At 69.1% G+C, this 113182-nt stretch carries 111 protein-coding genes and 3 tRNA genes (2 of these 114 only partly in view); 57 read left to right on the plus strand and 57 right to left on the minus strand.

The window, feature by feature from the left end; all coding sequences use genetic code 11:
- The 5 genes in view from hpnE to hpnH are tightly spaced (at most 1 nt apart) and all read left to right on the plus strand, a layout consistent with a single transcriptional unit that may run on beyond the window.
- Positions 1-560 carry the end of a hydroxysqualene dehydroxylase HpnE gene (hpnE, locus tag OIE13_RS27425; RefSeq protein ID WP_326635201.1) on the plus strand. Its footprint begins 766 nt before the window's first position, so 560 of the gene's 1326 nt are visible here — the last part of the coding sequence; its start codon lies off the left edge, out of view; it ends in the stop codon at positions 558-560.
- Positions 557-1570: a polyprenyl synthetase family protein gene (locus OIE13_RS27430; protein ID WP_326635199.1), complete on the plus strand. Its 1014-nt coding sequence runs from the start codon at positions 557-559 to the stop codon at positions 1568-1570. Before hpnE ends, OIE13_RS27430 begins: the two co-directional genes overlap by 4 nt.
- A 1-nt stretch (position 1571) precedes the next feature.
- Positions 1572-3470, plus strand: a complete 1899-nt coding sequence (gene shc, locus OIE13_RS27435) for a squalene--hopene cyclase (protein WP_326635196.1) — start codon at positions 1572-1574, stop codon at positions 3468-3470.
- Entirely contained in the window at positions 3467-4189 is a 723-nt protein-coding gene (locus OIE13_RS27440) for a phosphorylase family protein (RefSeq protein ID WP_326635194.1), read from the plus strand. The genes shc and OIE13_RS27440 overlap by 4 nt, the downstream gene beginning before the upstream one ends.
- Positions 4092-5096, plus strand: coding sequence for an adenosyl-hopene transferase HpnH (hpnH, locus tag OIE13_RS27445; RefSeq protein WP_326635192.1), 1005 nt, complete (start codon positions 4092-4094; stop codon positions 5094-5096). Before OIE13_RS27440 ends, hpnH begins: the two co-directional genes overlap by 98 nt.
- Here hpnH and OIE13_RS27450 read toward each other — a convergent pair.
- From OIE13_RS27450 to OIE13_RS27460, 3 genes are all read right to left on the minus strand, one after another.
- Entirely contained in the window at positions 5062-5835 is a 774-nt protein-coding gene (locus tag OIE13_RS27450) for an SDR family NAD(P)-dependent oxidoreductase (protein WP_326635190.1), read from the minus strand. The two genes, hpnH and OIE13_RS27450, sit on opposite strands and share 35 nt — an antisense overlap.
- A gap of 136 nt (positions 5836-5971) precedes the next feature.
- A complete protein-coding gene (locus tag OIE13_RS27455) occupies positions 5972-7186 on the minus strand; it encodes a Dyp-type peroxidase (protein WP_326635188.1) in 1215 nt (404 codons plus the stop codon).
- Between the two features lie 22 nt (positions 7187-7208).
- Positions 7209-7808, minus strand: a complete 600-nt coding sequence (locus OIE13_RS27460; RefSeq protein WP_326828899.1) for a copper chaperone PCu(A)C — start codon at positions 7806-7808, stop codon at positions 7209-7211.
- Between OIE13_RS27460 and OIE13_RS27465 the strand changes: the two genes are divergently transcribed.
- Positions 7807-7971 (plus strand): hypothetical protein, encoded by a 165-nt coding sequence (locus tag OIE13_RS27465; protein ID WP_326635185.1) that lies wholly within the window; start codon positions 7807-7809, stop codon positions 7969-7971. The genes OIE13_RS27460 and OIE13_RS27465 overlap by 2 nt on opposite strands.
- 21 nt (positions 7972-7992) lie before the next feature.
- On the opposite strand, the gene OIE13_RS27470 is transcribed toward OIE13_RS27465, so the two are convergent.
- Complete coding sequence (locus tag OIE13_RS27470) at positions 7993-8550, minus strand: MFS transporter (protein WP_326828900.1); 558 nt, start codon at positions 8548-8550, stop codon at positions 7993-7995.
- A 286-nt stretch (positions 8551-8836) separates the two neighbouring features.
- On the opposite strand from OIE13_RS27470, the gene OIE13_RS27475 reads away from it, so the two are divergent.
- The gene (locus OIE13_RS27475; RefSeq protein WP_326635182.1) at positions 8837-9121 is read left to right on the plus strand and encodes a YiaA/YiaB family inner membrane protein; all 285 of its coding nucleotides are present in this window, start codon (positions 8837-8839) and stop codon (positions 9119-9121) included.
- Between the two features lie 37 nt (positions 9122-9158).
- Here OIE13_RS27475 and OIE13_RS27480 read toward each other — a convergent pair whose 3' ends face one another.
- Positions 9159-9641, minus strand: a complete 483-nt coding sequence (locus OIE13_RS27480; protein ID WP_326828901.1) for a MarR family winged helix-turn-helix transcriptional regulator — start codon at positions 9639-9641, stop codon at positions 9159-9161.
- 315 nt (positions 9642-9956) lie between these two features.
- On the opposite strand from OIE13_RS27480, the gene OIE13_RS27485 reads away from it, so the two are divergent.
- Positions 9957-10145 carry a hypothetical protein gene (locus OIE13_RS27485; protein ID WP_326828902.1) on the plus strand — a complete coding sequence of 63 codons (189 nt, stop codon included), beginning with the start codon at positions 9957-9959 and terminating at the stop codon, positions 10143-10145.
- A 245-nt stretch (positions 10146-10390) separates the two neighbouring features.
- On the opposite strand, the gene OIE13_RS27490 is transcribed toward OIE13_RS27485, so the two are convergent.
- Entirely contained in the window at positions 10391-13222 is a 2832-nt protein-coding gene (locus tag OIE13_RS27490; protein ID WP_326635176.1) for a GcvT family protein, read from the minus strand.
- Between OIE13_RS27490 and OIE13_RS27495 the strand changes: the two genes are divergently transcribed.
- From OIE13_RS27495 to OIE13_RS27510, 4 genes are read left to right on the plus strand one after another with little or no spacing between them, the layout of a single operon-like run.
- Positions 13142-14080, plus strand: a complete 939-nt coding sequence (locus OIE13_RS27495; protein WP_326635174.1) for a phosphotransferase — start codon at positions 13142-13144, stop codon at positions 14078-14080. The two genes, OIE13_RS27490 and OIE13_RS27495, sit on opposite strands and share 81 nt — an antisense overlap.
- Positions 14081-14090: 10 nt before the next feature.
- The gene (locus OIE13_RS27500) at positions 14091-14546 is read left to right on the plus strand and encodes an amino acid permease (RefSeq protein WP_326635172.1); all 456 of its coding nucleotides are present in this window, start codon (positions 14091-14093) and stop codon (positions 14544-14546) included.
- Positions 14543-14914 carry an amino acid permease gene (locus OIE13_RS27505; protein ID WP_326828903.1) on the plus strand — a complete coding sequence of 124 codons (372 nt, stop codon included), beginning with the start codon at positions 14543-14545 and terminating at the stop codon, positions 14912-14914. Before OIE13_RS27500 ends, OIE13_RS27505 begins: the two co-directional genes overlap by 4 nt.
- Before the next feature lie 12 nt (positions 14915-14926).
- A complete protein-coding gene (locus OIE13_RS27510; RefSeq protein WP_326635167.1) occupies positions 14927-15244 on the plus strand; it encodes a hypothetical protein in 318 nt (105 codons plus the stop codon).
- A 47-nt stretch (positions 15245-15291) separates the two neighbouring features.
- Here the strand turns inward: OIE13_RS27510 and lipB are convergent, their stop codons facing one another.
- Together lipB and OIE13_RS27520 are read right to left on the minus strand one after the other, a co-directional pair.
- A complete protein-coding gene (gene lipB / locus OIE13_RS27515; RefSeq protein ID WP_326635166.1) occupies positions 15292-15930 on the minus strand; it encodes a lipoyl(octanoyl) transferase LipB in 639 nt (212 codons plus the stop codon).
- Between the two features lie 15 nt (positions 15931-15945).
- Positions 15946-16131: a PspC domain-containing protein gene (locus OIE13_RS27520; RefSeq protein WP_326635164.1), complete on the minus strand. Its 186-nt coding sequence runs from the start codon at positions 16129-16131 to the stop codon at positions 15946-15948.
- A gap of 240 nt (positions 16132-16371) precedes the next feature.
- Here OIE13_RS27520 and OIE13_RS27525 point away from each other — a divergent pair, with 240 nt between their 5' ends.
- From OIE13_RS27525 to OIE13_RS27535, 3 genes are all read left to right on the plus strand, one after another.
- On the plus strand, positions 16372-17904 hold the full coding sequence (locus OIE13_RS27525; protein ID WP_326828904.1) for a M28 family metallopeptidase: 1533 nt from the start codon (positions 16372-16374) through the stop codon (positions 17902-17904).
- Positions 17905-18196: 292 nt separating this feature from the next.
- The gene (locus OIE13_RS27530) at positions 18197-18370 is read left to right on the plus strand and encodes a hypothetical protein (RefSeq protein WP_326635161.1); all 174 of its coding nucleotides are present in this window, start codon (positions 18197-18199) and stop codon (positions 18368-18370) included.
- 329 nt (positions 18371-18699) lie between these two features.
- Positions 18700-19530, plus strand: coding sequence for an undecaprenyl-diphosphate phosphatase (locus OIE13_RS27535; protein WP_326635159.1), 831 nt, complete (start codon positions 18700-18702; stop codon positions 19528-19530).
- 47 nt (positions 19531-19577) lie between these two features.
- Here OIE13_RS27535 and OIE13_RS27540 read toward each other — a convergent pair whose 3' ends face one another.
- Positions 19578-19706, minus strand: coding sequence for a hypothetical protein (locus tag OIE13_RS27540; RefSeq protein ID WP_326635157.1), 129 nt, complete (start codon positions 19704-19706; stop codon positions 19578-19580).
- Between the two features lie 306 nt (positions 19707-20012).
- Between OIE13_RS27540 and OIE13_RS27545 the strand changes: the two genes are divergently transcribed.
- From OIE13_RS27545 to OIE13_RS27560, 4 genes are all read left to right on the plus strand, one after another.
- Positions 20013-22649, plus strand: coding sequence for an ATP-dependent RNA helicase (locus OIE13_RS27545; protein ID WP_326828905.1), 2637 nt, complete (start codon positions 20013-20015; stop codon positions 22647-22649).
- A gap of 223 nt (positions 22650-22872) precedes the next feature.
- A complete protein-coding gene (locus OIE13_RS27550) occupies positions 22873-23724 on the plus strand; it encodes an SPFH domain-containing protein (RefSeq protein ID WP_326635153.1) in 852 nt (283 codons plus the stop codon).
- A complete protein-coding gene (locus OIE13_RS27555) occupies positions 23717-23914 on the plus strand; it encodes a hypothetical protein (protein ID WP_326635151.1) in 198 nt (65 codons plus the stop codon). Before OIE13_RS27550 ends, OIE13_RS27555 begins: the two co-directional genes overlap by 8 nt.
- Positions 23915-23961: 47 nt before the next feature.
- Complete coding sequence (locus OIE13_RS27560; RefSeq protein WP_326635149.1) at positions 23962-25368, plus strand: amidase; 1407 nt, start codon at positions 23962-23964, stop codon at positions 25366-25368.
- 170 nt (positions 25369-25538) lie between these two features.
- Here OIE13_RS27560 and OIE13_RS27565 read toward each other — a convergent pair whose 3' ends face one another.
- The 9 genes from OIE13_RS27565 to OIE13_RS27605 all read right to left on the minus strand — a co-directional run bounded on the left by OIE13_RS27565 (position 25539) and on the right by OIE13_RS27605 (position 33230).
- Positions 25539-26411: an aldehyde dehydrogenase family protein gene (locus OIE13_RS27565; protein ID WP_326646960.1), complete on the minus strand. Its 873-nt coding sequence runs from the start codon at positions 26409-26411 to the stop codon at positions 25539-25541.
- 160 nt (positions 26412-26571) lie between these two features.
- Positions 26572-26769 carry a hypothetical protein gene (locus tag OIE13_RS27570; protein WP_326635147.1) on the minus strand — a complete coding sequence of 66 codons (198 nt, stop codon included), beginning with the start codon at positions 26767-26769 and terminating at the stop codon, positions 26572-26574.
- Positions 26762-28189: an aldehyde dehydrogenase family protein gene (locus OIE13_RS27575; RefSeq protein ID WP_326828906.1), complete on the minus strand. Its 1428-nt coding sequence runs from the start codon at positions 28187-28189 to the stop codon at positions 26762-26764. Before OIE13_RS27575 ends, OIE13_RS27570 begins: the two co-directional genes overlap by 8 nt.
- 9 nt (positions 28190-28198) lie before the next feature.
- On the minus strand, positions 28199-29137 hold the full coding sequence (gene deoC / locus OIE13_RS27580; RefSeq protein WP_326635144.1) for a deoxyribose-phosphate aldolase: 939 nt from the start codon (positions 29135-29137) through the stop codon (positions 28199-28201).
- A gap of 34 nt (positions 29138-29171) precedes the next feature.
- Positions 29172-30122 (minus strand): polyphosphate polymerase domain-containing protein, encoded by a 951-nt coding sequence (locus tag OIE13_RS27585; protein WP_326635142.1) that lies wholly within the window; start codon positions 30120-30122, stop codon positions 29172-29174.
- On the minus strand, positions 30122-30685 hold the full coding sequence (locus OIE13_RS27590) for a DUF4956 domain-containing protein (protein WP_442811730.1): 564 nt from the start codon (positions 30683-30685) through the stop codon (positions 30122-30124). The genes OIE13_RS27585 and OIE13_RS27590 overlap by 1 nt, the downstream gene beginning before the upstream one ends.
- 68 nt (positions 30686-30753) lie before the next feature.
- Complete coding sequence (locus OIE13_RS27595) at positions 30754-31416, minus strand: response regulator transcription factor (protein WP_326635140.1); 663 nt, start codon at positions 31414-31416, stop codon at positions 30754-30756.
- Positions 31413-32822, minus strand: coding sequence for a sensor histidine kinase (locus OIE13_RS27600; protein ID WP_326635138.1), 1410 nt, complete (start codon positions 32820-32822; stop codon positions 31413-31415). Before OIE13_RS27600 ends, OIE13_RS27595 begins: the two co-directional genes overlap by 4 nt.
- Before the next feature lie 12 nt (positions 32823-32834).
- Entirely contained in the window at positions 32835-33230 is a 396-nt protein-coding gene (locus tag OIE13_RS27605) for a hypothetical protein (RefSeq protein WP_326828907.1), read from the minus strand.
- A 404-nt stretch (positions 33231-33634) separates the two neighbouring features.
- On the opposite strand from OIE13_RS27605, the gene OIE13_RS27610 reads away from it, so the two are divergent.
- Both OIE13_RS27610 and OIE13_RS27615 read left to right on the plus strand, forming a co-directional pair.
- Positions 33635-33796 (plus strand): hypothetical protein, encoded by a 162-nt coding sequence (locus tag OIE13_RS27610; protein WP_326828908.1) that lies wholly within the window; start codon positions 33635-33637, stop codon positions 33794-33796.
- Between the two features lie 246 nt (positions 33797-34042).
- On the plus strand, positions 34043-34642 hold the full coding sequence (locus tag OIE13_RS27615; protein ID WP_326828909.1) for a helix-turn-helix domain-containing protein: 600 nt from the start codon (positions 34043-34045) through the stop codon (positions 34640-34642).
- A gap of 41 nt (positions 34643-34683) precedes the next feature.
- On the opposite strand, the gene OIE13_RS27620 is transcribed toward OIE13_RS27615, so the two are convergent.
- The 5 genes from OIE13_RS27620 to OIE13_RS27640 form a co-directional block, all read right to left on the minus strand.
- On the minus strand, positions 34684-36492 hold the full coding sequence (locus OIE13_RS27620) for an ABC transporter ATP-binding protein (protein WP_326828910.1): 1809 nt from the start codon (positions 36490-36492) through the stop codon (positions 34684-34686).
- Between the two features lies 1 nt (position 36493).
- Positions 36494-37333 (minus strand): ABC transporter permease, encoded by an 840-nt coding sequence (locus OIE13_RS27625; protein WP_326635130.1) that lies wholly within the window; start codon positions 37331-37333, stop codon positions 36494-36496.
- A gap of 75 nt (positions 37334-37408) precedes the next feature.
- Complete coding sequence (locus tag OIE13_RS27630; RefSeq protein ID WP_326635128.1) at positions 37409-38371, minus strand: ABC transporter permease; 963 nt, start codon at positions 38369-38371, stop codon at positions 37409-37411.
- The gene (locus OIE13_RS27635) at positions 38371-40428 is read right to left on the minus strand and encodes an alpha/beta hydrolase family protein (RefSeq protein WP_326828911.1); all 2058 of its coding nucleotides are present in this window, start codon (positions 40426-40428) and stop codon (positions 38371-38373) included. Before OIE13_RS27635 ends, OIE13_RS27630 begins: the two co-directional genes overlap by 1 nt.
- Positions 40425-42065 carry an ABC transporter substrate-binding protein gene (locus tag OIE13_RS27640; protein WP_326828912.1) on the minus strand — a complete coding sequence of 547 codons (1641 nt, stop codon included), beginning with the start codon at positions 42063-42065 and terminating at the stop codon, positions 40425-40427. Before OIE13_RS27640 ends, OIE13_RS27635 begins: the two co-directional genes overlap by 4 nt.
- A gap of 127 nt (positions 42066-42192) precedes the next feature.
- Between OIE13_RS27640 and OIE13_RS27645 the strand changes: the two genes are divergently transcribed.
- Positions 42193-42429 carry a glutaredoxin family protein gene (locus tag OIE13_RS27645; RefSeq protein WP_030921755.1) on the plus strand — a complete coding sequence of 79 codons (237 nt, stop codon included), beginning with the start codon at positions 42193-42195 and terminating at the stop codon, positions 42427-42429.
- Positions 42430-42460: 31 nt separating this feature from the next.
- On the opposite strand, the gene OIE13_RS27650 is transcribed toward OIE13_RS27645, so the two are convergent.
- The 9 genes from OIE13_RS27650 to OIE13_RS27690 form a co-directional block, all read right to left on the minus strand.
- Complete coding sequence (locus tag OIE13_RS27650) at positions 42461-43030, minus strand: TMEM165/GDT1 family protein (RefSeq protein ID WP_326828913.1); 570 nt, start codon at positions 43028-43030, stop codon at positions 42461-42463.
- Between the two features lie 486 nt (positions 43031-43516).
- Positions 43517-44569, minus strand: coding sequence for a UDP-N-acetylmuramate dehydrogenase (locus tag OIE13_RS27655; protein WP_326828914.1), 1053 nt, complete (start codon positions 44567-44569; stop codon positions 43517-43519).
- Positions 44570-44605: 36 nt separating this feature from the next.
- Positions 44606-45877, minus strand: a complete 1272-nt coding sequence (locus OIE13_RS27660; RefSeq protein WP_326635120.1) for a hypothetical protein — start codon at positions 45875-45877, stop codon at positions 44606-44608.
- A 72-nt stretch (positions 45878-45949) separates the two neighbouring features.
- Positions 45950-46378 carry a MaoC family dehydratase gene (locus OIE13_RS27665; RefSeq protein ID WP_326635118.1) on the minus strand — a complete coding sequence of 143 codons (429 nt, stop codon included), beginning with the start codon at positions 46376-46378 and terminating at the stop codon, positions 45950-45952.
- Between the two features lies 1 nt (position 46379).
- Positions 46380-46826 (minus strand): MaoC family dehydratase N-terminal domain-containing protein, encoded by a 447-nt coding sequence (locus tag OIE13_RS27670; protein WP_326828915.1) that lies wholly within the window; start codon positions 46824-46826, stop codon positions 46380-46382.
- A 274-nt stretch (positions 46827-47100) separates the two neighbouring features.
- Entirely contained in the window at positions 47101-47265 is a 165-nt protein-coding gene (gene rpmG, locus OIE13_RS27675) for a 50S ribosomal protein L33 (protein WP_030921771.1), read from the minus strand.
- 80 nt (positions 47266-47345) lie between these two features.
- A tRNA-Met gene (locus OIE13_RS27680) sits at positions 47346-47419 on the minus strand.
- A gap of 386 nt (positions 47420-47805) precedes the next feature.
- Positions 47806-48027 carry a GntR family transcriptional regulator gene (locus OIE13_RS27685; RefSeq protein ID WP_326635102.1) on the minus strand — a complete coding sequence of 74 codons (222 nt, stop codon included), beginning with the start codon at positions 48025-48027 and terminating at the stop codon, positions 47806-47808.
- Between the two features lie 214 nt (positions 48028-48241).
- Positions 48242-49003: a GntR family transcriptional regulator gene (locus OIE13_RS27690; protein WP_326635100.1), complete on the minus strand. Its 762-nt coding sequence runs from the start codon at positions 49001-49003 to the stop codon at positions 48242-48244.
- A gap of 114 nt (positions 49004-49117) precedes the next feature.
- Between OIE13_RS27690 and OIE13_RS27695 the strand changes: the two genes are divergently transcribed.
- From OIE13_RS27695 to OIE13_RS27710, 4 genes are all read left to right on the plus strand, one after another.
- Positions 49118-49681 (plus strand): hypothetical protein, encoded by a 564-nt coding sequence (locus tag OIE13_RS27695; protein ID WP_326635098.1) that lies wholly within the window; start codon positions 49118-49120, stop codon positions 49679-49681.
- Positions 49682-50181: 500 nt separating this feature from the next.
- Positions 50182-50367, plus strand: a complete 186-nt coding sequence (locus OIE13_RS27700; protein ID WP_326635097.1) for a hypothetical protein — start codon at positions 50182-50184, stop codon at positions 50365-50367.
- Positions 50364-50582, plus strand: coding sequence for a hypothetical protein (locus tag OIE13_RS27705; RefSeq protein WP_326635095.1), 219 nt, complete (start codon positions 50364-50366; stop codon positions 50580-50582). The genes OIE13_RS27700 and OIE13_RS27705 overlap by 4 nt, the downstream gene beginning before the upstream one ends.
- A complete protein-coding gene (locus tag OIE13_RS27710; protein ID WP_326635094.1) occupies positions 50579-50896 on the plus strand; it encodes a hypothetical protein in 318 nt (105 codons plus the stop codon). Before OIE13_RS27705 ends, OIE13_RS27710 begins: the two co-directional genes overlap by 4 nt.
- Positions 50897-51062: 166 nt before the next feature.
- Here OIE13_RS27710 and OIE13_RS27715 read toward each other — a convergent pair.
- A tRNA-Thr gene (locus tag OIE13_RS27715) sits at positions 51063-51135 on the minus strand.
- Positions 51136-51495: 360 nt separating this feature from the next.
- Here OIE13_RS27715 and OIE13_RS27720 point away from each other — a divergent pair.
- Positions 51496-52125 carry a hemerythrin domain-containing protein gene (locus OIE13_RS27720; protein ID WP_326635092.1) on the plus strand — a complete coding sequence of 210 codons (630 nt, stop codon included), beginning with the start codon at positions 51496-51498 and terminating at the stop codon, positions 52123-52125.
- A gap of 42 nt (positions 52126-52167) precedes the next feature.
- Here the strand turns inward: OIE13_RS27720 and OIE13_RS27725 are convergent, their stop codons facing one another.
- Positions 52168-55446 carry a BTAD domain-containing putative transcriptional regulator gene (locus OIE13_RS27725; RefSeq protein ID WP_326635090.1) on the minus strand — a complete coding sequence of 1093 codons (3279 nt, stop codon included), beginning with the start codon at positions 55444-55446 and terminating at the stop codon, positions 52168-52170.
- A gap of 56 nt (positions 55447-55502) precedes the next feature.
- Here OIE13_RS27725 and OIE13_RS27730 point away from each other — a divergent pair, with 56 nt between their 5' ends.
- The 12 genes from OIE13_RS27730 to OIE13_RS27785 all read left to right on the plus strand — a co-directional run bounded on the left by OIE13_RS27730 (position 55503) and on the right by OIE13_RS27785 (position 67606).
- Positions 55503-55814, plus strand: coding sequence for a hypothetical protein (locus tag OIE13_RS27730; RefSeq protein ID WP_326635088.1), 312 nt, complete (start codon positions 55503-55505; stop codon positions 55812-55814).
- A 275-nt stretch (positions 55815-56089) separates the two neighbouring features.
- Entirely contained in the window at positions 56090-56338 is a 249-nt protein-coding gene (locus tag OIE13_RS27735; RefSeq protein ID WP_326635087.1) for a hypothetical protein, read from the plus strand.
- Positions 56339-56579: 241 nt separating this feature from the next.
- The gene (locus OIE13_RS27740; protein WP_326635085.1) at positions 56580-56987 is read left to right on the plus strand and encodes a YciI family protein; all 408 of its coding nucleotides are present in this window, start codon (positions 56580-56582) and stop codon (positions 56985-56987) included.
- Between the two features lie 42 nt (positions 56988-57029).
- Positions 57030-57398 (plus strand): sigma factor, encoded by a 369-nt coding sequence (locus tag OIE13_RS27745; RefSeq protein ID WP_326646957.1) that lies wholly within the window; start codon positions 57030-57032, stop codon positions 57396-57398.
- A complete protein-coding gene (locus OIE13_RS27750) occupies positions 57368-57997 on the plus strand; it encodes an RNA polymerase sigma factor (protein WP_326635083.1) in 630 nt (209 codons plus the stop codon). The genes OIE13_RS27745 and OIE13_RS27750 overlap by 31 nt, the downstream gene beginning before the upstream one ends.
- Positions 57998-58611: 614 nt before the next feature.
- Complete coding sequence (locus tag OIE13_RS27755) at positions 58612-59829, plus strand: glycosyltransferase family 2 protein (protein ID WP_326635082.1); 1218 nt, start codon at positions 58612-58614, stop codon at positions 59827-59829.
- Position 59830: 1 nt separating this feature from the next.
- Positions 59831-62143: a right-handed parallel beta-helix repeat-containing protein gene (locus tag OIE13_RS27760; RefSeq protein WP_326635080.1), complete on the plus strand. Its 2313-nt coding sequence runs from the start codon at positions 59831-59833 to the stop codon at positions 62141-62143.
- A complete protein-coding gene (locus OIE13_RS27765) occupies positions 62140-64062 on the plus strand; it encodes a right-handed parallel beta-helix repeat-containing protein (protein WP_326635078.1) in 1923 nt (640 codons plus the stop codon). The genes OIE13_RS27760 and OIE13_RS27765 overlap by 4 nt, the downstream gene beginning before the upstream one ends.
- Positions 64063-64065: 3 nt before the next feature.
- On the plus strand, positions 64066-65235 hold the full coding sequence (locus tag OIE13_RS27770) for a right-handed parallel beta-helix repeat-containing protein (protein ID WP_326828916.1): 1170 nt from the start codon (positions 64066-64068) through the stop codon (positions 65233-65235).
- A gap of 37 nt (positions 65236-65272) precedes the next feature.
- Positions 65273-66604 (plus strand): UDP-glucose dehydrogenase family protein, encoded by a 1332-nt coding sequence (locus OIE13_RS27775; protein ID WP_326635074.1) that lies wholly within the window; start codon positions 65273-65275, stop codon positions 66602-66604.
- A 385-nt stretch (positions 66605-66989) separates the two neighbouring features.
- On the plus strand, positions 66990-67286 hold the full coding sequence (locus OIE13_RS36845) for a hypothetical protein (RefSeq protein ID WP_442811491.1): 297 nt from the start codon (positions 66990-66992) through the stop codon (positions 67284-67286).
- 2 nt (positions 67287-67288) lie between these two features.
- On the plus strand, positions 67289-67606 hold the full coding sequence (locus OIE13_RS27785; RefSeq protein WP_326635073.1) for a hypothetical protein: 318 nt from the start codon (positions 67289-67291) through the stop codon (positions 67604-67606).
- Here the strand turns inward: OIE13_RS27785 and OIE13_RS27790 are convergent, their stop codons facing one another.
- The 3 genes from OIE13_RS27790 to OIE13_RS27800 form a co-directional block, all read right to left on the minus strand.
- Positions 67607-67837 carry a hypothetical protein gene (locus OIE13_RS27790; protein WP_326635071.1) on the minus strand — a complete coding sequence of 77 codons (231 nt, stop codon included), beginning with the start codon at positions 67835-67837 and terminating at the stop codon, positions 67607-67609.
- Between the two features lie 502 nt (positions 67838-68339).
- Positions 68340-70028, minus strand: a complete 1689-nt coding sequence (locus OIE13_RS27795) for an ABC-F family ATP-binding cassette domain-containing protein (RefSeq protein ID WP_326635069.1) — start codon at positions 70026-70028, stop codon at positions 68340-68342.
- A 1439-nt stretch (positions 70029-71467) separates the two neighbouring features.
- Positions 71468-71611, minus strand: a complete 144-nt coding sequence (locus OIE13_RS27800; RefSeq protein ID WP_326828917.1) for a hypothetical protein — start codon at positions 71609-71611, stop codon at positions 71468-71470.
- A 123-nt stretch (positions 71612-71734) separates the two neighbouring features.
- Here OIE13_RS27800 and OIE13_RS27805 point away from each other — a divergent pair, with 123 nt between their 5' ends.
- Positions 71735-72559, plus strand: a complete 825-nt coding sequence (locus tag OIE13_RS27805) for a hypothetical protein (protein WP_326828918.1) — start codon at positions 71735-71737, stop codon at positions 72557-72559.
- Between the two features lie 230 nt (positions 72560-72789).
- Positions 72790-74223, plus strand: coding sequence for an Ig-like domain-containing protein (locus OIE13_RS27810; RefSeq protein ID WP_326635066.1), 1434 nt, complete (start codon positions 72790-72792; stop codon positions 74221-74223).
- A 219-nt stretch (positions 74224-74442) separates the two neighbouring features.
- Here OIE13_RS27810 and OIE13_RS27815 read toward each other — a convergent pair whose 3' ends face one another.
- The 12 genes from OIE13_RS27815 to OIE13_RS27870 form a co-directional block, all read right to left on the minus strand.
- On the minus strand, positions 74443-75330 hold the full coding sequence (locus tag OIE13_RS27815) for a haloalkane dehalogenase (protein WP_326635064.1): 888 nt from the start codon (positions 75328-75330) through the stop codon (positions 74443-74445).
- A 92-nt stretch (positions 75331-75422) separates the two neighbouring features.
- Positions 75423-76604, minus strand: coding sequence for a lipid-transfer protein (locus tag OIE13_RS27820; RefSeq protein ID WP_326635063.1), 1182 nt, complete (start codon positions 76602-76604; stop codon positions 75423-75425).
- 2 nt (positions 76605-76606) lie between these two features.
- Positions 76607-77806: an acyl-CoA dehydrogenase family protein gene (locus OIE13_RS27825; protein ID WP_326635061.1), complete on the minus strand. Its 1200-nt coding sequence runs from the start codon at positions 77804-77806 to the stop codon at positions 76607-76609.
- A 4-nt stretch (positions 77807-77810) separates the two neighbouring features.
- A complete protein-coding gene (locus OIE13_RS27830) occupies positions 77811-78200 on the minus strand; it encodes a Zn-ribbon domain-containing OB-fold protein (protein WP_326635059.1) in 390 nt (129 codons plus the stop codon).
- 38 nt (positions 78201-78238) lie between these two features.
- The gene (locus OIE13_RS27835; RefSeq protein WP_326828919.1) at positions 78239-79420 is read right to left on the minus strand and encodes an acyl-CoA dehydrogenase family protein; all 1182 of its coding nucleotides are present in this window, start codon (positions 79418-79420) and stop codon (positions 78239-78241) included.
- 67 nt (positions 79421-79487) lie between these two features.
- Positions 79488-79928: a MaoC/PaaZ C-terminal domain-containing protein gene (locus OIE13_RS27840; protein ID WP_326635055.1), complete on the minus strand. Its 441-nt coding sequence runs from the start codon at positions 79926-79928 to the stop codon at positions 79488-79490.
- A 3-nt stretch (positions 79929-79931) separates the two neighbouring features.
- Positions 79932-80510, minus strand: a complete 579-nt coding sequence (locus tag OIE13_RS27845; protein ID WP_326635053.1) for an FAS1-like dehydratase domain-containing protein — start codon at positions 80508-80510, stop codon at positions 79932-79934.
- 82 nt (positions 80511-80592) lie between these two features.
- A complete protein-coding gene (locus OIE13_RS27850) occupies positions 80593-81891 on the minus strand; it encodes a TRAP transporter large permease (RefSeq protein ID WP_326635051.1) in 1299 nt (432 codons plus the stop codon).
- Complete coding sequence (locus OIE13_RS27855) at positions 81891-82412, minus strand: TRAP transporter small permease subunit (RefSeq protein ID WP_326828920.1); 522 nt, start codon at positions 82410-82412, stop codon at positions 81891-81893. The genes OIE13_RS27850 and OIE13_RS27855 overlap by 1 nt, the downstream gene beginning before the upstream one ends.
- Positions 82413-82556: 144 nt before the next feature.
- Entirely contained in the window at positions 82557-83588 is a 1032-nt protein-coding gene (locus OIE13_RS27860) for a TRAP transporter substrate-binding protein (RefSeq protein ID WP_326830315.1), read from the minus strand.
- Between the two features lie 647 nt (positions 83589-84235).
- Positions 84236-84976 (minus strand): IclR family transcriptional regulator, encoded by a 741-nt coding sequence (locus OIE13_RS27865; protein ID WP_326635048.1) that lies wholly within the window; start codon positions 84974-84976, stop codon positions 84236-84238.
- Positions 84977-85171: 195 nt separating this feature from the next.
- Entirely contained in the window at positions 85172-85945 is a 774-nt protein-coding gene (locus OIE13_RS27870) for an enoyl-CoA hydratase-related protein (protein WP_326828921.1), read from the minus strand.
- 347 nt (positions 85946-86292) lie between these two features.
- On the opposite strand from OIE13_RS27870, the gene OIE13_RS27875 reads away from it, so the two are divergent.
- The 3 genes from OIE13_RS27875 (at position 86293) to OIE13_RS27885 (ending at position 90046) form a co-directional block, all read left to right on the plus strand.
- Positions 86293-87942 (plus strand): AMP-binding protein, encoded by a 1650-nt coding sequence (locus tag OIE13_RS27875; protein ID WP_326828922.1) that lies wholly within the window; start codon positions 86293-86295, stop codon positions 87940-87942.
- A 75-nt stretch (positions 87943-88017) separates the two neighbouring features.
- Positions 88018-89682, plus strand: a complete 1665-nt coding sequence (locus OIE13_RS27880; RefSeq protein WP_326828923.1) for an AMP-binding protein — start codon at positions 88018-88020, stop codon at positions 89680-89682.
- Positions 89683-89746: 64 nt separating this feature from the next.
- Entirely contained in the window at positions 89747-90046 is a 300-nt protein-coding gene (locus OIE13_RS27885) for a hypothetical protein (RefSeq protein WP_326635042.1), read from the plus strand.
- Positions 90047-90294: 248 nt separating this feature from the next.
- On the opposite strand, the gene OIE13_RS27890 is transcribed toward OIE13_RS27885, so the two are convergent.
- Positions 90295-90837: a sigma-70 family RNA polymerase sigma factor gene (locus OIE13_RS27890; RefSeq protein WP_326635041.1), complete on the minus strand. Its 543-nt coding sequence runs from the start codon at positions 90835-90837 to the stop codon at positions 90295-90297.
- Positions 90838-91514: 677 nt separating this feature from the next.
- On the opposite strand from OIE13_RS27890, the gene OIE13_RS27895 reads away from it, so the two are divergent.
- Genes OIE13_RS27895 through OIE13_RS27920 form a run of 6 tightly spaced genes read left to right on the plus strand, consistent with a single transcriptional unit; the run spans position 91515 to position 98308 of the window.
- Positions 91515-92822 carry an ammonium transporter gene (locus OIE13_RS27895; protein WP_326828924.1) on the plus strand — a complete coding sequence of 436 codons (1308 nt, stop codon included), beginning with the start codon at positions 91515-91517 and terminating at the stop codon, positions 92820-92822.
- Complete coding sequence (locus OIE13_RS27900; RefSeq protein WP_326828925.1) at positions 92815-94020, plus strand: hypothetical protein; 1206 nt, start codon at positions 92815-92817, stop codon at positions 94018-94020. The genes OIE13_RS27895 and OIE13_RS27900 overlap by 8 nt, the downstream gene beginning before the upstream one ends.
- Entirely contained in the window at positions 94010-96925 is a 2916-nt protein-coding gene (locus OIE13_RS27905) for a sensor histidine kinase (RefSeq protein ID WP_326828926.1), read from the plus strand. Before OIE13_RS27900 ends, OIE13_RS27905 begins: the two co-directional genes overlap by 11 nt.
- Positions 96922-97356 (plus strand): roadblock/LC7 domain-containing protein, encoded by a 435-nt coding sequence (locus tag OIE13_RS27910; RefSeq protein ID WP_326635033.1) that lies wholly within the window; start codon positions 96922-96924, stop codon positions 97354-97356. Before OIE13_RS27905 ends, OIE13_RS27910 begins: the two co-directional genes overlap by 4 nt.
- 42 nt (positions 97357-97398) lie before the next feature.
- Positions 97399-97749, plus strand: coding sequence for a DUF742 domain-containing protein (locus tag OIE13_RS27915; RefSeq protein ID WP_326828927.1), 351 nt, complete (start codon positions 97399-97401; stop codon positions 97747-97749).
- On the plus strand, positions 97727-98308 hold the full coding sequence (locus OIE13_RS27920; RefSeq protein WP_326635029.1) for a GTP-binding protein: 582 nt from the start codon (positions 97727-97729) through the stop codon (positions 98306-98308). The genes OIE13_RS27915 and OIE13_RS27920 overlap by 23 nt, the downstream gene beginning before the upstream one ends.
- Before the next feature lie 402 nt (positions 98309-98710).
- Here OIE13_RS27920 and OIE13_RS27925 read toward each other — a convergent pair whose 3' ends face one another.
- On the minus strand, positions 98711-99937 hold the full coding sequence (locus OIE13_RS27925; protein ID WP_326828928.1) for a zinc-binding dehydrogenase: 1227 nt from the start codon (positions 99935-99937) through the stop codon (positions 98711-98713).
- 1153 nt (positions 99938-101090) lie between these two features.
- Here OIE13_RS27925 and OIE13_RS27930 point away from each other — a divergent pair.
- On the plus strand, positions 101091-101744 hold the full coding sequence (locus OIE13_RS27930) for a helix-turn-helix transcriptional regulator (RefSeq protein WP_326635023.1): 654 nt from the start codon (positions 101091-101093) through the stop codon (positions 101742-101744).
- The gene (locus tag OIE13_RS27935; protein ID WP_326635021.1) at positions 101741-102217 is read left to right on the plus strand and encodes a hypothetical protein; all 477 of its coding nucleotides are present in this window, start codon (positions 101741-101743) and stop codon (positions 102215-102217) included. The genes OIE13_RS27930 and OIE13_RS27935 overlap by 4 nt, the downstream gene beginning before the upstream one ends.
- A gap of 160 nt (positions 102218-102377) precedes the next feature.
- Here the strand turns inward: OIE13_RS27935 and OIE13_RS27940 are convergent, their stop codons facing one another.
- Positions 102378-102899, minus strand: a complete 522-nt coding sequence (locus OIE13_RS27940) for an HAD family hydrolase (protein ID WP_326635015.1) — start codon at positions 102897-102899, stop codon at positions 102378-102380.
- Positions 102900-102928: 29 nt separating this feature from the next.
- Here OIE13_RS27940 and OIE13_RS27945 point away from each other — a divergent pair, with 29 nt between their 5' ends.
- Positions 102929-103114 carry a hypothetical protein gene (locus OIE13_RS27945; RefSeq protein ID WP_326635014.1) on the plus strand — a complete coding sequence of 62 codons (186 nt, stop codon included), beginning with the start codon at positions 102929-102931 and terminating at the stop codon, positions 103112-103114.
- 123 nt (positions 103115-103237) lie between these two features.
- On the opposite strand, the gene OIE13_RS27950 is transcribed toward OIE13_RS27945, so the two are convergent.
- Positions 103238-103319, minus strand: a tRNA-Tyr gene (locus tag OIE13_RS27950).
- 471 nt (positions 103320-103790) lie between these two features.
- On the opposite strand from OIE13_RS27950, the gene OIE13_RS27955 reads away from it, so the two are divergent.
- The 4 genes from OIE13_RS27955 to OIE13_RS27970 all read left to right on the plus strand — a co-directional run bounded on the left by OIE13_RS27955 (position 103791) and on the right by OIE13_RS27970 (position 106740).
- A complete protein-coding gene (locus OIE13_RS27955; RefSeq protein WP_326635013.1) occupies positions 103791-104285 on the plus strand; it encodes a YajQ family cyclic di-GMP-binding protein in 495 nt (164 codons plus the stop codon).
- Between the two features lie 174 nt (positions 104286-104459).
- Entirely contained in the window at positions 104460-104768 is a 309-nt protein-coding gene (locus OIE13_RS27960; protein WP_326635012.1) for a TetR family transcriptional regulator C-terminal domain-containing protein, read from the plus strand.
- A 311-nt stretch (positions 104769-105079) separates the two neighbouring features.
- A complete protein-coding gene (locus tag OIE13_RS27965) occupies positions 105080-105655 on the plus strand; it encodes a pyridoxamine 5'-phosphate oxidase family protein (protein WP_326635011.1) in 576 nt (191 codons plus the stop codon).
- A 206-nt stretch (positions 105656-105861) separates the two neighbouring features.
- Positions 105862-106740: a hypothetical protein gene (locus OIE13_RS27970; protein WP_326828929.1), complete on the plus strand. Its 879-nt coding sequence runs from the start codon at positions 105862-105864 to the stop codon at positions 106738-106740.
- A 100-nt stretch (positions 106741-106840) separates the two neighbouring features.
- Here the strand turns inward: OIE13_RS27970 and htpX are convergent, their stop codons facing one another.
- From htpX to OIE13_RS27990, 4 genes are all read right to left on the minus strand, one after another.
- On the minus strand, positions 106841-107692 hold the full coding sequence (gene htpX, locus OIE13_RS27975) for a zinc metalloprotease HtpX (protein WP_326635007.1): 852 nt from the start codon (positions 107690-107692) through the stop codon (positions 106841-106843).
- A 73-nt stretch (positions 107693-107765) separates the two neighbouring features.
- On the minus strand, positions 107766-109403 hold the full coding sequence (locus OIE13_RS27980) for an NADH-quinone oxidoreductase subunit N (protein WP_326635005.1): 1638 nt from the start codon (positions 109401-109403) through the stop codon (positions 107766-107768).
- Positions 109400-111217 (minus strand): complex I subunit 4 family protein, encoded by a 1818-nt coding sequence (locus OIE13_RS27985; protein ID WP_326635004.1) that lies wholly within the window; start codon positions 111215-111217, stop codon positions 109400-109402. The genes OIE13_RS27980 and OIE13_RS27985 overlap by 4 nt, the downstream gene beginning before the upstream one ends.
- A 237-nt stretch (positions 111218-111454) precedes the next feature.
- Positions 111455-113182 carry the 3' portion of an NADH-quinone oxidoreductase subunit 5 family protein gene (locus OIE13_RS27990; RefSeq protein WP_326635002.1) on the minus strand. 225 nt of this gene lie beyond the right edge of the window, so 1728 of the gene's 1953 nt are visible here — the last part of the coding sequence; its start codon lies beyond the right edge, outside the window — the gene reads right to left on this strand; the stop codon is at positions 111455-111457.

A 113182-nucleotide genomic window follows, 5' to 3' on the forward strand; every position in this document is an offset into this window, starting at 1 on the left:
CCGTCATCGTCGCCACGGCGCACGAGCAGGCCGCGGCCCTGGTCCCCGAAGAGGCCGCCCCCGGCAGAGAGCGCTGGCGCGGCCTGAACGCGAGCCCGATCGTCAACGTGCACGTCGTCTACGACCGGAGGGTCACCCGGGTGCCGTTCGCGGCGGTCGTGGACTCGCCCGTGCAGTGGGTGTTCGACAAGACCCGGGCCGCGGGACTGTGCGAAGGCCAGTACCTCGCGGTCTCGGTCTCCGCGGCGGACCGGTGGATCGACACGTCCACCGCGCGGGTGCGAGCCACGTTCGTACCCGCGCTTGAGCAGATCTTCCCGGGAGCGCGGCAGGCGCGAATCATCGACTTCTTCGTCACGAGAGAACGTCGCGCCACCTTCCGCCAGTGCCCCGGCAGTGGCGCGCTCCGCCCCGAGGCCGCCACCCGGTGGCCCGGACTGTTTCTCGCCGGCGCGTGGACCGACACGGGCTGGCCCGACACGATGGAGGCTGCCGTGCGCAGCGGACTCAACGCGACCTGTCTGGTCAGGCGTCATCTGAAGAGGGACTTCGCCCGGTGACGGCGGTCATCCCACCCTCGGTCACGGCCGCCCGCGAACTCGTGGAGCCGGTACTCCGGGACGCGGTGGCCCGGCTCGACCCGCTGACCTCGCGCGTCGCCGCCTACCATCTCGGCTGGGCCGACCCTGCGGGCCTGCCCGTCGCCTCCGGCGGCAAGGCGCTACGCCCCGCGCTGGCCATGCTGTCGGCGAGGGCGGCGGGGGGAAACGCGGAGCAGGGCCTGCCGGTCGCCGCCGCGGTGGAACTCGTGCACGCGTTCTCGCTGCTGCACGACGACATCATGGACGGCGACCGGATGCGTCGGCACCGGCCGGCCGCGTGGACCGTCTTCGGCTGCTCCGCGGCCATCCTCGCCGGCGACGCCCTGCTCTCGCTCGCGGCGGAGCTGCTGCTTGACGGAGACGGCCTCCCCTGCCTGCGGGCCGCACGGCACCTGGCCGTCGCCACCCGGGAGCTGATCGCCGGCCAAGCGCTCGACCTGGAGTTCGAACAGCTCGCCGAGGTGAGCCTGGCGGAGTGCCGGCGGATGTCCACGCAGAAGACCGGCTCCCTGCTGGCCTGTGCCTGCTCGATCGGTGCGACGGTGATGAACGGCCCCGCTCCGCTGATCGCCGGCCTGACGGCGTTCGGAACCCAGGCCGGCCTGGCCTTCCAGCTCGTCGACGACCTGCTGGGCATCTGGGGCAGCCCCGAGACGACCGGCAAGCCGGTCCTTTCCGACCTGCGTGCCCGCAAGAAGTCGCTGCCGATCGTCGCCGCGCTCACCAGCGACACACCGGCCGGCCGGCGGCTCGCCCGCCTGCTGGCCGCTCCTGAGCCGCTCTCCGAGTCCGACCTGCACGACGCCGCCCGGCTCGTGGAGGAGGCGGGCGGGCGGTCCTGGGCCGAGACCGAGGCCAAACACCGGCTCGACGTCGCCGAACACCATCTCGCCGGCGCGGACATGCCCCCGGACGTTCGCGCCGAATTCCTGGACATCGTCCGCTTCCTCACATCCAGGGGCCACTGACATGACCACCGCCGCCTCCACTCCCGCCGAGCTCACCCTCGACGCGGCATGCGACCACCTGCTCGGCCTCCAGTCGCCCGAGGGGTGGTGGAAGGGCGAGCTGCAGACGAACGTGACCATGGACGCCGAGGACCTGCTGCTCAGGGAGTTCCTCGGCATCCGTACCGAACAGGACACCGCCGCGGCGGCCCGATGGATCCGCTCCGAGCAGCGCGACGACGGGACCTGGGCCAACTTCCACGGCGGCCCCGGCGACCTGTCCACCACGATCGAGGCGTATGCCGCGCTACGGCTCGCCGGTGACCGGACCGATGCCCCTCACCTGCGAGCCGCGGCCCGGTTCGTCCGGGAATCCGGTGGGATCGAGGCCGGCCGGGTGTTCACCCGGATCTGGCTGGCGTTGTTCGGGCAGTGGCGATGGGAGGACCTCCCGGTGCTCCCCCCCGAGATGATGTTCCTGCCGCGCTGGTTCCCGCTCAACGTCTACGACTGGGCCTGCTGGGCCAGGCAGACGATCGTCCCGCTCACCATCGTGAGCGCGCACCGCCCGGTGCGACCGCTCCCGTTCGACCTGGCCGAGCTGCGCACCGGACGCCCCGCACCGCCGCACCCCCGCGGGCCGTTCGGCATGCTCGACCGCGCCCTGCACCGCTACCGGCGACGTCCCGTCCCCGGCCTGCGGCGGATCGCGCTGAGGCGGGCCGCCGAGTGGATCGTGGCCAGGCAGGAGGCGGACGGCTCCTGGGGCGGCATCCAGCCGCCGTGGGTGTACTCGCTGATCGCGCTGAGCCTGCACGGCTACCCCCTCGACCACCCGGTGATGAGGAAGGGCATCGAGGGGTTCGACAGGTTCACCATCCGGGACGAGAAAGGCCGCAGACTGGAGGCCTGCCAGTCCCCCGTGTGGGACACGGTGCTCGCGGTCAACGCTCTTCTCGACGCCGGCCTGCCCGCCGACCATCCCGCCCTCGTCGCCTCCTCCGGCTGGGTGCTCACCGAGGAGATCCGGGGCCCCGGCGACTGGTCCGTACGGCGCCCTTCGCTGGCACCCGGCGGCTGGGCCTTCGAATTCGACAACGACGGCTACCCGGACATCGACGACACGGCGGAGGCGATCCTCGCCCTGCGCCGGGTGCGTCACCCGGACGCCAGGCCGGCCATCGACCGCGGGGTGCGCTGGATCACGGGCATGGTGTCCCGCGACGGCGGCTTCGGGGCCTTCGACGCCGACAACACCCGGGAGATGGTGAAGAAGCTGCCGTTCTGCGACTTCGGCGCGGTCATCGACCCGCCGTCCGCCGACGTCACCGCCCACGTCGTCGAGGCGCTGGCGCAGGAGCGGCCGAACTCCCCCGTCGTGCGGCGTGCCGTCGTCTGGCTGCTGAGGGCGCAGGAGGCGGACGGATCGTGGTTCGGCCGCTGGGGGGCCAACCACGTCTACGGCACCGGCGCCGTGCTCCCCGCGCTCATCGCGGCAGGCGTACGCCCCGGCAGGCCGTGCGTACGGCGTGCCGTCGCCTGGTTGGAGAGGCACCAGAACGACGACGGCGGCTGGGGGGAGGACCTGCGCTCCTACACCGATCCCCGCTGGATCGGGCGCGGCCACTCCACGCCCTCGCAGACGGCGTGGGCCCTGATGGCGCTGCTCGCCGCCGGGGAGCGGTCACCGGCGGTGGAGCGGGGCGTGGAGTGGCTGGTCGGCCATCAGCGCCCGGACGGCGGCTGGGACGAGCCGTACTTCACCGGGACCGGCTTCCCCGGCGCCTTCTACATCAACTACCACCTCTACCGGCTCGTCTTCCCGATCAGCGCGCTGGGTCGTTACGTGCGCTCACGAGGGGTGTCCTCGCACCCCCACCCCGCCCTGAGGGACGAGGCGGTCGCCGTGGAGGCCGGGTGACCGGCCTGCTGATCTGCACCGCCCTGGCCGTCGAGGCGCGGGCCGTACGGAGCGGCCTCTCGGTCGAGGACGTGAAGGTGATCCGGACCGGGATGGGCCCGCGCCGCGCCGCGGGCGCGGCGGCTCGGCTCCCGTCCGCGGGCGCGCTGGCGGTGACCGGTTTCTGCGGGGCCCTCGACGAGGGCCTGCGCCCGGGTGACGTGCTGGTGGCGAGCGAGGTCCGCTTCGGGGGCCGGACGGTGCCCTGTCCCTCGGCATGGCCGCTGGCCGAAGAGCTGGCGCGGGCCGGCCTGTCCGCGCGTACCGGACCGCTGGTCACCTCCGATCACATCGTGACGGGGGCCGAACGCCGCGGGCTCGCCGCCGAGGGGGCGTCGGCCGTCGACATGGAGACCGGGCCGCTGGCGGGTGCGGTACCCGGCCTGCCGTTCGCCGCTCTGCGCGTCGTCGCCGACGTCGCCGGTGCCGCGCTGTCGCGGCCGGCCACGATACGCGGCGGCATCGTGGCATACCGCACACTGTGCCGGCTCGGTCCGTTCCTGGCGCGCTGGGCCGCCGCGATCTCAGCCGCTCTCCCCGAGGAGTCCGTCCCGTTCCATCACCCAAGGAGATGCAACCCAGATGCCGACACCGATCCGCCAGAGTCTTCGCATCGGCGGCTACATCCTCCGCCAGAGGCTTCGCGGGCGGGTGAAGTTCCCGCTTCTGGTGGAGCTTGAGCCCCTGTTCGCCTGCAATCTGAGCTGCGCGGGCTGCGGAAAGATCCAGCACCCCGCCGACGTGCTGAAACAGCGCATGCCGGTGGAGCAGGCCCTGGCCGCCATCGAGGAGTGCGGCGCGCCCATGGTCTCGATCGCGGGCGGGGAACCGCTCATGCACCCGCAGATAGGGGAGCTGGTCAGGGAGCTGGTCGCCAGGAAGAAGTACGTGTTCCTGTGCACCAACGCGCTACTGATCCCCAGGAAGATCGACCAGTTCAAGCCCTCGCGGTACTTCGCGTGGACGATCCACCTGGACGGCATGCGCGAGCGCCACGACGAGTCGGTGTGCAAGGAGGGCGTGTTCGACGAGGCGGTCGCCGCGATCAGGGAGTGCCGGCGCCGTGGTTTCCGGGTCACCACGAACACGACGTTCTTCAACACCGACAGCCCGCAGACGGTCATCGACGTGCTCAACTATCTCAACGACGATCTCCGCGTCGACGAGATGATGATCTCTCCCGGGTACGCGTACGAGAAGGCGCCCGACCAGGAGCACTTCCTCGGCGTGCGGGAGACCCGGGAGCTGTTCCGCAAGGCGTTCTCCGACGGGAACCGGCGGAGGTGGAGGTTCAACCACACACCGCTCTTCCTCGACTTCCTCGAAGGGAAGATCGACTTCCCGTGCACGGCGTGGGCCATCCCCTCGTACTCGCTCTTCGGCTGGCAGCGCCCCTGCTACCTCATGTCCGACGGCTACGCGGCCACCTACCGGGAGCTGGTCACCGAGACCGACTGGGACGCCTACGGCCGGGGGCGCGACGACCGGTGCGCCAACTGCATGGCCCACTGCGGATACGAGCCGACCGCCGTCTTCGCCACGCTCACCTCCCTCAAGGAGTCGCTCCGGGCTCTGGGCGGCGGCTAAGCTCCGGCTGTCTTCCGAACACCCCGGCGAGGGCGCGGAAGGGGCCGGGCGCCACGCCCTTCAGCCTGGCCGGCAGCCGCAGCCAGCCCGGGACGTACGACTCGGGCCGGCCACGCTCGACGGCGGAGACGATCGCCCGGGCGACCTGTTCCGCGGGGATCGGCGCGGGCCACCGCCGTGTGTAGGGGGCGCCGCGCCGCTCGAAGAACGGGGTCTCCACCACGCCGGGCAGCACGACGGACACGCCGATCCCGCGCAGCTCGTACCGCAGGCTCTCGGCGAAGCAGAGCAGGCCCGCCTTGGTGGCGGCGTACACCGCCTCGTCCCGCACACCGATCGCTCCGGCGATCGAGGCCACGAAGACGAGGTGTCCCCGGCCGCGCTCGATCATGGCGGGCAGCAGCGCCCGGGTCAGCAGGATGGGAGCGGTCAGGTTCCCCGCGACCAGGCGCTCGACGGTCTCGTCCGGCATCGTGGTGAACGGTCCCGCCCACCCGCACCCGGCGTTGCCGACCAGCACGTCGACCGGCCCCGCGTGCCCGGCCAGGCTCGCGAGGTCCGTCGTGAGGTCGCCGGCGAGTGCCTGGCCGCCGGTCTCCGCGGCGACGGCCTCAAGCCTGTCCCGATCGCGCCCCGACAGGACGAGGCGGGCCCCCACGCCCGCCATCGCCCGCGCGGTCGCGGCCCCTATGCCGGACGACGCACCGGTGATCAGCACGCGAGCGCCCGCGAGTCTCATCTCGATCCTCCGGTGTACGGATGTCAGGGTCTCCTCGGGAGAGCACCCCCGAGGTGGTTTCCCATGGTGCTCCCGTCCGTCCCGCGTCTCGGGGAGGGGAGGGCATTCGGGGCCGTGTTTTACCGTACGGATTCGGTCAGGTGAGGAGGGTGTCTCCGATCCAGCCGCCCGGGGAGCAGCCGGGCGGGACGGCGAAGACCGCCGAGCCGATCGGGGTCGTCCACTCGTTGAGCAGATCGGCCTCGTCCAGCCTGCGCTGGATGGGGATGAACTGCCGGGCGATGTCGGCCTGGTAGGAGGCGAACAGCAGCCCGGAGTCGGCGTGCCCGTCCGGGGTGAGCCCCTCGTCGTAGTTGTAGACCCGGCGCAGGATCCGCATTCCCGGATCGGCGACGTGGGCACGGCGGATGTGCGCCTGCTCGGAGATGACCGGGAAACCGATCGCGTTGAGCTTGGTGAAGTCCGCCATGTCGTGCTCGTCGCGCCCGGTGAGCGGGGCGCCGTTGTCCAGGCGGCGGCCCACGGTGAACTCCTTGGCGACCCGGTCGACGGCATCCCAGGTCTCCATCTCCGCCCGGATGCGCCGCAGCACCAGCGTGGTGCCGCCGCGCAGCCACGACGGCCCCTCGCTCACCCACACGGCCCGGTCGAACTCAGGCGTGCCGGGCTTGAGGTTGACGGTCCCGTCGAGCTGGCCCATGACGTTGCGCTGGGTCTCCCCGGCCGCGTGGGTGCCCGCGGCACGCCGGAAGCCCCGCTGGGTCCAGCGCACCTTGGCGAAGGAGCGGGCGTCCTTGACGACCATGCGCAGGGCGTGGGCGAGGGCGAGGGCGTCGTCGGCGCAGATCTGCAGCAGCAGGTCCCCGCCGCTCCACTCCTTTTTGAGCCTGTCGACGGTGAAGGCGGGCAGCGGCTCCACGGTCTTCGGCCGGCGGTCGGCCAGCCCGGCCGCCGCGAAGAGGCCGGGGCCGAATCCGAAGGTCACGGTCAGCCTGGCGGGCAGCAGGGCCAGCTCGGGCTCGGTGTCGGCCAGGGCGGGCCTGCCCTGGGTCAGCCGCCGGGCGTCGTCGGTGAGCAGCCGCATCATCCGCACCAGCGCCTCGCGATCGGTGCCCGGCAGCAGGTCAAGGCCGACGAACACCCCGTAGGTCTGCGGCATGGTCGCGATCCCCGCCTGGTGGACCCCGTCGAAGGGTTCCGTCGCGGAACCACCGGTGACGGGGACGGCCGGAGCGGTCCGGGGAGCGGCCGGGGGAACAGCCTGGTCGGGAGCGCACGCGGCGAGGGCACCGGCCGCGGTGACGGCGCCCCCCGCGAGCAGTCCCCTACGGCTGATTCGGGGGTTCTGCATGAGTTCTACTCCATCTTCCCGATCAGCCGCGGCTCTCGCCCATGTCCATGCCCTTGTGGCCCTCCGGGTCCATGCCCTTGTGGCCCTCCGAGTCCGTGCCGGGCTGGTAGTTCTCCTGGCCTCCGGCGAAGTCCTTGCCGACCGCGGTGAACTCCAGGGTCTTGCCGTCCTTGAGACTGAGGGTGAAGGGGATCTCCGCACCGGGCTTCACCGCTTCGGTGACGCCCATCAGCATGATGTGGTCACCGCCGGGCTGGAGCCGATGGGTTCCCCCCGGCGGAATCACGATCCCACCCTCCTTGGGCCGCATGATCATCTTTCCCGCGGAGTCGACGACCTCGTGCAGCTCCACCTTCGGCGACAGCGGCGAGGCGGCGGAGACGACCGTCACCTCGGCGTCCGTGTTGTTGACCAGGGTGCCGAAGGCGGCGCTCATCCCTTTCCCGGCGGTCTTCACCCACGGGTCGGTGATCGTCAACGCGGGAGCGGCGACGGGTGCCCCGGAACCCGGGACCGCAGCCGGGACCGCCGCCGGAGCGGTGGTGTCCTGGGAGCCGCACCCGCCCAGGGCCACCACGGCCGCGATCAGGATTCCGGCAGGGGCGATACGACGAACGGACATGTTGCTGCCTTTCTTCTGGCCGGCCGACCGGCAGGCCGCGGCCGAACGCCGCTCGATGGCCATGCCGGACAGGCAGCCTGGACTGTCACACTGGTTCGGTCCGCCGAGCAGCCGGACGGCGGCATCGGCGCAGGCCCGCGCGTGCGGGCTCGGGAACGGGTGATTCCCCGGGTGACCTGGGTGGTCAGCCGGAGATGGCGGTGACGGTCCGGGGAGGGCCACGCCGGCTGAGAACGTGGCGCAGCACGGCGGAGCGGAGGGCGCCCGGCTCGACCGCGGGTGGGGTGAGGAAGGACACGTACGCCGGGGTCACGAGCACGACGAGCACGCGGCCCAGCCGTGCGCCGAGCCGTCGTAGCAGCGCCCAGAGTGCCGCCTCGCCACGCGCCAGCCAGAGCGCGGTCAGACCGGCGGCCCACCCGTGCGTCACCAGCATGCCCAGTCCCGGCAGCAGCCCCGTGTGGGCATGCCCGATCATCTCGACGGGTGATGTGGCGTGCGCGAGGGAGAACAGCACGTGCACACCGGCCTGCACGCTCGCCAGCAGCGGCAGGATCACCGCCAGCGTACGTTCGCGCCCCGAGGTGGCGAGGGCCGCGCCGAAGGCGAGGGCCAGGGCGGCGGCCGCGCTCGGCGCGGAGACCGAGCCGCCCGCGAGGACGTGTGCCATCACGCTCAGCCCCAGGCAGACCGCGGCGAAGGCGGCGGCGCGGGCGATGCGGAAGGGCCAGGTCGCGGGCATGATGTGCTAATCCTCCCACGCCACCCCGGCGGTGCGCGGTTCGGAGGCCCGCCGGAGGGCTCGCACCTCCCGTCCCGGCCCGCCTGATCCCGCCTCGAACCGCGACGCGCGCCAGGACGACAGGTGTCCGGGACCTCGGGACGTCCGGAACCACGGGACGTCCAGGACCACGGGACGTCCAGGACGTCCAGAACCTCGGGACGTCCGGAACCACAACCGTTGTACTCACGAGTAACTAAGTAGCCGCACTCAGGCCCGCGAGACGGCTTCTCTGGACGATGGACGCATGACACGACCGGTGAAGAACACCACGACCCCCGCTTTCTACCTGCAGGCCGTCATCTCGTTCGGGCTGTCGGTGACGGCCATGGTGATCGGTATCGCCTACCTGCCCGTGACCACCTGGGTCCGGTCCTTCATAGGCATCGGGCTGCTCTACGTGGTGACGTCGACGTTCACTCTCGCCAAGTGCGTCCGGGACCGCAGCGAGGAGGCCACGGTCGTCAGCCGCGTCGACCAGGCCAGGCTGGACAAGCTGCTGGCGGAGCACGACCCCTTCAGAAACGACTGACCGCCGGGCGACTTCGAGGCCCCTCGATCGCGTGGCCTCAGGGCGCCGGAGACTCGCGGATCTCGGCCAGCGAGATCCGCATGGCGTCGGCGGCGCGGGTGAGCCAGTCGGAGATGGCGGCCAGTTCGTCCGGGCGGTAGCTCTCGAAGAGCTCGACGAGCCGCCGATAGGCGGGTTCGTACGCCGCCACGATGCGGGTGGCCGGGTCCCCCTCCGGGACGATCCGGATGCGACGGCGGTCGTGGGGGTCGGGAACGCGCCGGGCGTAGCCCGCGCTCTCCAGGCGGTTGACCACCCCGGTGACGGCTCCGGTGGTGATACCGGCCAGTTCGGCGAGGCGCCCCGCGGTGAGCGCCTCCTCCTTCGCGCCGAGAATGAAGCCGAGACATGTCAGGTCCGTGACGTTGATGCCGAGGCGCTCGGCGAGCGTGTGCTGCCCGACCATGCTCAACGCGACCAGCCGATCCATCCGGGTCAGGACATCCAGCGGCGAGGCCCCGGGGTTGGACTTGCCTTCCATCGCACATTCTCCTTAGCCTGCAAGAAGTTTAGCTCGTGAGATAAATGGTACGAGCAGATCCAACCTAGCCGCCCGCCATCCGGCGCTCCACCACGGCCCATGGAAACGGCGCTCCACCACGGCCCATGGAAACGGCGCTCCAGCCGGAGGAGACAGCGTGGGGAACAGCCCGCCGCGCCTCGCGGGAGACGTACCCGCAGAAGTCCTGAGGCGCATGTCGTCCATCGCGATCGGCGTGCTCAGGATGATCGGAGCCGAGCGCCGCCGTCGAATCCGCACCGTCCGCCGACCTGGCGGTGCCGGTACGGTGAAGAGATGATCAGGCGCTGCCTGATCGGCGTGAGCCTCGTCGCGGGCCTCACCATGGGCCTCGCCATGGGCCTCGCCGCGAACCTCGTCGCGGGCCTCACCATGGGCCTCGCCATGGGCCTCGCCGCGAACCTCGTCGTGGGCCTCGCCATGGGCCTGGAGCCGGCCCGGCACGGGCGGTCGTCCCCGCCATAGGTGTGTCCAGACGCGTTCCACTCTCTCACCTTGGGAACGCATAACCCCCTTGAGGTGTTTCACGGCTGATCCCAGTGCTCGTGGGAGCCATGGTCACCCCCGCCGATCTGGACGACCACCCCATCCACCCGGCCCTGCGACACCGTATCGACGCAGGGCTCCAGAACAGGGGTCCATACCTGGAGTGACGCCCCACCCGTATCCGCCGGGAGGCGGATTTCAGCGCGGAGCGCCTCCCGGCGAGGTCAGGAGGGCAGGCGCCGGACTCGCTCCGAGGACGGGTCGTAAAGGGGCTCCGCGGTGACGACGGCGCCCACCCAGGTGCCGGTGACGCCGACCTCGACGTGGTCACCCGGGGCGGTGCCCTCGGGCAGGTAGGCGTAGGCGATCGAGCGGTCGACGCGGTGCCCGTACCCGCCGCTGGTCACCCGCGAGGCGGGCAGGCCGCCGGAGCGGACCGGCTCGCCGCCGAGGCAGACCTGACGGGGGTCGTCCAGGACCAGGCAGAACAGGCGCCGCGCGGGCGCTCCGGCACCCGTACCCTGCGTGCCCTGTACGTCCAGCGTGCTTCGTGGGTCCAGCGCGCCCTGTACGTCCAGCGCGTCCGGTGCGCTTGACACCCCCTGCCCGTCCCGCACCGGGCGCACCGGTGCGGGACGGTCGTCGGCGGGGTGGCGTGCGGCGTCGAGCGCGGCGCGGCCAAGGAAGTCCTTGTCGCGAGCGACCGCGAAGCCCAGACCGGCCTCGTACGGGGTGGTCTCCGGGGTGAGGTCCAGGCCCCAGGCGCGGTAGCCCTTCTCCAGGCGCATCGAGTCGATCGCGCGGTAGCCGGCCGGGCGCATGCCATGCGGCGTTCCCGCCTCCATCAGCGTGTCCCAGAGCGTCAGCCCGTACTCCGAAGGGCAGTACAGCTCCCAGCCGAACTCGCCCACGAACGTCACCCGCTGAGCCAGCACCGGGACGTTTCCGACGCTGATCTCCCTGGCCCCCAGGTAGCCGAAGGTCAGGTCGTCGCCGGAGACGGAGCCGAGGATGTCGAGCGCTCGTGGGCCCCACAAGCAGTAGCAGGCATGTGCCGAGGTGACGTCACGGACGTCGAGGCCCCGGCCACGGAGCCAGGCGGCGTCGTGGACGCCGAAGGCGGTGCCGGTGACCAGCCGGAAGCGGTCGTCGGCCAGGCGGGTGACGGTCAGGTCGGCCTCGACGCCGCCGCGCGCGTTGAGGAGCTGGGTGTAGACGATCGAGCCCACCGGCCTGTCGAGCTGCCCGGCGCACGCCCGCTGCAGCCCTTCCAGTGCCCCGGGTCCCGCCACCTCCAGCTTGGAGAACGAGGTCTGGTCGAACAGGCCCGCGGCGTCGCGGGTGGCCAGGCACTCCTCACGGACGGCCGGTGACCAGATCCTGCCCGCCCACCCGCCGGGGCGGAGACCCTGGCCGCTCGCACCGGAACCCCGGCCGTTCTCACCGGAACCCCGGCCGTTCGCGTCGGTACCCCGGCTGTCCAGGGGAGGATCCCGGTCGGGCTCCGCGTCCGGGCGGGCGTTGGACTCGAACCAGTTCACCCGCTCCCAGCCGGCCTTCTCACCGAACACCGCCCCGAGCTCGACGTGCCGTACCCAGGCGGGAGAGCGGCGGAGCGGTCTGGCGGCGGAGCGCTCCTCGCCCGGGTAGACGATGTCGTAGTACTTCGAATAGGAGTCCAGGGCCTTGGCACGGTTCCACGACGCGGAACGGGCGTGGGCCCCGAAGCGTCGCAGGTCCATGCCGAACACGTCGTACTCGGGCGAGCCGTCCACGATCCACTCGGCCATGACCTTGCCCACGCCGCCCGCCGCGGCCAGGCCGTGGACGCAGAACCCGGCCGCCGTCCACAGCCCGCGGACCGGGGTCTCGCCGAGAAGGAACTCGCCGTCGGGGGTGAACGCCTCGGGGCCGTGGACGACCTTCGTGATCTCAGTACGGGCCAGGGCGGGGACCCGCCGCACCGCCGACCCCCACGATTCCTGAAATTTCGGCATATCAGGGGGAAAGACGGTTCGAGGCTCCTCAAGCGGGGCAGCCGTGTCCCAGATCTCCGGGTTTCGGATATACCCGCCGACCAGAATCCCACCACTTTCTTCCCGGAAATAGACAATGTTATCCGGATCCCGCACCGTGGGCATGGAGGAAGGAACCCCGAAAGGCTCGGTGACCACATATTGGTGTTTGATCGGCACCACCGGGATGTCCACACCGGCCAGCCGCCCGACCCGCCCGCTGGCCGCACCCGCCGCGACGACCACGGTCTCCGCCAGGACCGACCACTCCTCGAAGTCCTCCGCACCCTCCGCGCCCTCCGCACCCGAAGCGAGCCGTACACCGGTGATCGCCCCGCCTGCCACGTCGAGCCCCACCACGCGGGTCCCGGTGAGAATCCGCACGCCCAGCTTCCGCGCCCCGGCCGCCAGCGCCCTGGCCAGCAGCGCCGGGTCCAGCCAGCCGTCCCCGGGCAGCCAGAGCGCGGCCCGCACGTCGTCGGCGTCGAGCAGCGGGAACATCTCCCCGGCCTCGGCACCGGAGAGCACCTCCAGACCCAGCCCGTAGGTCTCCCCGGCCCCGGCCAGGCGCAGGGACTCCTCCACCCGCTCGGGCGTGGTCGCCAGGCGGAGACCGCCGACCCCGTGCCATCCCGGGTCCAGGCCGGTGAGCTCCGCCAGTTCGGGATAGAGACCGGCCGAATACATGATCATTTTGGTCTGGGTGACGGTGGAGCGGAGCTGGCCCACGAACCCGGCCGAGTGCCAGGTGGTCCCCTCGGTGAGCTCGTGTCGTTCGACGAGTATCACCTCGGTCCAGCCAAGTCTTGCCAGATGATAGGCCACGCTGCACCCGGCCACCCCGCCACCGATCACAACGGCCCGCGCAGAGCTGGGAAGTTTCAAAGTCCGCAACCCCTCTGTAACACCTCGTCCGCAGAATCGGATCAATGGTCTGAAGGTAGGCCAAAGGAGAGCGGCATGCCAGATCCTCTGGGGGACGTCCGCAAATGGGCCGGACAACCCGTGACCGAGACACCGATCAAGGGTGGGCTCAGCCATCGGATCGCCAGGCTGGACACCGCCGACGGGCAGCGCTGGCTGCTGCGGGTGCTCGATCCCCGGGTGTCGGCCGCCGGCCTGGGCATACCGCTCGACCAGGAGATCGCCAACACCGTCCACGCGGCGGACGCGGGGGTCGGCCCCAGAGTGCTGTATCGGCTGCCCGGCGCGCTGGTGCTGGAGTATCTCGACGGCGTCACCCTGGACGCGCACACCGTACGGACGCTCCCCGGCCCCATCGCGGCGGCCTGCCGCCGGCTGCACGCCGGGCCCCGATTCGTCAACGACTTCTCCGTCTTCCGCAAGCTCGACGAGTTCCTCGCCCTCTGCCGTACCCACGAACTGAGCACACCCGACGGCTACCAGGACCGTCTTGTCACAGTGGCGGAGATCGAGCGGGCGCTGGCCGCCGATCCGCTGCCCAAGGTGCCGTGCCACAACGACCTGCTGCCGGAGAACTTCATCCGCTGCGGCACCGAGGTCAGGATCGTCGACTACCAGCTCTCCGGGAACAACGACCCGGCCTTCGAGCTGGGCGACATCGCCGCCGAGGCGGACTACGACCCGGACCTGACCACTCGGCTGGCCCGCGCCTACTTCGGCACCGACGACCGGCGGCTCGCCTCCAGGGTCCGGCTCAACCTGATCATGTCCAATCTCACCTGGACACTCTGGTTCGCCGTGCACCACGGGCTGCTGAAGGAGCGGGCCGCCGACGCCGACTTCGACTACGAGGCCGAGGCTGCCGACAAGTTCTCACAGGCCGTACGAGACCTGGACGACCCGGCGTTCGGGCGGCTCGTCGATGACGTCCGGGGCGCGAGCACCGGATTTTCACCCCCCGCACCACCACGCTAGGAGGCTTGAATTGACCAAGCCAACGTCGGTCGACGAGGACGCGAGGCGACTCGCCGAACTCGGTTACAAACAGGAGCTCTCCAGAACCTGGAGCGGCTTCTCCAACTTCGCCATCTCCTTCTCGATCATCTCCATCCTGGCCGGCTGCTTCACCACGTTCGGCCAGGCCTGGAACAACGGCGGCCCCATCGCCATCTCGTGGGGATGGCCACTGATCTCGATCTTCATCCTGATCATCGGGCTGTGCATGTCGGAGCTGGTGTCGGCCTACCCGACCGCCGGCGGCATCTACTGGTGGGCCGCGAAGATGGGCAGGCCCGTCCACGGCTGGTTCACCGGCTGGTTCAACCTCATCGGCCTGATCGCCGTGACGGCCTCGGTCGACTACGGCTGCGCGACCTTCCTGAACATCACCCTCAACCGGTTCTTCCCCGGCTGGCCTTCCTGTTCGCGGCCACCGACGTGAACGCGGTCAACGAGGCGGGTGGCTTCGTCGGCGCCATCTTCACCAGCGCGCTCCCCGGCAACCTGGCCACGGCGATCTTCGCGATCTCCACCATCGGCCAGTTCTTCTGCGGGATGAGCTGCGTGACCTCGATGTCCCGGATGACCTACGCGTTCTCCCGGGACGGCGCCGTCCCCGGCTGGCGCCTGTGGTCGAAGGTGGACCGCAACAGGACCCCGGTCAACGCGATCGTCTTCGGCTGCGCGGCCGCGCTGATCCTCACCCTGCCCGCGTTGTACGAGGCCCCCGGCGGGTTGCCGCTGGCCTTCTACGCGGTCGTCTCGGTGGCGGTCATCGGCCTCTACATCGCCTTCGCGATCCCGATCTGACTCCGGCTGCGGATGGGCGACCGGTTCGAGCCGGGGCCCTGGACGCTGGGATCGAAGTACCGGGTCATGTGCTGGATCGCCATCGTCGAGATCGTCATCGTCTCGATCTACTTCATCATGCCGCTGGTCCCGGCGGCCGTGCCGTTCAGTGACGACTTCACACCGGCCGCGGTGAACTACGCACCGATCGTGGTCGGCGTGATGGTGCTGGGCGTGGGCCTGTGGTGGATGCTGTCGGCCAGGCACTGGTTCACCGGCCCGCGCCGCACCGTCGACGAGCCCGGCCTGGAGGCTACGGTCGACCCTGCCGGCAAGGAACCGATCGGCTGACCGGCCCACTTTCCGACGCCCGGGCCACCCGGGCGTCGGAAAGGCGGTCAGCTCGCCTCGAACGCCTCCGCCACCGCGGCCCGGACCCGCTCCGTGGCCGTGGCGGCGGGGGCCTCCCGCCACATCGAGGTCATGTCGACCTCGGGCATGCCGCAGGCCACCGCCCAGCCCCACGGGGTCAGGTCGCCGTCGACGTTGAGGGAGAACCCGTGGCTGGTGACGCCACGGCTCTGCCGCATGCCGATCGAAACGATCTTGCGTCCCGTCTCGACGGTCCACACGCCGGTCAGCAGTTCCGAGCCCGGCGGGGTGTCGCGGCGCTCGGCCGCGACTCCCAGCGCGCCGAGCGCGCCGACCAGCCTCAGCTCGACCTCTCGGACGTAGTCGACGATCCCCTCGTCCTCGCCGAGCTTGACGACCAGGTATCCGACCAGCTGGCCGGGGCCGTGGTAGGTGAGCTGGCCGCCGCGACCCGTGCTCACGACCGGGATGCCGTGAGCCGGATCCGGCAGGTGCTGCTCAAGGGTTCGCCTGCCCACGGTGTACACCTGCGGGTGGCTGAGCAGCCAGAGCGTGTCGGAGCGCTCGTCGCGCTGCCGTTGACCGACCATGTCGGTCATCCGCTCCATCGCCTTCTCGTAGTCGACCAGGTCGTCCTGGATCAGTGACAGGGGGCGTTGCCTCATACCCCCAGCTTATTTTCAGTAGCGAGCTGCCGGCGCCTTGGGTACGAAGATCCACATGAGCACGTAGACGATCCAGAGCGGCCCGGGAATGAGCGAGAGCAGCAGCCACAGCACCCGGACAAGGGTGGGCGGCATGTTGAGACTCTCCGCGATCCCGCCGCAGACCCCGGCGATTATCTTGTGGTTTCTCGAACGGTACACAGTGCCTCTCCCCGAATCGGTGTTCCTCGTCCCGTCAAACGAACGACCGGAACCGCCACGTTCCCGAGGTACCCCTGAGAAAACCCTGACAGGGTCGGGCTTGATAACTTTTCTCACAACTCGGCGTCAACATATCTAGGCGAACGCGGTCGATAACGGTACGTTCCGCCATGTACCTAATAGGGAATCCCCCTCCGTTCCACCCCTAGGAGCGTTATGCGCCTGAGGTTACGACGCAGCATGGTCCAGACCGCCACCCTGGTCACGGCCATCGCCCTCCTCCTCGCCTTCACCGCACCGGCGAGCGCTACCACAACGGCCCCCAGCGTCCCAGACGTCCTCGCCAACGTGTTCGCGACGCAGATCAAGGGCGACAACGTCAAGAAGCACCTGGACAAGTTCCAGCAGATCGCGACCGCCAACGGCGGCAACCGGGCGGCCGGCACACCCGGCTACGACGCCTCTCTGGCCTACGTGCAGGACAAGCTGCACAAGGCCGGATACAAGACCTCCACGACCGACGTCGAATTCCCGATCAACTGGGAGGAGTTCAGCCCGTCGATCCTCCAGAAGACGGCCCCCGAGGCGAAGACCTACGCCAACCCGGCCGACTTCGTGACGGTGATCTCCTCCAACCCGGGCGACGTCACCGCCCAGATCCAGGTCGTCGACGCGATCATCCCGCCGCCGCCGAACGCGAACACCTCGAACGCGGGTTGCGAGGCCGCTGACTTCGCCGGGTTCGTCCCTGGCCGGATCGCTCTGATCCAGCGCGGCACCTGCCCGTTCATCGACAAGGCCACCAACGCCAAGGCGGCCGGCGCGGCCGGTGTGATCTTCTTCAACGAGGGCCAGCCCGGCCGTACCGACCCGCTCCTCTTCGACATCATCGAGTGGCGCTTCGGCTTCCCCATCGTGATGGCGAGCACGGCCGTCGGCCTGGACCTGGCCGCCGCCCCGAACACCACGGTCCGCCTGAAGGTGGACGCCAAGACCACGGTCGGCCGTACCAAGAACCTGATCGCCGACTCCCGCTGGGGCAAGTCCGGCGAGATCGTGGCGGTCGGCGCGCACCTGGACGGCGTTCCCGAGGGCCCCGGCATCAACGACAACGGCTCCGGCAGCGCCGCCGTCCTGGAGACCGCGCTGAGGCTGGCCAAGGTGCCGACCAAGTACAAGCTCCGCTTCGCCTGGTGGGGTGCCGAGGAACTGGGCCTGCTCGGCTCCGAGCAGTACGTCGCGGGCCTGTCCCAATCCGAGCGGGACAAGATCAGGCTCTACCTGAACTTCGACATGATCGGCTCGCCGAACGGCGGCACCTTCCTGTACGACGGTGACGACTCCGACGCCGAGGGCGCCCCCGCCGGTCCGACGGGATCGGCCGAGATCGAGAAGCGCCTGGAGAGGTTCTACGGCAAGCGCGGCCTGCCCTTCGAGGGCACCGACTTCACCGGCCGCTCCGACTACGGCGCTTTCATCGCCAACGACATCCCGGCCGGAGGCATCTTCAGCGGCGCCGAGGTCCTCAAGACCGCCGAGCAGGCCGCCAAGTTCGGCGGGACCGCCGGCGTCGCCTACGACCCCTGCTACCACGCCGCCTGCGACGGCATCGACAACATCGACGCCGCCGCGCTCGAACGCAACGCCAAGGCCGTCGGCTACGCCACCGCGTTCTTCGCCTACGACCTGACGGGCATCCCCGACCGCAACGCCGCGACGCTCGCCAGGACCGCGGCGCAGACCGCGACGGCTCCCGAGGGCGCGGCCCGCTAACGGCAAAGTCCAGCAAAGCGCACCACCACGCTGTACGGCGCGCACCCACCGCAGGTGCGCGCCGCTCGGGGGACCCCCACACCCTCAAACCCGAAGAGCATGATGCGCAGTCTGTGGACCATGGGCATGGCGGCGATCCTGGCCATCCCCCTGGCGTTCACCGCACCATCGGCGTCGGCCGCCGTCCCACCGGACACTGAACCTGTCGCTGTCGTGGTACCTGGCGCACGGTTCCAACTCCTCCACCGCCGACTTCCTGCGCGTCAAGGTCGTCGGCTCCACCACCACCCAGGTGTTCCAGCAACTCGGCGCGGCCTCCAACCGCAACGGGGCCTGGGCGGTCGCCACGGCCGATCTCTCCGCCTTCGCGGGCCAGACGGTCCGCATCCTGATCGAGGCCTCCGACGCCTCGACCGCCTCCCTGGTCGAGGCGGGAGTGGACGACGTAAAGATAACCCGGCAGTAAGCGAGACCGGGTGCGACCCGCGCCTTCCCCTTCCCGGGCCGTCCGGCCCCCTCCGGACGGCCCGCCACGCGGGTCGCACCGCTCCACCCACGTCGTCGCAGTCGTTGAACCTGCTCGGCAGCCCCCTCCGGACGGCCCGCCATGCGGGTCACCCCCCTCTCGGACCTCATCGCCCGCATCCTTCCCGTCGCCGGCGCGAAAAGTCGGAAACACGGATGCGTAGGTCCAGAAGAGCCGTGGTGAACATCAGCCGAACGACCACGCACGCTCACCTTGCGCTCCGCTACCCTCGCGTAGGTTACGCACGTGCTGGTACGGAAGGCGCTCAAGTGATCAGCTGGTTCGAAGCGGTGGTCCTCGGACTGATTCAGGGATTGACGGAGTTTCTGCCGATCTCCTCCAGCGCCCACATCAGGGTCGCGTCGGCGTTCTTCGGCTGGGAGGACCCCGGGGCCGCGTTCACCGCGGTCATCCAGCTCGGCACCGAGGCCGCGGTGGTGATCTACTTCCGAAAGGAGATCTGGGAGATCGTCTCCACCTGGACGCGCTCCCTGTGGACACCCGACCTGCGCAGCCACCACTCCGCCCGGATGGGCTGGTACGTCATCGCGGGAACCATCCCGATCGTGGTGCTCGGCCTGCTCTTCAAGGACTCCATCGAGAGTGTCTTCCGCGACCTGCGCCTGATCGGCACCACCCTGATCGTCTTCGGCCTGGTCCTGTGGTACGCCGACCGCACCGCTCGCAACAAGCTCACCCTGGAGCGGCACCTCAGCTTCACCCATGCCCTGATCTACGGCTTCGCCCAGTCCCTCGCGCTGATCCCCGGCGTGTCACGCTCAGGCGGCACGATCAGCGCCGGTCTGCTGCTGGACTACCGCAGGGAGGAGGCCGCGAAGTACTCCTTCCTGCTGGCCATCCCGGCCGTGCTGGGCGCGGGCTTCCTGGAGCTGTCCAAGATCGGCGAAGGCCCGGCCCCCGACTGGGGCCCCACGATCCTGGCCACCGTGATCTCCTTCATCGTGGGCTACCTGGCGGTCTCGTGGTTCCTGAAGTACATCAGCACGCACCGCTTCACCGGCTTCGTGATCTACCGGATCGCCCTCGGCGTCGTCATCATCGCCCTGGTGAGCACCGGAATCCTCGACCCGTCGGCCTAGCGACCCGTCGGCCTAGCGACCCGGCGCTCAGCAGCGATGCGCGCCCGCTAGGCGGGCTGCGAGGTGTCGCTCTCCTCCACGGTTCCGGCTGGAGGCGGCCGGTCGTCCGCCCGCAGCCGGGCGGCGTCTTGATAGGCGGTCACAACGGCGGCGAACATGGCGGTGAGCCCGATCACGGGGGAGTCATTCCCCCGCCGGGCACGCCGGACACCAACACGACCGAGAGTGCCGCGACCGACGGGCCTTTCCCCGTCCGACCGGACGCGCAAGGCTTCTCCACCGTCCGACCGGCCCCTGCCTTCTCCCGTCCGACCGGACGCGCAAGGCTTCTCCACCGTCCGACCGGCCCCTGCCTTCTCCCGTCCGACCGGACGCGCAAGGCTTCTCCACCGTCCGACCGGCCCCTGCCCTTCCCCTGCCTGGCCGGAGCCCTCCACCGGGGGCGCGTCTCGTGAAGGGGCGGACTCGGGGAGACTGGACGGGTGCGTTCCGACTGGTCCGGCCTACCCGTCCGCCATGCCCTGCCCGAATTGCTCGCGGCGCTGGGCGAGCGGGGCGTCGCCGTGCTCAGCGCGCCCCCGGGCACCGGCAAGACCACGCTCGTCCCGCTCGCGCTGGCCGGGCTCCTCGACGGCTCGGCGCCGAAGCGGGTGATCGTGGCCGAGCCGAGACGGATGGCGGTACGGGCGGCGGCCAGGCGGATGGCGTGGCTGTGTGAGTCGGAGGTGGGTGCGGAGGTCGGGTTCTCGATCCGGGGCGAGCGCAGGGTCGGTGCGAGGACGGTCGTCGAGGTCGTTACCACCGGGGTCCTTCTCCAGCGGCTCCAGCGCGACCCCGATCTCGAAGGCGTGGACACGGTCCTGCTGGACGAGTGCCACGAGCGCCATCTGGACGCCGACACCGCGCTGGCGTTCCTCCTCGACGTCCGCGCCACGCTCCGCCCGGACCTGCGGATCCTCGCCACCTCCGCCACCGCCGACGCCGCTCCCTGGGCCCGCCTCCTCGGCTCGGGCGACCCCGCGCCGATCGTGCACGCCCTGGGCACCATGCACCCGGTCTCACCCATCTGGGCCCCGCCCTCCGGAAGCGTCGCGCCGCCCCACGGCATGCGGGTGGACCCGGCGTTCCTGACCCATGTCGCGGGCGTCGTACGGCGTGCGCTGGTGGAGCACGAGGGGGACGTGCTCTGCTTCCTGCCGGGCGTCGGCGAGATCGGCCGGGTGGCCGCGATGCTTCCCGGCGTCGACGTCCTCCAGGTGCACGGCCAGGCCCCGGCCCGCGTCCAGGACGCGGTTCTCTCCCCGGGCGAGGGGCGGAGGGTGGTGCTCGCCACCTCGGTCGCCGAGTCGAGCCTGACGGTGCCGGGCGTGCGGGTCGTGGTCGACTCCGGCCTGGCCAGGGAGCCCCGTACCGACCACGCCCGCGGCCTCGGCTCGCTCACCACGGTCCGCGCGTCCCGAGCCTCGGCCGTCCAGCGTGCGGGGCGTGCGGGCCGCGAGGCGCCTGGCGTGGTCTACCGCTGCTGGTCGCACGCCGAGCACGAGCGGTTGCCCGAGCACGCGCGGCCCGAGATCGCGCTCGCCGATCTGACCGGCTTCGCCCTCCAGGCCGCCTGCTGGGGCGACCCCGCCGCCACCGGCCTGGCCCTGCTCGATGCGCCCCCGGCCGCCGCGATGGACGCCGCCCGCCGCACCCTGCACGCCCTCGGCGCCCTCGACTCCCTGAGCCGGGTGACCGACCGGGGACGGCGGATGGCCGGGGCCGGGGTCCACCCGCGCCTGGCGCGGGCACTGGTCGACACCGGGCCCCGGGCCGCCGAGGTCGTGGCGCTGCTGTCGGAACAGCTTCCCCGGGACGCCGGCGACGACCTGGTGGCGGTCTGGCGCTCCGCGCGCCAGGGCGGCGACGGCTTCTCCGCCCGGTGGCGTCAGGAGGCCAGGCGGCTGGCTCGCGCCGTCCCCGGCTCCGACCGGCGCCCGGGACGACCACTGCCCACCGATGTCACGGCCCGGCGTGACGAGACGGCCCGGGACGGCAGAACCGCCCGAGGCGACGCGGCGCACCGGGGCGACGAGACGGTCCGAGATGGCAAGACCGCCCAAGGCGGCAAGACGGCCCGAGGTGACGAGGCGTCCCGGTGGGACGAGACGGCCCGGGATGACGATGCCGTGGCCGGGATCGTCGTGGCGCTGGCCTATCCCGAACGGGTGGCGCGGCGGCGGGGCGGGTCGTACCTGATGGCCTCGGGAACGGCCGCCGAGCTGCCGCGCGGGTCCCGGCTGGGGACGGCGGAGTGGCTGGCCATCGCGGTCGCGGACCGGCCCGCCGGGGCGGTGTCCGCCAGGATCAGGCAGGCGGTGGTGATCGACGAGGAGATCGCCAGGCTCGCCGCCGCTCCCCTGTACGGCTCCGGCGAGGAGATCGTCTGGCGCGTACCGCCGGGAGAGCGGCGCGGCGACGTGTCGGCGCGCCAGGTGGAGCGGCTGGGCGCGATCGAGCTGTCCAGCGGCGTGCTCAGCGGCGCCGACGTGCGGCCCGCCGTCCTGGAGGGGCTGCGCGTCGAGGGCCTGTCGATCCTGCGCTGGACGCCCGAGGCCGTGGCCCTGCGCGAGCGCCTGGCCTTCTGCCGGCGCACTCTCGGCGACCCCTGGCCCGCGATGGACGACGACGCGCTGGTCGACGCGGCCGACCGCTGGCTGGAGCCCGAGCTGTCGCGTGCCCGCCGCCGCCCCGATCTGGAGCGCCTCGACGTGGTCTCCGCACTGCACCGCCTGGTCCCGTGGAACGTCCGGCTGGCGGAGGTGGCCCCGGAACGGGTCGAGGTGCCGAGCGGGTCGCGGATCAGGGTCGACTACTCGGGCGAGCAGCCGGTGCTGGCGGCCAAGCTGCAGGAGCTGTTCGGCTGGGCCGAGACCCCGCGCGTCGCGGGGGTGCCGCTGGTGATCCACCTGCTCTCCCCTGCGGGCCGCCCGGCCGCGGTCACCGCCGACCTGGCCTCGTTCTGGCGCGAGGGCTACCGCGCGGTCCGCGCCGAGCTCCGCGGCCGCTATCCCAGGCATCCCTGGCCGGACGACCCCATGTCGGCCACCGCCACCCGCCGCGTCAACCCTCGCCGCTGACCCCGGCTCCCGCTCACCTCCCTCACCGCTGACCCCGGCTCCCGCTCACCTCCCCTTCTGCCCGGAAGCCTTACCCGACGCTCCCGGTGACAGGACCGGGAACCCACCTCGCCCATCCCCGTCGCCGCCCCGGGAGCCGTACCCGATGTTCCCGGCGGCCGGCGCGCGGCCGGCTTTTATGAGCTATCGTAGTGATATCACTTCGATAGCAAGGGTGGAGTACATGGAACGACGTGCTTTCCGGATGAACGGATTCGGTGTCCTGATCGGGCTCCTGGCACTCGGGGCCGTCCTGGCCTGGGCCGGGTGGGCGGCGGGAGAAGCGTGGCTGATCGCCGCGGCGATCGTGTGGGGGGTCGTCGCGGCGGTCATGGCCACCGGGTTCGCGGTGATCAACCCGAACGAGGCGAAGGTCGTGCAGTTCTTCGGCCGCTACATCGGGACGGTGAACCAGGCCGGATTCCAGTGGGTGCTGCCGTTCACCAGCAAGGAGCGCGTCACCCTCCGGGTGCGCAACTTCGAGACGACCAAGCTCAAGGTGAACGACGCCGACGGCAACCCTGTGGAGATCGCCGCCGTCGTCGTCTACAAGGTCGCCGACACCGCCAAGGCGGCGTTCGCCGTGGACGACTACGAGCAGTACGTGGCGATCCAGTCCGAGGCCGCCGTCAGGCACCTGGCCACCAGCCACCCGTACGACGCCCACGAGGAGGGCCGTACCAGCCTGCGCGACGGCGCCGAGGTGGCCGCCGAGCTCACCACCGAGCTGAGCGACCGCACCCAGCTCGCCGGCGTGGAGGTGCTGGAGGCGCGGATCACCCACCTCGCCTACGCGCCGGAGATCGCCCAGGCGATGCTGGTCCGGCAGCAGGCCGCCCAGGTGGTCGCGGCACGCACCCACATCGTCGCCGGCGCGGTCGGTATGGTCCAGCTCGCGCTGACCAAACTGCGAGAGGAGAACGTGGTGGAACTCGACGAGGAGCGCAAGGCTCAGATGGTCTCCAACCTGCTGGTCGTCCTCTGCGGTGACAAGGCGACACAGCCGGTGGTCAACGCCGGCAGCCTCTATGGCTGAGCGCAAGAAGATCCTGTTGAGACTCGACCCGGCCGTCTACGAGGTGATCGCCAAATGGGCGGCCGACGACCTGAGAAGTGTCAACGCCCAACTGGAGTACGCGCTCCGTCTGGCACTCAAGGCGGCGGGGCGCGAGCCCCGGCGGGGCGAGCGGAATAACACCGATGAGCCGGACAAGTCATCTGATTGAGACGTGGGACGCTTCCCCTGGCGGACTCACCGGACCACACTCGGTTCATGTCGTGGGTGGGAAGTTCCGCAGTGGAGATCGCGGAGGCCGTGCGACGGGGGAAGGCCACCGCGCCCGTGGTCGTCGAGGAGCACCTCGACGCCATCGCCGAGCGTGACGGACACGTCGGGGCGTTCCGCGTCGTCCTCGCCGAGCGGGCGCTGGCCGAGGCGAGGGCGCTACAGGAGCGGGCGGACCTGTCCGGGCTGCCACTGGCCGGGGTGCCGATCGCGATCAAGGACAACGTCCCGATCCGGGGCGAGGCGTCCCGCAACGGTTCCGCGGCGACGCCGGACGCGCCCGCGGACGAGGATCATCCCGTGGTGGCCAGGCTCAGGGCCGCGGGCGCGGTGGTCGTCGGCATCACCAACGTGCCGGAGCTCTGCCTGGCCGGATTCTCCGACAGCGTGTACGGCGTGACGCGCAACCCGTGGGACCTCGGGCGCACCCCCGGCGGATCGTCGGGCGGGAGCGCGGCCGCCGTGGCGGCGGGCATGGTCCCGCTGGCCCACGGCAACGACGGACTGGGCTCGCTGCGCATCCCGGCCGCCTGCTGCGGCCTGGTCTCGATCAAGCCGGGCCACGGGGTGGTCCCACCGCCCGAGCACGACTGGTACGGGATGTCGGAGAACGGCCCACTGGCCACGACCGTGGCCGATCTCGCCCTGGCCCTGGCCGTCATGGCGGACGACATGTCACTGGCGACGCCCGGCGAGAGCGAGGCACTCGGCGTGGACAGCGCCATCGACGACTACCCGGGCGGGCTGACCCTGTCGGAGCCGCTGCGGCTGCGGATCGCGGTCGCGCCGATGCCGTTGCCCTCCGGGCTCTCGGTGGACGCCGAGTTCCAGCGGGCGGTGACCGGTGCGGCGGAGGTCCTGGGCGCGGCGGGGCACACCGTGGTGGAGCACCCCCGGCCGATGCCCCTCGGGGTCGGTGCCGCCGCCGTCGCCACCTGGTTCGCGTGCGCCAGGGGCGACGTGGACGGCCTCGACCCACGCGGTCTCGAACGGCGCACCAGGTCTCTGGCGAGAGCCGGACGGCTGCTCGCCAGGTTCGGGGCGGACGGCACGGCGGGACGCGACCGCTGGCGCGCGTACGGTGCCGACCAGTGGTTCGGCAATGCCGACGTGCTCGTCACGCCGACACTCGCCGACCTGCCACCGGCCGCGGCCCGCTGGGGCCGACGTGGGCTCCTGGCGAACGCCCGCGCCAACCTGACGTACGCGCCCACCACCGCGGCCTGGAACATGGCCGGCTGGCCCGCCATGACCGTCCCGTACGGCCGGCACTCCAGCGGCATGCCGATCGGCGTCCAGCTCGTCGCCGCCCCGGGGGGCGAGGCACAGCTCCTGGCCCTGGCCGGCCAGCTGGAGACCGCCCGCCCCTGGACCCGCCACGCCCCACCCACCTGATCACCCGACCGCCTGGCCGCCTGATCACCCGACCGCCTGATCGCCTGATCACCCGACCGCCTGATCACCTAATCACCTGATCACCTGATCACCTGGCCGCCGCTCAACGGCATGCCCGACAACCGGTCGGCGCGGCGCCGGAGCCGCGCCGCGCGGGTGGCCCGTACGGGTCAGACGCCGGTGGGGTGCCAGACCGTCTTGGTCTCCAGGAAGGCGGTCATACGCCCGGTGCCGGGGTCGGTGAACCAGTCGGTCTCGACGGGGCGGAGGACCCGCTTGAGGTTCTCCGCCGCCGCCTCCTCGCACGCGACCGCCAGGGCGTCGTCGGCGACCCCGGCCAGGTCGAGGGCGTTGACGTCCATGTGCGCGGCCAGATGGGGGGCGATCTCGGCGACGGAGCCGGTGAGGATGTTGACCACCCCGCCTGGCAGGTCGGAGGTGGCGAGCACCTCGGCCAGGGTGATCGCGGGCAGCGGGGCGCGCTCGCTCGCGATCACCACGCAGGTGTTGCCTGTGACGATCACCGGGGCGATCACCGAGACGAGCCCGAGCAGCGGCTTGTCGGGGGCGACCACCGCGACCACGCCGGTCGGCTCCGGCGAGGAGATGTTGAAGTAGGGGCCGGCGACGGGGTTGGCGGACCCGGCGACAGCAGCGATCTTGTCAGACCATCCGGCGTACCAGACCAGCCGGTCGACGCTCGCGTCCACGACCTCCCGCGCGTTCTTCGTCCCGGACTCCGCCAGTTCGGCGATGAACTGGTCCCGGCGACTCTCCAGCATCTCGGCGACGCGGTAGAGGATCTGTCCCCGGTTGTACGCCGTGGCACCCGACCAGCCGCCGAAGGCCTTGCGCGCGGCCGTCACCGCGTCGCGGGCGTCCTTGCGGGAGGCCTTGGAGGCGTTGGCGAGGAAGTCGCCGCTGGAGGAGGTCACGGCGTAGGACCTTCCGCTCTCGGAGCGCGGGAACGCCCCGCCGATGTACAGCTTGTACGTCTTACGCACGGCGAGCCGTGCGGGCCGACGTTCGTCCCCTGAGTCCATGGCCCGCTCCGTGGCCCGCTCCGTAACCTGCCTCGTGGCCTGCTCCGTGGCCTGCTCCGTGGCCTGCTCCGTGACCTGCTCCGTGGCTTGCTTGGCCGCCTGCTTGGTCGCCCGCTCCGTGGCCTGCTTGGTCGCCCGCGCCCGGCTCGGCTTCTCCGCCTTACTCATTTCCCAGCCCTCTCCACGAGCTCTCCTGCTGCGCCAGCCGGGCCGGCACGAAGATCTGACCGCAGCGGCTCACACCGCACCGGTGGGCGAACCAGCCCCGCAGCACCGGTCGCCCGGTGCGGGCGAAGCCGTGGCCCCGGGTGCTCTGGGCACGGCGGCGGCGGCGCCTGACGCGCTGATGCTCACACATCGAGATACGCCTCCAGCCCGTGCCGGCCGCCCTCGCGCCCGTATCCCGACTCCTTGTAGCCGCCGAACGGCGAGGTGGGGTCGAACCGGTTGAAGGTGTTGGCCCAGACGACACCGGCGCGGAGCCTGCTCGCCATCCACAGGATGCGCGAACCCTTCTCCGTCCACACGCCCGCCGAAAGGCCGAACGGGGTGTTGTTGGCCTTCTCCACCGCCTCGGCCGGGGTGCGGAAGGTCAGCACGGACAGGACGGGGCCGAAGACCTCCTCACGGGCGATCCTGTGTGACTGGGCGACACCGGTGAAGATGGTCGGCGGGAACCAGAAGCCCTTGTCGGGCAACGAGCAGGCCGGGGACCAGCGCTCGGCGCCCTCCACCTCCCCCAGGTCCGACAGCTCGCGGATCTTGGCGAGCTGGGCCGCGGAGTTGATCGCGCCGATGTCCGTGTTCTTGTCCAGCGGGTCGCCCAGCCTGAGCGTGCCGAGCCGCCGCTTCAGCGCGTCGAGCAGTTCCGTCTCGATCGACTCCTGCACCAGCAGCCGGGAGCCCGCACAGCAGACGTGGCCCTGGTTGAAGAAGATCCCGTTGACGATGCCCTCGACCGCCTGGTCAAGCGCGGCGTCCTCGAACACGATGTTCGCGGCCTTGCCGCCGAGCTCCAGGGTGACCTTCTTACCGGAGCCCGCGACCGACCTGGCGATCTGGCGGCCGACCTCGGTGGAACCGGTGAAGGCCACCTTGTCGACGTCGGGGTGGTTGACCAGGGCTGCGCCGGTCTGTCCGGCACCGGTCACGATGTTGACCACGCCGGGGGGCAGGTCGGCCTGCGCGCAGATCTCCGCGAACAGCAGCGCGGTCAGCGGGGTGGTCTCGGCGGGCTTGAGGACCACGGTGTTCCCGCAGGCCAGGGCAGGGGCGATCTTCCAGGCGAGCATGAGCAGCGGGAAGTTCCACGGGATGACCTGGCCGGCCACCCCGAGCGGGCGCGGGCCGGGGCCGTACCCGGCGTATCCGAGCTTGTCCGCCCAGCCGGCGTAGTAGAAGAAGTGGGCCGCCACCAGGGGCAGGTCCACGTCGCGGGACTCGCGGATGGGCTTGCCGTTGTCCAGGGACTCCAGCACGGCCAGTTCGCGCGAGCGTTCCTGGATGATCCGCGCGATCCGGAACAGGTACTTGGCCCGTTCCGAGCCGGGCAGCGCCGACCAGACGCCGAACGCCTTGCGTGCGGCCGAGACCGCCCGGTCGACATCGGCCTCCGTCGCCCAGGCGATCTCCGCCAGGACCTCCTCGGAGGCGGGGTTGACGGTCTTGTGAAGATGCCCGTCCTGGGAGTCGACCCACTCGCCGTCGATGAACAGGCCGTAGGACGGCCTGATGTCGACGACGTCACGCGACTCGGGCGCCGGTGCGTACTCAAACATGTGAACGCCTTAGTCGAGGGTGAAGTAGTCGGGACCCGCGTACCTGCCGGTGGCCATCTTCTGGCGCTGCATCAGCAGGTCGTTGAGGAGTGTGGAGGCGCCGAGCCTGAACCAGTCGGGGCTGAGCCAGCCCTCACCGACGGTCTCGTTGACCAGGACGAGCATCTTGACGGCGTCCTTGGTGGTCCGGATGCCGCCCGCGGGCTTCACCCCGACCTTGCGGCCGGTCGCGGCCAGGAAGTCGCGGACCGCCTCCAGCATGATCAGCGTCACCGGAAGGGTCGCGGCGGGCTGCACCTTTCCGGTGGAGGTCTTGATGAAGTCGCCCCCGGCCAGCATGGCCAGCCAGGACGCGCGGCGCACGTTGTCGTACGTGGACAGCTCGCCGGTCTCCAGGATCACCTTCAGGTGAGCGGCACCGCAGGCGGCCTTGATCGCGACGATCTCCTCGAAGACCTTGACGTAGTCACCCGCGAGGAACGCGCCCCTGTCGATGACCATGTCGATCTCATCGGCTCCGGCCGCCACCGCGAAGACGGTGTCGGCGACCTTGACATCGAGCGAGGAGCGTCCGCTGGGGAAGGCGGTCGCGACGCTGGCCACCTTGACGCCGGAGTCCTTCAGCGCAACCACGGCCTCGGCGACCAGGTCAGGGTAGACGCACACCGCCGCCACCCTGGGGACGGAGGGGTCGGCCGGGTCGGGGTGGAGGGCCTTGGCGCACATCGCGCGGACCTTACCCGGGGTGTCGGCTCCCTCCAGGGTCGTCAGGTCCACCATGCCGATGGCGAGATCGATGGCCTGGGCCTTGGCGGTCGTCTTGATGGATCGGGTGCCGAGCATCGCGGCGCGCTGGTCGGCGCCCACGCGGTCGACACCGGGCAGGCCGTGCAGGAAGGTTCGCAGCGTGGCGTTGGACGTTGCCACGTCCGCGAGCGAGGTCGTCATAGTTGACACCTCTCCAGCATGCCCACTGGTGTGATTACTTCCAAACTGGACCTTGCACAGCCCTCTCGTCGGTTTTCGTCAACATCCGCCGGGTCCGGCCTGACGCGACCGCCGCGGGCTCTCCGGGGCACGCGGGGAACCGTTGACACCACGGAGCCGATCGATCCGGAACTGCTGGAGGAGCTGGAGAAGGCGGCCGAGGAGACCCGGCCACCGGCCGGTGCACGAGGTAGCTTCGCAGCACCGGCTGCCACCTGTTGGCCCGCAGCCCCCGGAGCGCGGCGATCCCGACGCAATATTTGCTCACGGTCACCGGCCGCACCCCCATCCCCCGCAGCACCTTGTCTACCAGCGCCTTCCCGTCCACCGACTTCGATTCCAGCAGCACCAGGTCCCGGCGGGCGGGCGCATCGCGCTGCCCGTCGCGGCACAGCAGACCGGTGTCGCAGGTGAGCCGCGCCGCCCCGGCCCGGTCGATGAGCGTCACCCGTTTGTAGTCCGTGGCCAGCACCGCCTCCAGCGTCTCGGGCGCGACGAGCCGCAACCCGCCGAGGAGGGTGTCGCGCACGAAGTCCATCGCCTCCCGGGTGAGCGTCTGATCCGGCGCGTCGTCGTACGGGATGCGATGCTTGTCCGTGCTGCCCCGCGCCCCACTGAGCTTGAGCTCCAGCCAGCGGTCTCCACTGTCCAGATAGGTACGGGTACGCAGCTTGAACCTGCGCCGCCGATCCTGGCGATGCTGGCGGAAGGTCAGCAGATCCGGCGTGTCGAAGTAGGTGGAGGTATAGCGGAACTGTCGCCGCCCTGCGATCTCCAGAGCGACGAACCGGTCACTCAGCTCGGCCGCGAGCGCCGCCATGGTCGCGGCCGTCACCAGGTATTTGTTGTCCACCCGGCTCATCAGCTCCGGCACGTCCTCCAGCCCGATCGGCGGCACCTCGGCCGCGACCCCGACGAGCAGCACGTCCGCGTTCGGCTCGGCCATCACCGCACCACTCCGGCACGCGCGTTCGAACCCACGTAGCGGACATCGACCACCGTTATGTCCCGCACGTAGTCGATCTGCATGACCACGCACTGCAGCACCCGCGCCCGCAGCCTGCCCTCCAGGTCCACCCGCAGCGACTCTGGATCGGAATGCACCACGTCCAGCGTCACGACCTGGTGTCTCGTGCGCCCGAGCAACCTGGGGTGATCAGCGATGTACATGACCGCCAGCAGCACCCCGTTGAGCGCGAGCGCGGTCAGCGGCCATGCTCCGGCGATGCCGTTGACCAGCCCCAGCACGATCGCGACGAAGTAGTAGGCGATCTCCTGCTGAGTGATCTCGCTGGACCGCAACCGGATGATCGACAACACACCGAACAACCCGAATCCCACGGCGATGTCCACCCGCTGCACGAGCAGCAGCGACACCACCGCGAAGATCCCCACGTTCAGCGCGACATAGGCGAACAACAAATCACGCCGATGGTGGCGCCGATAGTAAAGACCGTAGGCCAGCACGATGATCGCCGAGAGGTCCATCACCAGTCCGATTATCACAATCGCCCCTTTTCCTGCCGCTGTTCATGAACAGCATCTCCACTCAGGATGAAGTGATCATGAGGCGATGATTAGGCGACTCTCATGCGATAGCCGGTTCCTCTTATGGTCTCGATCCGATCCACACCGATTTTGCGCCTTAGATAACGCACATACACATCCACCACGTTCGACCCGGGATCGAAATCAAACCCCCAGACGTGGCTGAGCAACTGCTCGCGCGTCAGCACCTGGTCGGGATGCCGACAGAAGATCTCCGCCAGCGCGAATTCCCTGGTGGACAAATCCACGGCCCGCTCGCCGACATAAGCCCGCCTCGTCCGCAAATCCAACGACAAATCCGACACCCGCAGCACGGTCACCTCCGGTGTGCGGTCGGCGCGCAGCCGCAGCCGTACCCGAGCCAGCAACTCCTCGAAGGCGAACGGCTTGGCGATGTAGTCGTCCGCGCCGCCCTCAAGCCCCGCCACCGTGTCGCTCACACTGTCACGAGCGGTCAAAATGATCACAGGAATGGTGACCATGGCTTCTCGCAGCCGCCGCAGCACGGTGAACCCGTCGCTCAACGGCAGCCCGATGTCCAGGATGAGCAGGTCGAACCCGCCCGTGCTCGCCAGGTCGTAGGCCGCGATACCGTCCCCGACCGCAGCCGTCACGAAGCCGTTGGCTCGCAACCCCTTCTCCACGAAGGAGACGATCCTGGCCTCGTCCTCGGCGATCAGAATGCGGTTCATGGCAGCCTCCACGTCTCCCATAGCGGGAGAGATATGACAAAACAGGCCCCGCCGCCGGGACCTTCCGTCACCTTCACGCCGCCTCCATGGGCCTCGGCGATGGATCTGACGATGGCCAGCCCCAGACCGGCCCCGTCGTAGGTGCCGGTGCGGCCCGCGCCGCGCACGAACCGCCCGAAGATCCGTTCTCGCTCGGCGGGCGCCACGCCGGGCCCGCTATCGCGTACCCACAGGTCGACGCGCCCGTCGCGGACGGCGGAGCCAACGGCGATCAGGTCGTCGTCGGCGGTGTGGCGCACGGCGTTGGCCACGAGCTGCATGAGCGCCTGCGTGAGCCGCTGGCGGTCCGCCGGCAGGCGGGCCTCGGCCACCTCGTCGACCCGCCACCGGCGCTCACCCAGCGGGCGGGCCTTGGCGACCACGCTCACCGTGAGGTCGGCCAGCTCGACGTTGTCCAGGTGCAGGAACCCCGGCTGCTCGGCCTTGGCCAGCGTGATCAGGTCGTCCACGATGCGGTTCATCCGGTCGAGCTCGTCGGTGACCAGGGCGAGGGTCGCGGCCCGGTCGGCCGGATCGTCGCTCATCAGCTCCAGGTGGCCGCGGATGACGGTGATCGGCGTACGCAGCTCGTGCCCGGCGTCGTCCATGAAGTTCCGCTGCACGACGAACGCCTTCTCCAGCCGGTCGAGCATATGGTTGAACGTCGCGGCCAGCGCCGCCACATCGTCGTCGCCCGGCACGTCGAGCCTGCGGGTCAGGTCGGTGGAGTCGCTGATCTGCTCCGCGGTCTGGCCGATCAGCCGCACCGGCGCGAGCACCCGCCCTGCCACGAACCACCCGGCCGCCCCTGCCAGCACCAGCGCGGCCAGCGCGGACAGCCCGAGAGCCCACACCGCGTCCACGATCTCGCCGCGATGCCGATCGTAGAAGATCGCCACAACGAAGTGGCCGGGGCGGGAGTCACCGGACACGGTCACCGGGATCACCGCGTACTGGACCGTTCCCGCGTCGCTCTCAACCGTGTCACGCGTGATCCTGGTGGCCTTGGCCATCCGCCCGACCAGCTCGGCATCGGTGTCGAGCCGCACGAGCGGCTCGATCGCGGTGACCCTGTCGGCGCTGCCGTCGACGATGCTGAAAAACGTCTCCCACCGATCGGGCGAGTTGAGCGCCAGGTAATCGGTGAGCAGCTTCTGGACGTCGGTGACCGTGCGGCCGGTCTGCGGATCGCGTGTCTCCTTGGCGTAGCTGCGCAGCTTGTCCACCTCATTGCGCAGCTCGGAGCCTATGCGGTCGTCGAGCCGGTTGACCAGGAAGGTCCAGGTCGTGGAGATCGAGACAGACAGGGCGAGGCCGACGACGGCGAGCATCCAGCCCACGATCCGGGCACGGGCGCTCACCCTCATGCGCTCACCTGGTCAGTCATCATCACCCTCGCCATCGTCGTCATCGTCGTCATCGCCCCCGCCCCCCAGCCGAGGCGACGGTGGCCTGACCGGCTCGGCCTTGCTCTTGCGGGGCGTGGGCTGCGCGCTGCGCGCAGGTTTCTCACTCTTGCCCGGCGAGGCCGACCCCGGATCCCCACTCTTCACGCCCGACCCCGGATCCCCGCTGTTCACGCCCGACCCCGGCTCCCCGCTCTTCCCAGGCGAGGCCGAAGGAGTGCCCTGCCCACCGCGCCCGGGCGAGGGCGACACGACGACGGGCCCGCCCAGATCGGACCCTTCGTTGGCCGCCCGCATGAACCCCATGGACATGAACCCCACCGCCACCAAACCGAGGACGAGCAGGATCACGGCTCCCCGATGTTTCATGAGATCGACCTTGACACCCTTCGAGGAGACCACGCTGAAGCCCAGATGAGAAACCTCTCATCTGACCGCACCCCCGGGCCACCCCTCCACGAGCGCGTGGAGGACTTCAGTCCCTGCCCGGCCTGCGTACGCGCCGGAGAATTCGACTTCTTCGACCAGGCCGCGTTCGGAGTTCGGATCTTCAGGTGGACCGGAGGCTTCGCATCCATGATCGGGCCTGCCTTCCTGATGCCAGGACCGAGGTGGATCCGCACTTCCGGTGAGGAACGTCGCACTAGGTGGGGCCTAGGTAGTGGCGGGGCGCGGAGCGGTCCGGAGATAGGACATCCTCCCGATGTGGGACCGGGGGCCTTAGGACGAGTCTTGAGTCTGTAAGGAAAGCGCCACACCAGGAAGGAACCCCCATGGGTCCCGAGCTTCAGCTCCAGTTGATCGCCTACCGGACCGCCGAGCTCCTTGAGGAGGCCGACAACCACCGCCTCGCCCGCGAGGCCCAGGAGAACAGGAAGGCCCGCCCGGGCGGCAAGCGCGGCAGGGGCCTCCTCGGCAAGATCATTTCGGCATGACCACGTCCCGAGAGCCCGGCCGCCTCATTCCGCCCGGCCGGGCCTCTCCGCCCCCGTAGAAGATCGACTTCACCGAGCGAAAAATGCTGTCGACCGAGGGCCTCGCCTACGCGCCGTTCACCGCGGCGATCCGCCGGCTCGTCCGCGAGTGCGGTGCCGAGGAGGTCGCGGCCGCCCACCGCCTCGCCCTGATCGGCTGACCTCCTGCATCATGGATACCGATCGGATCGGGAAGAGGAGACAGACGTGCAGCGCGAGAATGGCATCGCCGTCGGCATGGCCCCCGCTCCCCCTGAGTCTTCGGGGGTGCGCGGAGCGATCGCCGCCAACCTGCGCCGCACCCGCCTGGCCCGAGGGTTCAGCGTTCGCGAGCTGGCCGAGCTGACCGGCGTGAGCAAGGCACTCATCTCCCAGGTCGAGCGCGGCGTGGCCAACCCCACGGTCGAGGTGCTGTCGCGGCTCGCGACCTCCCTGGAACTGACCTTCGGCGAGCTGACCCGGGTCCACCTGATCGGCCCGGAGGTGATCCGCCACGACGAGGGACTCGTCCTCCCCGCCGGGGACACGACGGTCCGCGCCTTGTTCGCGGCCCCCGACCGGCGCCGCTTCGAACTGGCCGAGGGCCACATCCCGCCGGGCACCCGCAGCGCCAAGAGCTCCCACGGCCGCGGCTCGGTGGAACACGCCTACGTCGTCTCCGGCGAGGTGACCGTCGAGACCGAGGAGTGGTCGGTCACCATCGCCGCGGGCGACGCCGTGCGCTTCGCCGCCGAGTCCGACCACGTCTACGCCACCGGCTCCGCCGCCTGCCGCGTCCTGACCCTGATCTCGTTCTCCGAGGACTGACGACCGTCGCGTGCGGTTCTCCACCGGAGCGCGCGAGCCGGTCAGTCCAGCCAGTCGCCGGAGCCGTCGGGGACGCTGGCCAGCAGCGCCCGGGTGTAGGGATGCTCGGGCGCGTCGAGCACCCGGTCGGCGAGGCCGGTCTCCACGCACGTGCCCGACTCCAGCACGTAGAGCCGATCGGCGATCTGGCGGACCACGGCCAGGTCGTGGGTGATGAACAGCATCGCCATGGACAGTCGTTCCCGCAGCTCGGCGAGGAGACCCAGTACCTGGGCCTGGACCGAGACGTCGAGCGCCGACACCGGCTCGTCGCAGATCAGCAGGCGGGGCTCGCCCGCCACCGCGCGGGCGATCGCCACCCGCTGCCGCTCGCCGCCGGACAGCCCTGCCGGGCGCATCCCGGCCATGTCACGGGCCAGGCCGACCGACTCCAGGAGCCGGGCGAGGTCGTCCGGCCCGGCGGGACGGCCGTCGGCCCACAGCGCCTCCCGCAGGGTCGCCCCCACGGTCCGGGCGGGGTTGAGCGTCGAATAGGGGTCCTGGAAGATCATTTGTGAGATCCGGCGGGCCTGGCGCACGGCCGCGCGCCCCATCCGCCCGTAGTCGGAGCAGTCCGCGCCGCCGAGCAGGATCGCACCCCCGTCCGGACGCTCCAGCCCGGCGACGCATCGGGCCAGCGTGGTCTTGCCCGATCCGGACTCGCCGACCACACCGACGACCTCGCCCGGAGCGACAGTCAGGCTCACGCCCGCCAGCGCCGGGTGCGGGCTCCCGGCGAACCACCGGCGCAGGTCACGCACCTCCAGCACCGGCTCGGCCGCGACCGGCGGCCTGGAGACGACCCCCGGTTCCGGCGCGGGCGGCGCGGGCAGCTCGGCCGCCCGCAGGCACGCCGACAGCCGCCCTTCGCGGACGCGCCCCGACACGCGTACGGGACGTGGCTCCGGCACTCCCGCGCGGCACTCCGGCACGGCCAGCGAGCACCGATCGGCGAACCCGCACCGCCCTGCCGCCGCGTCGTGCGCGGGGACGGCCCCCGGCACCGAGGGAATCACCGCGAGCCGCCGGTCCGCGGGCGGCTCGGCCGCCAGCAGCGCCCGGGTGTACGGGTGGAACTGCTCATGCCGCACGGCCGCCGCACGGCCGGTCTCCATGACCCGTCCCGCGTACATCACCATGACCCGGTCACAGGTGGAGAAGGCCAGGCGCAGGTCGTGGGTGATGAGGACGAACGCCATGTCCCGTTCGCGCTGGACACGCCGGATGAGGGAGAGGACCTCGCGCTGGGTGGTGGCGTCGAGCGCGGTCGTCGGCTCGTCGGCGACCAGCACCCGCGGCCCTCCGGCCAGTGCGGCGGCCAGCCCGATCCGCTGGCGCATGCCGCCGGACAGCTGGAAGGGGTAGCGCCCCGCGACATTCGCCGGCAGACCCACCTCCGCCAGCAGCCGCGGCACCTCGACGGCCGCGTCCGCGCCCTTCGGCAACCCGTCGGCGATCTGGCGCCCGGCCCGGCGCAACGGGTTGAGCAGGGTGAACGGGTCCTGCATCAGGAGGGAGACCACGCCGCCGCGCTGCCGCCGCCGGGCACGCGGGTCGTCGTCCACCCGCTCGCCCGCGATGCGCACCTGCCCCGTGGCCTCCAATCCCTGAGGCAACAGGCCGAGCATCGCACGGACCGTGAGGGACTTGCCCGAACCCGACTCCCCCACGATGGCGACCGACTCTCCGGCCGCCACCTCGAACGACACCTCCGACAGGAGGGTCCGCCCGGTGGAGGGCTGCCGGACCTTGATTCCCTCGACCCGGATCGCGGGCTCGGCGGTCGCCCCGGTTCCGGTGGACTCCTTCATCTCAACGTGCCCTTCCCCGGCGATCGACGCGTTCGTGGAGCCAGTCACCGACGATGTTCAGCGCGGCGGCCGTGAGGATGATGGCGAGGCCGGGTGCGACCACTGCCCAGGGGTTGACGAGCAGTTGGGCCCGGTTGTCCGCCAGGGTGCGCCCCCAGTCGGGCGAGCCCGCGGGCACCCCCAGGCCGAGGAAGGACAGCGAGGCCAGGGACACCAGGGCGTAGGCGAAGTTGAGAAACCCGTTGGCCAGCGTGACCGAGGCGATGTTGGGCCAGATCTGCCTCGTCATGATCCGCCACGCGGAGAGGTTCTTGAGAAGTGCCGCCTCGACATAGGGGCGGTGCCGCTGTTCGAGCACGGCTCCGCGCACCACCCTCGTGTCGGTGGGGGCGAACAGCACGACGAGCACGGCGACCGCCAGGCCGTACCCTCCGCCCAGTACCCCGGCGACGACGATCGCCACCAGCAGGGCGGGCAGGGAGAACATCAGGTCCGCCCAGCGCATGGCCAGCGCGTCGGCCCAGCCGCCGAAGTATCCGGCGGGCAGCCCGATGAGGTTGCCGATCAGCATCGACCCGGCGGCGACGCACAGCGCGCCGGGAACGGCCGTACGGGCTCCCGCGACGAGCAGTTCCAGCACGTCGCGGCCAAGGTCGTCGGTGCCGAGCGGATGACCTGGCGCGGGGCCGGTGATGCCGAGCAGGAGGTCCTGGTCGGTCGCGCCGGGCACCAGCCAGGGCGAGAGCACCGCGGCCACGGCCACGGCGAGCAGGACGGCCAGCGCGCCGGCCACGGCCACCTGGGGACGGCGCCGCACGACCGCCGGAAAACGGCCTCTCACGATGCCCCCTCAGGCGAGATACAGCGAATCACGGCAGCCTCCCACCCGACACGACGGCGTGCCCGCCCGTGGAGCTCACGATGTCCTCCCGCCGAACCGGACCCGGGGGTCGGCCACCGAATAGCCGATGTCCACCAGCAGGTTGACTGCGACGATGAGCAGGGTGAACAGCAGCCCGAGCGCCTGGACGGCCGGGACGTCCTTGAAGGTGACCGAGTCGACGAGCAGCGAGCCGAGACCGGGAAGCGCGAACGTCACCTCGACCAGCACGGTCCCGGCCAGCATGCCGGTCACGATGAGCCCGGCCGCGGTGAGGATGGGGACCAGCGAGTTGCGCAGCGCGTATCCGAGGACGGCCGCGCCGCCCAGACCACGCGCGCGGGCGAAGACCACGTAGTCCTGGTCGAGCTCGCGGATGAGCGCCGCCCTGCTGAAGCGGACGAACATGCCCACGGCGCCGACGGCCAGCGCGACCGCGGGCAGCGTGAGGTGCCACACCTGGCCGACCAGGCCCTCGCCCGTCCCGTACACGGGAAACCAGCCGAGCCCCGCGGCGAACACCACGAGCAGCAGCAGCCCGACCGCGAAGGGCGGGGCGCTCAACCCCACCACACCGGCGGTGACGACGAGGCGATCGGCGGCCCGGCCCCGCCGCAGCGCCCCGACCACGCCCAGCGGAACCCCCACCAGCAGGGCGAGCAGCGCGCCGTACCCGACGAGCGCCAGGGTGAGCGGCAGCCGCTGACCGATCATGTCGGCGACCGGCATCCCGGTCCTGACCGAGGTCCCGAGGTCACCGTGGAGGACGCCGCCGAGCCAGCGCAGGTACTGCGCGGGCAGCGGCTCGTCGAGGTGGTAGCGGGCCTGGATCGCCGCGATGGTCTCCGGGGTGGCGGGGCGGGTGCCCAGCAGGGTCTGCTGGACCGAGCCGGGGGCGAGGTAGAGCAGGCCGAACATGCCGACCGACAGCAGCGCGACGACGACGACGGTGCCCGCGAACCTGCGCAGCAGGAAGAGACCCCGGTCACGCCCCGCCATCAGAGCACCCCGTTTCCTGTCAGCCACGCGACCACGCGCTCCGCCGCGTCCCCGCGGTGCGCTCCCTCCGTCAGCTCGTGGCCCTCCCGAGGGTAGACGACCAGCTGGGTCCGGACGCCGGCCGCCGACCAGGCACGATAGAGCTGCTCCGCCTGCCCGACGGGGGTGGTGCGGTCCTCGGCGCCGTGCAGGATCAGCGTCGGTGTGGTGACCCCGGCCGCGTGGCACACCGGCGAGCGGGCGGCGAGAAACTCCCTGCCCTGGGGTGTGGCGGGGTCGGCCCCTCGGTGATAGAGGAGGTCGAAGCCGCCGCCGAGGTTGCTCGCGGTGGCGAAGCTGAGCCAGTCGCTCACCCCGGACATCACCACGGCTGCCCGGAACCGGCCGGTTCGGGTCACCGCCCACGCGCTCAGGTAGCCGCCGTAGCTGAGCCCCATGACGGCCATCCGCTCCGGGTCCGCGACTCCGGCCGCGACGAGGTGGTCCACACCCGCGAGGACGTCGCCCAGGTCGTCCTCACCGAATCGCCCGATGACCCGGCGCGCGTACTCCTGGCCGCGCCCGCTGCTCCCGCGCGGGTTCGGCAGCAGTACGGCCGCACCCGCGTGCGCGAGCGCGGCGGCGAGCCCGCCGGACTCGGCCGGCGCGAAGGCAGTGGACCACAGCCAGGTCGGCCCTCCATGCACGATCACCACCAGCGGCGCCGGTCCCGCCCCGGTCCCGCCGGTTCCCGTGGGACCGGCGGGACCGGCGGGACCGGCGGGACCGATGGGGTTGGCGGGACCGGCGGAAGGGGAGAGGTTCGGGGAAACGGCGGGATCGACGGTGGCAACGGGTGAGATCGGCGACCTCCGCAGCAGGAGACCCTGGACGGCGAGGCCGTCCTGGCCGGTCCAGGAGACCTCCTCCTGGTGCACGGCGAGCGGCGCCAGCACGGCGTTGAGATCGGTGACCTGGCGCCAGTCGCCCTTGGCCACCTGGGCGACCGCCACCTCTGGGGGGCATTCGGCCGTCTCCCAGACGGCGACGGCGAGCGCACCGGTGCGATCCACCGAGAGTGACGGTTGCCCGTCGCGCCCGCCCAGGGTTCCCCAGGAGGTCCAGCGGGTCAGCGGGCGGCCGTCGGCGGTCAGGGTGCCGCCGTGCGTGCCGGTACCCGACCACCCGGTGAACCACAGGGTGTCCTCGTCCAGCCAGCCCAGATCGGTGACGTCGTCGACGGCGGCCAATGGCGTCGCCTCCCCGGTGACGAGGTCGACGCGGATGATCCGCCCGGAGACGATGGAGAGCCCCTCGACCACGACGGCGGTACGCCCGCCGGGCGCCAGCCGGGGACGGCTGAGCTGCCAGGAGGTGCGCAGCAGGGTCCGGAGTTCACCGCTCTCAGGATCGACCAGGTCGAGGGCGGGCCGGTAGTACCCGGCGGGCGTCTCGTCGGCCGAGGTGACGGCCAGTACGACGCCGTCCCGCCAATCGGCGTCCCACACGGTCAGGCCGCGCAGCGGCACCGTCCGCAGTTCCCCGTCGCCCACCCGTGCCCACGCGAGTCGCCTGCGCCTGTCACCCGGCGTGCGGACGAAGGGATCGGTCTCATCGCGGACCCGGAGGCCGAGGTGGCTGCCGTCGCGCTCGCTGCCCGGGTCGGCGAACCGCACGAGCACGGTACCGTCACCACCGGGGACGAGGTCCTCGATCTCCCCTCCCACGCGGACCCGCCAGGCGGGGACCGGATCGCCGGGCGAACGGACCTCGACGTGGTCGAGGTCAGGGCCGTCACCGGCGGCGAGCAGCAGCCTCCCGTCCGGCAGCCACCGCGTCAACGCGTGCCATTCCGTCCCCGTGCCCGCCACGGGAACGGGCACCGGGACCGGTCCTCGGCTTCCGCTCTCGGCTCCGGCTCCGGCTCCGGCTCCGGACAGGTCGAGCACGTGTGCGACGGGCCGGCCGTCCGGGCGCGGAAGAACACAGGCGACGCGGGCCCCCTCCGCATCCAGCACCACGGCCTCGGGCACGCGCAGACCGGCGAGTGCGGCGTACGCCTCCAGTGCCGCGGTCATGAGCGGGTGGTGATCTCGGTGGCCCAGGGACCGACGAAGAAGTAGGGTCCGAACTCGCCGGTCCCCACGCCGGGGCCGAACGCCGTCGCCGCCTCTCCCCACCAGAGCGGCTGGTACGGGACGTCACCCGCAGCCTTGACCAGTGCCTCCCCGAGAAGCCTGCCGCGTGCCGTGTCGTCCGTTCCGGTCTTCGCCTCGTCGAGCAGCCCGGTCACCTCGGCATTGGCGTACTCGGCGATGTTCGTGCCGTTCACACCGGTGGCGGCGCCGTTCAGGAGCTGCTGGATGTACTCCGCGGGGTCGCCCGTGGTGGCGAAGTACCATCCCAGGTAGATGCCGGAGGCGTGCTTGCCGAGCTCGGCGATCCACTGCTCCAGCGGGACCTCCTTGACCTCCAGGGTGATGCCGATGCCCTTGAGGTTCTCGGCGAGGGTCAGTGCGGCCCTGCCGAGTTGCGGCCCGCTGTTCGGATAGGTCAGCACGTCGGCGAAGCCGCCGGGCACCGAGGAGGCTGCCAGTTCGGCACGTGCCTTGGCCAGGTCGAACCCGTACTGCGGAATGCTCGCGTACAGGTTCTCCACCTCCGCCTCCCCGAGCACGCCGCCCCACTGGGCGGGGTCGGTGAGCGTGGTGGCCACCCTGCCGTGACCGCGCAGCACGCTGCGGAGGATTCCCTCCCTGTCGACGGCGTGGGCGACCGCCCTGCGGACATGGACGTCGTCCCACGGCTTCTTGGCGGTGTTGAAGGCGAGCGTGACGAGGGAGCGGTCGCTCGCCGCCTTCACCTCGACGCCGGGCAGCCCCTTCCACTGGTCGATCTGCTCGGCGGGCACGTTCAGCGCCACGTCGACGGACCCGCCGCGCATGGCGAGGAGCCTGGTCGACTCCTCGGGAACGAAGTCGATGTCAATCCGGCGGTACGGGGCCTTGCCTCCCCACCAGGCGTCGTTGCGCTCCAGCGTCACGTGCGAGTCGGGGGCGAACTCCGTCACCCGGTACGGGCCCGTGCCCAGGATCTTCGCGGTGGGGGTGCCGATGCCGTCGCCGGAGACCTCGATGAACTTCCTGCTCGTGACCATGAGGGTGCCTGGCGAGGGCGTCCAGGCGAACGAGGCGTCGGGCCGCTTCAGCGTGATCGTGACCTCGGCCGGCCCGCTTGCCTCGATCTTCTTCACATTGGCGTACGCGTACGCGAAGGCCGAGGTGGAGCCCTTTCGCGCGTGCAGGTCGAGGCTGGCCACGACGTCGTCCGCGGTCAGCGGCGTCCCGTCGGAGAAGGTCACGCCCTGGCGGATGGCGTAGACATAGGTCGTCGCGTCCTTCCTGGTCCAGGACTCGGCGAGCGATGGCTGGAGGCTGCCGTCGCGCCCCACCCCGACGAGCGCCTCCTGGCACAGGAGCGCGACGACGTAGTTCATGATGCCCGCCTCCTTGCTCGCGTCGAGCGAGCCGAGGGAGGAGGGCAGCGCGACCTTGAGGACGTCAAGGGACTTCGCCGCGCCGGCCGGGCCCCCGGTCGCCGGTTCGGGCGACTCACAGGCCACGGCGAGGCCGGGGACGGCGGCCAGGCCGCTCACGATGGCGATGGATCTCAGCAGGGACCGCCGGGTGAGGGCGACGTCGGGGAGCTCGGTCACGGGGACCCACTTTCGTGCGACCAGCCAGCCCGCTCAGCTGCTGTGTCTACCATTAATATCCACTTGGCGAGTGAGAATATTCACTATTCACCGTTCACGTCAAACCCACCTTTTGAATAGGGAATACATGTCCTCCCTCACCGTCTACAGCGCTCCGTGGTGCGGTCACTGCCACCGGCTGAAGGCCGCGCTCACCCGCGCGGAGATCCCCTTCGTCGAGGTGGACGTCGATCGGACGCCCGGCGCGATCGAGCTCATCACCGACCTCGGCGGCGGCTCCTGGCTGATCCCCACGGTGCTCCTCCCCGACGGATCGGCGCTGGTCAATCCCAGCGTTCGGGAGATCGAAGCCCGGCTGGCCTGACCGGTCACCGCTCCGCCGGGGAGAAGCACGGTCAGGCCAGCAGGGGTTCGACCAGTAGGATCACGCCGAAGACGGCGAACGCGGCGGCGGCGCCGTACCTGATGGTCTTCTCCGGCAGGTGCTTGCCGAGCATCCGTCCGACCAGGATGGCCAGGGCGTCGGCGGCGACCATGCCGACGGTCGAGCCGATCCAGGTGCCGAACCAGCCGTGCTGGGTGGCGAGGGTGATGGTGGCGAGCATGGTCTTGTCACCCAGCTCGGCGAGGAAGAAGGCGACGGTCACAGCGATGATCGCCGACCGGGTGGTGCGCTGCGCCTTCTGGGCCTCCTCGTCCGTCAGCTCGTCCCCGCGCAGCGTCCACAGGGCGAAGCCGAGGAAGGCGATTCCGGCGATGATCGTGATCGCCGTGGTGGGAAGAAGGTCACCGGCCAGACCGCCGAGACCGACACTGACCAGGTGGACCACCGCGGTGGCCAGGGTGATTCCGGCGAGGACCGGCCACGGCTTGAACCGGGTGGCGAAGGTCATGGCCATGAGCTGGCTCTTGTCGCCCAACTCCGCGACGAAGATCACAACAAGGCTGATCCAGAACGCTTCCAATGGAGGGTGCCCTTCCCGCGTGCGCGGCCGGGCTGAAGGGGAGAACCCGGGGAGTTTCGGGCACGTCTTCGGCCCGGCGGCATCGATGATTGCCTGCCAGGCCGAAGGTCTCGTCCGCCCCGGAGCCGTGTGAGAACGGCCGGATCCAAGGCCCGCGCGACCGGGCGCCCTGGGGCGCCAGTATGTCGATCACGCGATTGGGACTACTCCCCTTCGGGTGTTTCCATCAGACCCTAGCAGCCGAGACCTGACGCTCATTCCCTCGCCCCGGTCCTAGTCCGGAGACCGATACCTTCGCAGGTCAGGCCCCCTGGCAATCCGGCTCCCCGAAGATCCATGCCTCTTGGGTCACTCCCCCTCCAAGGATCAGGACCCTCGCGTAGGCAGGTCCCCTCGGCCCGTGAGCCCGCCTCCCGGCCCAAAGCCGGAAGCCACTCAAAGCCGGAAGCCACTCAAAGCCGGAAGCCGCTCAGAGGCGGGTGCCGCTCAGAGGCGGGTGCCGACCATCACGGGCTCGTTGACGAGGGTGACGCCGAATTTCTCCAGGACCCCGTCCCTGACCTCGCGGGCGAGGTCGAGAAGCTCCTCGGTCGATGCCGACAGTTCCGGATTTGTCATGGCAAGGGTGTGCTTGGTGGAGATGCGGGCCGGGCCACGCCGGTATCCCTTCGGGAACCCGGCGTTCTCGATCAGCCACGCCGCCGGAACCTTGACCGTCCCGTCCGGCATGTCCCAGCGGGGGAACCCCGGCGCCCGCAGCTCCAGTTCGGCGGCCTGTCCGCCGGTCAGAATCGGGTTGGTGAAGAACGACCCCGCACTGCGGGTGTCCGGGTCGGCCGCGTCCAGGACCATGCCCTTGCCCGCGCGCAACTCCAGCACCGCCGCGCGAGCCCGCGCCAGCGGCACCCGGTCACCCAGGGCGACCCCCAGCCGCAGGGCCAGCTCCCGGTAGGCGATCGGGCCGGACAGCGCGTCGCCGGCCGACGTGCCGGCGGCCAGCTCGTAGGTGACCGCGAGCACGACGTGCCGCCCAAGATCCTCCTTGAACGCGCTGTGCCGGTAGGCGAACCCGCACTCCCGCGCGGCCAGGTCCCGCACCTCGCCACTCCGGCGGTCGTAGACCCGGACAGCAATGATCGTCTGGGAGACGTCCTGCCCGTAGGCGCCGACGTTCTGGATCGGTGTGGACCCGACCAGCCCGGGAATGCCGGACAGGCACTCCACTCCCGAACGGCCCTCCGCCACCGTGCGCTCGACCAGGGAGTCCCAGTCCTCGCCCGCCTGCGCGGTGACCCGGCCCCCGTCGATCTCAACGCCCCGGGAGGCGACCCGCACGACCAGGCCGTCGAACCCCTCGTCGGAGACGACCAGGTTGCTGCCACCGCCGAGCACGAGCACCGGCTCGCCCGCCCGGTCGGCCTCGGCCACCAGCTCGACGATCTCCTCGGCCGACCCGGCCGCCACGAACGCCCTGGCCGCCCCGCCCAGCCCAAGCGTCGTGTACGGCGCCAGCCGTACCCCTGCCACCCGCTCCGTCATACGCTTCCCCACACCCGGCAGAAATCCGCGACCAGCCTACGGGGAGCGCAGCAACCTCAGCACCCGGTCGTAGGTCCGCCACGACTCGGCCTCGCGGTATTCGGGGTCGACATCGTCCTGACCGCGGTGCCGCTCCTGGTGGACCGGGAGGTCCTTGCCCAGGCCGACCAGGATGCCGGGGAGCCCGAGCGAGAACTCCAGGTCGGCGTTGCGGTAGTAGCGGGCCTCGGTGGGGAAACCGCCCGCGGCGAGCACCGCATCGCGCCGGACCGCGATCAGGTGGCCGAGCAGTGCCCGGACCTCGCCGGGCTCGGCCTCCAGCCACTCCTGACCGTCCTCGCGAGGGTTCACGCCCTTCCAGCCCGCCGCGGTGATGTCGTCGTCCAGCGCCTTGACCAGCGGGGTGATGGCGTCTCCGTCCAGGAGCATCGAGGTGTCCATGACGACGTGCACGTCAGAGGTGTCGAGGCGCAGTAGCTTGTCACGGCTCTCCCCCCACCCGGCGGAGCCGCCCCTCCAGTCCGGAAGCTCGGCCACATGCCATGCCGCCACCCGGTGGGGGAACTCCCGCACCAACTCCTGCAGGACGGCTCCGGCTCCGTCCAGGTTCCCCAGATCGAGGGCGAGGATCCTGGCCTCCGTACGGGCGACCAGGGCGCGTACGCACTCGCGCAGCTCTTCTGGCCGGCCGTCGACCAGCAGCGCGACGGTCACCGTCGAGTGCGCGGCCCTCGGCTCCTCGACCTCGGCGGGGGCGACGATGGTCTCGTCGAGCCTGGAAACCGACAGGCTGGCATCCCAGAGCAACTGGGAGGAGACCATCCACTCGGGATGGCCGTGGAGATCGTCCGACCGGCCGACCAGCTCGGAGCCCTCGGGCCTCGACTGGGGTGCCGCCTCGGTCTCGGCGACCCGCTCCGCGTCCAGGGCTCCGAGCCGCCCGGGGTGCCGTCCCGGATCCGCAGCCTCGGAGACCTGTCCGGCATCGGCAGATTCGTCCCGTCCCCGGACCGAGTCTTCGGTGCCGGCGCCCGCGGAGGTACCCGGCCGCGCACCGGAACCGTCCCGCGCCGGGGGGCCCTCGCGCCCCCCGGCAGCCGAGGCGTCCTCGGGCAGGGAACGGAGCGTGGGCCACACCTCGAAGGGCGGTACGGGGATGAGCTCGAAGCCGACCGCGGTGTCCTGGACGAGCCAGCCCTCAGCCCTGATCTCGTCACGGAGCGCGTCGGCCATGGCATGGTCGTGCTCGGCTCGCGCCCTGGCCCACCGCTCGGCCAGGTCGGTCACGTCAGGTGATACTTCGCTCATGCTGGGGACGCTACCCACGGACCGGGAGAAGATTCGGCCCCGGCCCGCGAGTATGCCGCCGCCCGACAGGGCCTAGGACAGCTGGACCACCGCGCGGGCCTTGGACAGGACCCGGGAGTCGTTGGACCTGGCGGTCAGGACGACCACCACGCGCTTGTCCTCCAGCTTCTCCTCGATGAGCCCGCTCACAGTGATCACGGCACCCTGGTCGTCGTCCGGAACGACGACCATGGAGGAGAACCGCACCCCGTAGTCGACGACCGCGCCCGGGTCGCCCGCCCAGTCGGTGACGAACCGTCCGCCCTGGGCCATGGTGAACATGCCGTGGGCGATGACGTCCGGCAGCCCGACGGTCTTGGCGAAGCGCTCGTTCCAGTGGATGGGATTGAAGTCGCCGGACGCCCCGGCGTACATCACCAGGCCGGCGCGGCGCACCGGGTATTCGGCGGGCGGGATCTCCTGACCCGTCTCGACCTCGTCGTACTTGACAGTCGCAGCCATCTCAGCCCGCCCCTCCACGCTCGACGATGGTGCTGTAGGTCGTGCACACGGACTCGCCGTCGACGGTGCTGACCTCGCTCCTGACGGTGATCAGCCCGTTGCGGCCGGCGCTGCGGATGTCGGTCACGGTGGAGACGCTGACCAGCTCGTCCCCGGCGCGGATCGGCCGCCGGTACTCGAAACGCTGCTCGCCGTGGACCACCATGGCGAAGTTCAGGCCGAGCTCGGGGTCGCTCAGGATCGACCCCCCGGCCAGGCCGAACACGATGGGGAAGGTCGGCGGGGCGATCACGTCGGGGTGCCCTGCCGCCTGGGCGGCCTCCCGGTCCCGGTAGATCGGGTTGTCGTCGCCGATCGCGGTCGCGAACTCTTTGATCTTCACGCGACTGACCTCGTACGGCGAGGAGGGCGCGGACGCCCGCCCGACGAAGTCACGGTTCAGAGCCATCGTGCTCCTTTGCGGATACCGAGCCGGCAAGGCCGGAACCGGTGGGTCAGGCCGACACAGTAACAGAACAAGATTCCAGGGTGGCCTCCGGGGCCACCAGGAAACCGTAGCTCGGGGCCGCTACAGCCCCACCTGTCCGCCACGGTCAACGCCCAAGCGGAAAAACTATGCCGATACGACAAACCGGCGCCCACCTGGGGACGCCGGTTCTCGTGGAGTATGTGCGTGCCCATCAGACACTCATCTCCCGCCGGAGCGGAAGGCTTCGCGCAGACTAGCGAGTCTCGCGGTGCGCCTGGTGCGTCTTGCAGTTCGGGCAGTACTTCTTCAGCTCAAGCCGATCCGGGTCGTTGCGCCGGTTCTTCCGCGTGATGTAGTTGCGGTGCTTGCACTCCTGGCAGGCCAGCGTGATCTTCGGCCTAACGTCGGTGGCAGCCACTTGGGAGTGCCTTTCTACCTTCGGGACAGTGGACAACCCACGACAGAGCCCCTCTTATGGGAGAGGACCCGGGTGGGTAGTAGCGGAGGCCGGACTTGAACCGGCGACACAACGATTATGAGCCGTTTGCTCTGCCTGACTGAGCTACTCCGCCTTGAGGCCGATGGAATCGACCGACCCCGCAAGGATACCCGACCCGCAGAGTGACTGCGTACTTGTGCAGGTCAGGGCGATCTCTTCTGGGTTACCCCAGTATGCCCGTTCATGCCTCGGGAACCTTGAGTGTTTTCTGGCTGCCTTTAAGGCCAACCAAGCCGAAAGCCCTAACCGGATGGCTAGGGCCTTTAGGCTGTCGAGCCCCTTTACGGAATCGAACCGTAGACCTTCTCCTTACCACGCAGAACCCGGCGTAGAGATGATCTGTGCGTCCCCGCGAACTTGCTCGTCAGCCATGGTACACGCTAGGCACCAGTGGTCGTGGTTCCCTCGGAGCGCGCGAGATCATCGCGCAAAAATCGCGCACTCCGAGCGGCACAGACGTCAGACCAGGGGCGGTTGCCTGGACTGACGGACACAGCACACCGCGCGGACCGTAATCCGGGCAAGTCCGAACTCCTGCATCAGTTCCGTTTCGGATGGCAACTTCGCCCCGGGACCAAGCTCGCCGATCCGCGCACGCAGGATGTCCGCGAGCTGTCTGAAGACCGGCGTGTAGGAGCCATGATCAATCACGATCTTGAGGGTATAGGCGCAGGTCAGCACCTATACGCGTGACTATAAGCGCTCATGCGCTTGTCAGTACAAGAGTCACGAGGAGCCGCCGACCCCAGCCGGACACGACGCAGCCTCGCACTGGGAGTGCGCGAGGCCGCCTCGTACCGTACCGACCGATCACTCCACGTCGATGCGCCAGGATTAGCCGAGCATCGACAGTTCCGTGGGGATCACAATGTCAGCCACCGCGACCGGCCGCCCCTCACAGCACGATGTGATCTACCCGTACAGCCCGATCAGCAGGAATCACGATCGGATCCGCGACCTCGACCACGCGTTCCTGGGCGTACATCAGCCGGGTGATGGAGAAGACCGGCACACCGGACGCGATCCCGAGCCGCTCGGCCTCCTCCGGCGTCGGCATCCGCGCCGCGGTTTCCTCAGCGATGCGGTCGATCTCGATACCGAGCGTCCGCAACTGGCCGATGTTGCCACCCGGCCAGGGCTCGTTGTGCGGGTCGGCAACTGGCGTGCCCTCGACATCGGCGGCCAGGAGGCAGGAGCGCGACATCTGGCTCGGCAGGCCCGCAGCGTAGAACACGAACCGCCGCTCAAGTACTCGGTCACCGGCCGCGACCCCGAAGAGGTCAGCCAGGCGCTCGTCAGCAGTAGTCCACCGATAGGCCTTGTCCAGCCGGTACTGCGACCATGTGATCCCCTGATCACGGGTGAACGAGGTCTGCGGGGAGGTCTGCGGGCCGGCGTCAGCGAGGTAGCGGTCCATGGAGATACGCCGGACAGGCGGCCGCACCCGTACGTAGGTTCCCGACCCTTGGCGGGACTCGATCAGGCCCTCGTTGCGGAGGATCTCCAGCGCCCGCCGGATGAGGATGTCGGAGACTCCGTGCTCCTCGGCCAGCACCCGCTGCGGCGGGAGCTTCACTCCTGGGGCGACTTCACCCGATGTGATCTGTTCGCGCAGGTGATCGGCGACACGGAGGTACGCGTGTGGCCTTTCGGTCACGTCTACCTCCTGAATCTCGTAAACCTCGAATTGGCTTGACAGGAGCGTACACGATCAGGCAAGTTCGTATACGAACTTACTCACTCTGTATATGGCCTCGCCTTTGGAGTGTCCATGCCCGCTGCTGCCCCTCATGATCCGGCACATCACGCTCGCCTGTCCTACATGTGGCGGGACGAGCACTGGCACCTGCTCGACACCCCGGAGCCCGCCGTTGTCTTGGTCAGCTCCACCGTGTCTCAGGGGTCGCCATACCCCGACCCCGCCCAGGCGGAGGCCGCGTTCTGGCGATCCGTCGCCAGCAGCATCCTGACCCATCACCGGCGCATCGTCTCCGCCACCTGGCCCAAGGTCAACGCCGAGGCGGCCGTGCTACTCGACCCCGCCACCAACCTGTTCCACCTCGCCTGCCGCGACGGCCAGGCGGCCGGAGCCCGCTGCTTCACCAGCCAGGCCGAGGCCCACACCGCGTGGGCCGACGCCGTACAGGCGCTCATCGCCGACCGCTTCCTCGGCTGGACTATGTGGACCAGCGACACCGGGCGTTGGTGGGCCACCCGCCGCACCGAGTTGACCCAGGACGAGGCAGACATGGGAGTAGCCCGCACCCTCAACGCCGATGACCCCGAGAGCCTCGTGGAGCTCCTGCTCAAGGAGCAGGCGGAGCGGCTGGCGTGACAGCGCCCCCTCCCGAGCCGCCCTCCCGTCCTCCCGGGTTCACCTGCCAGAAGTGCGGGCTGCCTCTGGAGCGGATGTGGTCCCTGTACGTCGGCCACTTCTGGGGCACCCGGGAAGGCGCTCTTGGCCCGGGTCAATGCCAGAAGAACGTGTTCATGGGTACTGCCTACGGCCCGCACACCCCGCCCTCATGATCTCCCGGCCGCCTCTGCCCTGAGGTGGTGGCGGCCGGCGCACAACCCCCGAAGCGGAACGGCTGGTCCGCTCTCGGGGCTGGTGGCCTCACTCCTCCGGCGGAGGGGTCGAAGAGGTGAGGCCGTCTGCACGGCCCGGCACGGTGCCGCCGGGCCAGGGGTTCCCGCCCCCGTCTTCCCCGATCAGGGGCGGGAACCCCACCGATCTCCGGCAGACCGGTTTCTGGTGACTCCGATCTGCCGGCCTGGCCCCCGACCGTCTCCCCACGCGGCGGGGGCCACCACCCGAACCCGAAGGAGAACCCGGTGAGTGAACCGCCCAAAGACGATGCTCTAGCTGACTCGCTGGCCGAGGCGCTCGCCGCTCAGCAGCAGCTCGACGCCTTCACCGCCCGCCACCGCCGCCCATCCGTGGACGAGCTGGTCGAGTGGATGTTGGAGAAACCGGCCCTGCCGCGCACCCAGTACCCGACCCCTGAGGAGAGCACGTGACCGTCTTCCTGCCTGGCGATGTCGTCGCCTCAGCGGAGATCAAGCATCTGTGGTTCGTGCACGGCCACCCCGACATCGAGCTGCTCCTCACGAACCCCGCTGGGCTGTGCGTGTCCATCCCAGACGCTGAGCAGCGCTACGGGCGCCTGTTCCTGCACTGCCGCCCCTCCGGCCACCCCCCTATGGCTCCGCTCCGGCAGGAGGCGCAGCGTTGAGCGCCCCCGACGGCCAAGCCGACGCTCACGAGCAGGCGCCCGCCGCCCCAGGAATCAAGTACGGCGTCCGCTGGACACCTGGCCCCGGCCAGCACCCGACCGTGATCCCCAGCATCAGCCCCGACGAAGCCGAAAGCCTCGCCCACCGGGTCGGCGTCCTACAGCAGGTGTCCGGCAACGTCGATGACGCCGTCGCCGTCTACCGGGTGCCTGGCGAAGAGTGGACCGTCCTGCTACCGCCGCACGCCAGCCGCCTCATCATCGGGTCAGCAGTCGGATCGCCTCGTCGCGGTCGCCGCCGGCGTCCGCGATGAGCTGTTCCGGCATCGGCCGGTCTCCCCGGTGGCGGATCGCGCAGACGTGCTGCAATTCCCCGCCGCGAGAGTGGGCTGACGGCGCTGTCGCGCAAATATCGCGCACAACGAAAAACACCCGACTCCGCGATCTCGCGGGTCGGGCGTTTCTACTGGTCAGACTGTGAGCCCCTTTACGGAATCGAACCGTAGACCTTCTCCTTACCATGGAGACGCTCTGCCGACTGAGCTAAAGGGGCCTGTCCGTGTCGCTCTCGCTTGCGGACAGGTGTAACCATACACGGCTCCGCAGCGGGATGCGAAATCAATCAAGGACCGCCCGGATCACCACAGCTCCTCCCCCGACGGCCCCCTCAAACCACCACCGACGCCCCGGATCCGGCCTCTGCCGGGGAACCTCCCGACGTCCACCACGACGGCCACCACGACGGCCGGCGGGCGGCACCTGACGGCCGGCGGGCGGCAGCGGAGGCGCGCCTCACCAAGCCCACCGCGTCGGGCTGCCGATCGCACTACCAAGTAGCCGCCAAGTAGCCCATAAGAGAGCTGCCGCACCGTAGTCGGGTAAGCCGCCCGCATCGCCCAAGGAGCCCTCCGACATGACCCCAGAGCTGTTGGGATTCCAGATCACCCACCGCGCCATGCGCGGTGACGTCCGCCGCCTGGCCGACCTCGCGACCCAGCTGACCGATGGACGGCAGGTAGCCGGCCCGGCCCGCGCCGGCGCCATCGCCGGATTCATCGCGACCCTGAACCAGGGCATCCACCACCACCACACGATGGAGGACGAGGTGCTCTGGCCCGTCATCGAACGGTCCGCCGGAGCCGAGGTCGACCTTCGCGACCTGAGTGACGACCACGCCGATCTCGACCCGCTGCTGGCCGAGATCAACGGCCAGGCCGCCGCGTTCGCCTCGACCGGCGACGCCTCCGCGCTCGCCAAGTCCCTCACCCGGCTGGCCGACATGCTCGACGAGCACATCATCGAAGAGGAGCGACTGCTCTTCCCGATCATCAAGAAGTACGTGTCCGTCGCCGACTGGGAGACGGTCGAGACGGCGGTCCGCAAGGGCGGGAACGTCAAGATCGATCTGCCGAGGATCGAGCAGTACGCCAAGCCCGACGAGCTGGCCAGGCTGCGCAGGCTCGCCGGTCCCATGCTGACGCTGATGCTCTCCCTGTTCCGGCGCGGCCACCGGCGCCGCCTGCTGCTCATCTTCGGCTCCTGACCCAGGCCGCCGGGCCTCGCGCCCGCCCCGGGCGGGCGCCGCCTACGACCGGTTCGAGCCTCCAGCTGGGGTCCGGCCACCTCGCACCGCGAGTGCCTCCGCCGCCCTGCGTGCCCAGTGCGGCGAGCCGATCCGCTCGGCGACCCGCACCGCCTGCTCGTAGTGGGCACTCGCGTCGTGGCCGAGGAAGACGGCCAGGTCGCCCAGGATCAGGGCGACCGGTCCCAGCGTGACCGATCCGGAGTGCATCCCGGCCAGCTCGCCGTCCCAGGGCAGCAGCACCCGGTAGCAGCCTTCGGCCACCGCACGGTCGCCCAGCGCGATAGCGCTCTCGCCGCGCAGCCCCTGCCAGAGGAGCCAGTAGTAGTCCAGGTGGGGCTCCTGATCAGGCTTCCAGTAGGCGCGAGCCTCGTCCAGACGGCCCTCGGCGACCAGCGCCCGGACGACGATGTCCGCCATCCCCTCGGGAGCGAAGAAGTACAGCGTCAGCAGTTCCTGTATGTCGTGCGGCACACCGGCCGCCAGCCGGGCCACGAAACGGCCCAGGGCACCGATGATGTGGGCGTTGGCCCCGCCGACGGCCACCATCCGCTCGCCGATCGCCAGGTAGGACCGTTCCGCGCCCTCGAAGTCACCCCTGACCAGCAGGACCAGCGTGTCGAGCATGGACAGCACGCCCAGCGCCAGGCCAAGCTGGCCGGTGGTGGAGTGCTCCAGGGCGCGGTCCGCGTGCCGCCTGGCCGCGGCCAGGTCGCAGCGGCCCAGGCTGACCATGAACAGGGCGTGGTGCCCCTGCATCGCGTACCCGGGCAGCCCGTCGCGGTCGCCCAGTTCGACCAGCTCCCGGCCCAGGATCTCAAGCTCGTCACGGCGGCCCGGTGTCAGCAGCACGAAGTAGCGGGCGTTGAGGGCCAGGCAGACGAGGTCGGTACGGCCCAGCCGCCGGGCGATCACGATCGCCTCCGCGCTGTAGGCACGGCAGCGCTCGTCGTCGTGCCCCTCCAACTCGAAGACGAGCGTGGCCAGCAGCCGGCAGCGGGTCTCGTCGTCGGCGCCGTCCAGCGCCTCCACCAGCGCGTCGACGAGCGGCTGGTCCACGTGCCTGTCGGGCTGGATCGACCAGGTCACCGGGGCGTCGTAGGCGGTCAGCGCCCGGTTCAGGCCGTCGCCCAGCCGCCGCGCGAGGGCGATGGCCCGCTCCCGGTTCTCCCTGGCGGCCAGCGCGTTGCCCTCGTGCGCCTGGACCTGCACCAGCGAGCAGAGCAGGTCGAGCCGGAGCGCGTCGTCGTCGCTCAGCTCCAGCGCCCCCCGGTAGAACGCCCCGGCCTCCCGGTAGGAGTGCATGCCGCGCGCCTGCTCGGCCGCCGCCCTGGCGTAGGACACCGCCCGCCCCGCCGAGGCCGGGGTGGCCGCGGCGAGCGCGTGGTGTCCCAGCGCGGTGACCTCCCCCGGCCGGACCCGCTCCAGCGCGCCGACGACCCTGCCGTGCAGGCGCATGCGGCGCAGTCCCGGCGTGTCCTCGTACAGCGTCTCCCTGACGAGCACGTGGGCGAAGCGCACCCGGCCCGGCGCGGGCTCGGTCAGCAGCCCGGTCAGCACGCCCGCCTCCAGCGCTTCGAGCACGACCTCCTCGTCGGAGCCGTCCAGGGCGAGCAGCACGTCGACGTCGATGTCCCGCCCGACGACGGCCGCGTCCCGCAGGGTTCTCTGGGTCGCCGCGGGCAGCCTGGCGATCCTGCGCCGGATCAGGTCGCGCACGCCAGGCGGCAGCGCGCGGGCGGCCGAGGTGCCGTCCGTGGTGATCAGCCGCGCGGTCTCGCAGACGAACAGCGGGTTGCCGCCGGTGCGCTCGGCCACGGTCCGCGCGGTCACCTCGTCCACCTCCCGGCCCGAGCGCTCGCGCAGCAGCAGCGCCACGTCCTCGCCGCCGAGCCCGTGCAGGTCGAGCCGGTGGGTCTCGCGCCCGGCCAGGGCTGCCCAGGTCGCCCCCAGGTGATCGACGGCCTCGGTGTGCCGGTAGGTCGCGACGATCATGATGTCGGCCTCGGCGACGCCCGTCGCGAGGTGGCGCAGGAGCTGGAGCGTCTCGCTGTCGGCCCGGTGCACGTCCTCCACGACCACCAGCAGCCGGGTGCCCTGCCCGACGATCCGCGAGAGGTAGTCGCCCACCGTCCGGGCCAGCAGGAACGGTCCCGCCGGCGGGGCGTCGTCGTCCAGCAGCGGCGCCAGCCGGGCGGCCAGGTCGTCCTGGGGCGGCCGGTCCACGGCCAGGGCGCGCAGCACCTCGCTCCACGCCCAGGCGGGCGGCGCCCCGCCGTCGGTCTCCGGGCACTGCCCGGTCGCGGTCAGCCAGCCACGTGCCGCCAGCCGCCTGGCGAACGCGGCGACCAGCGCGCTCTTGCCCGCTCCGGGATCTCCGCCCAGCCAGACCGTGCGCAGCCCGCCCCGGTCCGCGATCGCCTGCAGCGCCGCCATCTCCTCCGTACGGCCCACGAGGTCGGGTACGGGGTCGGGTACGGGGTCGGCACCGGAGATCGGTGCCTGTCCGGAGGCGGGCGCGGGCGGGCGGTTCAGGGAATCGGCATGGGCGAGGATGTCGCCCTCCAGCGCGCGCAGCGCGGGGCCCGGATCCACCCCCAGCTCGTTGACGAGGGTCTCGCGGGCCTTCCTGATCGTGGCCAGGGCGTCGGCCTGCCGCCCGGCCCGGTAGTAGGCCAGGGCGAGCAGCCGGACGGCGCTCTCCCTGAGCGGATGGGCTCGGACGTGCGGCTCAAGCTCGATCTCGGCGTTGCGTCCGAGCACCAGCAGCGCCTCCGCCCGGTGCTCCACTGCGACCAGCCGCAACTCGTCCAGCCGTACGGCCTCGGGCTCCGCCCACTCGTTGTCGGCGAACTCCGCGTAGGCCGGCCCCTGCCAGAGCGCGAGCGCCCGGTCCACCGCCTCCAGTGCCCGCGTCCCGTCTCCCGCGGCGAGCGCGGCCCCGGCGGCGTCGACCAGGCGGGGGAACAGCCAGGCGTCCACCTGCTCGGGCTCCAGCCGGAGGCGGTAACCGGGTGCGGCGCTGACCAGCATCGTGGCGGGCGTGCGCGGCAGCCTTCCGGGTTCGAGCACCCGCCGCAGGTTGGACACGTAGACCTGGAGGGCGGCCAGCGCCTTGGGAGGAGGTTGCCCACGCCACAGGTCATCGATGAAACGATCGGTGGAGACCACGTGTCCACCCGCCGCGACGAGCCTGGCCACCACGGCCCGCTGACGGGAGGTGCCGAGGTCGACAGTATGGCCGTTGATCTCCGCCTGAAGCGGACCAAGAACTCGCAACATAGCAAAGGGCAGGATAAGCGCCCTTGGACTGCCTTTGGTGAATATTAGGGAGCAGAATGCTGCAAAGCCGTCGCAAGGAAACGATCCGGGCGCTCGACGAGAGCGACCGGCCACACCTGTACTGGCACGGGGTGGACGGCGACGGCCACGTGTGGCTGTTCGAGACCGTCATCGACAGCGGCGGGGAGTACTGGCCCGTGCGACACGCCGAGCTGGGCTCGGACGGCCTGGCCCGCACGTACTCGTGGAGCCACATCGAGGACGAGCACGGCTTCCTGGCCGAGGGCCCGATCTACCCCGGCGACTTCGGCCTGAACTCCCTGACCTCCGAGGAGTTCGAAACCCTGTGGGCCGCGCTCAGCGGGTGAGGAGGTCTTCGGAACCGCCCCTGGAAGCCCCCTACCGCTCAGGCGGGGTTCTTGGAGCGGCCGGAACTCCTGGCCGCTCAGCCGAAGCTCGAATCCGGACATTCACCACCTAAACATGAAGCCGACGGCCAGAAGGGTATGCGATATCATTTTCTATTGATTTTCGAATGTTTTCGATCATTACTCGGCAGTAGCCCCGGCCCCGCCGTAAGCCCGGCACCTTAAGACGACAAAGCAGGTTATTTCGCATATATGCATGGGGGTAGGTTGCTCGCATGAGCGGAACGCCCGGCCTGAGAATGGCAGCCTCGGACATGACCGCGCTGAGCCTGTGGACCGCCGACGCGGTGGTGCTGTTCGACTGGCTCATCAACGTGGACCTTGACCAGATCCCCGTCCAGCACATGGCACAGAAGCAGGCTCTGATGGACCTCCTCCAGCAGCTCGACCGGAGCATCCCCGGCTACACCTCCGCCGACATCGAGCAGGCACACCGGCTGCTGACCCGCGAGATGGGCCTGTAGTCCCGCCCGCTCCCCGCCTCCGGGCCGCCACGGCGGGCGGAGCCTGCGGAAGGGACAGGCCCCTGGGACCCCCGTCTGCGGCGCCCGACATTCACCCCGTAGCGGCTCGCCGGAGCCTGCCGCTTGGACTCCGGCAGATTTTTCTTCCCGGATGTCCGACAGAATGTCGAGAACGGATGGGTCTGCTTCTACCTGTGGGTGAGAGCGTCGAGGACGGCGCTCGAACACGAGGAGCGAAGACATGAAGTACATGATGTTGATGCAGTTCAGCGGGCAGCCACAGGACGAGATCCCGCCGATTCACACCTGGCCTGTCGAGGACGTCAAGGCCCACATCGAGTTCATGCACGACACGAACAGGAAGCTCATCGAGGCCGGGGAGTTCGTGGACGCGCAGGGGCTGGCGGCCCCGGACCAGGCCAGGATCGTCCGGGCCGGCGAGGGCGGCGCCGCCGTCGTCACGGACGGCCCGTTCCCCGAGACGAAGGAATTCCTGATCGGCTACTGGATCATCGACTGCGACGGCCCCGAGCGCGCCGTCGATCTCGCCGCGTACGTCTCCGCCGCGCCCGGCCCCGGCGGCAAGCCGTTGAACATGCCGATCGAGGTGCGCGAGGTGATGTCGGCCGCCCCGCCCGAGAAGCTGTGACCGCTGGATAGCCCGGCCATCGACGACCTGCTGCGCCGCTTGGTGCCGCAGGTCGTCGGCGTGCTCACCCGCCGCTTCGGAGACTTCGCCACCGCCGAGGACGCGGTCCAGGAGGCGCTGCTCGACGCCATGGCCCAGTGGCCGGCGGAGGGCGTACCCGCCAACCCGCGAGGGTGGCTCATCCAGGTCACGTACCGCCGGATGACCGAGCAGGTGCGCAACGAGCAGGCCCGCCGCCGGGAGGAGTTGGTGGCCGCGCAGGCGCCCCCCGAGCTGCGTACCGCCCCGCCGGCGGACGACGCGCGTGCGAGGGACCGGGACGACACGCTGACCACGCTGTTCCTCTGCTGTCATCCCGCGCTGACCCCGACCTGCAGCGCGTGGAGCTGTCCCGCGAGGCGATCAGGCTGACCAGGATGGCTCACGACCTGCTCCCCGACGACCGCGAGGTGGCCGGGCTGCTCGCGCTGATGCTGCTCACCGACGCCCGGCGCCCCGCGCGGACCGGCGCGGACGGCGCCCCGGTCCCGCTGGCGGAGCAGGATCGGAGCCTGTGGGACGGCAAGGCGGTCGCCGAGGGGATCGCGCTCATCACCGACACCCTGGCCAGGGGTGCGGTCGGCCCCTACCGGCTCCAGGCGGCGATAGCCGCGGTCCACGACGAGGCGCCGACGGCCGAGGAGACCGACTGGCCGCAGATCCTTGCCCTGTACGGCCTGCTGGAACGCATGTCCGACAACCCGATGGTCTCGCTCAACCGCGCCGTCGCCGCCGCCATGGCGCACGACCCCGCGACCGGCCTGGAGATGCTCGGCGAACTCGAAGACCGCCTGTCGGGACACCACCGCTTCCACGCCGCCCGGGCCCACCTGCTGGAGATGGCCGGTGACCCGCGGGCGGCCGTCGACGACTACCGCGCGGCGGCGAGCCGCACGACGAGCACCCCGGAGCGCGACTACCTCACCACTCGCGCCGCCCGGCTCGCCACCGCGGAGCAACCGGACCGGTGAGCCTGAGCCCAGGCTTTCCGCGTGCGTGATCCGGACATGGATGTCACCGAAAGCGCACGCCGCTCCGCCTCGGGGCGCGGCCTCCTGCCGGGACGGCTCCTCATGAACCTGCCCCCACGGCATTCCCACCGATTGTCGCCACGATCAAGATCGCATTCCGCGACCGAGATCGAAATCAGTTGATTTGTCCTCACGGGCCCTCCGGGAGCCGTAAGTTGACCTCTGCGATCCATGATCCATATCGGCGAAGTGCCAGCGGAAAACCACCCGTCCACCGACTGTTGCTGAAAAATACCCGCAAGTACGAGCAAAAAATAAACACAGCTGAAAATGATCAGCATTTAGCGCAAACCACCGTCGACGCCAGGGCGGAATTTCCCAGACGGGGGACCTCGGCACCACCACACCAACCACAGATGCCCCGTGTGAAATTTTCTTCAGTCTTGTAACGATTGCACCGTTCCAAAAGATTTAGGAAATTCGGACCAGTATTGTCCTTATCTGTCTGTCGAGGGGTCGTCTGCCCGAGGTCACGCAGGCATACGAGGACAAATCGCCCAGGAGGCTCCGTGGCGCCCATTTCGGATTGGTTTGACTCTGCCTATGAATGGGTGGTGCGTTCCAGTGCAAACGGGTCCTGGCGGGACGTGATTCCACTGGGGCTGGCCGGCCTGCTCGTCTGGGGCCTCTGGCTCTACCGGGTGATCCTCTCCCGGCTGGCCAAACCGATCGTGAACGGCTACCGGACCACGGTCTCCGTGGTCGTCCCGTCCTACCGGGAGGACGCCGAGATCCTGGTGCGCTGCCTGGAGAGCTGGCTCTCCCAGGACCCGAACGAAGTGATCATAGTCGTGGACGTCGGGGACACCGAGTGCCATGCCAGGCTCCACGAGGTGACAGACCCTCGGCTGCGCGTCCTGGTGTACGAACATTCGGGCAAACGCTCCGCACTCGGGGTGGGCATCCGAGCGGCCAGGGGGGAGATCGTGGTCTTCGCCGACTCCGACACCTGGTGGCAGCCCGGCCTGCTGGCCGCCGTGCAGATGCCCTTCGAAGACCCGGCGGTCGGCGGGGTCGGCACCCAGCAGAACGTGTACCAGCGGACCAGCAGCGTCTGGCGGCGCATCGCGGACTGGCTGGTCAACCTGCGCTACTACGACTACGTGCCGGCGATGGGAAGCAGGGGCGGGGTGGCCTGCCTGTCCGGCCGGACCGCCGCCTACCGGCGTGCGGCCATCACCCCGGTCGTCACCCATCTGGAGAACGAGTTCTTCCTCGGCCGCCGGTGCATCGCCGGCGACGACGGCCGGCTCACCTGGCTCATCCTCGCCTCCGGATACAAGACCGTGCACCAGTCCTCGGCCCTTGCCATCTCGATGTTCCCCGACTCCTTCCGCGCCTTCGTCAAGCAGCGCGTCCGGTGGAGCCGGAACTCCTACCGCTGCTACCTGACCGCGCTGTGGAAGGGGTGGCTGTGGAAGACGCCACTGGTCACCAAGGTGACCGTGCTGCAGATCCTGCTCACCCCGGTGACCATGGGCGTCACACTCGCCTACCTGTTCTTCAGCAGGCTCGAACTCACCCCGGTGAGCATCGGGCTCGCCGTCGGCTGGGTGCTCCTGGGCCGGGGCATCCGCGGCTGGTCACACCTGCGCCGCCACCCCAAGGAGATCCTGCTGCTGCCACTGCTCTGCCTGGTGGTCATCATGATCGCGTTGCCGATCAAGCTGTACGCGTTCCTGACGATGAACAAGCAGGGCTGGCTCACCCGTACCTCCGACCAGGTGGGTGGGGCGGGCCAGAGCGCCGCCACCCTCAAGGGAATGGCCTGAGATGTCGCGCAGCGTTCCCGTCCTGCTGACCGCCGCGGTGCTGGCGTTCGGGCTGGGGACCGGGCCGGCCGCCGCCACCGCCCTCTCGTCTCCCAACCCACCCGGTGAGTCCGAGATAAACTCCGGGGTCAAGCCGTCCCCGTCGAGCAGCGCCACCTCGGATGGCAACCCGTTCGAAGAGGACAACCAGGTCCCCAAGGAGGAACCTCCCGATGAGGACGACCGCCCTCCGAAGAAACCCACCCCGACCCCGACCGTCAAGCCGACCCGGGTAGCCGACCCGGACCCGACCGCCGATCCGGACCCGACCGGCTCGGCCCCGACGAACGGACCGGCCAGCACAGCCGGCCCGGCTCCGACCGCGGATCCGGCCGAGGAAGAGGCCCCGCCCCTGGTCGAAGACGCGATCATGGCGGACGACGCGATCCTGGAGGCCGGCACCTTCACGGCGGGCGAGGCCGAGGCGCAGGCGACCCTGGTCGACGTCGAGGACCAGCGGATCATCCAGACCCGTGCCGCGCTCACGGCCCTGCTGCAGGCCGGCGGCGTCGCGGCCGCCCAGCGCAAACAGCCCCAGGTCTTCGTCTCGGCGCACGGCAGGACGCTGGTGCTGCCCTCGCGGAACAACGAGACCCCGTACACCATCAAGGACCTGGCGGCCGTCGAGAACGGCCGGTACCTGAAGCGGCTGAAGGACGGCTCCTACCTGCTCGGCGTGCACGTCTTCGTCGCCGACGGGGCGCGCCTGCATCTGCGCGGTCCGCTGACGCTGCGGATGGGCAGCCTGCCCGGCTCGTTCAGCTCGATCATCGCCTTCGGCGGCGACATCGAGATCAAGGGCAGTGCCCGGAGGCCGGTGCGGATCACCAGCTGGGATGTGCGGACCCAGAAGCCGGACCGGATCACCACCGATGGCCGCGCCTACATCCGGGCGGTCGGCGGCGAGTTCGAGATGACCTACACCCACGTCTCCCACCTGGGATTCTGGAGCGGCCGTACCGGGGGAATCGCGCTCACCGGCACCGAGCGGCCGGCCAGCGTCTACCGGCACCGGACGAAGGAGCAGCGCCACCAGGACAAGCAGGAACGGCTGGCGAACACCAAGGGCGAGCAGGGCGAAAGCAACTTCGGCGACGTGGAGACCATCCCGATCGGCCCCGGCACCGCCTCACACGTACTCGCCGACGAACTGGTCTCCGGATCGATCAAGAACAGCGTCATCAACGGCGACGCCTACGGGATCTTCGTCTCCGGCTCGAACCAGACGCAGATCATTGACAACAGAATCCTCAACAGCCTGGTACACGGCGTGTTCATGCACCGGTTCGCCAAGAACGCGACGATCGAGGCGACCAAGGTGATCGGCAGCGGCGGCGACGGTTTCGTGCTGTCCCGGGCGACCGAGAAGGTAAAGGTCATCGACTCCCTGGCCGAGAGGAACGGACGCAACGGCTTCACGCTCAACGGCCGGGCGCTCGCGAGCGGCCCGTCCGCGAGCGGCGAGTCACTGGCCGTCTACGGCGACAGCTCGGTCAGCAACAGCGTCGCCCGCAACAACAAGAGGTACGGCATCGAGGTGCTCGGCGGCAGCCGGCTGGCCGTGCAGACCAACGAGGTCATCGGCGGCGACATGGGCATCGTGGTACGCGAGGGTGCCGGCGGAGTGCAGATCTCCGGTAACAGGCTGACGGACCAGCGCCGCCAGGCGATCGCGCTACGCGACGGGGCGACCGGCGCGCACGTGGCCGGCAACACCATCACCGGAACCATCACCGGAATCTACCTCCGCGACTCCAACGGCATGATCGTCGGAAACAAGATCACAACCTTGCCCGCCCTCAAAGCCCCCAAAGCCCACGGGATCACCGTGGTCGGCGACGCCGAGGGCTCCGAGATCACCCGGAACACCCTCATCGGTGCGGGGACGAGCGCGATCAGCGTCGCACGGGCCAACGACAGGCTGAACACGCACAACAACGACGAGGAACAGTGGGATGACACCTCGTCGCTCTGGGTCAAGGTCAAGCGCTTCATCAAGCCCATGAACGTGATCTGGGCCGCTGTCATCCTGCTGATAGTCGTATCGGCGTTCCGAGCCCGCGGCGTCGCCGAACGGCGGCAACACGGCCAGGGGATCCGCGACCCCTACGAGCATCAGCAGGCGCTCGTCGAGAAGCAGGTCCTGGTGCTCCCGCACGCCGCACCGAACCAGCCGGAGCAACCGGCACCCGCCGGGCCTCCCACGCGGCGGCGCCGGCAGTCCTCTCCGCCGCTGCACGCCGGCTCGGCCCCCGTGGCCGGAGGCAGGGCATGAGCAACGCACGCCGGAAGAAGAGCCGCGTTCTCCTCTTCGTCCTGGTGCTGGGCCTGTCCGCAGCCGGCACCTGGACCTACCTCTCCTACTTCGACGGCCCCGCCGCACCTCCCGCGGTCAACGACGTCTCCCCGGCGGAGGCGCAGCAGCAGTCCACCCTGGTCGACCAGGAGGAGCTGCGGATCATGCAGACCCGCGCGACGCTGAGCTCGACGCTGGCGCGGGGCGGCCCCGCCGCCGCGAAGGCCCGCGTGCCGCACATCTCCAGCTCGGCCAACGGCCGGACGCTCGTCCTACCGCCGCGCCGCGATCCGTACCGGGTCGCCGATCTGGAACGCCTGGGCCAGGAGCATTTCCAGAAACAGTCGGACGGCTCCTACCTGCTCGGCATCAACGTGTTCGTCGGCCCGGGGGCCAAACTGGTGCTCCAGAACGCGACCGGCCCGCTGGTGATCCGGATGCGCAGCGAGCCCGGCACCTTCGTCTCGATCGTGAGCTTCGGCGCGAGCGTCCGGATCAACGGTTCGGCGCAGAACCCGGTCCGGATGACGAGCTGGGACACGCACGCCAAGACGGCGGACACCAAGGTCTCCGACGGACGCGCCTACCTGCGCACGATCGGCGGGGAGCTCAAGATGAGCCACGCGCAGGTGGAGCATCTCGGGTTCTGGAGCGGCCCGACCGGCGGGCTGGCGCTGACCGGCAGCGACCGGCCGACCCAGGGCGCGGAGCAGGTCGCCGTCCCCACCGCGGCTCCCCCGTCGGAGTCGACCACCTCCCAGCAGCGGGCGCTCCTGCCCAACGGCCTCCTCGTGCCGAGCCGGGGCGGCACCGACCAGATCGAGATCACCAACGGGGCAGGCCTCGGCAGGGTCTCCTACCGGTTCCCCGAGGCCAACCTGGTCACCGGCGACATCACCGACACCAAGATCACCGGCAACGCGTACGGGATCTTCATCACGGCCTCCAACGAGACCCGGATCACCGGCGTCTCGGTCACCGGGAGCCTGGTTCACGGGGTGTTGCTCCACCGGTTCGCGCGCAACGCCACCATCGAGAACACCACCGTGACCGACAGCCGGGGTGACGGGTTCGTCCTGTCCCGGGGTACCCAGAACGTCACGATCACCGGTTCGGAGGCATCGCGCAACACCGGCAACGGCTTCACGATCAGCGGCCTGCCGCTGGCCCGCGGGCCGTCTGCATCCGGGGAGTCACTGCGCAGTTTCGGCGGCAGTTCGGTGACCAGCAGCACAGCGCGGGACAACGGCCGCTACGGCGTGGAGATCCAGGGGGGCGTCAAACTCGCCGTACAGACCACCGAGGTGATCGGCGGGGAGATGGGCATCGTGGTGAGCCAGGACGCCACCGGGGTCCAGGTCTCCGGCAACCGTCTCACCGGCCAGCTCAGCCAGGGGATCGCACTCCGCGACGGGGTGCGGTCGGCCCGGGTCAGCGGCAACATCGTGCGGAACACCCTGACCGCCATCTATCTCCGCGACGCGAAGGCCACCATCTCCGGCAACACGGTCGAGTCCGCCTCGCTGCACGCGATCTCACTGCTCGGCGACGTCAAGGACACCAAGGTCACCGGCAACACTCTGGGGGGGGCCGGCCGCAGCGCGCTCGACACCAGCCGGGCGAGGGGAGCCATGACCGTCACGCAGAACAACACCGGCGGCTGGCAGGACACCGCCGGTTTCTGGACGATGGTCGGGCGGATCGCCAAGCCGATGAACCTGATCTGGTTCGGTGTGATCGCCCTGATCGCGATCTCGGCACTCCGGGCGCTGCGCGGTGACGGCCCCCGGGTCGGGCACAGATTCGTCTACCCATACGAGAAGCAGCTGCTGATGGAAGAGCGACCGGTCCGGATCCTGAGCACCGCCGCCGCCCGGCCCCCTGCTGAGAGGAACTGAGCGATGCGCCTGGACGTCGACCGAAAGACCCTGCTGGGGATGCTGGCGGGGGCGGCCATCACGGTGATCGTCGTGGTGCTGCTGCGCGGACTGTTCGGCGGCGGAGAGGGGCCGAGCACCCCGATCGAGGACATCCGGCCAAGGAGCGCGGACACGCCGGCCTCGCAGATCGAGGAAGACGATTCGCAGGTGAAGGAAGACGATTCGCAGGTGGAGGAAGACGTGGCGGAGTTCACCGCATCGCAGGAGCCACCCGACATCGCCGTCCCCACCGGGAAAGGGATGATCGACTGCCCCGAGGCCACGGTGACCGTCGCCGACGCCACCGAGCTCGTCGAGGCGCTGGAGGCGGCCGAGCCGGGCACGGTGATCAGGCTGGAGCCCGGCGTCTACGCCGGCCGGTTCGTGGCGGCGATCTCAGGCACCGAGGCTGATCCGATCTTCGTCTGCGGCCCGCCCGAGGCGATCATCGACGGCGGCGGCGTCAAGAAGGGCTACGCCTTCCACCTCAACCAGGTCGATCACTGGCGGCTGATCGGCTTCACCGTCCGCAACAGCCAGAAGGGAGTGATGGCCGACCAGACCAACAACACGATCATCCAGGGGTTGACCGTCCACCACATCGGGGACGAGGCGATTCACCTCCGCAACTTCAGCAGCGACAACACCGTCCAGTACTGCATGATCTACGCGACCGGCCTGCGCCGGGAGAAGTTCGGCGAGGGCGTCTACCTCGGCACCGCGGAGAGCAACTGGGCGGCCTTCTCCGGCGGGAAGATGGACCGAAGCGACCGCAACATCGTGCGCGGCAACGTCATCCGGTCCACCGCCGAGGCGATCGACATCAAGGAGGGCACCTCCGACGGTCACATCGTCGGCAACATCTTCGACGGTTCCGGCCTCGGCGGTTCCAAGCACAACGACTCCTGGGTCGACGTCAAGGGCAACGGCTACCTCATCCAGGGCAACACCGGTCGCAGCACCAACGCGGACGGCTTCCAGACCCACAAGATCGTGGACGGCTGGGGCACCCGGAACGTGTTCCGAGCCAACATCATCGACCTCGGCGACTCCGGCGGAGTCGGCATCAATGACACGGCCGGCGGAAACACGATCGCCTGTGACAACAAGGTCACCGGCGGCATGCTCACCAAAAAAGATGTCTGTTCCTGAGCAGGGGCTCAAGGACAAGTAGACAGGGAAAACAGAGATGGACGGAGCCGAGCTCCCAAGGCTGACTGTGATCGGAACCGGCTACCTCGGAGCGACGCACGCGGTCTGCATGGCGTCGCTGGGGTACGACGTGGTCGGCCTCGACGTGGACAGCAAGAAGATAGGAAAGCTGCAGTCCGGGGAGGTACCGTTCTTCGAACCGGGCCTACCCGAGTTACTGGACAAGGCGCTGGCATCGGGCCGGCTCCGGTTCACCACCTCCTACGCGGAGGCCGCCGAACACGGCGACGTTCACTTCGTCTGCGTCGGCACCCCCCAGCAGCCGGGCTCGGACGCCTGCGACCTGAGCTACGTCGACGCCGCCGTACGCGACCTGGCCCCCCACCTGACCCGGCGCTGCCTGGTGGTCGGCAAGTCGACCGTCCCGGTGGGCACCGCCGCCCACCTGACCGACCTGCTCCACGAGCTGGCCCCGGCCGGCGAGGAGGTGGAGCTGGCCTGGAACCCGGAGTTCCTGCGGGAGGGCTTCGCGGTCGACGACACGCTCCGGCCCGACCGGCTCGTGTTCGGCGTCCCCTCGGAGTGGGCACGCGAGCGGCTGGCCTCGGCGTTCCGGCCGATCCTCGACCTCGGCACCCCGGTGGTGGTCACCGACCTGGCCACCGCGGAGCTCGTCAAGGTGGCCGCCAACTCGTTCCTGGCCACCAAGATCTCCTATATCAACGCGATGGCCGAGGTCTGCGAGGCCACCGGGGCCGACGTCCGCGACCTGGCCAAGGCCCTCGCCTACGACGACCGGATCGGTGGCCGGTTCCTCCAGCCGGGCCTGGGCTTCGGCGGCGGCTGCCTGCCCAAGGACATCCGCGCCTTCGCGCACCGGGCCGAGGAGATCGGCGTCGGCCAGGCCGTCTCCTTCCTCCGCGAGGTCGACGCGATCAACCGGCGCCGCCGTTCCCGGACCATCGACCTGGTCCGGGAACTGCTCGGCGGCCGGATCGACGGCAAGAGGATCGCCTGCCTGGGTGCGGCCTTCAAGCCCAACTCCGACGACATCAGGGACGCCCCGGCGCTGGATGTGGCCCGGACCATGCACGGGCTGGGCGCCAACGTCCGGGTGTACGACCCGGCCGCGCTGGACAACGCGCGCCGCACCTACCCGGAGCTCAGGTACGGCACGAGCGCCCTGGACGTGGCCCGTGACGCGGACGTGGTGGTCCTGCTCACCGAGTGGGCCGAATTCCGCGAGGTCGATCCCGCGGCGCTGGCGCAGGTGGTCAAGCACACACGGATCGTGGACGGCCGGCACGCGCTCAACGCGGAGGTCTGGCGAGCGGCGGGCTGGGAGTACCGGGCACTGGGCTGTCCCTGACCTCTCGACCGGCCCGCCAAGAGGCGGCGGCCCCGTACTGAACCCGAAAGCCCGGCATGACGCACGATCATGCCGCTGCCCTGCAGCTTCGGGTAACGTCCACCTTTGATCGTCAGTAGCCGACATTCACAAAATCCAGGCATACGACATGAAGACCCCGCCGACCCGGTTTCGGCGGGGTCTTTGTTTCGGCGGGGTCTTTCAGGAAGGAGTCTTGGGGCTATCCGGCCGGAATTGAACGCTCGACGAGGGCCTGAGCCACTGCCCGAGGACGGGCGGTGGCCGGCCCCCGTGGTCGAGGAAGTCGCCGAGCGGGTCGAGCAGCTACGCCGGGTATCTACCGGCGCTAGACCGTAGCGATCCCGGCCGCGGGTAGGCCTCGGCCATGCTGCCCGTCTACCAGCCGATGGTCGCCCAGGCGGGTCAGGTGCCCGCGGGGGCCGACCGCGAGGCGAGGGCGGTGGAAATGGGACGGGATCCGCTGCCTGGCCTACGTCGAGGACCGGCGGCGGGACTCGGCATGGTCGGCACCCCGCATCCGGCCTTGATCGGTGCCGCCAGGACGACTAGCCTGATCGCCGTGCTGCCGGAAGGCGGGGCCGAGGCGATCGCGTCACGCGAGAAGAGCCCCGACCACGACGAGCTGCTCGACCACGCCGCCATGGAGTTTGGGACCGACTGACGATGAGCGCGGAAGAGGATTTCAAGCAGGTCGGCGCCGAGCTGGCCGACCTGGGTGTAGGGATCTCTAGGATGATGGGGAGTCCCGCGCTAAAAGATCAGGCGGGGAAGGTGTTCGCGAGCCTGCAGCGCGACGGCGCGATGGTGTTCCGGCTGGTCAGGGACACCCCCGAACACACAGCCGCGCTCCAGCTGGCCGGGGCGTCCCTGTTCGACCCCTCGGGGCAGGGCAGGGCGATAAAGGACTGGGTGGTCGTGCCCCACTCCTCGGCCGAGAAATGGACGGATCTGGCCGAGGCCGCCCTCAGCCGCCCACGCTGATCAGTAGGCCACGTCGACGGTGTGGCGGTGGGTGCCTGAGTCGGGCAGGACGCGGAGCACGGCGTCGGCGAGGGCGGCGCGGGCGATGGTGGAGCCGCCGTGCACCGCGTCGTCGATCCGCGTGCGGTAGTCGCCGCGCGCGGGGGTGTCGAGCAGGCGCGCCCGTACTTCGAGCCGCAGGACCTCACCGCCGCTCGGCAGAAGGCCCGCTACTCCGACACCGGCTTCCAACTGCTCATCCGGATCGTGGAGACGGTGACCGATCGCTGCTGGACGGCGAACTCTTCAATGACGCCCGCTCACTGGAGCTGCTCACCGAGCGGCGCAACCGGCTGCGCAACATCCCCGTCCTCCGGTACGGACTGGGCAGCATGTTCCTCAAGGTCGGTCGGCTCATGTCACCGGAGCGCCGCCCTGTCACGCGCGTCGGCCACTCGGGAGCCACCGGGACTTGGCTCTTCCACTGTCCGGAGCTCGACCTGCACTTGACCGGCACCGCCGACCAGACCAGGGGGCAGGCCATCCCCTTCCGGTTCATGGCGCGGTGCCCGGGCGTCTGGCGAACGTGAAAGGAAAGGGGCTTACCTGCTCCTTTCCGCTCTCGACGTGTAGCGCACCTTCCTTAACGACAGGCGTACTACTGGGCCCCTAGGAGCTCCGGGCCTGGCTCGGGTGCCGTAGGCCACCCGGGCCATCACCCCGACCGTCCTCGCCATGACGACGACGGTAGTGATCACTCACCTGACGAACGGGTCGCGCAGGATCGGACACCCGGTGCTGGAGATTCGCCTATCTCCAGGCGCGGCCAGTCGGCGAGGTCTCGCAGCAGCTGCCGGTCGTGCGTGGCGACGACGACGGTGGCGCTCGTGTCGCGGATCGCGTCGGTCAGCTCGTCGACCAGCGCCGGCGACAGGTGATTGGTCGGCTCGTCGAGCAGGATCAGGCCGGGCCGCCCGGCCAGCGCGAGCGCCAGGTCGAGGCGCCGCTGCTGTCCCTGCGACATCCGCCCGACCGGCGTGCGCATCGCATCGGAGTCCAGCAGCCCAAGCGCCCCGAGCGGGACGGCATCGGCGTTGCGCAGTGCCTCGCGGGCCACCAGCCGTCCCACATGGCGGGCATACACCTCGCGGGTGGTGAGTGCGGGGTCCTGCTCGGCGGGGTCCTGCTCGGCGGTCTCCTGGGTGACCCGGGCGATCCGTGCCCCCTTCGCCATCCGGACGTGCCCGTCGGTGGGCTCGAGCGAACCGGCCAGCACCGCGAGCAGCGTGGACTTTCCGGCGCCGTTCGGTCCGGTGATGAGCAGCCGGTCGCCCCCGTCGAGGGCGAGGTCGACCGGACCGGCCAGCCGCCCGTCGACGGCGATGCCATGCGCACGCAACTGCGGCGCCCCCGGCCGGACGCCCAGGTTCGGCCACCGCAACGCCGGCGGCGGCTCCGGCACGTCGATCCGGTGCGCCTGCAGGGCATCCTGCTGGCGGTTCAGGGCCTGCACGACGCCCGGTGCGCGGGACTGGCGCTGGTGCTTGCCGGTCCCCTTGCCCGGCCGCCAGCCGGTGGAGAGCCGGTCGCGGGCCTTCGACACCGCCTCCTGCAGCCGCCGGTGCTCGGCCTGCTGCTGCTCGTGGTCCTGCTCCCAGCGCTCCCGCTCGCGACGCCGGGCATCCTGCCAGGCGTCATAGCCGCCGGCGTACAGCCGCGGCTTCCCGTCGCGGGTCGGGTCGAGGTCGAGGAACCGGTCCGCGACGTCGCGCAGCAGCGCCCGGTCGTGGCTGACGACGGCGAGGCCGCCATCGTGCTCGCGCAGCCTGCGGGTCAGGAAGTCCAGCCCGCCGGCGTCAAGGTGGTTGGTCGGCTCGTCGAGCAGCAGCACGTCGTGCCGCGCGCCGAGCAGGCACGCCAGCCGCACCCGGTAGCGCTGGCCGACCGACAGCATCACCAATGGACGGTCGCGGTCGGTGCAAGCGCCGAGGGCCTCGAGGGCGACGTCGATGCGGCGTTCGGCGTCCCACGCGTCGAGCCGGGTGGCGGTGTCGAGTGCGGCGGCGTAGCGGTCGTCGGCACTGGGATCGCCCTCGGTCATGGCGAGGGTCGCCTCCTCCAGCGCGCCGAGGGCCGCGAGTGACGCGGCCAGCGCCTCGGACGTCAGGGTGGCGACGGTCTCACCATCTCGCGCGGACAGCTCCTGGCGAGCCAGGCCGATCGTGCCGGCCCGGTGCACGGTGCCTTCGTCTGGCGCGATCAGTCCGGCGAGGACGTGCAGCAGCGTCGTCTTGCCACGGCCGTTCTCGCCGACGACGGCGACCCTCGACCGGGCGGAGACAGTGATCGAGACGTCGTTCAGGACACGCCGGGACCCGCGGGTGACGGTGACGCTCGTGGCGCGGACGTGTGCGCCATCGCCCGCCTCGACGGGCAGGGACATGGTTTCGGAATTCGGGGTGAGGTTCAACGGTGCTCCGCAGCTCGCAGTGGAGCCGGGCAGCAGCAAGCGGCCGCCCGGCGGGAACCGGGACGGCGAGCGCGGATTCAGCAGGAAGAAGGCGCCGCCGTCAGCGGGCGGAGCGGATCTTCTGCGACCAGATACCTCGTGCCATGACGGTCACGTTAGCAGCCCAGACGCCCCCGCTCATCCGGATTTCGCCCGCTCGTGGCGCGCGACACGGCCCAGAACTCGTCGGCCATCGCTGATGGTCATCACGCCTGGATTCTGTGAGCAATTGCATCGGGTGTGGTTGCGTCCGCGCAGGTGGTGTACGAGTGTTTGAGATCGGTACCTGCGTCGCGCCTGGCTGATCACCGTTGAAAAGCGCGGCGTCGTCCGTGGGGAAAAGCGCGGCGTCGTCCGTGGGGAAAAGCGCGGCGTAGTCCGTGGGGAAAAGCGCGGCGAGGGCGGTGGAATGGTGTAGGGCCGCTCACCGGTAACGCATCGTGCGAGGTGGAAGGTCAAAAGCGCGGCGAGGGCAGTGGAGTGGTTCAGGGCCGCTCACCGGTAACGCATCGTGCGAGGTGGTGGCGGGCGTTGGCCGGGTGTGGGTGACCGGGGGCGGGCCGGTGGAGCTCCGGAAGGGGGCAAAGCGGGTCATGGCGGGCGTGGAGGCGGGGCCGTGGTGGTGACGATCGGGGATTTTCCATGATCTGGGTGAGTTGGCACGCTGGGGGCGTGCGGATTCACCCAGATCAAGGAAAGCGCCACTCCCACCCCCTCGGATGGGCCGCTTTTCGTGGTGGAAGGCCCGATTCGTCCCCGCACCCGGCCGAGGGCGACCTCTGACCGGACGCCCCGCGGACCTTCGTACCTCGCACGGCGAGAGCCCCGCACGGCGAGAGCCCCGCGCGAGGCGTCGGCGAGGAGCGGCCCCGAATCCTGCCGCACCGCGGCGGACCCGTACCGATGAGCGGTCTGGGGCCACTCCACGGTCCTCGGCGCGCTTTTGACCTTCGACCCCGCACGACGCGACACCAACGAGCGGCCCTGAACCACTCCACCACCCTCGCCGCGCTTTCCCCACGGACGACACCGCGCTTTTCCACCGTGACCGGCTTACCGGATTCGGATGCTCGTACACCACGTCCGTGGACGCAACCCTGGACACACCCGTTCCCTATCGAATCTCGAAAAGAGGCGACGCGGAATGCGCAGACCTGACAGGTCACCATACGCTCGGGCCTGGGCGGCCCTCCCGCTCCCGATTCCCCCGTCGCCTAAAGGCGACGGTCCCCTCGAGAGAGTCCGCTGAAGCGCCACCCCAGGCCCTCCCGATCCTCGCGGCCACCTCCAGGGTGATCTAAAGCAACCCCCATGCACCCGTAGATCCACATTCCCGGGCGTGTCGTTAACTGGACACACCCTCCGCGCACGGTTCACAGAATGCCCGCGCTTGACTCTCCAGGTGCTCCCGGTTCTGGATGCGCGGTTCGATACTTGTTGCCGTCGAGCAGGTAGAACTGCGCGTAGTTCACGGGGAACTCGGCGCGGATGACGCTGTTCTCGGACTCCCCGGACACGACGCCACCCTGCCCGTCCCCTACGGGGAAGGAGCCGGACGGTGGAGCCACACGTTACGAGACGCGTTCGTGATCAAGGCCCGGCAGGATTTCCCTTCCCGTACGGGCTGAGAGGAAATCACCGTGAAGCGAGTGATCGCGTGTATCGCCGCGACCTTGGTCACCACGTCCGTGGCCGTGACCCCTGTTCAAGCCGCCGCCGCGGATCCGGTCAAGGCGTTGAAGAGCCAGTTCGTCGCGGGCAAGGGGGTGAAGTTCACCGACGTCACCACTCTGGTCGAGTTCACCGGGAACACATCCTTCTTCAAGCGCACCGGTTCCTTCCAGTTCGGCAGGGCCGGGATCGTCGCCTCCGACGTCAGCGCGAAGCGCACCACTGACGCCCCAGAGACATCTGAGATCATCTCGTGGGCGCTGGACAGACCGGAGCGGACGATCAGGATCGGCACCACCAGCTACTACTCCGGCGGGCCCTGGGCACCGCCGAAAGGCAAGACCTGGATCAAACACCCGAACGGCATGAGCGCCGGCTTCAGCGGCTGGTACGGCCAGTTGGTGAACGTGGCCGAACCAGCGACCCTGAAGGCCCTGATCACAAAGGGGAAGCGAACGGGGCGCACCTACTCGGGCACGATCAGCTTCGGCGCGCTGGAGAAGATCTCCCCCTGGCTGCGGAACGTCAGCCTGGTCAGGATGTCCAAGGACAGTAAGGCCGCGGTGCTGCGCTTCAGGCTCACCCTGGGCTCCGACCGACTCCCCCAGCGACTGGTCACCGTTTATCCGGGAAGCACCCACGTCAGTGCGGCAGTGGCGGAGGACAGGCAGCTCAGCGTTGAGACCCGTTACACCGGGTGGGGCAGTCGGGTGACCGTCAAGGCTCCTCCGGCGAGCAAGGTGGAGAGCGTGGGAAAGCGCGAGCCAACCGTCCGGGGCGGCAGCAGGGGCTAGGTCCGGGATCACCGGTGAACCGGGCGTCGCTCCTCGCCGGGGTTGAGAAAGGCCCGAGACCTCAGCACAAACACCACAAGTAGCCTGATGTCTCAATCGGTTTGACAGCTACCGCGACACGGAGATCACCCAACTCAACATCTGACGCAACAGATCGAACACGCAGAGTAACTTCATCGTGAAGTCGATCTACGAGGGCATCCCTCGCGACAGAGTGGAGTTCAGTGTTGATGTCACAACGATCCAGATCCGCGCTCACCGCGCTCACCTGCGCCCTAGCGGCGCTGCTGGTCACATCGGGAACGCCGGTGGCGGCCGACACCGGTGCGCAGGCCGCCACCACGGGGCGGCAGGCCGTTGCGCAGGCCGCCGCCGCGCCCTGTGTCCGGCCAGGGCAGGCGGCCTACCCCGTCGAGTACTACTGGAAGAACGCGTTCGGCATGCGGCTGGGCAGCGGGGCGATCTCCGTCAACACCGCCCCGTCCCTGTGGGGCGGGCAGATCACCCCGGGCGGCACCTTCACCCTCACCCTGGCGCACCGCACGGCCCAGTGGCCGCTGCTGGTCAGGAGCTACACCACCACCTGGGACCTGTCGTCGCTGCTGGCCAACGCCGATGTCATCGGCCAGTCGGGGACCGGCACCATCAGTGGTAACACCCTGTCGATCACCTCGCCGGGCACCAAGACCGACCCACCTGCGAAGGTCATCACCTTCCAGGTCAGGCAGGGCACCATCGGGCGCAGCATGACCATCCGGCCGACCGGGATCAGCAGCGTCTTCGCCGCTCCGGGCCAGCTCGGAAACAACACGGCCGCCCCCCCGATCCAGATCGTGGGCGGGCAGTCCATCTCGCCCACCAGGGCCGTAGACGACAGCGCCACCACCACCGTCACCCGGGGCACACCCGTCAGCGTGCCCGTCCTGGCCAACGACACCGCGACCGCACCGACGATCAGCGGCGTCACCAAGCCCGGCAACGGCACCGCGACGATCTCCGGCGGCAACGTGATCTACACACCCGCCGCAGGCTTCAGCGGCACCGACACCTTCACCTACACCATCACCACCGCCTGCGGAACCAGCACCGCCACGGTCACCGTCACCGTCATCTGTGACTACACACCGGTCAACCTGGCCAACGGCAGCTTCGAGACACCACCCGTGGCCACGATCGACTACTCCATCCCCGACGCCTCCGTCAACCCGAGCGTCGGCTGGCACACCACCGCCACCGACAACAAGCTGGAGTTCTGGCGCGGCGGCGCGAGCGGGGTCCCGGCAGCCGACGGCCAGCAGTTCGCCGAACTCAACGCCAACCAGGTCTCCACGCTCTACCAGGATCTGCCCACCGTTCCGGGAACACCGATGACCTGGTCGCTGTATCACCGAGGCCGCCTCGGTACCGACGTGATGCGGGTGCTCATCGGCGCACCAGGCGCGACCGTGGCTCAAATCCCTACGGGGGCCTCCTCCCCGGACATCTCCGACGACGACACCGCCTGGCGCCACTACACCGGGGTGTACGTCGTGCCTCCGGGACAGACCACCACACGATTCGCTTTCGAGTCGGTGTCGGCCGCGGGAGGCACCCCGACGGCCGGTAACTTCCTGGACGGCGTGGTATTCGAGGCGCCGACCTGTGCTGCGCGAAAGGCCGGCTGACCGCCGACGCGCATCTGACCTGGGCATCCACGGATCCCCGGTGATGGCCGTGGACAGCCGGACATGCGAGAAGAGCCCCGCCCGGTGGCGGGGCTCTTCTCGCATGTCCGGCGTTCCCGGGTCAGGATCCGGACACGCCGGCATGGCCGGCGTGCCCAGCGCTATCGCCGGCGAGGGGCCGGCGATAGCGCCGGCACCTCGCCGGCGCGCCTGGCGTGCTCACCGCCGCAGTTCGCGAACGAACTCGGCCACGGCCCGGCCGATCTCGTCGGGGCTGTCCTCCTGGATGAAGTGACTTCCCCGCACGGTCACCTCGCGCTGGTTCGGCCAGCTTCGGCAGAACTCGCGCTGTCGCCCGGTCAGGATCGAGCCGGGCTCGGCGTTGACGAACAGCTTCGGCACGTCATTCGTGCTCAGCCACGCGGAGTAGTCCCGCACCACCTCGGCCACGTCGCCCGGCTCGCCGTCGATCGGGATCTGTCGCGGCCAGGTCAACGTGGCACGGCGATCTTCGCCTGGCCGGGCGAACGGCCGCCGGTACTCGTTCATCTCCGCCTCGGTGAGCGATCTGATGACCGAGGCCGGCAACACCCGCTCGACGAAGGTGTTCTTCTCGAGCACCATCTCCTCGCCCGCCGGGGAGCGGAAGCCTTGGAAGACCCGACGCGCGTTCTCGGGCCAGTCGTCCCAGGTGACCGGCGTGACGATGCCCTCCATGTACGCGATGCCCTGGACGCGGTCCCGGTGCCGGTTCGCCCAGTCGAAGCCCAGGGCCGACCCCCAGTCGTGCAGGACGAACACGACCCGGTCCCCCAGATTCAAGGCGTCCCAGAGAGCGAAGAGGTAGTCGCGTTGCTCCGCGTAGCGATACCGGTCGGGCCCGGACGGGGAAAGCTTGTCCGAGTCGCCCATGCCGATGAGGTCGCACGCGATGAGCCGCCCGAGCCCCCGGCAGTGCGGCATGACGTTGCGCCAGAGATACGACGAGGTCGGGTTGCCGTGCTGGAACACGATCGCGTCCCCCTCGCCCTCCTCCACGTACGTCATGCGGCTGCCGTTAACGGTGAGGGTCTTCTTTGTTCCGAAGGCGTCCGGGTAAAGCGGCATGCCATTCCTCCAAGGACGGTAAACGGACGGGGGATACGGCGGTCACACGGGCACACGTCGCGCCTGGCGAAGTGGCGCGATCACCCTTGCGCTCATCCGTCCCGCCCCAGGATGAGGCCGCTCGTCGGCACCCCGGTGCCGGCGGTGACCAGGACATGCTCCACCTCGGCGAGCTGGTTGCAGGAGGATCCGCGGATCTGTCGTACGGCTTCGAGCACTCCGTTCATGCCGTGAATGTAGGCCTCACCGAGTTGGCCGCCGTTCGTGTTGGTCGGAAGCCGGCCGTCCAGTTCCAGGTGACCGTCACGGATGAAGTCCTTCGCCTCTCCCCTGCCGCAGAAGCCGAAGGCCTCCAGTTGCGGTAGGACAAGCGGTGTGAAGTGGTCGTAGATGATCGCGGCCTGGATGTCCTCCGGGCCCAGGGAAGCGGCCGAATAGAGCTGGCGCGCCACGAGCGCCATCTCGGGCAGCTCCACCATCTGCTCGTCCGGCCGGTAGTAGCTGGTCATCATGTGCTGGTCGGCCGCGGCACCCTGGGCCACCGCCCTGATCATGACGGGCCGGTCGGTGAGTTCTCGCGCCCGCTCGGCGCTGGTGACCACGATGGCGACGCCGCCGTCGCTTTCCTGGCAGCAGTCCAGCAGGTGGAGCGGCTCCACGATCCACGGCGAGGCCTGGTGCTCGGCCAGGGTGATGGGCCTGTCATAGAACCAGGCATTCGGATTGCGCGCGGCGTGTTTGCGCCCCACGACGCTCACCCGCCCGAAGTCTTCGCTCGTCGCGCCGAACTCGTGCATGTACCGCCGAGCGAACGGCGCCACCCAACCGGCCGGCGTGAACAGCCCGTACGGGGCGACCCAGCTCATCACCGAGTCGAATCCCTCAGCCGAGGCGGAGTGCGAACGCCGCCCGGCCCCGTATCGCCGGCTGGAGCGCGCGTTGATCGCACGATAGATCACCACGGTCTTGGCCACGCCGGCGGCCACCGCGAGCGCCGCCTGCTGCACCACGGCGCAGGAGGCACCGCCGCCGTAACCCACCCGCGAGAAGAAGGTCAGCGGCCCCAGACCGAGCGCTCTGGCGATGTCGATTTCCTGGCTCGAGTCACGCGTGTACGTGGTCAGCCCGTCAACGTCCTCGGGTCGAAGTCCGGCGTCCGCGATCGCCGCCTTCACGGCCTCGATCGCCAGCCGCAGTTCGCTGCGCCCCGAGTTCTTGGAGAACTCCGTCTGTCCGATGCCGACGATCGCGGCCTTGTCCCTCAACTGTTCCATCGTCAGCTCATCTCCGCCGGTTCGACACCGCTCGGCCGGTACGGGTCGCCGGGGCTGGGCCCCACCGCCGCTGTGCCGGCGTCGGCCAGGTGGCGTCCGATCTGGTCCAACATCGGGTGGGCCGAGCCGAGGCTGAGTTCCTGCGACTTCGCCCAGAGGGTGTAGCGGTGCAACGGATACTCGATGTCGACACCGACCCCACCGTGCAGGTGCTGCCCGATCACCGCGAGCTTCTGGCCGGACTCGGCGGCCCAGTACTTGGCCAGCCTGACGGCCTGCGCGGCATCGCGTCCGTCCGACAACGCCCAGGCGGCCTGCCACATGCTGTTCCGGATGCACTCCACCGCGAGATAGGCGTCGGCCAGGCGCAGCGCGACCCCTTGGAAGGCGCCGAGCCGGCGTCCGAACTGTCGCCGCTCACAGACGTGGGAAGTGGTCATCGCCAGGATCTGCTCCGCTACTCCGAGCTGCAGCGCGCAGACCGCGACCGTGGATCGCTGGAGGACCCAGCTGAACGCCTCCGCGCGTTCCTCCGCCCCGCGCCCGAGTATGTCGCCCTCACCGATCACCGCGTCGTCGAAGCGGACCTGGTACACCGGCTCGTCGTGGGTCGCCTGCTGCGGCGTCAACCGGACACCGGCCGCGCCGGGATCGATGGCGGCGACGGCGATCCCGGAATCCGGGGTGCGGACCGGGGTCAGGATGCGCTCCGCGAGCCCGGCGTACGGTACGCAGATCTTTTCACCGGTGACCAGCCAGGTCCCCGCCGGGCCGGGCCGCGCCGACACTCCGACGTCGGATGGATCGTGCGCCCCGGCTTCGACAAGTGCGGTGGACAGGATGCAGTCACCCGTCACCACTCGGGCCAGGACCGACTCGCGCAGGGCGCCGGATCCGAACCGTTCGATCGCGGGTGCCGCGACGGCCAGGGCCGGACCGGCGGGAACCCGGATCAGGTGGTTACCCTGCGCCCGCAGCAGGGCGCACGCCTCGAGAAGACCGAGGCCGGATCCACCGAACTCCTCGCCGACCGCGATACCGAGCAGGTCGGCCCTCGCCATGTCGGCCCAGGCCTCGGAGTCGAACGACTCGGCCGGGCCGGGAGGCGCCTGGTGGCCGGCCGAGGCGGCGGAGCGGGGACCGAAGATGCTTTCCGCGGCCGAATGGATCGCCCGCTGTTCCTCACTCAGACTGAAGTCCATCAACTCAACCGCTCTCACCGTGAATCGGGCGGAAGAGCGGCAGCGTGAGCCCCTCTTCCACCTCTGTGAACTCGACCTCCACCGGAAGTCCGATGGCGACGTCGCCCGGCGGGACGCCGACGAGCTGAGACACCAACCGGACTCCCTCCGCCAACTCGACCACGACGACCGAATATGGTTCGGTGAACGGTGGCACCAGCGGCCGGTGAACGGTCGCATGGCTGTAAACGGTTCCGCGCCCCGAGACGCTGCGGTGTCCCAGATCGAACGACCCGCACGAGGCGCAGTGTGGAAGGGGCGGGTGGATGAGGCACCGGCATGCGTCGCATTGCTGCACGCGCAGCTCGCCCAGCTTGACGCCTTCCCAGAAGAATTCGTTCTCCTGGTCGATCAACGGCTGTGGCCGCCGAGGTGCGGGCGGTGTGGGGTCGCTCATCTCGTCCCCCGAGGTAGGTTGAGCCCGGTCCATGCGATGATCTCTCGTTGAATCTCGTTGTTCCCGCCGCCGAAGGTGTACAGGACAGCCGTGCGGTACTCCTGCTCGACCCGCCCCTGCAGCTCGGCCCCGGGTGACCCGGCCTTGAGCGCGCCCGCCGGCCCCATGACCTCGAGCAGCAGCCGGGCGACCTCCTGATGTGCCTCTGTCGCGAGGACCTTCGCGGCGGATGACTCGGCCGCCGTCAGCGTTCCCTCAGCCAGGGCGGCGGTGACCCGCCAGGTCGACAGCTTCATCGCCTCGACGAGGGTCCAGGCCCGAGCCAGCGGCATCCGAGCCGACGGCAGATCGATGATCCGGCGCCCCGAGGGTGTGGTGTGCTCGCGGGCCCAGGTGACGACATCGTCGAACGCCTGCTGCGACCAGCTCCCGGATCGAGCCGCGATTCCGGCCCGCTCTCGGTTGAGCTGGCTCGTAATGATCTTCCATCCGTCGTTCTCGGCGCCGACCAGGTTCGCCACCGGCACCCGCACGTTCTCGTAGAAACTGAACGCGGTGTGCTTGTCGGTCATGACCGGCAGCGGCGTGGCGCTGAAACCCGGACTACCGGTGGGCACGATGAACACCGAGAGATTGCGATGCCGCGCCTCGACCGGCCCGGTCCGAGCCGCCAGCCAGATGTGGTCCGCCGTGTCCGCGCCCGTCGTGAAGATCTTGCTGCCGTTGATGACGTACTCGTCGCCGTCGCGCACCGCTCGGGTCGTCAGCGCGGCGAGGTCGCTGCCGGCCTCGGGTTCGGAGTATCCGATCGCCCATTCGACCTCCCCGGCGACGATCGCCGGAAGGTAGAGCGCCTTCTGATCGGCGGAGCCGAACGCCATCAGGGTGGGGCCGACCGTCTTCAGCCCGAGGAACGGCAGCGGGACGCCCGCCCGGTAGCCCGCGTCGAAGACGACCTGCTCGGCGAGGACGGACATGCCGCGCCCGCCGAACTCGGGTGGCCAGCTCACGCCCAGCCAGCCGTCCTGACCCAGCCGCCGCCGTAGCCGCCGCGTCGTCGGCCCGCATCGTGGCTCGGCCCGCAGGCCGGCCCGCACCTGCGGGGTGAGCAGGTCGCCGAAGTAGCCGTCCAGCTCGCGTTGAAGCTCGAGTTGCTCGTCGGTGTAGCTGAGAAACACGGGGAATTTCCTTGACGTTGCCCACCGCGTCGGCGCGGTCGGGGATTGGTGGACAAAGGCGCTCGGGTCACTGCGCGGGCCGCGGCAGCCCAAGCGTCAGCCGCGCCGTCACCGTGTCCTGCTGCAACTGGTTGTCGATGCGAACGTCGAGGTTCACCAGCGTCTCGTCATCGGTGACCGAGGTGCCTACGACCGTGCCGCGCACGGTGAGGGTGTCACCCGGACAGTTCGTGGCCCGCATCTCGAATGACAACCGCCGGACGAACGACTCGGGGCCGCCCCAGTCGGTCGCGTAGCGGCCGAGGACGCCTTGGTACCACATCGTGTTGAGGAAGATGTTCCGAGCGCCCGCCGCCTTGGCGAACTCGTGGTCATGATGAATCGGGTACAGGTCCCGGGTCCCGGCCACGTCCTTCGCCAACGTGGTGGCGGTCACCGCGATCCGCAGCGGAGCAAGCTCCATCCCGTCCGGTATCTCCGCGTGTGAAACCGCTTCGGCTCGCACCATTACTCAGGCCTCCTCAGCGGCGAACGGCTGGTACATCAACAAGGTGTTGTGGGCGCGGGCCACCAGGCGGTCGTCCTTCTCCGTGACGAACTCGATCTCCGTGTTGAGAAAAACGCCCATGCCCACCCGGGTGCGTTTCACCCCGCTCAGGCCGACGAGAGTCTCGGACTGCCCGAGCCGACCGTCTCCGGGGCCGAACGGCTCAAGGTACTCCTCACTGCGTGTCACGTTCGTCGCCGTGTTGAAGCCGAAGTCCTGGACGATCTGCCGTGCGATCATTGAGGGGATGCTGTCGTTTCCCAGTCCGACGAGGTCATCCCGGTCACGGAAGTACTCCGGCAGCCACCAGTTGCGCATGCTCAGCGCCCAGAGCGCCTGCGGCGGGGCGATCATCCGCCCGAACCGCGAACTGGTCGCGCGCTCGTGGTCCCAGTAGACCGGATTCCCGTCCTCCACCGCTTCGCAGAAGTTCCACACCGCCGACACTTCGATCGGCCGGGGGGACCAGCGACGAGGGCCGGGGTTGTTCAGGTGCGGAGCCGCCGCCGCGAGGAGGCGGCTGCTCACGTCTTCGACATCCATCAATCGTCTCCTAGCGATGCGCCGCACCCCCGGTGCGGCGTCCTTTCAGCGATCTGCTCCCATTCACCCGCTCGCGGAATCGCTACATCTTTCCTGGCAGGAACAGCGCGATCTGGGGGAAGGCGTAGAGCAGAATCAGCGCGATCAACATCGGGATGACGAACCGAATCGCGCCGGCGAAGATCCGATTCAGGCCCAGCTCGGGGGCCACGCCATGAAGGACGAAGCAGTTCATTCCGATCGGCGGTGTGATCATCCCCATCTCGATCACGATGACCATCACGATGCCGAACCAGATCGGATCCCATCCCATCGCGAGCACGATCGGGAAGACGATGGGGAGGGTGACGACCAGCATGGCGAGGGCGTCCATCACGCACCCCAGCAACATGTACATGAGCAGCAGCGCGGCCGCGAGCAGCACCGGCGGAAATGTCTGGCCGCCGATGTACTCCGAGATCGTGATGGGCAGCCTGGTGATGGCGAGGAAGTAGTTCAGGATGAAGCCGGCGATGATGATCGCGAAGACGAACCCGACCGTCTTGACGGTGCTCGTGACCGCGGTCAGAAACTGCTTCCAGCCGATCGACCTGCGCAGGGCGACGATCACGGTCGCCGCGAGCGCCCCGAACGACGCGGCTTCGGTCGGGCTGAACAGGCCAGAGTACATTCCACCGGTCACCACGGCGAAGAGAACCAGCACCCAGATGACGTACTTCAGCGAGCTCAGACGCTCCGACCACGAACTAGGCTGACCGGCGGGCGCGAGCCGCGGGTTGAACCCGACGCTGATCACCACCGTGAGAATGAAGAGCAAGGTCAGCATGATGCCGGGGAGGATGCCCGCGATGAGAAGCTTGCCGATGGACTGCTCGGTGAGCGTCGCGTAGATGACCAGCACCGTGCTCGGGGGAATGAGGATCCCCAGGCCGCCCCCGGCGACGATGGCCCCACCGGCGAGGCCCTTGTCGTAACCGGCGTTGAGCATCTCCTTCGAGGAGACGGTGCCCATGGTCGCGGTCGTGGCGATGCTCGATCCCGAGGCGGCGGCGAGCCCGGCGGACGCCGCGATCGATGCCACCGCCAGTCCACCCCGCATCCGCCCGGTCCAGACCCGAAATGCCTGGTAGAGCTCGCCGGTGATGCCGGAGACGTGCAGTATCTCGCCCATGAGCAGGAACATGGGAATGGTCACCAGCGAGTAGCTGAGGGTGTGCTGCCAGACGATGGAGTTGACCGCGGCCGACAACACCTCCCAACCGGAGAGATAGTAGATCCCGATCATGGCGGGAATCGCCATGGAGACGGCCACCGGTACGCGCGCCAGCATCAGCAGCAGCATCGCGATCAGGACCACGGCGCCGATAATTTCCAACGGCATCAGTGACTCGCCTCCACGTCAGCGTCGGGCCCGCGTTCCGCGCCATGCGCCGGCACCGCCCGTAGGTCAAGCAATTGGACCAGCGCGGTCAGGCTCCACGATGCGAATCCCAGCGCGAGAACGACCTTGAACGGCAGTGCCGGGATGTTCAGCAGGCCCGTGGAGATGGAGGCCGAGCCGTCCTTGACCAGGTTCTCCTGCGCATAGATCCAGGCGATGGTGAACGCCATGCCCGTGATGAGCAGACTGCCGACCGCGTTGAAAACGGCCTGCACCCGGGCCGGCAGGCGTTCCACGATGAGATCGACCGAGATGTGGGAGCGCTTGGACTGGGTGTAGGCCAGCGAGAACGCGATCAGGACGACCATGGTGTGCGCGATGAGTTCGTCGACCCCGAGCAGCGGAAGCCCAACCCAGCGGGAGGCCACGCCGACGACCGTGATCACCATCAGGAGGACCGCCGCGGCGAAGGCGATCCACCCCATAATTCGATTCAATGCCTCGATACTTGTCCGGAGCATGTTTCACCTCATTCCATCTCTTCTATGGGGACCGGCTAGCCCGCCGGTGGCCGAGGCCACCGGACCTGGCGCCATTGAGTTCGACTCGTTGACGCCCGTCCGGCGGCTGCCCGGACTGCCGAGCCGTCCACTCCGTCCTGTCTGTCAGCCCTTGACGGGCGGCTCGGCGCCCGCTGCCGACATCAGCTCGAGGTATGAGCGCACAAGACCTTGACCGTCGTAGCCCTTGCTGTTGGCGTCCTTGATCCAGACGTCCCACTGACTCTGGGATCCCGCCTTGAACTGGGCCAGGTCGGCGCTGCTGACACTCAGCCAGTCGCCACCGTTCTTCTTCAGCAGTTCGGGGAGCTGCTGCCGTGCGGCGTCCTCCTCCTTGATGTAGGACTGCTGCATCAGCTCGGCGAGCTTCGGACCGAGCTCCTGGTCGAATACCTTCTTCAGGTCATCCGGCAGCGAGGCGTGGAACTTCTCGCTCATCGCCGGCACGGTGACGGTGCCCCACGCCTTCGTGTCGAGCAAATACGGCGCTACCTCATGGATCTTGAGACCGAGCGCACCGACGGAGCTGTACGGGGAGACCTCGACGACACCCTTCTGCAGCGCCTCGTAGCTCTCCTGGACGGGGACGTTGACCGGCACGCCCCCCCATGCCTTGACGATCTCGGCGTCCGCCGCGCCCTGGGCTCTGATCTTCATGCCCTTGATGTCGGCGAGGGTCTTGATCGGCTTCGTCGAGAAGAACACGTAGCTGTCGGAGACCGCGACGCCCAGGTTGCGGACACCGTCGATCTTGACCTTGTCGGCATTCTTCTGGAAGAACTCGGCGCCGATCTTGCCGCCCGTGGCCGGATCGGGGTACGCGAACCCGAGCGTCAGGATGCTCAGCGGGTACATCTTCGAGTTCATGAAGTAGCTGGGAACCACCATGCCGACGTCGTAGAGACCACCCTGCAGGTCGGTCAGGACCGAGTTGAACGTTCCAAGCGTGCCGCCCTCGTACAGCTGCACCTTGACCCGGCCGTTGGTCTTCTCCTCAACGAGCTTCTGCCACGGCAGAAGGGCGTTCTTCGACCAGTGGTGCGACCCGGCGGTGGGGGTGGCCAGCTTAATCGTGATGGTTTCGCCGGCACCGCCCTTGGCCTGGCCGCCACCACCACACGCACTGAGCACCAGCATGGCGCTCAACGCCGGAACCACTCCAAGAAGAGTTCTTCTTTTCAATTTCCTCATGTTCCTTCCGCACAGGGTGCGACAAACTATTTGCATTGACGTTCTCTAATTTGGCTCAGGCGTACCGATCTTTTCCGCGGGAGCTCCTCTGGCCCGATGTCGAACCCGTCCGATCGCGTTCATCGGGCCGCAGGATCCTTACCATGAAGCCGAAAAACAAGCCGCCTTACTTTCGATGCCGCAACCGTAGGGGGCCGGTGCTTGGCGCACAACATCCCGCCTGGAATCTCTTTCCGCTCTGTGGAATGAAAACGCGGCTCCGGGTCGAATGGGAACCGCCAGGCCCGGCAAAGTAGTGGGATATCTGATTTAGCCGCGTTGGACGCCGAGGGCGGTCGCGATCAATTGAACGCCGAGGGCGGTCACGGTCAAGGGGCGTGCGGGGTCACGGACATGGTGGAAGGCTCCGACACCCCAGTGGCCGTGCAGACGGTCGGCCAGGTGGGCAGGGTCGGCCTGGTAAGCGGTCAGGTTAGTGATCGCATGATTGGTCGTCGGTCAGGGGCGACCTCACCGACCCGCTGCGCGGCGACATGGGGAACCGGAGAAGACAACGGCACCGGACCCGACCATGGCGTCAACCGACCGTGCACTCAGTCGGCAAGCTCCTCCGCGGCTCGTCGGAGGGCTTGCACAGGAAGCTTGCCGAGCTCGGCGGAAGTGCCGTTGGACCTGAAGGCGACTCCCAACGCGTACGGTTGGCCGCCGCTGCGTATCAGCATCGCCATGCCGCCGATGTCGTCGTGCCAGGCACCCCGGCTGACGGCCACCGTCGTCTCCTCACATGCCTTGAGCTGGCTGTCGAAGTCGCTCACGTTCCTGCCGCGTGCCTGGAGATCGGCGCGGATCTCCTTCACCAGCCTGGTCTTGTGCGGCTCCTCCAGCCCGGATATGAGAGCGATGCCGGACGCGGAGATAGCGAGCGGGAGTCGTCCACCGACCGCCAGGCTGACCGAGTGCGGGTGTCTGCCGCGTACCGTGGCGACGGTCGCGAGGTACAGGCCGTCCCTGATCGCCAACGCGGAGGTGAGACCGGTGTCCGCACTGAGCGTGTTGAGGACCCGCTGGCTCCGGCCGAGAATCGAGATGTTCGCGAGAACCGGATATCCCAGCTGGAGATTCTTCGCCGTCAGACTGTAGGCCCCGGAGGTGGAATCCATCTGCAGGTAACCGAGACGCACGAGGCTGTCGGTCAAGCGGGACACCGTGGAGGGCGGCAGATTGGTCACACGGGCGATTTGGCCGTTGCCCATGCTTCCGGAAGACCTGGAGAGGGCTTCAAGCACCCGAAGTCCACGGGCGAGCGCCTCGATGGGTTGGTTGATGCCGCTCATGGCTGCATGCTACAGATGTCCTCTGAAGCATTGGAAGACGCCCCACGTCATGACCGGTGTGGAACGTTCCCGTCATGATCGCTCGCCCCCGCCCAGTCGGGCCTCAGCCCAAGGCGAGGCAGGCCTTTCCGATCGCGCGGCTCCGCCGGGTACGATGTGGGTCGAATGCGGCCGGCGGATTCGACCCGACGACGGTCACTCGCCGATGTACTGGGGCTCGCGGCGCTCGAAGAACGCTGCGACCGCCTCCTTCGCGTCGTGGGTCCCGGCCAGCTCACCGGTGAGCCCCTGCTCGAACTGGTACCCGGACTTGAGGTCCATGTACTCGATCTGGTTGAGGCTCCGCTTGGCGGCCCGGATCGCGACCGGGCTGTGCCGGGCGATCCGCCGGGCGAGGTCGAAGGCCTCCTCCTGCAACCGCTCCGCCGGCACCACGCTCACGATGCCGCCGTACTGCACCAGCTCCTCGACGGGCACCATGTCCGCGGTGAAGTGCATCCGGCGCACGACACCCTGCGGGACCAGCCGGGACAGGTGCTTCGCGCCGCCCATCGCACCGACCTGGATCTCCGGCAGGCTGAACTTCGCGCCCTGCGCGGCCACCACGAGGTCGGCCGAGGCCGCGAGCGCGACACCGGTTCCGACGGCTACGCCCTGGACGGCGGCGATGACCGGGAGCGTCGAGTCGTAGATGGCCCAGAACGCCTCCCGCACGGCCTGCATCCGGGGCCGTGAGTTCTGCGGCGTCATGGTGCGGAACTCTTCGAGATCGTTGCCGCCGCAGAAGTGCCGGCCCTCACCCGTCAGGATGACCACGCGAGCCTCCGGCGCGTACTCCTCGATCCGGGAGAACACCTCCTTGATCTCGCGGTACATCTCCCCATGCACGGCGTTGACCGGCGGTCGCCGCATCAGGACGGTGGCCACCTCCTCCCGGCACGTCACGTCCAAGAACTCAAAGTCGGCCATTCCGCATTCCTCTCGTGCTGTCGCTGCTCGTTCTTCGCCTTCAAGGAAGACACCGGGATAAAGATTTCACTCCGGCTCGCCAGATTACAAGGCCCGCCGTGCATCAGTCGTTCCGTGCAGCGGAAATGAATTCCGGGAACCCGCATTGCCTGGCCGCAGCAAGGACCCGCCGTGCGCCGGGGCCGTTCCGCGTGATGGAAATGTATTCCGGGAGTCTGCATTGCCCGGCCCACTCGCCCGCATCTACGCTGTGCCCATTGGGAACGGCCAACTCACGAATTCCCAGAAATCAAAGGCGATCCGGTGTAATCAACACGGCGCGAGATCGTGACATTCGAGGAGTTCACATGCGGCCAGAGATCGGGCGCGACGGTCTGACGGTCAGTCATCTTCTGTGGCGAATGGGTCACCTCTTTTCCGGAAAGAAGTACTGGACGGTCGACGACCGCCAGAACATGGTTTGCCGGACCTACGGTGACCTGCTCGCGATGAGCGCACAGTACGCCGCCGTGCTCACTCAGGCAGCACCGCAGCCGGGTGCCTGTATCGCCACCCTCGCCTGGAACCACGATCGCCACTTGGGCGTCATTCTCGCCACGTCGGCCGTCGGCGACGTCGTCGTCCCATTGAATCCCCGCTCCTCCGTGGAGCACCTGCACCACGTGCTCGCGAAGGTTCCGATCAGCGTGCTGGTGTTCGACGCCGACCTGGCCGAGCTCGCGCACTCGCTGCGAGCACACGCCGGCGGCGAGATGACGCTGCTCCGGTCGGGCGCCGCGGCACCGGACTGCGACTGTCCCGGGCTCGACGAGCTCGCCACGTCCCAGCCGACCTCCTTCGACTGGCCGACGCTGGACGAGAACCAGCCGATGCTCGTCTCCTACACCTCCGGAACGACGGGCATGCCGAAGGGGGTGGTCTACAGCCACCGTTCCCAGATGCTGCACGCGATGATGGCGTTGGGAGCGGACACCCTCGGTGTGCGCGAGGCCGACGTCGTCCTGCCCGCCGCCGCGTTCTTCCACGCCAACAGCCAGGGGCTGCCGTACGCCTCGCTGCTCGCCGGCGCCTCGATGGTTCTGCCGGGGCGCAGGGCGGGCGACGGACCGTTCCTCGCGGAGCTCGTGGAGTCCTACAAGGTCACCTGCTTCGGCGCGGTCCCCACGGTGGTTCACCGGGTCGCCGAGGCACTGAGGTCCGCCGGGACGCCGACTCCGCTGGCCGGCACTCGGATGATCTCAGGCGGTTCCGCGGTGGATCGCGCTCTCGTGGATCGCGTCGCCGACCTCGGCGGGCAGATGATCCAGGTCTGGGGCATGACCGAGACCTCCCCGATCGCCGCGGTCTCCCGTCCGCGCAGCTGGCTCGACCCCGAGTCCAGCCGCCACTCCCAGAGCGCTCAGGGCGTTCCGGTGGCCGGTGTCGAGTTCGAGCTCCGGGACCTGGAGACCCGGGAACCGGTCGAGTGGAACGGCCGGTCGACGGGCGAACTGAACTGCCGCGGCCCATGGATCATCAACGACTATCTGTGGGGGGCCTGGCCGGGGGAGTCGCATGACTGGCTCGGCACGGGCGACGTCGCCTCGATCGACGAGTCTGGATACATGCGGATCGTCGATCGACTCAAGGACCTCGTGAAGTCCGGCGGCGAATGGATCGCGACGCGCCGGCTCGAAGAGGCGATCCTTCAGGTGGACGGCGTGACGGAGTGCGCCGTCGTCGGCATCCCCCATCCCGAATGGGGCGAACGGCCGGTCGCGTACGTGGTGGCACGGGAGTCCGCCGATGTGGAATCGCTGGGTGCGCGGATCCGAAGCGCGCTCGTCGGCTCCGTACCCAAGTTCTGGCTGCCCGACGACGTCCGAGTCCTCGAACGGCTTCCCCGCACGCCGAACGAGAAGATCGACAAGATGGCACTTCGTCGTGCCACGGATGTCCCGCCCGCCGACCGGACCACGGGATCGGCGGATGGGCAGGTGGCGCCGACCACCTCCTGATTTGCCGGCAAACACTCATCTGATAGTTCTACGGGTGACGTTTCTGCCCGGTGCGTTGGTACGAGGAGAGTTCTTGTGGGTCCATTTTCGGAATTGGTACGGGCTCGCTCGAGCGATGACCATGTGGCACTCCGTTTCGAGGGCCGGGCCTGGACCTGGCGGGAGACGGTGCAGGAAGCGGCGGACCGCGCGGCGGCGATCCGCGACATCCGCCCCGCCGGCGACCGCCGGCAGGTGCACGTCGGGGTGCTGCTGCAGAACCTGCCCGACTTCGCCTTCTGGCTACTCGCCGCCGGGCTGGGTGGCTTTGTCATCGTCGGTATCAACCCGACCCGACGCGGCGAGGAGCTCGCGCAGGACATTCGCCACACCGACTGCGACCTCCTGGTCACCGAGAATGAGCATCTCTCGCTCATCGCCGGGGCCGAGCTGCCGTCCGTGCGGCGGGTCCTGAACGTCGACACCGCCGAGTACGCGGACTACCTCCGCCCCTACCGAGGCGCACCGCTGCCCGCCGGGTCACCGGCCGCCGAGGACATGCTTCTCCTGCTCTTCAGCTCCGGCTCGACCGGTGCGCCGAAGGCGGTCATCTCCTCGCAGCGCGCGATGACCAGGCGCGCACACGTGCTGGGCGACAGGATCGGGGTGCATCGTGACACCATCACCTATCTGTGCATGCCGCTCTTTCACGGCAACTCGATCTTCACCAATCTGGCGCCCTCGGTCCGATCCGGGGCGACGATCGTCATGCGCCGCAAGTTCTCCGCGTCGGGATTCGCGCGCGACATCCACGAGCACGGGATCACGTTCACGAACTACGTGGGCCGTGCGATCAACTACGTGCTGGCCACGGCGGAGGACCCCAGGGATCGGCTGAGCACGCTCGAGGTGGCCTACGGAAGCGAAGCCTCTCCGGCCGACATGGTCAAATTCAGGGACCGGTTTCAATGCCGGATCTGGGAGTCCTACGGCTCCACGGAAGGGGTGCTCAGCATCTTTCCCGGTCCGGACGCGCCGCCCAACTCGCTCGGCCTGCCCGCTGTCGGCCAGGTCATCAAGGTGCTGAACGAATCGGGCGAGGAGTGCCCGTTGGCGAAGTTCGACGAGAACGGCCGCCTGCTCAACGCCGACGAGGCAATCGGCGAGATCGTCGGCATCGATCGAGTCAAGGCCTTCGAGGGCTACTACCACAACCCCGAGGCCATAGCGGACCGCGTCCGCGGCGACGACTACTGGTCGGGGGATCTGGCCTTCCGCGACGAGCGCGGCTACTTCTTCTTCGCCGGCCGCACCTCGGACTGGCTGAGGGTCGATGGGGAGAACTTCGCGGCGGCCCCGATCGAACGCATCCTGAGCCGGTACGACGGCATCTCATCCGCGGTGGTCTACGGTGTCCCCGATCCCCACACCGGCGACAACGTCATGTGCGCGGTCCAACTCCCGGAGGGTCGGGCATTCGACCCGAAGGCGTTCGAGCGGTTCCTCGGCGACCAGAAGGATCTCGGCACCAAGTGGCGTCCCCGGTTCGTCCGGGTCACGGAATCGATCGCCCAGACGGGCACCAACAAGGTCAACAAGGCGCCGCTGCGCCGAACGGTTTGGGAGACCGCCGACCCGGTTTGGTGGACACCCGCCCGAAGTACCACGTACATGTCGCTGACCGCCGCGGACCGGTCCGCGCTGCGGGAGGAGTTCGTCAAGCACGACCGCGGGCATTTGCTACCGAGGCCGTTGCCGTAGCGCGCCCCAACTCCCCCAGCGGCTGATCGCTGTTTATCCGGGGAGCACCCACGTCAGTGCGGCAGTGGCGGAGGACAGGCAGCTCAGCGTTGAGACCCGTTACACCGGGTGGGGCAGCCGGGTGACCGTCAAGGCTCCTCCGGCAAGCAAGGTGGAGAGCCCGGGAAAGCGCGAACCGACCGTCCGGGGCACCTTCGCCCTGGCCATCGCCGGCTCCTACGCGCTGCTCGTCATCATCGCAACCATCTACGTCGAAGTCAGCACTCGCCAACCAGGCAGCCAGGGCTTGGAGGCGCCGGTGCCGCTCGCGATCACCTCCCCGACCTCGCAGCTCTTGACTCCTCCGGATCAAGGCCGTCCGTGACCGACGGAAATTCAAGATCAAAAACGAAGAAGCCCCTGCACCGCGTTAATGGCCAGGTGCGTGCGACTCAGCCGCAAAGTGTGTGAAGCAGTCACGGATTGCGACAGAGGGCTACGTCCGGGACTGATCGCGATCGAGTAACGGTACGCGCATGAATGTGACCGCTTGGTGATGCTCGACCCGGTCCGGTCTCCGGCGACGACGCCGAAGACCGGACCGGGTCGAGCAGGACGGCGGGCCCGCGATGGTCAGCCGTCGAGCCCGAGCGCCGCGCGAAGCGCCCGCAAGGCATAGTGCGCCCGCGATCTGACGGTTCCCTCGGGAATGCCGAGCCGCTGCGCCGCTTCGGCGCCCGACCGTCCGAAGTAGTACATCTCGACGAGCACCTGGCGCTGGGCGTCACTCACCTTCGGCAGCGCCTCACGCATGGTGTGGATGATGACCAGTCGTTCGATCGCGTCGTCCGCTTCGGGTAGCCGGGCGAGGTCTGTGGCGCCCGTCTCGGTCGGCCGGGCCTGCCGGGCCCGGGCCTCGTCGATGGCGATCCGGCGGGCGGTGGTGAACAGCCACCGCCGCTCCGGTTCGGAGCCGTGTGGCACGTCCTCGATGTTCCGCCACGCCCGCAGCATGGTCTCCTGCAGAAGATCTTCGGCGAGATACGGCTCGCCCAGCGCCAGCCGTAACAGGAATCGGTACAGCGAAGGCGCGTGATGTGCATGCAGCGTGGCCATGCGTATGTCGGCAGGCGACGCGCCACGCGTCGCGGCGCACTCATTGATGACCACGGTCACTGGGACACTCCGCCGCGCCGGAACAGTGGAATCCGCAAGAATCGTTGACTGTTTCTGACCATCGCCAATTGGCTCCAGCATTGCAAGGTTCGGGGGGCCGGACACGGCACCCGTTGAGCAGTGCGCAGCAAAACGCGAGCGCACCGCACCCTAAACCATTAAGACATGTGAGAAATTGTGTTTTTTCCACAACTTGGTGGACGATGTCACCCGAGTCGAGTCAATGACCGTGTTGTCCCGGTTTCGGACCAACGTGTATGACTGCCTGACCGCCGGGACCGATGCGCTGGTCGATCTGACGCTGACGCCAGAACATCGGCACGGTCACGGCGCCCTCTACGACGCCTTGAACTGTGGCAACGTCGAGGTGGACGTACCCGACGCGGCCGTTCTCCTTCACGATGCCGGGGTTCCTGACCACCGAGGGCGATCCGTGGGTCGAGGACGGCATTACATACCGCCGGATGAACATGACGTGGCCGTCGCACCTGGCGACGTACAACGCGGATCAGGTCCTGTACCTCGACGAGACCGGCCTCATCGTGTGGCACGACCACAGAAGCCGGGCGTGGCCGCCATGTAACAGTTTGTCTTCGTATTGAACGACAAGAGCGTGGGTTACGTTGTGTGGGCCGCACCCGGTCGCGTCCGACCGGCAGGCGGGAAAGGCAATCGCGGTGGACCAACCTCAGTTGGATGTCGGATCGACGGCATGGCTGCTCACCTCCGCAGCGCTGGTGCTGCTCATGACACCCGGCGTCGCGTTCTTCTACGGCGGCATGATCCGTCAGTCCAACGTCCTCAGCATGATCATGCAGAGCCTCATGACGATCGGGACCGTGAGCGTCCTGTGGGTGCTCGTGGGTTTCTCGCTGGCGTTCGGCGCGGGTAACGGCTTCGTGGGCGGACTCGACCTTGCCGGTCTGCGCGACCTCGCCCAGACGGTGCCCGGCATGCACATCGACGGTGTGCCGATACTGGCCTTCGCCGTCTTCCAGATGATGTTCGCGGTGGTCACCCCGGTGCTCATCACCGGCGCGGGCGCGGAACGTTGGAGGTTCAGCGCCTACATCACGTTCGTCGCGCTGTGGTCGATGCTGGTCTACGCACCCATCGCGCATTGGTTCTTCTCGCCGCTGGGCTGGGGGAGCAGGCTCGGCGCACTCGACTTCGCCGGCGGCACGGTCGTGCATGTCAACGCCGGCGTCGCGGCACTCGTCGTCGCCGCGGTCCTCGGCCGGCGCACCGGCTGGCCCGCTGTCCAGCATCGGGCACACAACCTGCCGCTGATGCTGCTCGGCACGATCATGATGTGGTTCGGCTGGTTCGGGTTCAACGGCGGCTCTGCGCTGGCCCCGAACGGGATCGCCGCTCTCGCCGTGACGAATACGCAGGTGTCCGCGGCCGCCGGCTTGATGGCGTGGGCCTGTGCCGAACAGATCCGGGTCCGCAAGCCGACGACGCTCGGCGCGGCGTCGGGCGCGATCGCCGGACTCGTCGCCATCACCCCGGCCGCCGGCTATGTGACACCGCTCAGCGCGGTTGCCATCGGTGCGGCCGCCGGCGTCATCTGCCATTTCGCGGTGAGCCTGAAGGCGCTGCTGGGGCTGGACGACGCGCTCGACGTCGCCGCCGTGCATCTCGGCGGCGGCGCGGTCGGTTCGCTGGCCGTGGGGTTGCTCGCGACGACCTCGGTGAACCCGGCGGCGAGCAACGGGCTCTTCTACGGCGGCGGTTACCGCCTGCTCGGCGTCCAGGCGTTGACCCTCGGCGCGGCGGTCGTCTACTCGGCGGTCGTCACGCTGCTCATCGTGGTACTGGCCGATCGTATGTTCGGCAACCGGGTGAGCCCACGGGGCGAGGTCATCGGGCTGGACCTCTTCCAGCACGGTGAGTCCGCGTATGCGATCCAGGCGCCCAGCGAGACGGCCGCGACGTGGGTGCCGAACGAGACGGCCGCGACGCGGGTGCCGAACCATGGCTGAGCACGTGGCGCACCCTGCCGACCACCGGCCGGTCGGCGCCCGCCGCCGCCCGCGGCGCGGCTCGCGGATTGTCGCGAACCTCATCCTGCTGGCCATGCTCACGACGCTGTACGGACTGCTGCTGCACGAGGCCCGAAGCACCACCGCGGATCACCTGGCGGCCGCGCGGACCGCGCGGCAGGCGGTACCGCTGCTGCGGTCGACGACGCAGCTGCTGACCGAACTGGTCCAGGCCAGGACGGCGGCCGCGCACACGGCACCCGTCAACGTCGATGCCATCGCCCACGCCGCGGCCGCGGTGTCGACCGCCGGGCAGACCGCTGACGTCAAAATCCGGCAGCGGTCGGTGGACCTGCGCGCCGTGGCCGACGCGCTGGGGGCCGAGAAGCCGTCGGGTCCGTATTCAGTGCAGCGCTACGACGATGCGATCGTGCTGGCGACCGACCTGCTGCGCATGGCGGGTGCGACCGCGCGGCTGGACGCCGATCCGGACCTGTATCACCGTTTCCTGGCCGAACTTGTCGTCGAGCGACTCCCGGCCGTCGTTGTCGGCGCCGGGCAGATCGCCGACCGCCTGGCGTTGGACGCCGGGGCGACCGGCGCGGCCAGGGAGCGGGCGTCGCTCGCGGTCGCCGTCGCCCGGTCGGAGGTCGCGTCGGCGGTCGAGGCCCTCGACACCGGGATCGTGCTGCTCGCGGCCACGCCGGAGGGCGCCGTCGGGCGCGACGTCGGGCGCGACGTCGCCGGGCCGCTCGACGAGTTCCGCAAGGACGCGGGCCGGCTCGCCGCGCCCGCGGTCCTCGAACAGACCCGTTCATTGACCGGCGCGGCCGACGCCGCGAAGCGCGCCGAGCGGGTCCGCGAATCGGCCACGGCGCTGGCGACGGCGGCGTTCGCCGCGCTGGATCAGGCGCTGCAGCGGTACCAGCAGGACGTCGATTGGCAGCACCTGCAGCAACTGGCGATGCTGATCGCCGGTGTGGTGCTGGGCGGGCTGCTGCTGTACCGGTCGATCCCGGCCAGGTACCACGACGACGAAGTCGACGGCACCGCCGATACCACCACTGCGGATGTCGCGTCGCTCTCGATCAACCTGCCGGAGGTCGACGCGCGGGAGCTGCTGGCAATGGAGGAACTCGTGCATGTCGGCCGCGGGGTGCGGGTCCGGCCGTCGGATGGGTCCGGCGATGCTCCGTAACCTGCGGATCACCCAGAGACTCGGGCTGCTGCTGCTCATCGCGGTCGCCGCCATGACGGCGGCGAGCGTCCCGGGCGTCGTCGAGCGGGTCGACGACGCCCGGGCGGCGCAAGCCGTGCAACACAGCGCGGAGCGGGTCCACACCACCGCGGTCGCCGTCGCCGAACTGCAGCGCGAACGGCTCCTGGCACTGGCCTATGTCCTGTCCGATCGGGTCGGCCGGACCGCGCTCGTCAGCCAGGTGCACACCGCCGATGAGGCGGCGGCGGCGGTTCCAGAGGGTCGTGCCTCGGTCGCCGCGCTGCGCAAGGTACGCCAGGTACGTCAGGCGGTCCTGCGCCGTGACGCGGAGCCGTCCCGGGTCGTTCGGGTGTACCATGACACGGTTGTCACGCTCCTGAACCAGCTGCGGCTGACCGACCAGCCGGACGCCGACGTGATAGGGCAGCGGGAACTGTCGTCCCTCGACACGCTGATGCGGCTCGATGAGGAGGCCGGCGTCGGCGTGGCGGCGTTGCTGGTGGCGGTCGGCGACCAGACTGTGGCCGGCCTCCTCGCGAGGGACTCCGCCACGCTGGTGCAGAGCCACTGGGAACGCTTTCAGCGGCAGGCGATCCCGCGGCACGTCACGATCCTGGCCGCGACCGAGACGGGTCCGTCGGCGTTGCGGAGCGGCGCGGCGATCGCCGCACTGACGCACAACGAAACCCCGGGCAGGTCGGGCCCACCGACAAGTGCGGCGCAGGCGCTGTCGATCGCCCAGGGTGATGCCGTGGTGCGGTACAGCGCGCAGATGGCCGTCGTGTCCGACATCGGCCGGCTGGCTGCCGCACGCGCCCGCACCGCGACCGACACGGCGGTCGGCGTCGCCGTCGGCGTCGGCGTGCTCCTGGCCACGGTCGTCTGGCTGGGCTCGCTGATCAGCCGCTCGGTCGACCGGCCGCTGCGCCGGGTGACGCTCGCGGCGACGGCAGTCGCCGACCTCGCCACCCGCGAACTGCGACGCGTGCACGACACGGACGTCGCCGACGCCGACGAGGACCCGCCGCGGCTGGCGGCCGTCACCATCAGCTCCGCGGACGAGATCGGTGAGCTCGCCTCGGCGTTCAACCGGGTGCAGGCCACCGCCACGCTGCTGATGCAGCAGCAGGTGACGAGCAGGCGCAACGTCGCCGTCATGTACAGCAACATCGCCAACCGCACGCGCAGCCTCGTCGAGCGGCAGCTGGCAAGCATCGACTCGCTTGAGCGCGACGAATTCGACGAGCAGCGGCTGGCGCACCTGTACCGGCTGGACCATCTGACGACACGGCTGCGCCGCAGCGCGGAAAGCCTGCTCGTGATCGCTGGGCAGCGCGACGCCGGGCCGCTCAGCATGCCGGCCCCGCTACATGAGATCGTACGGTCCGCCGCCGCACAGATCGAGGGGTACCGTCAGGTGGTCCTCGGCACCATCGACAACGTGGTGTTGCAGGCCGGAGTGGTCGTCGACCTCACGCTCATGCTCGCCGAACTGCTCGAGAACGCGACCGTGTTCTCGCCACCGAACGTGCCGGTCGAGTTGTCGGCGAGGCTCGACGGCGATTGCCACATACGGATCGTGGACCAAGGCGTCGGCATGTCGGCCGAGCGGCTCGAGCAGGAGAACCGTCGCCTCGTGTCGCGGGAGCGCCTCGACGTCACACCGACCACGATGCTCGGCCTCTTCGTGGTGGGCCGGCTGGCCCGGTGGCACGGAATGACCGTGCGGCTGCTGCCGTCCGTCCCGACCGGCGTCACCGTCGAGATCGTGGTGCCCGCGGCGCTACTGCTCCGCACAGAGGTCCACGGACCGCCTGCGGCCATGGCCGCCGTTCAGCATCGGCAGCAGGCCGCCGACGTGGCGGCCCCGGTCCCGGTGCTGGAGCCGTCCGCGGACTTTCAATGGTTCGACACATCGATCCCTCCGCCTGCGGCGGTGGGTGGGAGCACCGCCGCTCCTGTGCCTGGTGCCGCAGGTGCAGGACCGGCGGGTGGCGGCCCGGCCAAGCCCGACCGAAACAGCCGGCCGAACCACGCGAACCGGCCGAACCACGCGAGCGGGCCGGATCGCCCGACACGGCCGGGCTACCCGGAGCGGCAGACGCGGACGCCAGAGCCGGCGCCTCCGCCGGCGCCTCCGCCGGCGCCTCCGCCAGCGCCTCCGCCGGCGCCTCCGCCAGCGCCTCCGCCGGCGACGGTGGGCGAGCAGCGCGGCGGGCTGCGCCGGCGGATCCCGGGCCAGCACCTCGCCGAGTCGGTGCGTGGCACACCGGAAAGTCCCGGGGCCTGGCGTGCCGGGCCGCAGGCAGCGTCGACGCCCGCCCCCGCACCGCGACTCCGCAACCCGGAGGCGGAGCGTGCCGGGCTGGAGTTGTTCCAACAGGGCCTTGCCAGAGCGGCAGGCACCGATCCGAACAGGAGCTCATTTCCTGTGCCTGGTGCCGCAGGTGCAGGACCGGCGGGTGGCGGCCCGGCCAAGCCCGACCGAAACAGCCGGCCGAACCACGCGAGCCACCCGAACCACGCGAGCCAGCCGAACCACGCGAGCGGGCCGGATCGCCCGACACGGCCGGGTTACCCGGAGCGGCAGACGCGGACGCCAGAGCCGGCGCCTCCGTCAGCGCCTCCGTCAGCGCCTCCGTCAGCGACGGTGGGTGAGCAGCGCGGTGGGCTGCGCCGGCGGATCCCGGGCCAGCACCTCGCCGAGTCGGTGCGTGGCACACCGGAAAGTCCCGGGGCCTGGCGTGCCGGGCCGCAGGCAGCGTCGACGCCCGCCCCCGCACCGCGACTCCGCAACCCGGAGGCGGAGCGCGCCGGGCTGGAGTTGTTCCAACAGGGCCTTGCCAGAGCGGCAGGCACCGATCCGAACAGGAGCTCATTATGACTGTTCCCGCGTACCCGGTCAGCAACGAGGCACAGCAGTTCAATTGGCTGCTCGATCGGTTCGCCCGCGACACCGCGGGGGTAGCGGAGGCGATCGCCGTGTCCACCGACGGGTTGCTGGTGGCGATGTCAAACGAGATGCGGCGGATCGACGCGGATCGTCTCGCCGCCATCGTCTCGGCGTTGGCCAGCCTGGCAAATGGCGCGTCCGGGCTCTACGGCCTGGGTGAAACCAACAAGATCATCATTGATCTCGACGGCGGGTACGTGCTCGTCAGCAATATCGGCCGGGGTTGTGTGCTAGGCGTGCTTGCCCGCAAGGAGGCCAATCTCGGCAATCTCGCCTTCGAGATGGCGATGTTCTCCAATCAGGCCGGGCCGGTCCTGACGCCTCAGCTCATCGACGAGCTGAAGTCGACGGTCCGGATCTGACCGGGTATGCCGATGGATCAGCCGCCCGGCCGCGAGGAGCCCGTGCGATCGCCGGTGACCGGGGTGCGGCCGTACGTGCTGACGGGCGGGCGGGTCCGGCCGGTGCACCCGGCCCCGCTCAACATCGCGGCCCAGATCCGGTCCACACCGCACGGCATGGTGGCGACCGAGCGCCTTACGTATGAGCATCGCGACATCGTCGAACTGTGCGATCGTTGGATCTCGGTCGCGGAGGTCGCCGCGCACCTGCGGCTACACCTCGGCGTCGTACGGGTCCTCGTCGCCGACCTCGCCGCGCTGGGCCTGCTCGACGTTCACGAAGGAAACCTTGCCGGCAGCCGGCAGGTAGCGATCCTTGAAAGGGTAATCCGTGGACTCACCGCAATCCGCTGAGCGTGCGGCCGGTCGGCCGCCGCTGCCGGTGAAGATGGTCATTGCCGGCGGGTTCGGCGTGGGTAAGACGACCGCTGTCGCCCAGGTGTCCGAGATCCCGGTGCTGACGACCGAAGCCCCGATCACGGAGCTGGCCGCCGCGTTGGACAGCGTCGACGAGGTGCCGGGAAAGACCACCACGACCGTCGCCCTGGACTTCGGCTGCGTCGCGATTAGCGACGAGATCAAGATGTATCTTTTCGGTACTCCAGGGCAGGACCGGTTCGGGTTCATGTGGCGCGACCTGACCGAGGGTGCGCTGGGCGCGCTGGTCATCGTGGACAGCCGGAGGCTTGACGACGGCTACCCCGCGGTCGATTACTTCGAGCGGTCCGGAATGCCGTTCGGCGTCGGCATCAACCTGTTCGACGGTGTGCTCAACCACGAGCTGGCGGACGTGCGGTGGGCGTTGGCGATAAGCGAGGACACGCCCCTGGTCACTTTCGACGCGCGTGACCGCGGTTCGGTGATCGACGCATTGCTCGCGGTGCTCCGGCACAGCCTCGACCGGTCTGGCTGAGCGGTCGGCCCCGCTTGGGACATCACGGGTTCGGCCGCGGCTGAGGCGGCGGTCAGGCCCGTACCCGAGGTGTTTGCCGGACTTCGGTCCACCTATGCCTGGGTTCACCGGATCACGATGCCGTCTAGTCCACGAGTCTCCAACTTGACGTGCGGAAACGCCTACCGGTGGTCTGCTATCTGATGCGGTGGGCTCGCAAGAAGCACAGACGGCTGAAGGCATTCAAACGCTTCGAGGCATGGTGGCAAGGGCTCATCGAAAGAGAGCCCGAACTATTTGCGCGCTGGGCGTGGATGACCGCGTTCTGAAGGCTAGGTGAGAAGCAAGCGGGGTGACGGGAGACCGTCACGCTCCGTTCCGCGGGAACCCGGGGCTGAGATGCCCCGGGCGACCCGACTCTCACTACTCCAGACGCAGGACGAGCTTGCCCCGAGCGTGTCGAGTCTGGACCTTCGCCAGGGCTGCCTGAGCCTCTTCGAACGGATACACCCGTTCAATCTCCACTCGCTTCTCGTTCTGGGCGACCTCCATCATCAGCTGCGTCAGTTCGCCTCGGACGTCGGTCTCGTGCGGGACCACTTCCACGTGCACGTTGCGCTCCGGAGCCACGACGTCACCGGAGATGGTGATAAGTTTCCCGCCATCTCTCACAACGCTCAAGCTGTCCTTTGAGGTATGGGGCTGAACCGCCATCACTGCGTCGACCCCGCCAGGCATCCACTGTCGGACCTGTTCGCGCCAGGTTGGATCGTGGTAGTCGACAACCGCCTCGGCCCCGAGCGAGAGCATGTGGTCGTGATTGCGTTCAGAGGCCGAGGCGCCGACCCGCCATCCCCGTGTCCGAGCGACCTGGATGGCCAAGGTGCCGATCGCCCCCGAACCTCCCGCAATGAACAATGAACCGCCAGCGGGTACCGCCTCCAGGGCTTTCAGCGCCCGCAGGACAGTATTACCCGCAACGGGGACGGCCGCCGCTTCAACGAAGTCCAGGCCAGTGGGGACCGGCACGATGAGGGAGCCGGCCTTGACCGCGGCGTACTCCGCCCAGGTTCCGCCCTTCGGCTGCATCGAACTGACGAAGGCAATGCGGTCACCTGGCCGGTGACCAGAGACTCTGCTGCCGACCTGCTCGACGACACCGGCTGCCTCGATTCCGATCGGAAACGGGTACTTCGCGTCACCCGGCAGGAAGTAGGAGTCGTGAATGCCGACGCCGACGGCCTTGACGCGCACAAGCAGCTCATCATCGTCGATCTGCGGGACTGCTACCTCTGCCAGTTCAATACTGTCGACGCCGGATTCCAACTTGGCGAACGCTCTCATATTTCGGACATGCTCCCTGCTCTGTCGCTTGTCATTCGCTTCCTGGTTGAGCTTGTTCACATAGTCCCGCTGGACCGCCTCGGCGCCGTCCTGGAGTCCTTCGCCGAGGACCGACGGAGCCTTACCGCTGTGAATGGCGCGGACGACGTAGTAACCGGCGCTGGTCGCCTCCAGATTCCACTCCTGGTTGGGTTTGCCCTTGTTGGTCCACTGGATTGCCTGGGCGCCATTGTCGGTGCCTTCTGCGACGACCGACGCCAACTTGTCGCTGTGACGAGCCACCAGCGTGGCAGTGAACTTTGCCATCCTTCCTCCGTAGAGTGAGGCGGGGAAGTTGATCACTGTCAAACAGTCATCGCTGTGCGATATTAGCCCATCACAAAAAGTGGCCAGAATTGGTCATCTCTCCCCCCAGCCATCGCCCTCACGATCGCCCGACGGCGGCTGAGCCCATACGTGGCTGGGGGCCGATCGAAAGTCTGGGACTTCGTGCCTCAGCCCCAACCTACCGAGGCATCAGGGATCTCCCCGTAGCAGGGCAGCGAGGGCAGCAGCCGCCCTTGATCACGTGCCAGCGGCATGAGGGTGAACATCCCCCTCAAAGTCAAAGAGCCCTCAATGCCGAGGTTCCCGCTCCCGAGGTGGCAAGGCGGGCCGGTCACGGCGTGGATGTCCTCCTCCGCGTCTACGCGAAGTGCATCGACGGCCAGGAGGAGACGGTCAACCGGAGGATTGATGACGCGCTGGCCGCGTGAAGATCACCTCTGCTGTGGGGCTCTGGGACACACTCCCGGAGCCCCTTCGGCATTCCGGGGTTTCATATCCCGCGCATGTCCCGCAACGCCCGCGCTGACCCGTCAGCTCGGCTTCAATCTGACGCGAGCTTCGATGACATCCAAAGGAGACATCGATGCCCTGCCGAGCAGGGGGCAGTACCTGCGCCATCCTCAAGTTTCTGTCGAATCCAGCTAAGCACTGCGCAGACGATCAGCCCTCACCAGGAGGTTCTCAGCATCCGCAGATTCTTCCCCTCGTTTCGGTGAACTATGCCCCAAACTTTCGCCCTCAGCAGTGTCGTGAGCATGGCAAGCTAGGTGATCGGTTACGTAGAGAGGTGGAGTGATGACGGGCAAAGCAGTGGACCCGTCAGAACACTCAAATAAGGACATTCGCAAGGAACTTGCCTATTGGGTGAGTTTGGGGTGGTTACTTCGCAAAGAAGGTCACGGCTTCCGGCTCTACTGCCCGTGTCCAGGCAAGTGCACGACCATCCCTGTCGGCAGCACCGTCCCCAAACCCGAGCGCAGAGTCCGAGGCATCCGCACGGCAGCCCAGCTGTGCCCAAAGGATCCCGAGGACCCTCGCAGAAGCTTGACCGGCCTGGATCGGAAAGAATGATAGAAGGCGTTGACGAACGTCAACACCCCTGCGAAGCTCAGGTACAGGCGGGAGGAAGGTTATGGAGTACGAGTTCCGATTCGTAGTCGAAGGCGTGTCCGTCGATGACATCGATGTTGTGGAGACTCTTGATCGAGAGCTCGACGCCATGTTGTTCCGCGGTGGAGGCGTTGACCTCCTTGATATTGCCGCTGAAGGCACAGATGCCTTAGCTGCCGCAATGAAGGCGGCTCGCGAGGCGACAATATCTGTTCCGAGCCTTCGGGTACTTCGCCTACATCGCGATCTGGTTGGCGTTCCAGAAATCGCAGAACGACTGGGATTATCACGCCAGAATATCCATCAATGGATAACCGGAAAGCGGCATAGCGAAGCTTTGCCTTTTCCTCCATCTGAAGGCACAGCAGGGCGTACCCAGGTATGGCTGTGGACAGAAGTTAATAAATGGCTAGAACAGATCGGCCGAAACGACGAAGTCAATAGACCAAGTCGTAACGAAATGGCAGACATTGACTCTGCACTAAACTGCAACTTGCAGCACAAGACAAAGCTTTCAATGGATCGCTGGCGCCGAACTCGACAGGTTGGCGTTATAGCTGTATACAAAGCCGACCTCACAGTAAGCGAGGCAGACGACAATGGCGCTTTCATGACTAATGCCATGAAAGGCTGGGACCACACAGAGGCTTCGCACTATAAGGTTTCGGTGCGATGAGCGTTGAGCGAGAAACTTCATCGGTAACTCTAGAAGAGCTCGAAGCTCTCCTAGAGTTACGCCGTGTTTTTTTCTTCGAATCGTCGAGCCGACGCTGGAATTCCGGAATAGGCGATAAGGAGGCGCCGCCTATCAACATCATTAATGACCTTCAAGTGATGCAAACCGTAGACGAAAAAAGCATTTCTGTGCGGGGTCGCATGACTATAAAGACGCCTCAAGCAATACTCATTGCTGACACCGTAGCCGTCTTCTCGATTAAAGAAGATGACGACAATGAAAGCCTGGACAATGAAGCGATCGATTTTTCCGACGACCTTATGCAAGAATTTGCCGAGAAAATAGCGGTGCCGATACTTTATCCGTTTATCCGGGAGTCCATCTATGATGGCGCTCGAAAGATAGGCGCCAAACCACCCATGCTAGACATACTCCGATCCGGAAATATCTCGTTAAAGAAAACGGAACCTTAGAGTCTAAGCTTTAAGTGAGGACGGCCCCCTACAGGGAAGCCGCCAATTCTTGCATGCTCATCACCACTAAGTCGGCCCCGGCCACTGCTAGTGCGACGTTCCTCATCGGAAGCACAGATCCACACCGGCCCAGGAGGCCGGGGAGGCCGCCCTGATAGCCTCAGTCTTTCGGCCGCGCATTCGCGCCCTCCATTGAGGGCCGGAGCACTAGTCGATCCGCCTTACCCAACTTGTTGGCGTAACCCACGGTGGTAATGCCCGCGCTCTTGGACGCCTGCATGTCGGTAACCGAGTCACCGATTAGGAGCGAGAGCGCTGCATCCGCGCCGAGCTGGTCGAGGGCTTGCCGGACGAGATAAGGGCTCGGCTTCATAAGCCCCGGATCGGGGTCCATCCGGGCCGAGATGAGATCAACGGCCGTTAGAAGGCCGTGCGCCTCCAAGAATGCGGTGATAGCGGCTACCGAGTTGTTGCTGGCCGCCGCAACCGACTTGTTTTCCTCCCTCGATCGCCGAATGAGATCGGCAGCCCCCGGCGTCAGCCGTGCGTTCGCCGCTGCTTCGACTTCCAGATCAGTCAGCGCGTTGAGCGTCGCATGGTTGAGGTCCCTGCCGAGATCCGCGCTGAAGCGGAAGATCTCCATCGGATCGTCCTCCTCCTGCACGCTCTGGGGCAGGTTCACCCCGGCAACCTGAGGCAGCCTCACCGCTGATGGATGTGCCGTACACGCTTCGGCACGCGGCCGTGTCCACGTGGCTCAATGCCGGCGTCCCGGCTCCCCAGGTCGCCGAGTGGGCGGGGCACAGTGTGGATGTCCTGCTGCGGGTCTACGCCAAGTGCATCCATGGCCAGCAGGGCGAGGCCACGCGCCGAATCTGGGACGCTAGCAAGCCCTGAAAACCTGGGCACGTATTCGGCACAGCGCCCCGTAGATGCCCGTTGACGACCATGGACAGCCGGACATACGAGAACAGCCCCCTCACCGCGTTTCCGCTGGTGAGGGGGCTGTTTCTGCTGGTGTGGCAGGTGCAGGACTTGAACCTGCGTAGGCTGAGCCGACGGTTTTACAGACCGCTCCCTTTGACCACTCGGGCAACCTGCCGCGTCCTCCGCGTACCGCGGCGACAGGAAAAGAATAGCGGACTTCCAGGGGTGACGTGACATCCGCAGAGGGCACCCGCCGATAGATGGGCACACTGGGACTTTTGGGGCAGGTGTTGTCGCTCGCGCCGGCCTTGAGCGGGAAGGGATGGACAGGAGGGACATCACGATACGGGCGTGATAGGGGGTTCGACGGCAGGTAGCGGGCGGGTGAGGCGGGTGGGCCGGGGGTGACCTGAGGGAGGGCTGTCCGCGGAGTGGGATGACGGGCCAGGACGGCGGGGTGAGGCGACACGCTGAGGGCGAGGCGGGACACACTGCCGCCCCAGCATTGGCGGGAGATGCTGGCTAGGCTGATCCGTTACGTACGCGTCTACCGAACCGGCTCGCGGACGCCGCCGCGGTTCGCGGGCGTGATATGCGGGAGCCGGGCAGCGACTGATAGTTCCAGCAGTTCAGAGGGGATTGGGCTTTGGCGGATTCATCGTTCGACATCGTTAGCAAGATCGACCATCAGGAGGCCGACAACGCGCTGAACCAGACGGTCAAGGAGGTCGGGCACCGATTTGACTTCAAGGGGACCGGCGCGACGATCGCCTGGTCGGGTGGCCAGAAGGCCGTCGAAATCAGGGCCAACAGCGAGGAGCGCGCCAACGCGGTCCTCGACGTGTTCAAGGACAAGCTGATCAAGCGTGGCCTGTCCCTGAAGATTCTGGACGCGGACGAGCCCAAGCTGTCCGGCAAGGAGTATCGCCTTCTGGTCACCCTCAAGGAGGGTATCGACCAGGAGCAGGCCAAGAAGATCTCGAAGATCATCCGGGATGAGGGGCCCAAGGGGGTCAAGGCCCAGATCCAGGGCGAGGAACTGCGAGTGAGCTCCAAGAAGAGGGACGAGCTGCAGGAGGTCATCGCCCTTCTCAAGGGCAAGGACCTGGAGGTCGCCCTCCAGTTCACCAACTACCGATAGACCGAGGGCCGGGCGGAGCTGTGACTCGCACAGTTACCGCCCTCCACTCGCGGAGTTGTGACTCGCACGGTTACCGCCCTCCACTCTCGGATGCGCACTGCCGAGTGCGGAGTCGACGGCAGGCGCTTCGGGCCGCTCTCCTCCGGACGCGTTCAAAGCGATCATGAGGCTTGAGTGGCCCAGAGCCGGTCAGCCGGTGGCGAGGTGACGGCCAAGCCGTCTGATGGTCTCCGCGATCTGCTGGCCCAGGCGCGCCGCGACTGGCTGCGCCTGTACGAGCAGACCATCCGGGACGCCCAGCAGCTCGGCCAGCTCGACGCGGATGTCGATCCGGCCCAGCCGGCGTTCGAGCTCGACGCGCTCGCCACCGCGGCGAACTCGGCCGCGCTGCTGCTCGACGACACCTCGGCGTACCAGCGCTCGCGAGCCGGGATCCGCACCCGGCTGCGCGCCCTGGCCACCCGGCCGGAAGAGGTTCCCTGACGACCCCACGGCGCGGCCGCCTCCCCGGACCTTTCGCCGGCTCCTTGGGACACGGCCGGCTCGCTCACTCTCTGGACCAGCCACAGCCACTCTCTGGACCAGCCACAGCCACTCTCTGGACCAGCCACAGCCACTCTCTGGACCAGCCACAGCGACCAGGACGCGAGCTGGGCTGCGAGCTGGGCTCCGCCGTGAAGCGGACGCTGAACGCCGGGACCGGGACCACCCCGCAAGCGGGATTCCTTCGGCCTCAGGAAGAACGTGTGGGTCTGCTGGCTGCCCGGCGAGTAACGGTGAATTATCGTCCTTTTATGGGGAAAATTCACGACAGGATCAATGACCGGCTACGCGAGTTCATCGGAGCGCAGCCGGTCTATTTCGTGGCGACGGCTCCCGAGCAGGGCGGTCACGTCAACATGTCCCCCAAGGGATACGCCGACACCTTCGCCGTTCTCGACGACACCACCATCGCCTACCTTGACCTGGACGGCAGCGGGGTGGAGACCATCTCCCACCTCCGCCAGAACGGCCGGATCACGGTCATGTTCTGTGCCTTCTCCGGCCCTCCCAACATTCTTCGCCTGTACGGCACCGGCCGGGTCGTCGTACCGGAGAACCCTGACTTCGCCACACTGATCAGGAACTTCGGTCCGCACCCGGGCGTGCGATCGATCATCGTCGTCGACTGCGACCGCATCGCCGACTCCTGCGGCTTCTCCGTGCCGTTCATGTCCTTCGACAGTGACCGGACGCTGCTGGACGAGTGGGCGGGCCGCAAGGATGTCCAGGAGAAACGTGCCTACCGGGCGACGAAGAATCGCGAGAGCATCGACGGCATCCCCGGTCTCTCCTCCGAGGAGACCGACCCGGTCACCCAGCACTCCTGAGACCACCGCCTCATCCGGACCAGCCCCCGAGGGCCGGTCCTTTCGCCCTGGTCCGATGAGGTTTCCGGTCTTTCTCCGAGGTCGGATGACACCCATGGCGGCACCGCCGGTCGGCCTTGGCCGAGGCGTACAGTAGCCCGTACGTAGCGGACGCCCCCCGGATGTCCGGAAGACTCGGGGGGTCCTCAGTGGGGTTGTTCCGCCGCTTGAGTGTTTGCGTCGGCCTGGTCGTCCTGGTCATGGGAACGGGCATCCCGGCCCAGGCCGGAGACGCGAGGTCTCCGGTCCGGTACGCGGGGCTCGACGGGTGCGTCTGTGCTCCGTGGAAGCTCTGGGTACGCGGCGGCAGGGTGGTCAGCCTCACCGACGCCCGGGTGTTCTCCAGGGGTAGGCAACGTGCTCCGCTGGCCCTGTCCCCCAACGGCAGGTATGTCACCTACTTTCAGCTCGGCGACGGGGCGCTGGTGGTGCGGGAGATGGCGACCGGCGAGACACGCACGGTGCCCGGCGTGAGATGGTCGCGCGCCATGCGCGCGGCGCGGATCGAACTCTCTCCCGGCGGGCGGTACGCGGTGCTGGGCATCAGGCGGGGGCACCGGATCCTGGACACGTACAGCGGTGAGAGCGTCCCGGTGCCGCCGGGGCTACGGCCCTGGAGTTTCAGCCCCGACACGAGGTTCGTGCTGGTGGTGGATGACTCGTTCCAGGCGGGGATCTACTCGATGTCGCCCTTCGCCGAGTGGGGACGCGTCCCGGCGGGAGGCGCGCTCGGTCCCGGCGGGGAGACCGTCGCCCATTTCACGGCGCGTGACGCGGGGATCGGCCTGTGGGACGTGTCCGCGGGCAGTGCGCTGAGGCCCGGTCCCATCGCCGTGCCCCGTGGCAGGACCCCTACCAGGCTGCGTTGGAACGGCAAGGGCCACCTTGACCTGCAGACGGTCACCCCGCGCAGGTTAAGGAGAGGGGGAGGCACCCGCTACACCTGGTACCGGGTCGACCCGGAGTCAGGCCGGACGGAGCGGATCGGCGGCTTCATCGTGCCCGGATCCGTCCACAACCCGATCATCACCGGCCTGACCCCCTGACCCCGCCTCATGCGGCGGGGTCAGCGGCGGCAACCTGCCGGAGGCTCTCGCGCCAAGCGGTCAGCAGCGGCAACCTGCCGGAGGCTCTCGCGTCAAGCGGTCAGCGGCGGTACCCGGCCATGCGCTCCAGGCGGGCGACGCGCTCGGCGGTGGGCGGGTGGGTGGAGAACATCCGGCCGATCCCAGCGCCGCGGAAGGGGTTGGCGATCATCAAGTGGGAGGTGGAGGCGATCCGGCCGTTCTCCGGGAGGGGCAGCCGGCGGGCGCCCATCTCGATCTTTCTCAGTGCCGAGGCGAGTGCCAGCGGATCACCCGTCAGCCGAGCCCCTGACTCATCCGCCTGGTATTCGCGGGAGCGGGAGATGGCCATCTGGATCATCCCGGCCGCGACCGGGCCCAGCACGATCATGAGGAGTGCGCCGATGAACCCGGGACCCTCGTCGTCGTCTCCGCCGCCGAAGAACAACCCGACGTAGCCGAGATAGGTGATCATGGTGGCGAGCGCTCCGGCCACCGAGGAGATCAGGATGTCGCGGTTGTAGACGTGGGAGAGCTCGTGCCCGATGACACCGCGCAGCTCTCGCTCATCGAGCATCTGAGTGATCCCGTAGGTGACACAGACAGCGGCGTTACGAGGGTTGCGGCCCGTCGCGAAGGCGTTGGGCTGCATGGTCGGCGAGACGTAGAGCCGGGGCATGGGCTGGCGAGCCTCCGTGGAGAGCTCGCGCACGATCCGGTAGAGGAGCGGCTGCTCGACCTCACTCACCGGCCGGGCACGCATGGCCGACAGCGCGATGCGGTCGGAGAAGAAATAGGCGGCACCGTTGGTCACCAGCGCGACCAGAACCGCGATCTGCACGCCTGCGCCGCCTCCGACCCACGCCCCCACCGCGATGATCACCGCGGACAGTGCGCCGAGAAGGACCGCGGTACGCAGACCGTTGTGGTGCACTACACCCCCCTTTCGGTTGATGCCGATTCACCTGTGACAACGTTTCCAGCCAGGCCGAACGTTCCCAGGTGGTTCAACCGGCGGCGATGAGTGCTCCGGGGATGAGATCGAAGACCAACTGGGGGGCGACCGAGAACGCGACCGCGACGATCCCGGCCACCGCGATCGCCACACTTGCGGGCATCCACCCGGCGGCGCGACCGGCCGTTTCCGCGCCCTCGGCAGCCGGAGTGAAGATCCGTATCACCCAGGCGATGTAGTAGTAGAGGCCCGCGACCGTGTTGACCGCCATCACCACGGCCAGCCAGCCGCCGCCACCGCCGCCGAGGATCTCCCGGAACACCACGATCTTGGCGAAGAGCCCGGCCAGCCCCGGGGGCAGGCCCGCCAGGCAGATCAGGAAAAAGGCCAGCGCCAGCCCTGCCGCCGGGTTCCGGAACGCCAGGCCCCGGTAGTCGTCCAGTTCTCCCCTGCCGGAGCGCCTCGACACCAGCGTGACCACGGCGAACGCCCCGAGGTTCATCGCCGCGTAGAAGACCAGGTAGGCGATCGAGGCGTTCATCGCCTCGTCGCTTCTGATGCCCAGGGGAGCAAGGATGTAGCCCGACTGGGCGACGGACGACCAGGCGAGCAGTCGCACGGCGTGGCGCTGGCGCATGGCCAGGAGGTTGCCCACGGTCATGGTGAGCGCGGCAATGATCGCGATCAGCGGGATCCAGGTGGCGCCCTGACTGCCCAGGGCGACGACCAGGATGAGGATCAGCCCGGCGAACCCGGCCGCCTTGGAGATGACGGAGAGAAGTGCCGCGATGGGGATGGGCGCGCCCTGGTAGACGTCGCCCGCCCACGCATGGAACGGCACTGCGGCGATCTTGAAGGCGAAACCGGCGAGGACCAGCACCACTGCCACGGTGACCACGGCGGGCAGGTCGTAGCCGATCTCCAGTGAGGAGCCGTAGGCGGTGTCGGCACCGTCCAGGACGAGCCTCAGGCCGAGCTCACCGGAAACACGCTGTCGCAGAGCGTGGGCGATCCGGTCGAGGTAGACGGTCCCGGTCGTTCCGTACAGCAGGGAGACCCCGAAGAGCATCACCGCCGTGGAGACCACGGAGACCAGGAAGAGCTTGACCGCCGCCTCGGAGCTCCGGCCGTCGTAGCGCCTGAGCGCGGTGAGCGCGAACACCGGCAGCGAGACGAGCTCCAGCGCGACCACCAGCATGATCAGATCACGGGAGGCCGGCAGCGCGACGGCACCCGCCAACGTGCAGAGCAGCAGGAAGTACCACTCGCCGACGGGGATGTCCCCAAAGGAGAGCTCGGCCGCCGACAGCAGCACCACGACGATCCCGGCCACCAGCGCGAGCCCCGCGAAGACCAGCGTGAAGTCGTCGACCACGAACGAGCACGGCGCCACGGCGGCCGAGGTCGCCGTGGACTCGGTGCTCAGGGGGGCGATGGCGTCGATCACCGCGTGCGGGGAGCCGCGCAGTCCCTCCGGCACGCAGAAGGTTCTCAGCGGGCCGCCGGTACGCAGGGCCTGCGAGACCACCACCGCCAGGGCACCGATCACCCCCGCCAGCGTGACCGCGCCGAGTGCCGGCCGGACGTACGGCCTGCGGGGCAGGAAGGCGTCCAGAAGCAGCACCAGCCCGGCGGTGAGGGCGAGGATCAGCAGCGGCGCGACCGCGTAGTAGTCGATCGACTGGATCACGGTGCCCCCACCAGGGTCCGGACCACCGGATCGGTGAGCAGGAGGAGCGCCTTGGGCCAGAGCCCGAACAGCAGGATCAGCGCGATCAGCGGCACCCAGGCGGCCAGCTCGTAACCCATGACGTCGGGCATCCGCGGCCTGCCCGCGCTCGCCGCTCCCGGCGGGTGCGCGACTCCCCCACCGGCGGGTGCCGCAGCCCCGGAGAGGTCTTCCTCACCGCCTCCCCTGGATCTGAGGGCATCGTCCTCGTGGCCGGCGCGTTTCTCTCCGCCCACCTCGGCCGTGCTGCCGTCCTTCCGGTGGAGGGCGGGGCTTTCCCCGCTCGCCTCGGTCGTGACGGCATCGTCCTCGGCTCCCGTCGGGCCCGTGGCGGGGAGAGCACCCGCGGTGGCCCCGGCGAGGAGCGGAACGTGGACGGTCTCCGTGCTCCGGCCATGGGTGACCCGCGAGAGCATGAGCAGGAAGTAGGCGGCGGTCAGCACGGTGCCGAGACCTCCGAGAGCCATGAAGGCCAGATAGAGGGGGCCGGACAGGCCCGCAGCCGGTTCGAAGGCGCCGAGGAGGGCCAGCATCTCCCCCCAGAAGCCCGCCAGTCCCGGCAGCCCGAGCGAGGCGACGCAGGCGAAGGTGAGCAGGGAACCGAGGTGGGGAAGGCGGGTCAGCATGCCGCCACCGAGGGTGGGCATGTCACAGGTGCCGTAGCGCTCCTTGATCGCCCCGGCGACGAAGAACAGCAGGGCGGTGATCAGGCCGTGGGCGATGTTGCCGAACAGCGCGCCGTTGATTCCGACCGGGGTCAGCGTGGCGAACCCCAGGAGCACGAAGCCCATGTGACCGACCGAGGAGTAGGCGATCATCCTTTTGAGGTCGCGCTGGGCCAGACAGGCCAACGAGCCGTAGATGATGCCGATCACCGCGAAGGCTCCGAGCCAGGGGGCCATCGCGACGGCCCCGTCGGGCAGGACCGGGATCGCGATTCTGGCGAAACCGTACGTGCCCATCTTGAGCAGCACCCCCGCCAGAAGCACCGAGCCGACGGTGGGCGCCTCGGTGTGGGCGTCGGGCAGCCAGGTGTGCAGCGGCCACATCGGGGTCTTGACCGCGAAACCGATGCCGACGGCCAGGAAGGCGATGATCTGCACCGAGCGGGACATGCCCGTTCCCCGCGCCCGGGCCAGAGCGGTCATGTCCAGGGTGCCGGTCTGCGACCAGATGATCAGCAGACCGAGCAGGAGGACCACCGAGCCCAGCAGGGTGTAGAGGATGAACTTGATCGCCGCCGCCCGGCGGGCACGTCCTCCCCAGATGGCGATCACGAAGTACATCGGGATGAGGACGACCTCGAAGAACACGAAGAACAGCAGCAGGTCGAGCGCGAGGAACGTGCCGATCATGCCCACTTCGAGGACGAGCAGCGTGAACACCAGTGCCCGCGGCCGACTGCCGCCGCGTCCGGGTCCCAGCAGCTGTCCGGGGCCGTCGGCGCGACCCCGGCACAGGTAGACGAAGCAGAGGAAGGTCAGCAGCGTGGTCAGCACGACCAGTGGCAGTGAGATCCCGTCCACGCCGAGGTGGAACCTGAGATCCAGACCGGGGATCCAGGCCAGGTCGGTCACGAACTGCACGCGGGCGGCGTCACCGTAGTCGAACGTGGCGGCCAGCACCACCGACAGTACGAACGTGACCCCGGAGACGGCCGGCCCGTGCACCCTTAGTAGCCGCTCCCTTGCCGCCGCATCCGCCCCGGACGGCACGAGCAGCACGCCTGCTCCGGCGAGTGGCACGCCGAGAAGCGCGATCAGGAGCCAGCTCATGGCGCGGCCACCTCACAGAGATTCGGCCCCGGGTTCAGCTCTGAGTTCAGCTCTGAGTTCGGTTCCAGGTTCGGCACCGAGTTCGGTGAGTTCGATCGCCGAAGAGAGGTCGGCCGCCGGGGAGAGGTCGGCCGCCGGGGAGAGGTCGGCCGCCGGGGAGAGGTCAACGGCGCGTCACCGCCAGACGGGTGGAGAGCGGCACGATGACGACCACGCCGCCCCAGAGGAACAGAGAACTCACCTGAAGATCACCGCCCCGGCCGCGATCAGGAGGAGGCCCGCCAGCAGGCCGGTGATGTAGAGCTGGGCGTTGCCGTTCTGCATCAGACGGACCAACCCCGCCAGTCTCAGGGTCGCCCGGCCCGAGCCGCGTACCGCACCGTCCACCACGCGGTTGTCCGTACGGACGACGAGGCCCGCGAGGAGCAGCACGGGCCGGACCAGGAGCCTGGTGTAGACGGAGTCGACGTAGAAGGCCCGCTCGCAGGGTGCGCGAAAGGGACCGAGCACGCGGGCCGGGTCGGCCTGGGGCCCGGAGCGCCACACCGCGTAGACCGCCCCCGCGCCCAGCAGTGCCACCGTGAGGCTGAGGGCGGCGGTGCCCCAGTGGACGTCGCCGATGCGGGCGAAGCCGAGAAGCAGGGCCGGAACGGCCAGGACGACGATGGGCCGGCGCATGGTGGCCGGCACCTCGGATACGGCGGCGTGGGCCTCGCCCGCCACGGGCTCGGGCCGCGGGGCACGCTGCCCGAAGAAGGTGCGCAGCCACGCGCGGGTGGCGTAGGCGCCGGTCACCGCGATCGTGGCGAGCGCGCAACCATAGAGCAGGAGGGCTGCGGCATCGGTCAGCGGGCCCGCGGACAGGGAGTGCTCGATGGCCACCAGCATCTCGTCCTTGCTGAAGAAGCCGCTGGCCGGAGGCAGGCCCATCAGTGCGGCGAAGCCGATCGTCATCGCGGCGAAGGTGACGGGAAGCTCTCTGCGCAGACCTCCCATCGTGCTCATCAGGTTGGAGCCGACCGCGTGGATCACCGCCCCGGCGCAGAGGAAGAGCAGTGCCTTGAAGGCACCGTGGGTGATCAGGTGAAAGATCGCGGCGTTCTGTGAGCCCGCGGCCAGGGCACCCGCCATGTAGGCGAGCTGGCTGATCGTGGAGTAGGCGAGGACGCGTTTGAGGTCGTCCTGGGCCAGGGCGGCGAGCGCCGCGCCGAGCATGCCGAGGGCGGCCAGGACCGCGAGTACGTCCAGGGTGGGACGGGCGGCGAGGAAGGCGGGGTAGAGCCTGGCGACGACGAAGATCCCGGCGGCGACCATGGTGGCCGCGTGGATGAGGGCGCTGATCGGTGTCGGTCCTGCCATCGCGTCGGGGAGCCAGACGTGCAGCGGCACCTGGGCGCTCTTGCCCGCGACCCCGGCCAGCAGCAGCATGGTGGCGGCGATGAGCGTGCCGGATGACATCTCGGGAACCCCGGCGAGGACATCGGCGATCCTGAAACTGCCGGCTGCCGTCCCGAGGACGAAGATGCCGAACAGGAAGCCGACGTCGCCGATCCGGGTGACAAGGAACGCCTTGATCGCCGCCCGCGAGTTGGCCCGATCCTCCCACCAGTGCCCGACCAGCAGGTACGAGCACAGGCCCATGATCTCCCAGCCCACGTAGAGGACCAGGAGGTCTGCCGCGTAGACGACCAGCAGCATGGCGCTGGTGAACAGGCTGATGAAGGAGCTGTAGGACGGGTAGCGCCGGTCACCGCGCATGTAGCCGATGGAGTAGACCTGCACGGCCAGCGCGACCACGGTGACCAGCACCGCGATCGACGCGGCGAGTCCGTCGACGAGCAGCCCGACCGAGATCGGCACCGACCCCGTCTCGATGACGGTGAACGTCGCGGTGACGCCGTCGACCGCGCCCTGCCCCCCGCTCCCGATCGGGGCCGACGGCTCGATTCCGCCCTGGCCCGTGGC

The sequence above is a fragment of the Streptosporangium sp. NBC_01810 genome (assembly GCF_035917355.1).
Classification (GTDB): domain Bacteria; phylum Actinomycetota; class Actinomycetes; order Streptosporangiales; family Streptosporangiaceae; genus Streptosporangium.

Excerpts from the sequence above, each read along its gene's own strand:
- shc (WP_326635196.1), top strand. The coding sequence starts at position 1,572 with ATGACCACCGCCGCCTCCACTCCCGCCGAGCTCACCCTCGACGCGGCA.
- hpnH (WP_326635192.1), top strand. The coding sequence starts at position 4,092 with ATGCCGACACCGATCCGCCAGAGTCTTCGCATCGGCGGCTACATCCTC.
- OIE13_RS27450 (WP_326635190.1), bottom strand. The coding sequence starts at position 5,835 with ATGAGACTCGCGGGCGCTCGCGTGCTGATCACCGGTGCGTCGTCCGGC.
- OIE13_RS27455 (WP_326635188.1), bottom strand. The coding sequence starts at position 7,186 with ATGCAGAACCCCCGAATCAGCCGTAGGGGACTGCTCGCGGGGGGCGCC.
- OIE13_RS27465 (WP_326635185.1), top strand. The coding sequence starts at position 7,807 with ATGTTGCTGCCTTTCTTCTGGCCGGCCGACCGGCAGGCCGCGGCCGAA.
- OIE13_RS27460 (WP_326828899.1), bottom strand. The coding sequence starts at position 7,808 with ATGTCCGTTCGTCGTATCGCCCCTGCCGGAATCCTGATCGCGGCCGTG.
- OIE13_RS27470 (WP_326828900.1), bottom strand. The coding sequence starts at position 8,550 with ATGCCCGCGACCTGGCCCTTCCGCATCGCCCGCGCCGCCGCCTTCGCC.
- OIE13_RS27475 (WP_326635182.1), top strand. The coding sequence starts at position 8,837 with ATGACACGACCGGTGAAGAACACCACGACCCCCGCTTTCTACCTGCAG.
- OIE13_RS27480 (WP_326828901.1), bottom strand. The coding sequence starts at position 9,641 with ATGGAAGGCAAGTCCAACCCCGGGGCCTCGCCGCTGGATGTCCTGACC.
- OIE13_RS27485 (WP_326828902.1), top strand. The coding sequence starts at position 9,957 with ATGATCAGGCGCTGCCTGATCGGCGTGAGCCTCGTCGCGGGCCTCACC.
- OIE13_RS27495 (WP_326635174.1), top strand. The coding sequence starts at position 13,142 with ATGCCAGATCCTCTGGGGGACGTCCGCAAATGGGCCGGACAACCCGTG.
- OIE13_RS27490 (WP_326635176.1), bottom strand. The coding sequence starts at position 13,222 with ATGGCTGAGCCCACCCTTGATCGGTGTCTCGGTCACGGGTTGTCCGGC.
- OIE13_RS27510 (WP_326635167.1), top strand. The coding sequence starts at position 14,927 with ATGGGCGACCGGTTCGAGCCGGGGCCCTGGACGCTGGGATCGAAGTAC.
- lipB (WP_326635166.1), bottom strand. The coding sequence starts at position 15,930 with ATGAGGCAACGCCCCCTGTCACTGATCCAGGACGACCTGGTCGACTAC.
- OIE13_RS27525 (WP_326828904.1), top strand. The coding sequence starts at position 16,372 with ATGGTCCAGACCGCCACCCTGGTCACGGCCATCGCCCTCCTCCTCGCC.
- OIE13_RS27550 (WP_326635153.1), top strand. The coding sequence starts at position 22,873 with ATGGAACGACGTGCTTTCCGGATGAACGGATTCGGTGTCCTGATCGGG.
- OIE13_RS27555 (WP_326635151.1), top strand. The coding sequence starts at position 23,717 with ATGGCTGAGCGCAAGAAGATCCTGTTGAGACTCGACCCGGCCGTCTAC.
- OIE13_RS27560 (WP_326635149.1), top strand. The coding sequence starts at position 23,962 with ATGTCGTGGGTGGGAAGTTCCGCAGTGGAGATCGCGGAGGCCGTGCGA.
- OIE13_RS27565 (WP_326646960.1), bottom strand. The coding sequence starts at position 26,411 with ATGGACTCAGGGGACGAACGTCGGCCCGCACGGCTCGCCGTGCGTAAG.
- OIE13_RS27570 (WP_326635147.1), bottom strand. The coding sequence starts at position 26,769 with ATGTGTGAGCATCAGCGCGTCAGGCGCCGCCGCCGCCGTGCCCAGAGC.
- OIE13_RS27575 (WP_326828906.1), bottom strand. The coding sequence starts at position 28,189 with ATGTTTGAGTACGCACCGGCGCCCGAGTCGCGTGACGTCGTCGACATC.
- deoC (WP_326635144.1), bottom strand. The coding sequence starts at position 29,137 with ATGACGACCTCGCTCGCGGACGTGGCAACGTCCAACGCCACGCTGCGA.
- OIE13_RS27585 (WP_326635142.1), bottom strand. The coding sequence starts at position 30,122 with ATGGCCGAGCCGAACGCGGACGTGCTGCTCGTCGGGGTCGCGGCCGAG.
- OIE13_RS27595 (WP_326635140.1), bottom strand. The coding sequence starts at position 31,416 with ATGAACCGCATTCTGATCGCCGAGGACGAGGCCAGGATCGTCTCCTTC.
- OIE13_RS27600 (WP_326635138.1), bottom strand. The coding sequence starts at position 32,822 with ATGAGGGTGAGCGCCCGTGCCCGGATCGTGGGCTGGATGCTCGCCGTC.
- OIE13_RS27605 (WP_326828907.1), bottom strand. The coding sequence starts at position 33,230 with ATGAAACATCGGGGAGCCGTGATCCTGCTCGTCCTCGGTTTGGTGGCG.
- OIE13_RS27610 (WP_326828908.1), top strand. The coding sequence starts at position 33,635 with ATGGGTCCCGAGCTTCAGCTCCAGTTGATCGCCTACCGGACCGCCGAG.
- OIE13_RS27620 (WP_326828910.1), bottom strand. The coding sequence starts at position 36,492 with ATGAAGGAGTCCACCGGAACCGGGGCGACCGCCGAGCCCGCGATCCGG.
- OIE13_RS27630 (WP_326635128.1), bottom strand. The coding sequence starts at position 38,371 with ATGGCGGGGCGTGACCGGGGTCTCTTCCTGCTGCGCAGGTTCGCGGGC.
- OIE13_RS27635 (WP_326828911.1), bottom strand. The coding sequence starts at position 40,428 with ATGACCGCGGCACTGGAGGCGTACGCCGCACTCGCCGGTCTGCGCGTG.
- OIE13_RS27645 (WP_030921755.1), top strand. The coding sequence starts at position 42,193 with ATGTCCTCCCTCACCGTCTACAGCGCTCCGTGGTGCGGTCACTGCCAC.
- OIE13_RS27655 (WP_326828914.1), bottom strand. The coding sequence starts at position 44,569 with ATGACGGAGCGGGTGGCAGGGGTACGGCTGGCGCCGTACACGACGCTT.
- OIE13_RS27660 (WP_326635120.1), bottom strand. The coding sequence starts at position 45,877 with ATGAGCGAAGTATCACCTGACGTGACCGACCTGGCCGAGCGGTGGGCC.
- OIE13_RS27665 (WP_326635118.1), bottom strand. The coding sequence starts at position 46,378 with ATGGCTGCGACTGTCAAGTACGACGAGGTCGAGACGGGTCAGGAGATC.
- OIE13_RS27670 (WP_326828915.1), bottom strand. The coding sequence starts at position 46,826 with ATGGCTCTGAACCGTGACTTCGTCGGGCGGGCGTCCGCGCCCTCCTCG.
- OIE13_RS27695 (WP_326635098.1), top strand. The coding sequence starts at position 49,118 with ATGCCCGCTGCTGCCCCTCATGATCCGGCACATCACGCTCGCCTGTCC.
- OIE13_RS27720 (WP_326635092.1), top strand. The coding sequence starts at position 51,496 with ATGACCCCAGAGCTGTTGGGATTCCAGATCACCCACCGCGCCATGCGC.
- OIE13_RS27725 (WP_326635090.1), bottom strand. The coding sequence starts at position 55,446 with ATGTTGCGAGTTCTTGGTCCGCTTCAGGCGGAGATCAACGGCCATACT.
- OIE13_RS27730 (WP_326635088.1), top strand. The coding sequence starts at position 55,503 with ATGCTGCAAAGCCGTCGCAAGGAAACGATCCGGGCGCTCGACGAGAGC.
- OIE13_RS27735 (WP_326635087.1), top strand. The coding sequence starts at position 56,090 with ATGAGCGGAACGCCCGGCCTGAGAATGGCAGCCTCGGACATGACCGCG.
- OIE13_RS27740 (WP_326635085.1), top strand. The coding sequence starts at position 56,580 with ATGAAGTACATGATGTTGATGCAGTTCAGCGGGCAGCCACAGGACGAG.
- OIE13_RS27760 (WP_326635080.1), top strand. The coding sequence starts at position 59,831 with ATGTCGCGCAGCGTTCCCGTCCTGCTGACCGCCGCGGTGCTGGCGTTC.
- OIE13_RS27765 (WP_326635078.1), top strand. The coding sequence starts at position 62,140 with ATGAGCAACGCACGCCGGAAGAAGAGCCGCGTTCTCCTCTTCGTCCTG.
- OIE13_RS27770 (WP_326828916.1), top strand. The coding sequence starts at position 64,066 with ATGCGCCTGGACGTCGACCGAAAGACCCTGCTGGGGATGCTGGCGGGG.
- OIE13_RS27775 (WP_326635074.1), top strand. The coding sequence starts at position 65,273 with ATGGACGGAGCCGAGCTCCCAAGGCTGACTGTGATCGGAACCGGCTAC.
- OIE13_RS36845 (WP_442811491.1), top strand. The coding sequence starts at position 66,990 with ATGCTGCCCGTCTACCAGCCGATGGTCGCCCAGGCGGGTCAGGTGCCC.
- OIE13_RS27785 (WP_326635073.1), top strand. The coding sequence starts at position 67,289 with ATGAGCGCGGAAGAGGATTTCAAGCAGGTCGGCGCCGAGCTGGCCGAC.
- OIE13_RS27795 (WP_326635069.1), bottom strand. The coding sequence starts at position 70,028 with ATGTCCCTGCCCGTCGAGGCGGGCGATGGCGCACACGTCCGCGCCACG.
- OIE13_RS27810 (WP_326635066.1), top strand. The coding sequence starts at position 72,790 with ATGTCACAACGATCCAGATCCGCGCTCACCGCGCTCACCTGCGCCCTA.
- OIE13_RS27815 (WP_326635064.1), bottom strand. The coding sequence starts at position 75,330 with ATGCCGCTTTACCCGGACGCCTTCGGAACAAAGAAGACCCTCACCGTT.
- OIE13_RS27820 (WP_326635063.1), bottom strand. The coding sequence starts at position 76,604 with ATGGAACAGTTGAGGGACAAGGCCGCGATCGTCGGCATCGGACAGACG.
- OIE13_RS27825 (WP_326635061.1), bottom strand. The coding sequence starts at position 77,806 with ATGGACTTCAGTCTGAGTGAGGAACAGCGGGCGATCCATTCGGCCGCG.
- OIE13_RS27840 (WP_326635055.1), bottom strand. The coding sequence starts at position 79,928 with ATGGTGCGAGCCGAAGCGGTTTCACACGCGGAGATACCGGACGGGATG.
- OIE13_RS27845 (WP_326635053.1), bottom strand. The coding sequence starts at position 80,510 with ATGGATGTCGAAGACGTGAGCAGCCGCCTCCTCGCGGCGGCGGCTCCG.
- OIE13_RS27850 (WP_326635051.1), bottom strand. The coding sequence starts at position 81,891 with ATGCCGTTGGAAATTATCGGCGCCGTGGTCCTGATCGCGATGCTGCTG.
- OIE13_RS27855 (WP_326828920.1), bottom strand. The coding sequence starts at position 82,412 with ATGCTCCGGACAAGTATCGAGGCATTGAATCGAATTATGGGGTGGATC.
- OIE13_RS27860 (WP_326830315.1), bottom strand. The coding sequence starts at position 83,588 with ATGCTGGTGCTCAGTGCGTGTGGTGGTGGCGGCCAGGCCAAGGGCGGT.
- OIE13_RS27865 (WP_326635048.1), bottom strand. The coding sequence starts at position 84,976 with ATGAGCGGCATCAACCAACCCATCGAGGCGCTCGCCCGTGGACTTCGG.
- OIE13_RS27870 (WP_326828921.1), bottom strand. The coding sequence starts at position 85,945 with ATGGCCGACTTTGAGTTCTTGGACGTGACGTGCCGGGAGGAGGTGGCC.
- OIE13_RS27875 (WP_326828922.1), top strand. The coding sequence starts at position 86,293 with ATGCGGCCAGAGATCGGGCGCGACGGTCTGACGGTCAGTCATCTTCTG.
- OIE13_RS27900 (WP_326828925.1), top strand. The coding sequence starts at position 92,815 with ATGGCTGAGCACGTGGCGCACCCTGCCGACCACCGGCCGGTCGGCGCC.
- OIE13_RS27905 (WP_326828926.1), top strand. The coding sequence starts at position 94,010 with ATGCTCCGTAACCTGCGGATCACCCAGAGACTCGGGCTGCTGCTGCTC.
- OIE13_RS27910 (WP_326635033.1), top strand. The coding sequence starts at position 96,922 with ATGACTGTTCCCGCGTACCCGGTCAGCAACGAGGCACAGCAGTTCAAT.
- OIE13_RS27925 (WP_326828928.1), bottom strand. The coding sequence starts at position 99,937 with ATGGCAAAGTTCACTGCCACGCTGGTGGCTCGTCACAGCGACAAGTTG.
- OIE13_RS27930 (WP_326635023.1), top strand. The coding sequence starts at position 101,091 with ATGGAGTACGAGTTCCGATTCGTAGTCGAAGGCGTGTCCGTCGATGAC.
- OIE13_RS27935 (WP_326635021.1), top strand. The coding sequence starts at position 101,741 with ATGAGCGTTGAGCGAGAAACTTCATCGGTAACTCTAGAAGAGCTCGAA.
- OIE13_RS27945 (WP_326635014.1), top strand. The coding sequence starts at position 102,929 with ATGGATGTGCCGTACACGCTTCGGCACGCGGCCGTGTCCACGTGGCTC.
- OIE13_RS27965 (WP_326635011.1), top strand. The coding sequence starts at position 105,080 with ATGGGGAAAATTCACGACAGGATCAATGACCGGCTACGCGAGTTCATC.
- OIE13_RS27985 (WP_326635004.1), bottom strand. The coding sequence starts at position 111,217 with ATGAGCTGGCTCCTGATCGCGCTTCTCGGCGTGCCACTCGCCGGAGCA.